At 28.3% G+C, this 102,815-nt stretch carries 101 protein-coding genes, 1 riboswitch and 1 other annotated feature; of the genes, 7 read left to right on the top strand and 94 right to left on the bottom strand.

Annotated elements, in window-relative coordinates; all coding sequences use genetic code 11:
* Nucleotides 1–103: 103 nt before the first annotated feature.
* The 33 genes from pknB to Q0W06_RS04190 all read right to left on the bottom strand — a co-directional run bounded on the left by pknB (nt 104) and on the right by Q0W06_RS04190 (nt 33,920).
* Nucleotides 104–2,284: a Stk1 family PASTA domain-containing Ser/Thr kinase gene (pknB, locus tag Q0W06_RS04030; protein ID WP_297631736.1), complete on the bottom strand. Its 2,181-nt coding sequence runs from the start codon at nt 2,282–2,284 to the stop codon at nt 104–106.
* Between the two features lies 1 nt (nt 2,285).
* On the bottom strand, nt 2,286–2,996 hold the full coding sequence (locus Q0W06_RS04035) for a Stp1/IreP family PP2C-type Ser/Thr phosphatase (protein ID WP_297631737.1): 711 nt from the start codon (nt 2,994–2,996) through the stop codon (nt 2,286–2,288).
* An 11-nt stretch (nt 2,997–3,007) separates the two neighbouring features.
* A complete protein-coding gene (gene rlmN / locus Q0W06_RS04040; RefSeq protein ID WP_297631738.1) occupies nt 3,008–4,039 on the bottom strand; it encodes a 23S rRNA (adenine(2503)-C(2))-methyltransferase RlmN in 1,032 nt (343 codons plus the stop codon).
* Nucleotides 4,040–4,050: 11 nt separating this feature from the next.
* Complete coding sequence (rsmB, locus tag Q0W06_RS04045; protein ID WP_297631739.1) at nt 4,051–5,370, bottom strand: 16S rRNA (cytosine(967)-C(5))-methyltransferase RsmB; 1,320 nt, start codon at nt 5,368–5,370, stop codon at nt 4,051–4,053.
* A gap of 21 nt (nt 5,371–5,391) precedes the next feature.
* Complete coding sequence (gene fmt / locus Q0W06_RS04050) at nt 5,392–6,321, bottom strand: methionyl-tRNA formyltransferase (protein WP_297631740.1); 930 nt, start codon at nt 6,319–6,321, stop codon at nt 5,392–5,394.
* A gap of 13 nt (nt 6,322–6,334) precedes the next feature.
* Nucleotides 6,335–6,781, bottom strand: coding sequence for a peptide deformylase (gene def, locus Q0W06_RS04055; RefSeq protein WP_297631741.1), 447 nt, complete (start codon nt 6,779–6,781; stop codon nt 6,335–6,337).
* An 11-nt stretch (nt 6,782–6,792) separates the two neighbouring features.
* The gene (gene priA / locus Q0W06_RS04060) at nt 6,793–8,982 is read right to left on the bottom strand and encodes a primosomal protein N' (protein ID WP_297631742.1); all 2,190 of its coding nucleotides are present in this window, start codon (nt 8,980–8,982) and stop codon (nt 6,793–6,795) included.
* Nucleotides 8,983–9,042: 60 nt separating this feature from the next.
* Entirely contained in the window at nt 9,043–10,227 is a 1,185-nt protein-coding gene (gene coaBC, locus Q0W06_RS04065) for a bifunctional phosphopantothenoylcysteine decarboxylase/phosphopantothenate--cysteine ligase CoaBC (RefSeq protein WP_297631743.1), read from the bottom strand.
* 5 nt (nt 10,228–10,232) lie between these two features.
* Complete coding sequence (rpoZ, locus tag Q0W06_RS04070; RefSeq protein ID WP_297631744.1) at nt 10,233–10,445, bottom strand: DNA-directed RNA polymerase subunit omega; 213 nt, start codon at nt 10,443–10,445, stop codon at nt 10,233–10,235.
* Nucleotides 10,426–11,055: a guanylate kinase gene (gmk, locus tag Q0W06_RS04075; protein WP_297631745.1), complete on the bottom strand. Its 630-nt coding sequence runs from the start codon at nt 11,053–11,055 to the stop codon at nt 10,426–10,428. The genes rpoZ and gmk overlap by 20 nt, the downstream gene beginning before the upstream one ends.
* Nucleotides 11,055–11,324, bottom strand: a complete 270-nt coding sequence (gene remA / locus Q0W06_RS04080) for an extracellular matrix/biofilm regulator RemA (RefSeq protein WP_002597467.1) — start codon at nt 11,322–11,324, stop codon at nt 11,055–11,057. The genes gmk and remA overlap by 1 nt, the downstream gene beginning before the upstream one ends.
* A gap of 13 nt (nt 11,325–11,337) precedes the next feature.
* A complete protein-coding gene (locus Q0W06_RS04085) occupies nt 11,338–12,219 on the bottom strand; it encodes a YicC/YloC family endoribonuclease (protein WP_297631751.1) in 882 nt (293 codons plus the stop codon).
* A 156-nt stretch (nt 12,220–12,375) separates the two neighbouring features.
* Nucleotides 12,376–13,737 (bottom strand): NCS2 family permease, encoded by a 1,362-nt coding sequence (locus tag Q0W06_RS04090; protein ID WP_297631755.1) that lies wholly within the window; start codon nt 13,735–13,737, stop codon nt 12,376–12,378.
* Between the two features lie 71 nt (nt 13,738–13,808).
* Nucleotides 13,809–13,907, bottom strand: a riboswitch (purine riboswitch).
* Nucleotides 13,908–13,998: 91 nt separating this feature from the next.
* Nucleotides 13,999–14,994: an asparaginase gene (locus Q0W06_RS04095; protein WP_297631757.1), complete on the bottom strand. Its 996-nt coding sequence runs from the start codon at nt 14,992–14,994 to the stop codon at nt 13,999–14,001.
* A gap of 108 nt (nt 14,995–15,102) precedes the next feature.
* A complete protein-coding gene (locus tag Q0W06_RS04100; protein ID WP_297631760.1) occupies nt 15,103–15,498 on the bottom strand; it encodes a PBECR2 nuclease fold domain-containing protein in 396 nt (131 codons plus the stop codon).
* Nucleotides 15,499–15,753: 255 nt separating this feature from the next.
* Complete coding sequence (gene spoIVA / locus Q0W06_RS04105; protein ID WP_297631762.1) at nt 15,754–17,232, bottom strand: stage IV sporulation protein A; 1,479 nt, start codon at nt 17,230–17,232, stop codon at nt 15,754–15,756.
* 221 nt (nt 17,233–17,453) lie between these two features.
* On the bottom strand, nt 17,454–18,446 hold the full coding sequence (locus Q0W06_RS04110) for an NAD(P)H-dependent glycerol-3-phosphate dehydrogenase (protein WP_297631764.1): 993 nt from the start codon (nt 18,444–18,446) through the stop codon (nt 17,454–17,456).
* A 2-nt stretch (nt 18,447–18,448) separates the two neighbouring features.
* Nucleotides 18,449–19,765 carry a ribosome biogenesis GTPase Der gene (gene der, locus Q0W06_RS04115; protein ID WP_297631766.1) on the bottom strand — a complete coding sequence of 439 codons (1,317 nt, stop codon included), beginning with the start codon at nt 19,763–19,765 and terminating at the stop codon, nt 18,449–18,451.
* A gap of 3 nt (nt 19,766–19,768) precedes the next feature.
* Nucleotides 19,769–21,103 carry a DUF512 domain-containing protein gene (locus Q0W06_RS04120; RefSeq protein WP_297631768.1) on the bottom strand — a complete coding sequence of 445 codons (1,335 nt, stop codon included), beginning with the start codon at nt 21,101–21,103 and terminating at the stop codon, nt 19,769–19,771.
* Nucleotides 21,104–21,233: 130 nt separating this feature from the next.
* Nucleotides 21,234–21,890, bottom strand: a complete 657-nt coding sequence (gene phoU / locus Q0W06_RS04125) for a phosphate signaling complex protein PhoU (RefSeq protein ID WP_297631771.1) — start codon at nt 21,888–21,890, stop codon at nt 21,234–21,236.
* A gap of 11 nt (nt 21,891–21,901) precedes the next feature.
* A complete protein-coding gene (gene pstB, locus Q0W06_RS04130; RefSeq protein ID WP_297631774.1) occupies nt 21,902–22,663 on the bottom strand; it encodes a phosphate ABC transporter ATP-binding protein PstB in 762 nt (253 codons plus the stop codon).
* Complete coding sequence (gene pstA / locus Q0W06_RS04135; protein WP_297631777.1) at nt 22,653–23,537, bottom strand: phosphate ABC transporter permease PstA; 885 nt, start codon at nt 23,535–23,537, stop codon at nt 22,653–22,655. The genes pstB and pstA overlap by 11 nt, the downstream gene beginning before the upstream one ends.
* Nucleotides 23,538–24,428 (bottom strand): phosphate ABC transporter permease subunit PstC, encoded by an 891-nt coding sequence (gene pstC / locus Q0W06_RS04140; RefSeq protein ID WP_297631780.1) that lies wholly within the window; start codon nt 24,426–24,428, stop codon nt 23,538–23,540.
* A gap of 12 nt (nt 24,429–24,440) precedes the next feature.
* Nucleotides 24,441–25,319 (bottom strand): phosphate ABC transporter substrate-binding protein, encoded by an 879-nt coding sequence (locus Q0W06_RS04145; protein WP_297631783.1) that lies wholly within the window; start codon nt 25,317–25,319, stop codon nt 24,441–24,443.
* 276 nt (nt 25,320–25,595) lie between these two features.
* On the bottom strand, nt 25,596–27,272 hold the full coding sequence (locus Q0W06_RS04150; protein ID WP_297631786.1) for a HAMP domain-containing sensor histidine kinase: 1,677 nt from the start codon (nt 27,270–27,272) through the stop codon (nt 25,596–25,598).
* A complete protein-coding gene (locus Q0W06_RS04155; RefSeq protein ID WP_297631789.1) occupies nt 27,273–27,968 on the bottom strand; it encodes a response regulator transcription factor in 696 nt (231 codons plus the stop codon).
* Between the two features lie 14 nt (nt 27,969–27,982).
* The gene (gene pgeF, locus Q0W06_RS04160; protein WP_297631792.1) at nt 27,983–28,717 is read right to left on the bottom strand and encodes a peptidoglycan editing factor PgeF; all 735 of its coding nucleotides are present in this window, start codon (nt 28,715–28,717) and stop codon (nt 27,983–27,985) included.
* 84 nt (nt 28,718–28,801) lie between these two features.
* Complete coding sequence (gene nrdR, locus Q0W06_RS04165; protein WP_297631794.1) at nt 28,802–29,254, bottom strand: transcriptional regulator NrdR; 453 nt, start codon at nt 29,252–29,254, stop codon at nt 28,802–28,804.
* Between the two features lie 90 nt (nt 29,255–29,344).
* Nucleotides 29,345–29,623, bottom strand: coding sequence for a YlmC/YmxH family sporulation protein (locus Q0W06_RS04170; RefSeq protein WP_297631797.1), 279 nt, complete (start codon nt 29,621–29,623; stop codon nt 29,345–29,347).
* An 80-nt stretch (nt 29,624–29,703) separates the two neighbouring features.
* The gene (gene sigG / locus Q0W06_RS04175) at nt 29,704–30,477 is read right to left on the bottom strand and encodes an RNA polymerase sporulation sigma factor SigG (RefSeq protein WP_297631800.1); all 774 of its coding nucleotides are present in this window, start codon (nt 30,475–30,477) and stop codon (nt 29,704–29,706) included.
* Between the two features lie 81 nt (nt 30,478–30,558).
* A complete protein-coding gene (sigE, locus tag Q0W06_RS04180) occupies nt 30,559–31,395 on the bottom strand; it encodes an RNA polymerase sporulation sigma factor SigE (protein WP_297631803.1) in 837 nt (278 codons plus the stop codon).
* A 9-nt stretch (nt 31,396–31,404) separates the two neighbouring features.
* On the bottom strand, nt 31,405–32,208 hold the full coding sequence (locus Q0W06_RS04185) for a sigma-E processing peptidase SpoIIGA (protein ID WP_297631805.1): 804 nt from the start codon (nt 32,206–32,208) through the stop codon (nt 31,405–31,407).
* Nucleotides 32,209–32,426: 218 nt separating this feature from the next.
* Complete coding sequence (locus tag Q0W06_RS04190; RefSeq protein WP_297631807.1) at nt 32,427–33,920, bottom strand: SH3 domain-containing protein; 1,494 nt, start codon at nt 33,918–33,920, stop codon at nt 32,427–32,429.
* Between the two features lie 136 nt (nt 33,921–34,056).
* Here Q0W06_RS04190 and Q0W06_RS04195 point away from each other — a divergent pair, with 136 nt between their 5' ends.
* Complete coding sequence (locus tag Q0W06_RS04195; protein ID WP_297631810.1) at nt 34,057–34,755, top strand: pseudouridine synthase; 699 nt, start codon at nt 34,057–34,059, stop codon at nt 34,753–34,755.
* Nucleotides 34,756–34,798: 43 nt separating this feature from the next.
* Here Q0W06_RS04195 and ftsZ read toward each other — a convergent pair whose 3' ends face one another.
* The 23 genes from ftsZ to Q0W06_RS04310 all read right to left on the bottom strand — a co-directional run bounded on the left by ftsZ (nt 34,799) and on the right by Q0W06_RS04310 (nt 59,547).
* The gene (gene ftsZ / locus Q0W06_RS04200) at nt 34,799–35,944 is read right to left on the bottom strand and encodes a cell division protein FtsZ (protein ID WP_297631813.1); all 1,146 of its coding nucleotides are present in this window, start codon (nt 35,942–35,944) and stop codon (nt 34,799–34,801) included.
* A 13-nt stretch (nt 35,945–35,957) separates the two neighbouring features.
* Nucleotides 35,958–37,235 carry a cell division FtsA domain-containing protein gene (locus Q0W06_RS04205; protein ID WP_297631816.1) on the bottom strand — a complete coding sequence of 426 codons (1,278 nt, stop codon included), beginning with the start codon at nt 37,233–37,235 and terminating at the stop codon, nt 35,958–35,960.
* A 142-nt stretch (nt 37,236–37,377) separates the two neighbouring features.
* Nucleotides 37,378–38,430, bottom strand: coding sequence for a type IV pilus twitching motility protein PilT (locus Q0W06_RS04210; protein WP_297631818.1), 1,053 nt, complete (start codon nt 38,428–38,430; stop codon nt 37,378–37,380).
* 257 nt (nt 38,431–38,687) lie between these two features.
* Entirely contained in the window at nt 38,688–39,389 is a 702-nt protein-coding gene (gene sigK, locus Q0W06_RS04215; protein ID WP_297631821.1) for an RNA polymerase sporulation sigma factor SigK, read from the bottom strand.
* A 118-nt stretch (nt 39,390–39,507) separates the two neighbouring features.
* The gene (locus tag Q0W06_RS04220; protein WP_297631824.1) at nt 39,508–41,100 is read right to left on the bottom strand and encodes a penicillin-binding transpeptidase domain-containing protein; all 1,593 of its coding nucleotides are present in this window, start codon (nt 41,098–41,100) and stop codon (nt 39,508–39,510) included.
* A 53-nt stretch (nt 41,101–41,153) separates the two neighbouring features.
* Nucleotides 41,154–41,774 carry a uridine kinase gene (gene udk, locus Q0W06_RS04225; protein ID WP_297631828.1) on the bottom strand — a complete coding sequence of 207 codons (621 nt, stop codon included), beginning with the start codon at nt 41,772–41,774 and terminating at the stop codon, nt 41,154–41,156.
* 12 nt (nt 41,775–41,786) lie between these two features.
* Nucleotides 41,787–43,031: a U32 family peptidase gene (locus Q0W06_RS04230; RefSeq protein ID WP_297631831.1), complete on the bottom strand. Its 1,245-nt coding sequence runs from the start codon at nt 43,029–43,031 to the stop codon at nt 41,787–41,789.
* 4 nt (nt 43,032–43,035) lie between these two features.
* Nucleotides 43,036–43,680 (bottom strand): O-methyltransferase, encoded by a 645-nt coding sequence (locus Q0W06_RS04235; RefSeq protein ID WP_297631834.1) that lies wholly within the window; start codon nt 43,678–43,680, stop codon nt 43,036–43,038.
* Nucleotides 43,681–43,707: 27 nt separating this feature from the next.
* Nucleotides 43,708–44,730 carry an endolytic transglycosylase MltG gene (gene mltG, locus Q0W06_RS04240; protein WP_297631837.1) on the bottom strand — a complete coding sequence of 341 codons (1,023 nt, stop codon included), beginning with the start codon at nt 44,728–44,730 and terminating at the stop codon, nt 43,708–43,710.
* Nucleotides 44,731–44,821: 91 nt separating this feature from the next.
* Nucleotides 44,822–46,642: a translational GTPase TypA gene (gene typA / locus Q0W06_RS04245; RefSeq protein ID WP_297631840.1), complete on the bottom strand. Its 1,821-nt coding sequence runs from the start codon at nt 46,640–46,642 to the stop codon at nt 44,822–44,824.
* 180 nt (nt 46,643–46,822) lie between these two features.
* On the bottom strand, nt 46,823–48,490 hold the full coding sequence (locus Q0W06_RS04250; RefSeq protein ID WP_297631841.1) for a ribonuclease J: 1,668 nt from the start codon (nt 48,488–48,490) through the stop codon (nt 46,823–46,825).
* A gap of 60 nt (nt 48,491–48,550) precedes the next feature.
* Nucleotides 48,551–49,009 carry a Fur family transcriptional regulator gene (locus Q0W06_RS04255; RefSeq protein ID WP_297631844.1) on the bottom strand — a complete coding sequence of 153 codons (459 nt, stop codon included), beginning with the start codon at nt 49,007–49,009 and terminating at the stop codon, nt 48,551–48,553.
* A 26-nt stretch (nt 49,010–49,035) separates the two neighbouring features.
* The gene (locus Q0W06_RS04260) at nt 49,036–49,293 is read right to left on the bottom strand and encodes a DUF1292 domain-containing protein (protein ID WP_297631847.1); all 258 of its coding nucleotides are present in this window, start codon (nt 49,291–49,293) and stop codon (nt 49,036–49,038) included.
* A gap of 78 nt (nt 49,294–49,371) precedes the next feature.
* On the bottom strand, nt 49,372–49,785 hold the full coding sequence (gene ruvX / locus Q0W06_RS04265; protein WP_297631850.1) for a Holliday junction resolvase RuvX: 414 nt from the start codon (nt 49,783–49,785) through the stop codon (nt 49,372–49,374).
* A gap of 114 nt (nt 49,786–49,899) precedes the next feature.
* A complete protein-coding gene (locus Q0W06_RS04270; RefSeq protein ID WP_297631853.1) occupies nt 49,900–50,157 on the bottom strand; it encodes an IreB family regulatory phosphoprotein in 258 nt (85 codons plus the stop codon).
* Between the two features lie 141 nt (nt 50,158–50,298).
* A complete protein-coding gene (gene alaS / locus Q0W06_RS04275) occupies nt 50,299–52,944 on the bottom strand; it encodes an alanine--tRNA ligase (RefSeq protein WP_297631856.1) in 2,646 nt (881 codons plus the stop codon).
* A gap of 87 nt (nt 52,945–53,031) precedes the next feature.
* Nucleotides 53,032–53,208 (bottom strand) — a binding site (T-box leader).
* Between the two features lie 61 nt (nt 53,209–53,269).
* Nucleotides 53,270–54,301, bottom strand: coding sequence for an AI-2E family transporter (locus tag Q0W06_RS04280; RefSeq protein WP_297631858.1), 1,032 nt, complete (start codon nt 54,299–54,301; stop codon nt 53,270–53,272).
* 2 nt (nt 54,302–54,303) lie between these two features.
* Nucleotides 54,304–54,783 (bottom strand): PRC-barrel domain-containing protein, encoded by a 480-nt coding sequence (locus Q0W06_RS04285; protein ID WP_297631861.1) that lies wholly within the window; start codon nt 54,781–54,783, stop codon nt 54,304–54,306.
* A gap of 226 nt (nt 54,784–55,009) precedes the next feature.
* Nucleotides 55,010–56,095 carry a tRNA 2-thiouridine(34) synthase MnmA gene (mnmA, locus tag Q0W06_RS04290; RefSeq protein WP_297631863.1) on the bottom strand — a complete coding sequence of 362 codons (1,086 nt, stop codon included), beginning with the start codon at nt 56,093–56,095 and terminating at the stop codon, nt 55,010–55,012.
* A 1-nt stretch (nt 56,096) separates the two neighbouring features.
* Nucleotides 56,097–56,534 (bottom strand): Fe-S cluster assembly scaffold protein NifU, encoded by a 438-nt coding sequence (nifU, locus tag Q0W06_RS04295; protein WP_297631865.1) that lies wholly within the window; start codon nt 56,532–56,534, stop codon nt 56,097–56,099.
* A gap of 36 nt (nt 56,535–56,570) precedes the next feature.
* Nucleotides 56,571–57,752, bottom strand: a complete 1,182-nt coding sequence (gene nifS, locus Q0W06_RS04300) for a cysteine desulfurase NifS (RefSeq protein ID WP_297631868.1) — start codon at nt 57,750–57,752, stop codon at nt 56,571–56,573.
* A gap of 1 nt (nt 57,753) precedes the next feature.
* The gene (locus Q0W06_RS04305; protein WP_297631871.1) at nt 57,754–58,203 is read right to left on the bottom strand and encodes an Rrf2 family transcriptional regulator; all 450 of its coding nucleotides are present in this window, start codon (nt 58,201–58,203) and stop codon (nt 57,754–57,756) included.
* Between the two features lie 102 nt (nt 58,204–58,305).
* Nucleotides 58,306–59,547 (bottom strand): replication-associated recombination protein A, encoded by a 1,242-nt coding sequence (locus Q0W06_RS04310; protein ID WP_297631873.1) that lies wholly within the window; start codon nt 59,545–59,547, stop codon nt 58,306–58,308.
* Between the two features lie 168 nt (nt 59,548–59,715).
* On the opposite strand from Q0W06_RS04310, the gene Q0W06_RS04315 reads away from it, so the two are divergent.
* The gene (locus tag Q0W06_RS04315; RefSeq protein WP_297631875.1) at nt 59,716–61,002 is read left to right on the top strand and encodes an alginate lyase family protein; all 1,287 of its coding nucleotides are present in this window, start codon (nt 59,716–59,718) and stop codon (nt 61,000–61,002) included.
* 50 nt (nt 61,003–61,052) lie between these two features.
* Here Q0W06_RS04315 and Q0W06_RS04320 read toward each other — a convergent pair whose 3' ends face one another.
* The 20 genes from Q0W06_RS04320 to Q0W06_RS04415 form a co-directional block, all read right to left on the bottom strand.
* Nucleotides 61,053–61,544 (bottom strand): GNAT family N-acetyltransferase, encoded by a 492-nt coding sequence (locus Q0W06_RS04320; protein WP_297631877.1) that lies wholly within the window; start codon nt 61,542–61,544, stop codon nt 61,053–61,055.
* Between the two features lie 36 nt (nt 61,545–61,580).
* The gene (locus Q0W06_RS04325) at nt 61,581–61,838 is read right to left on the bottom strand and encodes a hypothetical protein (RefSeq protein WP_297631879.1); all 258 of its coding nucleotides are present in this window, start codon (nt 61,836–61,838) and stop codon (nt 61,581–61,583) included.
* A gap of 52 nt (nt 61,839–61,890) precedes the next feature.
* Nucleotides 61,891–62,304, bottom strand: a complete 414-nt coding sequence (locus Q0W06_RS04330) for a hypothetical protein (protein ID WP_297631880.1) — start codon at nt 62,302–62,304, stop codon at nt 61,891–61,893.
* 81 nt (nt 62,305–62,385) lie between these two features.
* Entirely contained in the window at nt 62,386–63,189 is an 804-nt protein-coding gene (locus tag Q0W06_RS04335; RefSeq protein ID WP_297631882.1) for an acetyl-CoA carboxylase carboxyltransferase subunit alpha, read from the bottom strand.
* The gene (gene accD / locus Q0W06_RS04340) at nt 63,182–64,054 is read right to left on the bottom strand and encodes an acetyl-CoA carboxylase, carboxyltransferase subunit beta (protein ID WP_297631884.1); all 873 of its coding nucleotides are present in this window, start codon (nt 64,052–64,054) and stop codon (nt 63,182–63,184) included. Before accD ends, Q0W06_RS04335 begins: the two co-directional genes overlap by 8 nt.
* The gene (locus Q0W06_RS04345) at nt 64,055–65,413 is read right to left on the bottom strand and encodes an acetyl-CoA carboxylase biotin carboxylase subunit (protein ID WP_297631886.1); all 1,359 of its coding nucleotides are present in this window, start codon (nt 65,411–65,413) and stop codon (nt 64,055–64,057) included.
* 9 nt (nt 65,414–65,422) lie between these two features.
* On the bottom strand, nt 65,423–65,845 hold the full coding sequence (fabZ, locus tag Q0W06_RS04350; RefSeq protein WP_297631888.1) for a 3-hydroxyacyl-ACP dehydratase FabZ: 423 nt from the start codon (nt 65,843–65,845) through the stop codon (nt 65,423–65,425).
* 5 nt (nt 65,846–65,850) lie between these two features.
* On the bottom strand, nt 65,851–66,336 hold the full coding sequence (gene accB / locus Q0W06_RS04355) for an acetyl-CoA carboxylase biotin carboxyl carrier protein (RefSeq protein ID WP_297631890.1): 486 nt from the start codon (nt 66,334–66,336) through the stop codon (nt 65,851–65,853).
* Nucleotides 66,337–66,348: 12 nt separating this feature from the next.
* On the bottom strand, nt 66,349–67,587 hold the full coding sequence (fabF, locus tag Q0W06_RS04360) for a beta-ketoacyl-ACP synthase II (protein ID WP_297631892.1): 1,239 nt from the start codon (nt 67,585–67,587) through the stop codon (nt 66,349–66,351).
* A 14-nt stretch (nt 67,588–67,601) separates the two neighbouring features.
* Nucleotides 67,602–68,342, bottom strand: a complete 741-nt coding sequence (gene fabG / locus Q0W06_RS04365) for a 3-oxoacyl-[acyl-carrier-protein] reductase (protein ID WP_297631894.1) — start codon at nt 68,340–68,342, stop codon at nt 67,602–67,604.
* 17 nt (nt 68,343–68,359) lie between these two features.
* Nucleotides 68,360–69,301, bottom strand: a complete 942-nt coding sequence (locus Q0W06_RS04370) for an ACP S-malonyltransferase (protein ID WP_297631896.1) — start codon at nt 69,299–69,301, stop codon at nt 68,360–68,362.
* A 3-nt stretch (nt 69,302–69,304) separates the two neighbouring features.
* Nucleotides 69,305–70,237: an enoyl-[acyl-carrier-protein] reductase FabK gene (gene fabK / locus Q0W06_RS04375; RefSeq protein WP_297631961.1), complete on the bottom strand. Its 933-nt coding sequence runs from the start codon at nt 70,235–70,237 to the stop codon at nt 69,305–69,307.
* A 111-nt stretch (nt 70,238–70,348) separates the two neighbouring features.
* Nucleotides 70,349–70,573 (bottom strand): acyl carrier protein, encoded by a 225-nt coding sequence (locus tag Q0W06_RS04380; RefSeq protein ID WP_297631898.1) that lies wholly within the window; start codon nt 70,571–70,573, stop codon nt 70,349–70,351.
* A gap of 38 nt (nt 70,574–70,611) precedes the next feature.
* Nucleotides 70,612–71,583 (bottom strand): beta-ketoacyl-ACP synthase III, encoded by a 972-nt coding sequence (locus Q0W06_RS04385; protein ID WP_297631901.1) that lies wholly within the window; start codon nt 71,581–71,583, stop codon nt 70,612–70,614.
* 11 nt (nt 71,584–71,594) lie between these two features.
* On the bottom strand, nt 71,595–72,047 hold the full coding sequence (locus Q0W06_RS04390) for a MarR family transcriptional regulator (protein WP_297631903.1): 453 nt from the start codon (nt 72,045–72,047) through the stop codon (nt 71,595–71,597).
* Nucleotides 72,048–72,277: 230 nt separating this feature from the next.
* Complete coding sequence (locus tag Q0W06_RS04395; protein WP_297631906.1) at nt 72,278–72,694, bottom strand: hypothetical protein; 417 nt, start codon at nt 72,692–72,694, stop codon at nt 72,278–72,280.
* Nucleotides 72,695–72,851: 157 nt separating this feature from the next.
* Nucleotides 72,852–73,760, bottom strand: coding sequence for an NAD-dependent epimerase/dehydratase family protein (locus Q0W06_RS04400; protein ID WP_297631908.1), 909 nt, complete (start codon nt 73,758–73,760; stop codon nt 72,852–72,854).
* A gap of 116 nt (nt 73,761–73,876) precedes the next feature.
* Complete coding sequence (locus Q0W06_RS04405) at nt 73,877–74,119, bottom strand: hypothetical protein (RefSeq protein WP_297631910.1); 243 nt, start codon at nt 74,117–74,119, stop codon at nt 73,877–73,879.
* 240 nt (nt 74,120–74,359) lie between these two features.
* Nucleotides 74,360–75,127 carry a peroxide stress protein YaaA gene (gene yaaA / locus Q0W06_RS04410; protein ID WP_297631912.1) on the bottom strand — a complete coding sequence of 256 codons (768 nt, stop codon included), beginning with the start codon at nt 75,125–75,127 and terminating at the stop codon, nt 74,360–74,362.
* A 134-nt stretch (nt 75,128–75,261) separates the two neighbouring features.
* Nucleotides 75,262–76,107, bottom strand: a complete 846-nt coding sequence (locus Q0W06_RS04415; RefSeq protein WP_297631914.1) for a hypothetical protein — start codon at nt 76,105–76,107, stop codon at nt 75,262–75,264.
* Nucleotides 76,108–76,248: 141 nt separating this feature from the next.
* On the opposite strand from Q0W06_RS04415, the gene Q0W06_RS04420 reads away from it, so the two are divergent.
* Nucleotides 76,249–76,584, top strand: a complete 336-nt coding sequence (locus Q0W06_RS04420) for a DUF5661 family protein (protein ID WP_297631915.1) — start codon at nt 76,249–76,251, stop codon at nt 76,582–76,584.
* Nucleotides 76,585–76,656: 72 nt separating this feature from the next.
* On the opposite strand, the gene Q0W06_RS04425 is transcribed toward Q0W06_RS04420, so the two are convergent.
* The 6 genes from Q0W06_RS04425 to Q0W06_RS04450 all read right to left on the bottom strand — a co-directional run bounded on the left by Q0W06_RS04425 (nt 76,657) and on the right by Q0W06_RS04450 (nt 82,091).
* Nucleotides 76,657–77,139, bottom strand: coding sequence for a cupin domain-containing protein (locus tag Q0W06_RS04425; RefSeq protein WP_297631918.1), 483 nt, complete (start codon nt 77,137–77,139; stop codon nt 76,657–76,659).
* Between the two features lie 49 nt (nt 77,140–77,188).
* On the bottom strand, nt 77,189–78,160 hold the full coding sequence (locus tag Q0W06_RS04430; protein WP_297631921.1) for a DMT family transporter: 972 nt from the start codon (nt 78,158–78,160) through the stop codon (nt 77,189–77,191).
* 139 nt (nt 78,161–78,299) lie between these two features.
* Nucleotides 78,300–80,207 carry a sigma 54-interacting transcriptional regulator gene (locus Q0W06_RS04435; protein ID WP_297631924.1) on the bottom strand — a complete coding sequence of 636 codons (1,908 nt, stop codon included), beginning with the start codon at nt 80,205–80,207 and terminating at the stop codon, nt 78,300–78,302.
* Between the two features lie 17 nt (nt 80,208–80,224).
* Complete coding sequence (locus tag Q0W06_RS04440) at nt 80,225–80,527, bottom strand: hypothetical protein (RefSeq protein ID WP_297631926.1); 303 nt, start codon at nt 80,525–80,527, stop codon at nt 80,225–80,227.
* A gap of 113 nt (nt 80,528–80,640) precedes the next feature.
* The gene (locus Q0W06_RS04445; protein WP_297631927.1) at nt 80,641–81,642 is read right to left on the bottom strand and encodes a hypothetical protein; all 1,002 of its coding nucleotides are present in this window, start codon (nt 81,640–81,642) and stop codon (nt 80,641–80,643) included.
* Nucleotides 81,643–81,644: 2 nt separating this feature from the next.
* Nucleotides 81,645–82,091, bottom strand: a complete 447-nt coding sequence (locus tag Q0W06_RS04450; RefSeq protein WP_297631929.1) for a type II toxin-antitoxin system antitoxin SocA domain-containing protein — start codon at nt 82,089–82,091, stop codon at nt 81,645–81,647.
* Between the two features lie 301 nt (nt 82,092–82,392).
* Between Q0W06_RS04450 and Q0W06_RS04455 the strand changes: the two genes are divergently transcribed.
* The gene (locus Q0W06_RS04455) at nt 82,393–83,040 is read left to right on the top strand and encodes a putative ABC transporter permease (RefSeq protein ID WP_297631931.1); all 648 of its coding nucleotides are present in this window, start codon (nt 82,393–82,395) and stop codon (nt 83,038–83,040) included.
* Between the two features lie 44 nt (nt 83,041–83,084).
* On the opposite strand, the gene Q0W06_RS04460 is transcribed toward Q0W06_RS04455, so the two are convergent.
* The 7 genes from Q0W06_RS04460 to Q0W06_RS04490 all read right to left on the bottom strand — a co-directional run bounded on the left by Q0W06_RS04460 (nt 83,085) and on the right by Q0W06_RS04490 (nt 89,682).
* Nucleotides 83,085–83,552 carry a hypothetical protein gene (locus Q0W06_RS04460; protein WP_297631934.1) on the bottom strand — a complete coding sequence of 156 codons (468 nt, stop codon included), beginning with the start codon at nt 83,550–83,552 and terminating at the stop codon, nt 83,085–83,087.
* Nucleotides 83,553–83,678: 126 nt separating this feature from the next.
* Complete coding sequence (locus tag Q0W06_RS04465; RefSeq protein WP_297631936.1) at nt 83,679–84,515, bottom strand: metallophosphoesterase; 837 nt, start codon at nt 84,513–84,515, stop codon at nt 83,679–83,681.
* Nucleotides 84,516–84,696: 181 nt separating this feature from the next.
* The gene (locus Q0W06_RS04470) at nt 84,697–85,887 is read right to left on the bottom strand and encodes a multidrug efflux MFS transporter (RefSeq protein WP_297631937.1); all 1,191 of its coding nucleotides are present in this window, start codon (nt 85,885–85,887) and stop codon (nt 84,697–84,699) included.
* 144 nt (nt 85,888–86,031) lie between these two features.
* Nucleotides 86,032–86,535: a transglycosylase SLT domain-containing protein gene (locus tag Q0W06_RS04475; RefSeq protein WP_297631939.1), complete on the bottom strand. Its 504-nt coding sequence runs from the start codon at nt 86,533–86,535 to the stop codon at nt 86,032–86,034.
* Nucleotides 86,536–86,724: 189 nt separating this feature from the next.
* Nucleotides 86,725–87,768, bottom strand: a complete 1,044-nt coding sequence (locus Q0W06_RS04480) for a lysozyme inhibitor LprI family protein (protein ID WP_297631941.1) — start codon at nt 87,766–87,768, stop codon at nt 86,725–86,727.
* Nucleotides 87,769–87,876: 108 nt separating this feature from the next.
* Nucleotides 87,877–89,322 carry a cardiolipin synthase gene (gene cls, locus Q0W06_RS04485; RefSeq protein ID WP_297631943.1) on the bottom strand — a complete coding sequence of 482 codons (1,446 nt, stop codon included), beginning with the start codon at nt 89,320–89,322 and terminating at the stop codon, nt 87,877–87,879.
* 174 nt (nt 89,323–89,496) lie between these two features.
* Nucleotides 89,497–89,682, bottom strand: a complete 186-nt coding sequence (locus Q0W06_RS04490; RefSeq protein WP_297631945.1) for a (2Fe-2S)-binding protein — start codon at nt 89,680–89,682, stop codon at nt 89,497–89,499.
* 216 nt (nt 89,683–89,898) lie between these two features.
* Here Q0W06_RS04490 and Q0W06_RS04495 point away from each other — a divergent pair, with 216 nt between their 5' ends.
* Nucleotides 89,899–90,627, top strand: coding sequence for a hypothetical protein (locus Q0W06_RS04495; RefSeq protein WP_297631947.1), 729 nt, complete (start codon nt 89,899–89,901; stop codon nt 90,625–90,627).
* A gap of 42 nt (nt 90,628–90,669) precedes the next feature.
* Here the strand turns inward: Q0W06_RS04495 and Q0W06_RS04500 are convergent, their stop codons facing one another.
* The gene (locus Q0W06_RS04500; RefSeq protein WP_297631949.1) at nt 90,670–92,682 is read right to left on the bottom strand and encodes a penicillin-binding transpeptidase domain-containing protein; all 2,013 of its coding nucleotides are present in this window, start codon (nt 92,680–92,682) and stop codon (nt 90,670–90,672) included.
* A 135-nt stretch (nt 92,683–92,817) separates the two neighbouring features.
* Nucleotides 92,818–94,998, bottom strand: coding sequence for a DNA topoisomerase III (locus Q0W06_RS04505; RefSeq protein ID WP_297631950.1), 2,181 nt, complete (start codon nt 94,996–94,998; stop codon nt 92,818–92,820).
* Nucleotides 94,999–95,157: 159 nt separating this feature from the next.
* On the opposite strand from Q0W06_RS04505, the gene Q0W06_RS04510 reads away from it, so the two are divergent.
* A complete protein-coding gene (locus tag Q0W06_RS04510) occupies nt 95,158–97,017 on the top strand; it encodes a sensor histidine kinase (RefSeq protein ID WP_297631952.1) in 1,860 nt (619 codons plus the stop codon).
* Nucleotides 97,018–97,086: 69 nt separating this feature from the next.
* Here the strand turns inward: Q0W06_RS04510 and Q0W06_RS04515 are convergent, their stop codons facing one another.
* The gene (locus Q0W06_RS04515; protein ID WP_297631954.1) at nt 97,087–97,488 is read right to left on the bottom strand and encodes a hypothetical protein; all 402 of its coding nucleotides are present in this window, start codon (nt 97,486–97,488) and stop codon (nt 97,087–97,089) included.
* 212 nt (nt 97,489–97,700) lie between these two features.
* Between Q0W06_RS04515 and Q0W06_RS04520 the strand changes: the two genes are divergently transcribed.
* Entirely contained in the window at nt 97,701–99,314 is a 1,614-nt protein-coding gene (locus tag Q0W06_RS04520; protein WP_297631956.1) for a WG repeat-containing protein, read from the top strand.
* Between the two features lie 20 nt (nt 99,315–99,334).
* On the opposite strand, the gene pnuC is transcribed toward Q0W06_RS04520, so the two are convergent.
* Together pnuC and Q0W06_RS04530 are read right to left on the bottom strand one after the other, a co-directional pair.
* The gene (gene pnuC, locus Q0W06_RS04525; protein WP_297631958.1) at nt 99,335–100,102 is read right to left on the bottom strand and encodes a nicotinamide riboside transporter PnuC; all 768 of its coding nucleotides are present in this window, start codon (nt 100,100–100,102) and stop codon (nt 99,335–99,337) included.
* A 208-nt stretch (nt 100,103–100,310) separates the two neighbouring features.
* Nucleotides 100,311–102,815: 3'-5' exonuclease (locus tag Q0W06_RS04530; RefSeq protein WP_297631959.1), on the bottom strand; the 2,505-nt coding region annotated here is incomplete at its 5' end.

Genomic DNA, 102,815 nt, shown 5'->3' on the forward strand with positions numbered 1-102,815 from the left:
TGACTCCGGTTCAATACCGAAATCAACTTCTTGTTGCATAGCTCTTTTTTAAAATATCCTTGACATAGGGTCCACTTTATTTTACTCAATTGCCTTTTTATAATTATTTTTGATTGCTTTTATCAGTTGTAGTTTTAGTAGTTTTAACAGCTGCTGCATTTGATGTCTTATCCCCTGTTGATGCAGTACCTGTTGGTTCAGTTGGTTTTGTTGGATCTGGTTTTGTTGGATCCGGTTTTGTTGGATCTGGTTTTGTTATTTCCTCTGGTGGAGTAGTTGGTTCTGGTGCTTCATATTGAGCAACAGTTATTGTAATAGCTGTATTTGGTGTAACACTATTACCAGCTCCTGGACTTACACTAATAACATTACCATCTTGACTCTTATCTGTTGTTTTTGATGTTTGTACAGTAACATTAGTAAATCCTGCGTTACTTAATGCACCTTTAGCCGCATTTTCACTCATTCCAACTACTGATGGAATTGCTTGTGTTGTTGGTTTTGGTGCTTGGTATTTTCCTACTGTAATTGTAATTGTAGTATTTTGATTTACAGTATTTCCAGATCCTGGACTTACACTAATAACATTTCCATCTTGACTTTGATCATTTGTAGTTGTTGTTTGAACAGAGACATTACTAAATCCTGCATTACTTAATGCATTTTCAGCTTGGCTTTGTGTCATTCCAACTACTGATGGAACTTGCTGTGTAATAACTTTAGGACCTTTACTTATTACTAAAGTTACTCCATCAGTTTTTGCAACTTTACTTCCTGCTTGTGGTGTTGATGAAATAACCACTCCTGCTTCTACACTATCACTATATTGAGCAGTATATAAAACTGAGTTAATACCTAACGCATTCAGTTGTTTTGTTGCTCCATCTTTACTTTCACCAGCTAAATTTGGAACAGTTATTTCGTCTACACCTTTACTAACTTCTACATTTACAGTAGTTCCTTTATTAACTGATGTACCTGCTGAAGGATTAACATTTAAAACAGTTCCTTTTGGTGCTGAGTTTTGAACTTCAGTAAAGTTTCCAACTAAGCCTTCCTTTTCAAGTGCTGATTTAGCACTTGCTTCAGTCATCCCGACAACACTTGGCACTTGAACTTGTGCTGCTTTCTTTGATGTTCCTGAATTTAAGAACATAAATGCTGAGCCAGCTCCTAAAATAATTATAATTACTGCTATGGCTATTCCAATTAATAACCCTTTTTTAGTTTTCTTTTCTTCTTTATTTCTATCCTTTTTAGGTTCTATTTTCTCTTCATCTTCGTCTTCATCATAGTATTCATCATCATCTTCATCATAATAATAATCATCATCTAAATCTTCATCATCTAGTCTATTTTCATCATTATTTTTAAACTCTTCTAAATCCTCTTCTTTAATAGGTGACATTATTATTGTCTCTCCACCAACTTTTGAAGATCCTGATTTTTCTCCTATTGTCATATTAGGATTATCTTTTATCTTTTTTAAATCTTCAATTACTTCTTTTGCATTTGAATATCTATCATCTACATTTTTTTCTATACATTTTAGTATTATTTTACTATAACTCTCTGGTATCTTAGGATTAATTTCTCTTGGATCTACTGGTTTCTCTTGAATATGTTTTAATGCAATGGTTACAGGTGAATCTCCATCAAATGGTACTTTTCCTGTTATCATTTCATACATAACTATTCCTAACGAATAAATATCACTTCTATAATCTACCATGCCACCCTTTGCTTGTTCTGGTGAAAAATAGTGTGCTGATCCCATTATTGTACTAGTATTAGTTAAAGTTGCAGAATCAACAGATTTAGCTATTCCAAAATCTGTTACTTTTGCTCTTCCTTCAGTATTAACTAATATATTCTGCGGTTTTATATCTCTATGGACTATTCCGTTTTTATGAGCACATTCTAAAGCATTAGCTATTTGAAGAGAAATTCTTACTGCTGTTTCATAGCTAAGCTTCCCATATTCGTCTACTAAATCCTTTAATGTTTTACCATTAACATATTCCATAACAATATAGTTTTCGTTATCATCAGACCCTACATCTAATACATTAACTATATTACTATCTGAAAGCTTTGCAACTGCCATAGCTTCGTCTTTAAACTTATCTACAATTTCTTTATTGTCTGCATATTCTTTTTTCAGAATTTTCACTGCAACAAAGCGATTTAATTTATTACATCTAGCTTTATATACAACTGCCATTCCACCTTCTCCAACTTTTTCAAGCAGTTCATATCTATTGCCTAGTACTTCCCCATTCATATTATATATCTCCTCCAAACAACATCACAGTTATATTATCCTTGCCTCCATTTTCTTTAGCTTTTTCAACTAATTTGTGGCAAGAATCCTCTTTCTCTTCTGAAATTATTTCTTTAATTTTTTCAATATTTACCTCATTTGTAAGTCCATCTGTACATAAAAGGTATTTATCAAAATCCTCTATATTAAATTCAAAAATATCAACTTTTAAATCTAATTCTGTTCCTAATGCTCTAGTTATTATATTTCTATTAGGATGATTTTTTGCTTGCTCATAAGAAATACTTCCCATATCTACTAATTGTTGAACTAATGAATGATCTTTTGTTAACTTAGTTATTTTTCCATCTTTTAAGCCAAAACAAGAACTGTCCCCTACATTAGCAATAATTATATCATTACCAACTCTTAGTATAGCTGTAATAGTTGTTCCCATTCCACTTAATTCATTGTTTTCTTTAGAATAATTATAAATTTCTTCATTAGTTTTTTCAATCGCTATTTTAAGGCTGTCTTTTAAGTGTACATCTATAGTTTCTCTCACTATTTCTATAACTCTAGTTACAGCCATTTTGCTAGCTATCTCTCCAGCATTATGTCCGCCCATTCCATCAGCTACAATATATAAACCATAATTCTCCACTTCAAAAAAATCACAGTAATCTTCGTTTAAACTCCTCGTACAACCAACATCACTTTTATACTCTATCATAACATTACTCCTTAGGATTTATTTTTTATATAGCTCCTTCTAAGTTGCCCACAAGCTGCATTTATATCGCTACCCATCTCTCTTCTGACAGTCGCTTCTACTCCTGCATCTTTCAATATTTTTGCAAAATCCTCTATTGTTTTCTCTGAAGATCTTTTAAATGAATTTTCTTTTATTTCATTTACTGGTATTAAATTCACATGGCAAAGCATACCTTTTAGGAGCTTACCTAATGCTTTCGCATCTTCTTTTCCATCATTTACATCTTTAACTAACGAATATTCAAATGTTACTCTTCTATTTGTTCTATCTATAAAATTTCTACATTCATCTAAAATTTCATCTATAGAATATTTATTAGCTATAGGCATTATAACTCTTCTCTTTTCATCAGTAGTTGCATGTAATGATATTGCTAAGGTAACATTTAGCCCTTCATTTGCTAAATTTCTTATCTCTGGAACTAATCCACAAGTTGATAATGTTATATGCCTTTGACCTATATTTAGACCATATTCAGCATTGACTTCTTTTAAAAATTTAACTACATTATCATAATTATCTAATGGTTCTCCACTCCCCATTAATACAATATTAGAAATCCTTTCACCTTCTATTTCTGTAGCTCTTAAAACTTCACTTAAAATCTCTCCTGAAGTTAAGTTTCTTATTCTACCTTCAATAGTCGATGCACAAAACTTACATCCCATTCTACACCCAACTTGAGTAGAAACGCAAATAGTATTTCCATGCTTATATTTCATAATTACTGATTCTATTAAATTGCCATCTTCTAGCTCTAAAAGCATCTTTTTAGTTCCATCAATATCTGATTTATAAACCTCTACTACTTCTGGTATATAAATTTTAAAATTATCTGATAATTTTTCTTTTAATGACTTAGGAATGTTTTTCATTTCTTCAAATGAAAATACACCTTTATAAATCCATGAAAAAACTTGTTTTGCTCTAAATGCACTTTCTCCATTTTCTTTAAGCCATCCACTTAATTCTTCTATATTATAGTCTAATAAATTTTTCATTTTTTCCACCTTTAAATCTTTTTTAGTTTTGCTATGAAAAATCCATCCATATTTTTATTTGGTAATATTGTTACCATACCTTCTTTAGTATATTCTATATTATCAAAAGTTCCAAGATTTATCTCTTCTATTAGACAATCTTTAAAATTTTCTTTAAACCATCTTACATTCTTTTCATTTTCTTTATTATTTAAAGTACATGTAGAATAAATCATAGTTCCACCAACTTTTAAATATTTCCATGAATTTTCCATAATTTCTCTTTGAATTTTCACTATTTCTTTTAAATCTTTTATACTCTTATTCCACTTTATCTCTGGCTTTCTACTTATGATTCCAAGTCCTGAACAAGGAACATCAAGTAAAACTCTATCACCTTTATTTATTAAACTTTCATTTAATTCTCTTCCATCCATTTGACTAAGCTCTACATTTGTAATTCCAAGTCTATTACAGTTTTCTTTTATTAAGTTCAATTTATTTTCATGTAGGTCAAAAGCTAAAACTTTTCCTGTATTATTTAACAATTCTGCTATATGTGTTGTTTTTCCACCTGGTGCACTGCATATATCTAATATAATATCATTTTCTTCTACACCTAGTATTTGTCCAACTAACATAGCACTTTGATCTTGCACAGTACATTTACCTTCATTAAATAATTTATTTCCTTCGACAGAACTTCCATTTTTTATTATGATCCCATTTTTAGCTACTTCTGTTTTTTCTACTTTATATCCCAATTCTTCTAGTTCACTAAAAGCTGCATCGCAATTTGTTTTTAATTCATTCACTCTTAATGTTATTCCCGGAGTTTCATTTAAGCCTTCCATTATTCTTAATGCCTTATCTTGCCCATACTGTTTAATAAATAAATCTACCATCCATGGTTCAAAAGAATACTCATAAGCTATTTTTTCTTTACTTGTTGGACATTTTATTTTTATATTGCCTTCTTTTTTCAGATAATTTCTTAAAACTCCATTTACCAACTTAGAACTTTGAAATGATACTTTTTTAGCTTGTTCTACAGCTTCATTACACGCTGCATAACTTGGAATTTTATCTAAAAATCTTAGTTGATAAACAGCTGCTCTAAGTATATTTAAAATTCTTTTATCCATTATACTTAAATCTTTAACAAAACTTCCAATTATTATATCTAAAGTTCTTTTACGTCTTATAGTTCCATAAACTATCTCAGTTACTAAAGCTTTATCTTTAGAGTTTAAATCACTACTATCTAATTCTTTAGATAAAGCTATATTAGAATATGCGCCCTCTAATAAGACTCTATTTAACACTTTTATAGCTATGCTTCTGCTATTCATAAAATACCTCGTCTTTCACTTTTATCCTAAAGTCTCATTTACTTCTATACTGTGTCCATTTATATATTGTTCTATTGTTAATGGCTTTCCATTTGGAAACTGTATTTTTTCTATTAAAATTTTTCCTACTTTAGCCTTTACTAAAATGCCTTCTTTTGTTACCTTTTCTATTTTACCAAAATCATCATTTTCACCATCTTCTTGGTAAACCTTTGTTTGATAAACTTTCATAGGCATATCTTTATATTTTGTATGAGCTATCGGCCATGGATTTAAGCCTCTAACTTTATTATGTATTTCTCTTGCACTCATACTAAAATCCAATATCCCTGTATCTTTATTTAGCATTTTTGCATAGAAAGTTTCATCACTTTGTTTTTCCCCTTTAATAGTTTTATTTTTTATTCCCTCAATAGTCTCTATTAAAAGATTTGCTCCTCTTTCCTTTAAAATATCATAAAGTTCTCCTGCTGTCATACTTTCTGTAATTTCTACCTCATCTTTTAAAAGCATATCTCCTGTATCTACTCCAGCATCCATAAACATAGTAGTATTCCCAGATATTTTTTCTCCATTTATTATAGCCCAGTTTATAGGTGCTGCCCCTCTATACATAGGTAATATTGATCCATGTAAGTTAATGCATCCAAGCTTTGGTATATCTAAAACTTCTTGTGTTAAAATTTGTCCAAAAGCAATTACTATTATAAAGTCTGGCTCCATATCTTTTAACTGTTGAATCATTTCTTTATCATCTTTTAATTTTATTGGTTGAAAAACTTCTATATCATGTTTTATAGCAACTTCTTTTACTTCAGAAATACCTAATTTTTTCCCTCTACCTTTTTTCTTATCTGGTTGAGTAAATATTGCCATTACACCATATTCTTTTATTAATCTCTCTAGAGAAGGAACTGCAAAATCTGGCGTTCCCATAAAAACTATCTTCAAATTAAATTCCTCCTTACTTTTCTACTTTATCTAAAAATATAATTCCTTCTAAATGGTCATATTCATGACAAATTGCTCTTGCTAAGAATTCTTCTGCTTCTAAAATAAATTCTTCTCCATTTTCATTTAAAGCTTTTACTTTAACATAGTTTGGTCTATCTACATCTCCAAACTCCCCTGGAGTACTAAGACAGCCTTCTTCTCCTAATTGATTACCTTTAGTTTCTAATATTTCTGGATTTATAAATATTCTTGCACCTTCATCATCATATACATCCACTACAAATATTCTTTTTAGTATCCCAACTTGTGGTGCTGCAAGACCTACACCATCTGCTTCATACATAGTATCTATCATATCCTCAATTAAAGTTAAAGTTCTGTTATCTATCTTTTCAACAACCTTACTTTTTTTTCTTAATACATCGTCACCTTGTTTTCTTATATTTCTTATTGCCATCTTTTCTCCTCCTACAACAAATTGTTTGGGTTAATATCTATACTTATTCTTATTTCATTATAAACACTCTTATTTAATTTATAAAGTTTATCTTTCAATTTTAAGATTTTTTTATATTCTAAGTTACCTTTTATTATTATACTATACCTATAAAAACCTCTTACTTTTCCCACTATACATTTAGTAGGCCCTAAAACTTCTGCATCTTCTAGCTTTTCTTTTCTTAGTTCATTTGCAATAATGTTCATATGATTCCTTAATTTTTCTTCATCTTTAGATAACCCTTTAATATATATTATTTTACCAAAAGGTGGGTAGTTCATCAATTTTCTAATAGTTAATTCTTCTTTAAACATTTTTTTATAATCATTGTTTTTTGCAAATTTTATATATGGATTTTCAGGGTCATATGTCTGAACTATAACACTCCCTCTTTCTTTATCTCTTCCAGCTCTTCCTGCAACTTGAGTTATTAAATCAAAAGTTCTTTCTCCTGCTCTATAATCAGGAATATTAGTAGACATATCAGCAGCAAGTATTCCAACTAAATGCACATCTTTAAAATCATGGCCTTTAGTAATCATTTGAGTACCTATTAATATATCTCCTTCTCCACTTTTAAATTTATTATAAATCTCTTCATATGCATTTTTATTTTTTGTTGTATCTCTATCCATTCTAAGAACTTTTGCATCTTTAAAATATTTTTTCACTTCTGTTTCAACTTTTTCTGTACCTGAGCCAAAAAATTTAACATATTTACTATTACATTTAGGACAAGTTTTTACGTTTTCTTTTTTCGCTCCACAATAGTTACAACTTAAATATCCTTCTTTATGATACACCATTGATATATCGCACTTTTCACATTTAAATACATATCCACAGCTTCTACATGATACAAATGTCGAGAATCCTTTTCTATTTAAAAATAAAATTATCTGTTTCTTGTTTTCAAGGGCTAATTTCATTTCTCTATATAATCGTCTACTAAACATTGAAAGATTTTTCTTTTTAAGTTCCTCTCTCATGTCTACTATACTGATTTCAGGCATTTCTCTATTAAATATTCTATTTTTTAATTCTACAAGTTCAAGTTTTCCAACTAAAGCATCTGCATAACTTTCAACTGAAGGTGTTGCAGAACCTAAAATATATTTTATATTTTTCATTTCACTTAAATATTCACAAACTTCTTTTGTTTCGTACTTAGGATTTGTTTCTGATTTATATGTTGTTTCATGCTCTTCATCTACAATTATTAATCCTAATTCTTGGATAGGCATAAATAGCGCACTTCTAGCACCTACAACTAATTTACATTTTCCATCTTTTGCTCTATTCCATTCATCAAATCTCTCTCCATCAGAAAGTTTACTATGAAAAACACCCACTTCTTCTCCAAATCGTCTTTTAAATCTCTCTATCATTTGTGGTGTAAGTGATATTTCCGGAACAAGTACTATAGCACCTTTGCCTTTTTCTAATTGCTCTTCTACTAACTCCATATAAATTTCTGTTTTCCCTGAACCAGTAACACCATGAATTAGTATTCCCTTTTTCTCAGTTTTCTTTATTTTTTCTAATACTATTTTCTGATCATTAGTTAAAATCTTTTTTTCTTCTCTACCATAACTTCTATCATTATATCTATATACAACTTCTTCTTCTGTTTTTAGAAATCCTTTTTTTATAGAATTATTTAAAATATAAGATGAAAATCCCTTTTCAATTATCTCTGCTTTAGTTAATCCTTTATTCCGTTTTATAAAGCTATGTAGTTTTATGTAATTTTCTTTTTTAGAATATTCTTCTGATAATTCTTCTTTAACATCTATAATTGTCTTCTTTTTTTCTTTAATTCCTCGTGTTATTCCTGTTGGTACTAGAACTCTTATTGCATCTATATACTTACAGAGAGTTCTTTCTCTTAGAAAATACATCATTTGAATATTCTCTCTTGTTAATATAGGTTCTTCATCTAATATTTTACTTATTGATTTTAATTTATAATTTCCTTCAACTTCTGTTTTTAAAGAAATTACATATCCTTGAAGAAATCCTTTTATTGAGCCAAATGAAACATTCACTCTATGTCCTACTTGAATTTTATCTTTCATTTCTTCTTTTATTTTATATGTAAATGGTCTATCTATTTCTATTGCTTCACTATTTATTATTATTTCTGCATAAAGCTCCATTTTAAAATAAACCACCTTTCTAATATAATAAGAAAGCGCCTTTTAGCGCTTTCTTAAAACTTACTTTAATATAATATCAAATATATTTTTTGCAACTTCTCTTTTACTCATAGTATCTAATTCATTTATATTTCCTTCTTTAGAAATTATAAATACTTTATTATCATCAGATCCAAATCCTGTTTCCTTAGCTGTAATATCATTAGCAACTATGAAGTCTAGATTTTTCTTTTCTATTTTCTTTTTTGCATTCTCTATTAACGAATTACTTTCCGCTGCAAATCCAACTAATATTTTATTTTCTTTTAAAGTTCCAAGTTCTAATAATATATCATTATCTCTAACTAAAGAGATATTTAACTCATCACCTGTTTTTTTTATTTTTTCAGCACTATAAATTTTAGGTTTATAGTCTGCTACAGCTGCTGATTTAATAATAATATCTGCTTCTTTAAAAGAATCTAAAACAGCCTCTCTCATTTCACTATTTGTTTCTACATTTATTAACTTTATTCCATTAGGACATTCTATATTCTTTGCTCCTGATATAAGTGTTACATTAGCACCTCTATCTCTTGCTTCAGTAGCTATAGCATATCCCATTTTACCACTTGAATTGTTTGTTATATATCTTACTGGATCTATTTTGGCTTTAGTTGGCCCTGCTGTTACAAGAACATTTTTCCCAACCAAATCTTTTTTTGGATATAATATTTTTAAAACTTCATCAACAATTACCTCTGGTTTAGGTAATTTTCCTTTACCTATATCACCACAAGCAAGTCGTCCTGAATCAGGTTCAATGAACTCATATCCTAACTTCTTAAGTTTTGCTATATTTTCTTGCACTATTGGATTTTCATACATATTTGTATTCATAGCTGGTGCAAATATAACTTTAGATTTAGTAGCCATAATTGTTGTTGTTAACATATCATCAGCAATTCCATTTGCTACCTTTCCAATTACATTAGCTGTAGCAGGTGCTATAAGCATAATATCTGCTTCTTGTGCTAAGCTAATATGCTGGATTTCCCAGGCTTTTGGTTCTGCAAACATATCAGTTACAACCATATTTTGACTTATTGATTGAAATGTTAAAGGTGTTACAAACTTTGTTGCAGATTCTGTCATGATAACTTTTGTTTTCACTGCTTTTTTTCTTAAAGCACTTACTATATCTAATGCTTTATAAACAGCTATACCACCAGTAACACCAATTACAACACACTTATCCTTATACATAACTTTTACTTTTCCTCTGGTACTTCAAATTCAAATTTATCTTCATATACTTCATTTATAGCTATAGTTAATGGTTTTACTGATTTTACATCACTTAATGGCTTACTACCTGCTATTATTTGTCTTGCTCTTTTTGAAGTTACAGTTACCAATGTGTATCTGTCATCTACCTTTTTTAATAATTCAACTACCGATGGATTAATCATAGAGTTGCTCATGTATAAAACCCTCCTTAGAATCTAATATTTTTTCTTTTATTCTATCTACTCTGCATTTTTCTGTTGTTATTATAGCTTCGATTTTTTCTACTGCTACATCAACTCTGTCATTTACAACTGCATAATTATATTTTGAAATATAATTAATTTCTTTGTAAGCTGACTTAAATCTAGTCATTAAAGATTCTGGTGTTTCACTTCCTCTTTTAATGATTCTTTGTTTTAATTCTTCCATTGATGGTGGAAGAATAAATATAAATATACCATCTTCACAATTTTCTTTAACTTTTAGTGCACCTTGTATATCTATTTCTAAAATAACATTTTTCCCACTATCTAATAGTTTTTCTACATCTGTTTTAGGTGTTCCATAATAGTTTCCATAAACTTCTGCATATTCAAGAAATTCGTTATCTTTTATTCTTTCTTCAAAAGTCTCTCTAGTTATAAAGTGATAGTTTATACCATCTACTTCACCTGTTCTAGGACTTCTTGTAGTTGCAGAAACCGATATATGTAAATCATCTCTTTTTTCTAAAAGTGCTTTACATATAGTTCCTTTACCTGCACCTGATGGTCCAGATATAACTAATAAAACGCCTCTTTTCATTATTCGTCTACCTCATCGTCATGATCATCTTTACTTGATAATCTATGTGCTACTGTTTCAGGTTGAACAGCTGATAAAATAACATGATCACTGTCTGTTATAATTACCGCTCTAGTTCTTCTTCCATAAGTTGCATCAATTAGCATACCTCTATCTCTTGCTTCTTGGATTATTCTTTTTATTGGTGCTGATTCTGGACTTACAATCGCAACTAATCTATTAGCAGAAACTATGTTTCCAAATCCAATGTTTATTAATTTTATGCCCATTTTATTCCTCCTATTATTCAATATTTTGAATTTGCTCTCTAATTTTTTCAATTATATTTTTTATTTCAATAACAAAATTTATCATTTCTATATCGCTTGATTTTGAAGCTATTGTATTTGCTTCTCTATTCATTTCTTGAACAATAAAATCTAACTTTCTACCAATAGATTCATCAATACTCAAGGTATTTCTCATCTGAATAAGATGACTTCTAAGTCTTATTATTTCCTCATCAACAGTAGCTTTATCTGCTAATATTGCTACTTCCATAGCTAATCTAGTTTTATCTATATCCTCAAGATTTACTAATTCTTTTATTCTATCTTCAATCTTTTCTTTATAAACTTTTGGTACTCTATCTGCTATTTCTTCAATTCTATAAGATAATTTTTCTATAACTTCTAACTTTAAAAGAATATCTTCTTTTAATTTATTTCCTTCTTTTTCTCTCATTTCTATCATACTATTTAAAGCTTCATTTAATAATTCTTTCATTTCATTAAATGTCTCTTCTAAGTCTTCTTCTTTTTCCACTATATTTAAAACATCTGGAAATCTAGAAATTTTAGAGATAGTTATATCATTTTCAATATTAAGTAAATCACCTATAGATGTTAAAGCCTCATAATAACTTTTAGCTAAATCTCCATCTACTGAAACTATGTTGTTAGACCTTGAATAACTTTTAAAATTAATAAATACATCAACTTTTCCTCTATTTAACTGACTACTTATTATACTTCTTAACTTTTCTTCTAAAGAAAACATAAATTTTGGCATTCTTATATTTATATCTAAATATCTATGATTTACACTTTTCATTTCAATTGAAAATACTTTTTCACTTCCATCTTTACTTCTAGCTCTACCAAAACTAGTCATGCTTTTAGTCAAATTTATCCCTCCTTTTCTTTTAAAGTATAATCATATATTATTTGACTATAGATTTAAAGTCAATGCTTTGTTAACAAAATATTTACATTTGTTATTGTTTATATTTTTTTAAGCGAAAAAATAGAGGTTTCCTTACGGTAACCTCCTATCTTATCTTTATAAGATAAATAACTTTACAATAAAAATAATTGCTAATACAATCATTACACCTGATATTTTTTTCTTTTCCTTTTCTTTTCCCAAGAAAAGATTATAAAAAATATTTATAAATACATACGATAAAACTCCTATCGTTAACCCATCTCCTATACTGTACATAAGTGGCATACATGCAATTGTTAAAAATGCTGGAAAACCTTCCGTAATTTCATCAAAATCAATATTTTTTACTGCTCCAAGCATTAAGAACCCTACATATATTAAAGCTGGTGCTGTTGCACATGCTGGAATAGCTATAAATATCGGTGAAAAAAACATAGCTATTAGAAATAATATTCCTGTTGTTACAGATGTCCACCCTGTTCTTCCACCTGCTGCTACTCCTGTTGAACTTTCAACAAATGTAGTCACTGTAGAAACTCCTATAAATGCACCTGCTGTAGTTCCTATTGCATCTACCATAAGTGCTTTCCCTGCATTTGGAACATTTCCGTCTTCATCAAGCATTCCTGCTCTTGACGAAACTCCAACTAATGTTCCTATAGTATCAAAGAAATCTACGAATAAGAATGTAAATACTATTGTTATTAATGGTCCAATAGCTTCTGGATTTAAAAGATAGTCTAATCTCAATTGACCTGCAATAGGTGCTATACTTTCAAATTTAATAATTCCTTCTGGTAAGTATATTCCTAAACTTGCTGCATATGTAGGATCAAACATTGCATATCCCCATGCAACTATTGTTGCCGTAACAATTCCTATAAGAATCGCACCTTTTATTCCTTTTTTATCTAAGATCGCAATAATTATAATTCCAAGTAATGCTATTAATACAGTAGGACTTGCAAAATCTCCCATCGATATAAATGTAGCATCATTTTTTACAACTAATCCTCCACCTGTTAATCCAATAAATGCAATAAAAAGTCCAATTCCTGCTGTAACTGCAAACTTCATATTCACTGGTATAGCTCGTACAACAGCTTCCCTCATTTTAAAGGCCGACATAAAAATAAAAATTATTCCCTCTATAAATACTGCTGTTAATGCAACTTGCCAAGGAATTTTATCTTTCAAAACAACTGTATATGCAAAAAATGCATTAAGTCCCATTCCTGATGCAAGTGCAAATGGTAAATTCGCAAAAGCTCCCATTAAAATAGTTGTAAAGCCAGCTGCTAAACATGTTGCTGTAACAAGAGCCCCTTTATCCATACCAGTATCACCTAAAATATTAGGATTTACTGCAATAATGTACGCCATCGTTAAAAAAGTAGTTATCCCTGCAATAATTTCTTTTTTGAAATCCACATTTTTATTGTCTAAAATTTCAAAAAATGATTTCTTCCCATTCATTCTCTTTCCCCCTTAAATGAAAAGAGTTATTATGATTTTAGTAAAACTAATCATAATAACTCTAGAAGTTTCCTTCCAAACTTATTGCTCATAGTTAGATATTTCAAGGTATCTAGTAGAAACGGCAAACCTTATTATTGCCATATATGAGTTATATTTGTTAATTAAATATTAATATTTTTAACGAATGATGTCAATACTTTTTTCTTTTATTTTTCAATAATGTACGAATTTTTTTATTTTTAAACTATTTATAATTCGTTATATGTTATGTTCATATAATCCCTGTTCAAATATGTCCATTATTTCTTCATTTTTCACATCTGAATTAATAGCAACCAATAATTTTATTCTTGCTTTTTGTCCTGGCATATTATCCCCAAATATTACTCCCATATCTCTAAGTTGTTTTCCTCCACCTTCATATCCATAAGATTCAAACACTCTTCCTTCAAAACATCTCGATACTATAACTACAGGAATTTTTTGATCTAAAGCATTTTTCACACCTCTTACCATTTGTGGTGGAATATTGCCTCTCCCTAAAGCTTCTATTACGATTCCTCCAACACCCTTTTCTACAGAGTAATTTATAAATGAATCATCCATACCTGCTACACATTTTATTAATGCAACATCCTTTTCTATTTTCTCTGGTATTAATTTCATTCCTCTTTTTGCTTTTCTATAAAATATCACTTTATTATTATCTACTATTCCAATAGGTCCAAAATTAGGAGTTCTAAATGCATTCAAAGCCATCGAGTTTGCTTTTGTAACCTCTTTTGCTGCATTTAACTCTCCATTAAAGCACACTATTACACCTCTATCTATAGCCTCTTCTGATATAGCTGTACATATTGATGTTGCTAAATTAAATGGTCCATCATATCCAAGTTCTGAGCTACTTCTCATAGCACCTGTTACAATAATTGGTTTTTTAGTTTTAACTACTAAATCTAAAAAATAAGCAGTTTCTTCTAAAGTATCAGTTCCATGAGTTATTACAACCCCATCTATATCATCTCTATCTACTAATTCTTGTGCATACCTTGCCAAATCAAGCATTATTTTTGGAGTTACGTGTGGTGATGGTAAACTTGAAAAACTATAGTTTTCAATTTCTGCATGTCCTTCAATTCCCGTTACCATTGCCATTATTTCCTCTCCACTTAAACTTGGTACTGCTGCTTTTATTCTTTCATCAACTTTCATTGATATTGTTCCACCATTAAATATTACTGCTACTTTTTTCATTACATACTCCTCCTTATTATCCTTCGTTTCTTATTTGTAAGTTTAAGATTTAATATACTCACCTCAAAACAAACTTTTCTTCGTTTATTATATAATTTTTGTAAAATTTTATCCACTAATAATTTTTAGTTTTCCAGATTCTATTTTTGATATTATTCTACTCTTTATAAGCGGATACATAGTAGATATATAGAAATATTTTTTTATTTTATCATATTCTACTACAATCACAATCTGTACATCTATTTTTTTTACTAGTTTTAGAGAAATCTTATTTTCACTTTTACTAATCCCTATATATTCAGGGCTTTTAATTATCGTTTCTATCACCTTAGATATATTTTCCCTAACGTATCTAGTTAATTGCCTTCCGTGTTTTTTTCTAATATGCTTAAATACACTTTTATGGATATAAATATTTCCATTAGACTTTAAATCAATATCTCTTAAAAATTTTTTATCTAGTCGTCCAACTTTCTTGTAGGTTTCATATTGTCTTTCCATAAATTTTCACCAAGCCTTAGTTTATTTTTATAGACCTCTCTAATATTAGTATATTAATTCTCTTCATCTTTGATTATATATTTTATGAGTTTTCTAAATAAATATAGTAAATTATCAACCTTCCAATTTCACTATTATCATCTAGCTTTAAATTACTTATAAAGTTTAGCCGTCAATCTTAAATTCTATAATTTTATATAAAAAAGAGACTGTTGATTACTTTTAGTTATTCAACAATCCCTTTTTTATTTTACTTTAAAGTATTATGCAAATTAAGCCGCCATTTCCTTCATTAATAATTTTTTGAAGTGTTTTTTGAATTTTAGTTTGTACATCTTCTGGCATTTTATAAAGTTTCTTTTGTAGTCCTTCTTTAACTAGAACTTCTAAAGATTTACCAAGCATATTACTTTGCCATAAAGTTCCTGGATCATTTTCGAATTGCTCTAATAATGATTTAACTAATTCTTCCGATTCTTTTTCAGTTCCCATTATTGGACTTATTTCGGTCTGAATATTTGCTTTTATAAAATGAAGTGATGGCGCACTAGCTTTTAATTTCACACCATACTGTCCACCATGTTTAACTATTTCTGGTTCTTCAAATTTCATTTCTTTTAGTTGAGGTGCAACTAATCCATAACCTGTTTCATTAACATCTTTAAGAGCATCTTTAACTTTATCATATTCTTTTTTTGCAAAATTCAATTCTTTTACTAATTTTAAAAGATTCGTTTCTGAATCAACTTCTAGTTCACACATTTCACTTAAGACTTTATAAAAAATTCCTTCTTTAGGTTTCATAATTACATTTGCAGTTCCAACACCTAAATCTATTTCTTTTATAATACTTTCTCCTAGGTTTTCTTCATTTGATAAAAGATCTAATGATAATTTTATATCTCTTACCTTTGATATGTTTTTGCTCATTTCCTTAATTATATTAAAGAAATTCACCTTTAACCAATGCTCTGATTCTAAATTTTCAAGCCATTCTGGCATATGGATATTAACTTCTTTCACAGGAAACTCTTTAAGTACTTGATTAAATAATTCTTCAATATCTTCTTCAGTCATATTAGCTATATCCATAGGTTTTACAGATACATTATATTTTTTTTCCATTTCATTTTTTATTTCCATTGTTTCTTGTGAACTAGCTCTTGAACTATTCAGTATAACAACAAATGGTTTATTTATTCCTTGAAGCTCTGCTATAACTCTTTCTTCTGCTTCTATATAATCTTCTCTCTCAAGACCTGTTATACTTCCATCTGTTGTAATAACAAATCCTATTGTTGAATGATCTGTGATAACTTTCCTTGTCCCTATTTCTGCTGCATCTTCAAAAGGAATTTCATAGTCATACCAAGGTGTATTGACCATTTTTGCTTCTTCCCCGTCTAAGTATCCTAATGCTTCTTTTACTATATACCCAACACAATCCACTAATCTGACCTTGAATTTCACATCTTCCTCTATCCCAATCTCAACTGCTTCATTTGGCACAAATTTTGGTTCTGTAGTATGAATCATTTTTCCTGATCCACTTTGAGGTAATTCATCCTTTGCTCTTTCCTTTTTAAATGAGTTGTCTATCTTTGGTATTACCATAAGATCCATAAACTTCTTAATAAAAGTTGACTTTCCTGTTCTAACCGGTCCAACAACTCCTACATATATGTCTCCTTGGGTTCTTTCAGCTATATCTTTGTAAATTTTAAAGCTATCCAAGTCCTTAACCTCCTAAGTATTTTTGACAATATATATATATTCAAAATCTTCCTTTTATATACTTAATTTATGTATCTTATTTGGAATCTTTAGAATAAATATTTCTCATACTCTATTACTATGCTTTTCTTTAGAATAAATTCCTCTTTCCCTTAAAATTAAATAAAAAAAATCTAGATTATATATTTTTTTCATACATAATCTAGATTATAATTCACTAATTAATGAATTTCATTTTTCTTTTCTCTGCCCATTAATTCACTAACAACTTCTTCAGTATTCTTATTTTGAAAAAGAACACTATAAAGTCCTTCAGTAATTGGCATACTTACATTTATTTTTTTATTTAATTCATGAAATGCCTTACAAGCTTTTACGCCTTCAACTATCATTCCAACTTCCTCTAGTGCTTGATCTAAAGTTTTCCCTTTTCCAATAAGAATACCAGCTCTTCTATTTCTAGAATGAAGAGATGTGCAGGTAACTATTAAATCGCCCATTCCTGTAAGTCCATAAAAAGTTTCAGCTTTTCCACCTAGTGCTATTCCAACTCTTGAAATTTCTTTCATTCCTCTAGTCATTAATGCAGCTTTTGAATTATCTCCATATCCGCATCCATCACCGATTCCAGCAGCTAGTGCAATTATATTTTTAACTGCTCCGCCAATTTCCACACCAATAATATCATCATTAGTATATATTCTTAAAGAGCTAGTCATAAATAATTCTTGTACTTTTTCTGCATATTCCATATGATTTGAAGTAGACACAAGTGTTGTAGGAATTTCAATAGCAACTTCTTCTGCATGACTTGGTCCTGATAAAATAACTACAGGATTATCTAATTCTTCTTCAATCACTTCAGATAATCTCTTATTTGTCTCTGGTTCAATTCCTTTAGCTATAGAAATTACCACTACATCTTTTGATATTTTACCTTTTATTTCTCGTGCCATCAATCTAATTATATGTGATGGCACTGCAAGTACTACATAATTTACATTTTCTAATGCTTCTTCTATAATATTTGTTGCTTTAATTCCTTCTGGTATTGAAAGGTTTTTTATATATTTATCATTTCTTTTGTTATTATTTATATCGTTACAAACGTCTATATTTCTGTCGTATATTACTATGTCTTCACCTTTTTTAGCTAGTTGTATTGCAAGGGCAGTTCCAAAGCTCCCGCCACCTATAAATCCAACTTTATTCATAGTTATAACTTCCTTTCTCTATACTCTATTTGTATCCCTGTTCCTTCGAAATCAAAACTTTCTCTTAATTGGTTCTCTAAATATCTTTGATATGAAAAATGTGTTGCATTTGAATCATTAACAAAGAATATAAATTTAGGTGGTTTTGTTGCAACTTGTGTTGCATAGTAAATTTTCATTCTTCTTATTCCAACTGTTGGTGGTTCTTTCATAAGTACAGCTCTGTTTACTACATCATTTAAAATACCAGTTGATATTCTCTTTGAATAGTTATCATAACATTTTCTAGCTACTTGTAGAACTTTATGACTTCTTTGACCTGTTAATGCTGATATAAATAAGTATTCAGCATAACTTAAGAATTTTAATTTACTTTGTAAGTCTTTTTTATAATTATCAAGTGTCTTATCATCTTTTTCTATTAAATCCCACTTATTAACTATTACCATAATAGCTTTTCTCATTTCATGAGCATATCCTATTATTTTTTCATCTTGTTCTGTTATTCCTTCTTCAGCATCTATCATAAGAATACAAACATCTGCTCTTTCAATTGCTGTATAAGTTCTAATAACACTATATCTTTCAATTTCTTCTTTTACTTTGCTTTTTCTTCTAAGTCCAGCTGTATCTATAAGAATAAACTTACCTTCTTCAGTTTCTAAGTAACTATCAATAGCATCTCTAGTTGTTCCTGGAACATTTGATACTATAACTCTTTCTTCTCCTAGAAGTCTGTTTATAAGAGATGATTTACCTACATTTGGTTTACCTATCATAGCAATTCTTATGTATTCATCTTCATCTTCTTCTCCAGCATTTTTAGGGAATCCTTCTACTACTCTATCAAGCATATCTCCAAGTCCAAGTCCTTGTGATGCTGATATTGTAATAGGATCTCCTATACCTAAATTATAGAATTCCCAACCATTTTCTTCTTCTTTTAAAGAATCTACTTTATTTACAACAAGCACTACTGGCTTTTTGCTTTTTCTAAGCATTGATGCTACTTCTTCATCAGCTGCTGTTACCCCTTCTTTACCGTCAACGATAAATACTATAACGTCTGCTGTCTCTATAGCAATATTTGCTTGTCTTCTCATTTGCTTTACAATGATATCATTTCTTTCAGGTTCAATCCCCCCTGTATCTATCATTGTAAAATTATAATTTAACCATTCAGCTTGAGCATATACTCTATCTCTAGTAACTCCTGGAGTATCTTCAACTATTGAAATTCTATGTCCTGCTAATCTATTGAATAACGTTGATTTTCCAACGTTAGGTCTTCCTACTATTGCAACTATTGGCTTACCCATATTTTATTCCTCCTCGTTGTATTTATTTAATAGTGATATTAAATCATCACCACTATAATCACATGGTATAACTTTTATATTTAATGCTTTTTCGATATCATCTATAACTGTATCATCAAGCATTATTGGCACATCTGAACTTCCTGGCTCATATCCTCTTCTAAACATATTATCAGGCATTATTAAATACTTTGTATCTATTTTTCCTTTTAATTGTTCTATTATATCTCTTCCCGTTATAAGCCCTGAAACTGTAATTGTTTCTCCAAAGAAATTATTAATTATTGGTCTAACATCTATAGTTATTTTAGGATTCTTTTCTGTTATCTTATTCATTACATTCTTAACTTCAGGATATGCTAACATACCAGTTATACTAGTATATTTTCCTCCTTTAGTTAAATCTAACTCTTTAAGATCTTCCATTATTCTATTTCTAAAATATCTTATAGATCCTACTCCATCCTCTATTTGTGAATATCCATTATAAAACTCTGCCTCTGGAACATCAATTCCAGCAACTACATAAAATTCATCTGAAAGTCTAATAAAAGGTTCATTTACCTCCTGATAAAATTTATCTTGCATTTCTTTTATAAAATTTATTGTTTCTATAGATTCTTCTTTAGTAAATCTCCTAAGTTTTTTAAGATTTTCTCTATGCTTAGTCATTCCTAAAGGCACTACAGCTACATTATTCACATAAGGATATAACTTATAAAGATCTTTTATAGTTCTTTTAAGTTCTTCTCCACTATTTATATCTGGAACACAAACTATTTGAGCATGCATCTGAATTCCTGCTTCTGCAAGTCTCTCCATTCTAGAGTAAACTTCTCCTGCAAATCTATTATTAAGCATTTCACGTCTAAGTTCTGGGTTTGTCGTATGTACAGATATGTTAATTGGACTTATATGATATTTTATGATTCTCTCAATATCTTCTTCTTTCATATTTGTTAATGTAACAAAATTACCTTGTAAAAAAGAAAGTCTTGAATCATCATCTTTAAAATATATAGTCTCTCTCATTCCTTTAGGATTTTGGTCTATAAAACAAAAAATACATTTATTGGTGCAGCTTTTGGCTTTATCCATTATTCCGCCACCAAATTCAAGTCCTAGTTCTTCTCCAGGTTCTTTCTCTATTTCAATATCCCAAATCTCTCCATCTGATTTTTCTATCTGCAATGTAAATTCATCATCTGCAGCTAAAAATCTATAATCTATAATATCATCAATTTCTTTGTCATTTATAGAAAGCAAAAAGTCGTTAATTTCTATTCCAACTTCTTCTGCTATACTACCAGGAAGTACTTCTTTAATTAAATTTTTCATATCTTCACTCCCTTATAAACTTAATGTATCTTTTGTTATATTACCTTAATATAGCGCTATAGTCAAACAAAATGCATAAATTTAAGGCAGAATATACTTTTATTTAAAATATATCCTGCCTTCTATAAATCTAATCATTTAAATCAACATATTCTCCATTTTTTATAAAAATTATCCACTCACATATATTAGTAATATGATCGCCCATTCTTTCTAAATATTTAGATACAAACATAAGCTTTGTTCCAAGTGATATTTTACTATCGTCTTTTTTAATTAATGCTAAAACATTATCAAAGACTTCATTATACATAGCATCTATTTCATCATCTAATCTACAAATTTTATAAGCAAATTCAAAATCTCTATCAATATATGCTTTAATAGCAAGTCTAGTCATTTGAATTATTTTTTCTTGCATAAGCCAAAGCTTTTTAGCTTCATCAATATAACTATTTCTTTTATTTGAAATTGCTATTTTACAAACATCAACAGTGTGATCTGACATTCTTTCAATATCAGTTACTATTTTACTTGCAGTAAATACTCTTCTTAAATCTTTTGCAAGAGGTTGCTCTGTCGCTATAAACTTTATACACTCTTCCTCTATTTCCTTTTGAAGATAATCTATTTTATCATCATAGTCTATTGCTTTTTTAGCTAATTCTAAATCATTATTTTTTAAAGCTTCCATACTCATTTCAAATTGTTCTATAAATCCATTTGACATACGAAGTATTTTTTTATTTATATCATTTATTTTCGCATTATGCGTTTCTCTAGTCATAATATATCTCCTTAACCAAACCTTCCTGTTATATAATCTTCTGTTCTTTTATCCTTTGGCTTATAAAAAATATCTTCTGTTTTTCCATATTCAACTATCTCTCCATTTAAAAAGAAAGCTGTTTTATCTGCTATTCTTCCTGCTTGTTGCATATTATGTGTCACTATTATTACTGTATATTCTTTTTTTAATCTCTCTATAAGCTCTTCTACCTTATTCGTTGATATTGGATCTAATGCAGAAGTAGGCTCGTCCATCAAAATAATTTCTGGTGATATAGCTAATGTTCTAGCTATACATAATCTTTGTTGTTGTCCTCCTGAAAGTCCCATAGCTGATTTTTTTAATCTTTCTTTAGTTTCTTCCCAAAGCGCTGCCCCTCTAAGACTTTTCTCTACAATTTTATCTAACTCTTTTTTATCTTTTACTCCATGAATTCTTGGTCCATATGCTACATTATCATATATACTCATTGGAAATGGATTTGGTTTTTGAAATACCATTCCGATTCTTTTTCTTAATGCTATCTCATCATAATCTGAAAATATATCCGATTCTTCAAAAAAAACCTCTCCCTCAATTCTTACATTTTCTATAAGATCATTCATTCTATTTATTGTTCTTAAAAAAGTTGATTTTCCACATCCCGATGGTCCAATTAAAGCTGTTACTTCATTTTTATTTATCTTTATACTTATATTTCTAAGAGCTTTATTAGTTCCATAATATAAATTTAATTTTTTTGTTTCTATTACACATTTATTATTTTCCATTGTATTTCCTCTCTAACTTCCTTCCAATTAATTTTGCTAAGATATTAAAAATTAAAACCAATAATATTAAAACTGCCGCGGTTCCATTTGCTATTTGAGTTGCATCTGGAACGATTCCTTCTGAATTTAATTTCCATATATGAACTGCTAAAGTTTCTGCTGGTCTAAAAAGTGAAAAAGCTGATGTACTGTTAGTTAAACTAATACTATTAAAGCTTAGTCCTCCCGAACTCAATCCTGCAGTATATAAAAATGCTGCTGCTTCTCCTAAAACTCTCCCTGATGAAAGAATTACACCTGTTAAAATCTCTTTCATTGCTGTTGGTAATATCACGCATCTTATAGTTTGCCATCTACTAGCCCCAAGTCCAAGAGACGCCTCCTTAACCTTTTTAGATGCTTCTTTAATTGCATTTTCACAAATTCTAGTCATACTTGGTATATTTAAAATACTAATTGAAAGTGCTCCTGCTATAATCGAATATCCAAATCCAAACATATTAACAAATACAAGAAGTCCAAACATCCCTATAACTATAGATGGAAGTGATGACATTGTTTCAAGTGATAATCTAATAAAACTTAATAAATATCCCTCTTTTGCATATTCCGCTAAATATATACCTGCCCCTATCCCTATGGGTATAGTAATTAAAAGCGATATGACTAACATATATAATGTATTAAATATTTGAGGTCCTATTCCTCCACCTGTTCCTGTCATTTTAGGTTTACTTGTTAAAAATTCAAAGGATATCATATGAATTCCTTCTTTTAATATATATATCAAAAACAAAGCTAAAATTCCCACTACTACTAAACTTATTCCATAAAATATTCCCGTAGCTATTTTATCTTTAATTTTTTCATTCATCTAAGCTCCTCCTCTTTTTTCAACTTTCCTTATTAATAATATAAAACTAAAGGATACTATTAAAAGAATTAAAGCTAAAGACCAAAGTGCATTATTCCATGCTGTTCCACTTACTGTATTGGCCATATCCATAGTTAATATACTTGTTAATGTTGTTGCTGAGTTTGTTAAACCATCTGGAACCTTTATTACATTTCCTATTACCATTTGAACTGCTAATGCCTCTCCAAAGGCTCTTGCAACGCCTAGAACAACTCCTGTTAAAATCCCACCTTTTGCTTCTCTAACTATTACATTCTTAATTGTTTGCCATCTAGTTGCACCTAGTCCATAAGATGCTTCAATATGTTCTTTTGGCACAGCTTTTATTGCATCTATTGCTAAAACTGCAATAGTTGGAAGTGTCATTAGAGATAATACTATAACTCCTGCTAAAAGTGAAAAACCTGTTCCTCCAAATATTTCTTTAATCTTAGGAACTAATACCGATACTCCTACCCACCCATATACAACTGATGGTATTCCAACTAATATTTCTAATGACGGTTTTATTATTCTCTCTCCTAGTTTTACTGAAATCACATTTGAAAAAATCCCAAGTGCTACTCCAACAGGTGCACTTATTAAAACTGCACCTATTGAAACAACAATTGATCCTAATATAAATGCTAAAGCTCCAAAGCTCTGTGTATTTCCATTTGGACTCCAATTGCTACTAAATAGAAAGTCCATTACACTTACTCCATTTTCAGTGAATAAAGCTATTCCTTTGTTGCCTATAAAAAATATTATTGATAATGTTATTACTATTATTCCTATAGCACATAAAAGAGAAAATCCTTTTCCTAAATAATCATTTATAAGTCTTTCTTTAAATCCTCTCTTATTCATATCTTCCACCTATTATTCTTTTATTTCACTACCTTGTATAAGTCCTAATTCATCAATCACATCTGAATTTTCTTTACTTCCTACAAAATCAATGAATTCTTTAACAGTATCAGTTGCTTCACCTTTTGTGTACATATGTCCCCATGACCAGAAGTTATATTTTCCTTCTTTAATATTTTCTGAAGTTGGCTCAACCCCATCAATCTTAACTAAATTTAATGCTTCTTTTGCTTCATCTGTTTTTGTATAAGTTAACGCTGCATAACTTATAGCTCCTTTATTTCCTTTCATTGTATTTAAAACTGCTCCATTACTATCTTGAGTTGCACCTATTGAATCATTTTCAAGTTCTTTATCTCCATCTAAAATAGCTTTTGTGAAAGTTGCTCTTGTTCCTGATGATTCTGGTCTATGAATTACCATTATTTCTTCATCTTTTCCACCAACTTCATTCCAATTTTTAATTTTTCCTGAAAAAATATCTTTTATTTGTTGTTTTGTTAATGAATCTATTCCTGCTTCTTTATTTACAACTACTGCAAATCCTTGAGCTATAACTTTATGATCTACTAATTCTTTAGCATCTTTTTCATCTAGTTTTTCTTCTGCAAAAACATCTGAATTTCCTATATCAACAGATCCTTCTAAAACTTGTGAAAGTCCTGTTCCAGATCCTCCTGCTTGGGCATTTACTGTAATTTCACTATTTATATCTGTAAATTTTTCTATTGAATTTTCCATAAGTGGTAGCATTGCTGATGACCCACTAATAGTAATACTTTTCTTTTCTCCACTACCTTCGCTATTAGACGCCCCACAACCTAAAAAACTTCCTACTGATAAACATAAAATTCCAACCATACATATTAATTTTAAATTTCTTTTTTTCATTTTCTCTATCCCCTTTTAGTCCTTTTATATTTAATTATTTTCTATCTACACTTAATATAATAGTTTAGTTAGATTAAATTTATATTAGAGTACTTTTAAATACTTATTATCTATTTGTTAACATTTTTTAACATTAATAGAAAATATTAATTATTATAAATTTATAAATATTTTTTTAATTAAACTTAATTTTCATTTTATTTATTGCTTTTAAATTTTATATTTAATATACAAAAAAGAATTCATTAAAAAATGAATTCTTTTTTTATTTCTATATTAAATATGTTTTACTTTAAATGTAAACTCTGAACCTTTTCCAAATTCTGAGTCTACAAAAATATCTCCACCAAAACTTTTTGAAATATGCTTTACTATAGCTAATCCAAGACCTGTGCCATTTCCCTTTCTCGATTTATCAACTCTATAGAACCTTTCAAATATTCTTGGTAAATCCTCTTTAGGAATTCCATAACCACTATCTTTAACTTTAAATATATAGTAGCCATTTTCTGAATAACTTAGTATTTTTACAGTTTTATCTTTTTCTGAATATTTTATAGCATTTTCAACCAAATTTATTACAATTTGTAAAAATTTATCATTATGCCCTAATATTAAATCTTTATTAGTACTTCGATATTCTAATGTTATCCCTTTTTTCTTTCCATGTTCTTCTAAAATTTTAAGTGCATCTTCAACTACTCCATCAGGATAGAACTCTATTAAATCATCACTACTTCTACTTTCTAGATTAGATAGTATTAAAATATCATCTATAAGTATCTTTAATCTATCTGATTCCTTATCAATAATATTTAAAAATTTATCTCTTGTCTCATTATCTTCTACAAAACGCAATGTTTCTGCAAATCCCTTTATTGATGTTAATGGTGTTTTCAATTCATGTGATACATTTGCAACAAATTGCGTTCTCATATTTTCTAATCTCTTCATTTCTGTAATATCCTGAATAGATATTACTACTCCAACTTTATCATATGCATTTATAATATTTGTTTTCTTTATCCTTATAATTCTTCTAACTGGACTTTTTACTTTAAGTTCTATAGCCTCATTATATTCTTCTAATACTACTTTTTTATATAATTTTTCCGATAAAATTTCTTGTAATTTTAATCCTACAACATCTTTACTAATTCCTAAAACAGCTTTAGCATATGGATTTGCCAAAATAACAAACCCCTCTCTATCTATAGCAATAACTCCACTTTGCATACTTTGTAATATAGTTTCTAATTTATTCTGTTTATCTATTACTTCTCCAACTTTACCTTGAAGTTGTTCTGCCATATTATTAAAAGACTTCCCTAAGTGTCCTAATTCGTCATTAGATGTTATTTCAATCCTGGTCTGTAAATCTCCATTTGCAATTTTAGAAGATACATAGTCTAAATTTTTAATAGGATCTATTATTATTCTAACTAATTTCAATGCTAGAGCTATAGATAAAGCTAATACTATACCTAAAACAAAAATATAATAGCTTATATTTTTAGAATATAAGAAATCTAGTGTTCCTACTGGTACTCCACTTCTTATAATATTACCATCCGGTAGTTTCAAAGTTGAAAAAATCATATCCTTATCATAATAAGAACTATATCCTTCATAAGAACCTATTCTATCATTTTGGGTAAATTTATATTCATTTGAATTTAAATCAACCTTACCTTCACCTTCTCCATTGTCAAATATTACCTTTCCTTCTTTATTAGAAATTGTAACATCTATAATATAGTTATTGATTTTAAAAAACTTTATCTCATTTTCCTTAATAGAATTCCAATTAGCTATTATTTCATTATAATTTTTCAAAGTTTCTTTTGTACTATTTACTTCTTGCAAACTAACAAGTGCAAAAAAGGAAGAGGTTATAATTACTAATGCAAAAATTACTGTTATAATTACAGAAGTTAATATTTTTCTTTTCATCTATCCATTAAACCTATATCCAAGACCTCTTATAGTCTCTATCAATTTTGGATTCTTATCATCCTCTTCTATTTTTTTTCTTATATATCGTATATGAACATCTATAGTTCTTGTATCTCCTATATATTCATAGCCCCATATTTTATCTAATATTATTTCTCTATTTAAAATTCTTCCTTTATTTTTAGCTAAAAACTCTAAAACTTCAAATTCTTTTAATGTAAATTCAACTTTTTTCTCATTTATTAATATTTCACGCCTAAAATAATCAATTTTTATTCTTCCATTATCATAACTTTCCTCAAAGCCTTCCTCTTTAGAACTATTTCTTCTAAGAACAGCCTTTACTCTTGCAGATAATTCTCTTACTGAAAATGGTTTAGTTATATAATCATCTGCCCCAAGTTCTAATCCCAATATTTTATCTAATTCTTCACTTTTAGCTGTAACCATTATTATTGAAGTTCCTTTTAGATCTTTATCTTTTTTTATTTCCTTACATACATCTAACCCATCAATCCCTGGAATCATAAGATCTAAAAGAACTAAATCCGGCTTATTTTCCTTTGCCAGTCTTAATGCATCCTCTCCATTATTCGCAGTATATGTATCATATCCTGCATTTTTTAAATTAAACTTTAAAAGTTCTAAAATATTTTCTTCATCATCAACTATTAATATTTTCTCTTTAGCCAAAGCCAAATCCCCCTTTATTTAATTATTGCAAATGTAAATAATCTGCCATAAGCACCATCTGACTTTCTATAAGAATATAACTCTACTTCATCCTCGCAATACGTACAAAGATTCAAACTAAATATATTTTCTTCCTTCAAGCCTATATCTAAAAGATCTTTCTCTATTACTTTTTCCATAGAAAGATTTCTTTTATTAAATAATTCACTTTCTCTTATACCTGTTTCTTCTATAAATCTCTCTTTTAATTCTTCTGATATTTCATAGCAACATTTTCTTATATGTGGTCCTATATAAACTTTAGTCTCTTCTACTGAAATATGAAACTCTTCTACCATCTTCTCAATTGTCTTTTTTGTTATATTACTTATTGTACCTTTCCACCCACTATGTACAGCTCCTATAACACCTTTTTCTTTATTTATTATAATTACAGGAACACAATCTGCTGTAAATGCTCCAATTGCAATATTTTTCTTTTTTGTTATTATAGCATCACCTTCATTATTATTGAAAGCCTCTTGTCCATTATAAATAAATATTTTATCTGAATGAATTTGTTTTAAATATGCTACATTATCAACCTTAAATTCTTCCCTTATTCCATCTAAATAATTTAAACCTTCTTTTGTATTTCTATTAAAACTTCTACCATTTTCCGCAGTTGAAAAGGCCACTATTATGTTTCCATCCTCTAAAACTAAATAATCATCTTTTTTCTTTAAATTTTTCAACGTTAAATTAATCATATACTGCCTCCTAAAGGTTATTACTTATAATTTTATCATTTTATCTAAATTAAAAAAAGCACTCTTTATTAGAATGCTTTTACTTTACTCTTTAATTAAACTATTTATTTCTTCCATAAATGTGTTAATATCCTTAAACTGTCTGTAAACAGAAGCAAATCTTACATATGATATTTCATCTATATTTTTTAATATTTCCATAACCATCTCTCCAATTTTTTGAGAAGGTATTTCTGTTATCATTTTATTTGAAATTTTCTTTTCTATTTCTTCTGCTATTCCTTCAATTTGCTTTCGTGACACCGGTCTTTTTTGACATGCTATTATTAATCCATTTACTATCTTTTCTTTATTAAAGTTCTCTCTTGTGGAATCTTTCTTTATTACTAACATAGGAATATCTTCTATCTTCTCATATGTAGTATATCTTTTTCCACAATTTGAACACTCTCTTCTTCTTCTAATGGTTGAATTATCATCTGTTGATCTTGAATCTACAACCTTACTTTCATTATAAGAACAAAAAGGACATCTCATAGTTTAATCACAACCTTTCTGTAGATATTTTATCCTATAAGCCTATTATACATAGTTTTACTTAATCTGACTAGATTTATCTCTTATTTATTATCTATAATTCCCGTCTTCTGTATTTATAATATTTAAATTGTCAAGTGAAACTAAAATTACGTCTATACCTATTTTACTTACATTTTCCCAAGGAATTTCAATTTCATCTTCTTTTTGGAACCACCCCTTATTTTCTCCTGGTAATATTAATGCTTCTACTTTATCATTCTCACAATCAATTTTTATATCGTGAATAAATCCCAATCTTTTCCCATTATTTATTTCTATAACTTCCATATTTCTCATAGAATTAATAGAATGTAAATTTTCTTCCATATCTTTTCCCCCTTCACAATAAAAATCTTCTCATTAAATTTATTCACTATAATATAAAAAAAGAACCAGAAGGTTCTTTTTTATATATGTTTTTTCATATGTTTTAAAGCTGTTTTTTCTAGTCTTGATACTTGGGCTTGAGATATACCAATTTCATCTGCCACTTCCATTTGAGTTCTTCCTCTAAAAAATCTTAAATTCAATATCAATTTTTCTCTATCTGTTAACTTTTTCATTGCTTCATTTATTGATATGTTTTCAAGCCAATTTTCATCTGTATTTTTAGAGTCACTTATTTGATCCATTACATATATTGCATCTCCCCCATCATGATATATAGGTTCGAAAAGTGATACAGGGTCTTGTATTGCATCTAATGCAAAAACTACTTCTTCTCTTGGCAATTCTAATTCTTTTGCTATCTGCGAAATATTAGGTTCTTTATTATTTTCTTTTATTAATCTATCCCTAACTAATAGAGCTCTATATGCTATATCTCTTAATGATCTACTAACTCTTATTGAGTTATTATCTCTTAAATAACGCCTTATTTCCCCAATTATCATAGGCACTGCATAAGTTGAAAACTTAACATTTTGTGATAAATCAAAATTATCTATTGCTTTCATAAGTCCTATGCATCCTACTTGAAAAAGATCATCTACATTTTCCCCTCTATTGTTAAACCTTTGAATTACGCTTAAAACTAGTCTTAAATTTCCTTTTATAAAAACTTCTCTTGCATTTGGATCTCCACTTTGCATATTCTGTAATAGTTCTCTTTTTTCTTTTTCTTTTAAAATTGGTAACTTTGCAGTATTTACACCGCATATTTCAACTTTATTCACTATCAATTTTGTCAACTCCTTTAGAAGTAATATCACCATAATAAACATTATTTCCGAGAGAGTTAACTTTTATACTATAGACAAACTTTAAACCATTTTACTAATTTCTTTTTTTAATCTACTTATTATTTTTTTCTCTAATCTTGAGATATAGGATTGCGATATTCCTAGCATATCTGCAACCTCTTTTTGAGTTTTTTCTTGTGTTCCATTTAATCCAAATCTTAATTGAACTATTTCTTTTTCTCTCTCATTTAAATTTTTTAAAGCTAAAAATAACAACTGTTTGTCCACTTCATCTTCAATCATATTATATACCGTATCATTTTCTGTTCCTAATATATCTGAAAGTAAAAGTTCATTTCCATCCCAGTCTATATTAAGAGGCTCATAAAAAGAAATCTCTGCTTTTACCTTGCTATTTCTTCTAAGATACATTAAGATTTCATTTTCTATACATCTTGATGCATATGTTGCTAATTTTATTTTCTTTTCTGTATTGAATGTATTTACTGCTTTTATTAAACCTATTGTCCCTACTGAAATTAAATCTTCTACATAAACCCCTGTATTTTCAAATTTTCTAGCTATATATACTACTAGTCTTAAATTTCGTTCTATCAAAGTACTTCTTACTGCTTCTTCTCCATCACCTAATTTTTGTAATAACTGTTCTTCTTCTTCTTTTGAAAGTGGTGGTGGTAATGCATCACTGCCTCCTACATAATGAAGATTACTCTCATAAATATTAAAAAAATTGAATACTTTATTTAATAGAATACTAAAATTAAAACTTTGTATTTTTGTATCATCTTCTTTCAACGTTATTTCTTCTCTTCTATATATCTCTATTGCTATATTTTTTAATTTTTCGGCTTCCATCATACTAACACTTTCTAATTCTTTTCCCTTTAAATCTTCCATATACTCCTCCTATATAACTCCTCTTGATATTAATCCTACAAATTGATTTTCTCTACTTAATTTATCGTCGCAAGGGCAAATTATTCCTTCTAGCTCTCTCCACACCTTTCCATCTTTAGATATTTTTATATTTTTCACTTTAAATCCATATATTCCTCCTGAATAACCTATAGCTCTATATGGAATTTTATACATTTGTCCTTTAACTAAACTAATTTCACGTAATTCAGCCTTTTCAATCAATATACATGGCAAATTTGTAATTGGTTCTCTAAGTTCATTTCCCGAATCTAAAAAACCTTTAATATTTATTTTTTTATCTTTTATATTTAATTCAATATCATATATAAAACTAGAAATTATATTCCTATCTTTTATTACAGTCATTATTCTTTCTAATACTATAAATAATACAAATACCCCTAACATTAAAAATTTAACATTTAAGTTTTTAATAACTACCCCATCAATTATTGTATATTTCTGTGAACTTAATATAATTTTAAAAATTAATCCACTCAAGAAAAAGGATGCTCCTATAAATGTACTGAAACTTTTTATTAAACTTATTTTTTCCCTTTTAACACTCGGTATATACACCATAATAAATGCAATTAAAAGTTGTATATAAAATGCTTTTAAGAAGCTTATCTCTTCTATTACCATACATAAACTATAAACTCCTCCTATCACTGCTACTAAAATAGCTCGCTTAAATGAATAGTTGTATTTTAAAATTTTAAATGTAGTAATTATCAAAAATAAATTCACAATAAAGTTCTCTAAGATTATTACATCTAAATATAACTCCATAATCCCCCTCCTCTTATAAAATTATATACCTTCTTTCATTAGAATTTTGTCATAAATTATATTCTAAATTAACTTTTCCTTCCATTTTTTTTTACATAATACCCTATTTAATTTCACTTTCTTTAATTTAGAACTTTTGTTATATATTTTTTTGAAATTTTCTTCCTAAATAATCAATTCTCAATAAAAATAAAAAGAACTGCTTAAAAACAGTTCTTTCACTCATTTTTCATATCCTCCTCTATAGATATGTGTATTTCATTTTGCTTTAATTTATTTTTGTTAATTTTCAAATTAATATTTAATAAATCTTCTCCTCTTTCTTCCTCTATAAATCTTGGTCTATCATATATAAAGTTTTTATCTAAATAAATATTCTCCATTTCCTTCATTTTTTCATCTATAGCTATCCCATACCATGGTACTGTTGCATATTGATGCCATATATGAGGTGTATTATTTATATATCTCATTTTATATGCTGTATTTTGTTCATATTTAGGATTATGAATATAATTATTTGAAATAAACTCTGCAGCTCCATCAATAGCCTTAGAAATATTTGTCCAACCATTATTGTACGCATATGCCACAGCTGTTATTAATTCTCTATCTGGAAATGCTTTAGAATTCTCATAAGCACCTATCTCATATAAATTATAAACAGTTATAGGTTTATTTAATGAAATCATTTTATATCCGATTAATTCCCCTTTTTTATTTTTTATTTCTTCATTCAAATCTGCTATTTCTCTTACTTCCAATCCTTTAGCTAAAGTCTTTTTCCCATATGCTGTCTCATAAATAGATAAAGCGGTAAAATATATTGGATCTATTTCTCTATTTTTTGCAGCTACTATTAACGCATTAGCTTGTCCTTTAAGTATTCCTACATTATTTTTTTCTAAATATCGTTCCAATGCACTTCTATTAATATTTCTAAATTTATCTATTCTCAAGAACTGTAATATATTTTCTTGATTAGGATTTAAATATTCTTTAAAATATTCTACGCTATACTTAGGGTTTTTTTCATTTTGAATTTTTGCATACTCATCAAGTGATATACTATAATTTGTATATATTTGATCTTTTTCTTTATTATCTTCTTTTAGTTTTAGTTTTTTACTATTAAACTTATCTTTCTTCTCAATCTTATTTTCATTTTTCAATATTATTTCCTTAACATAATCTCCATGTATAAATCCTAACTTCTCTTTATACCTTACTTTATACCAATTTCCTTTTTTTTCTTCAATATTAAATTCTTCGCCTTCTAACATGTATCCTTTAATTTCACTATCAACAGATGGAGTTTCTCGTATTCTTAAAGTACTTGCTATATTTATAACTTTTCCTTTTTTTACATCTACATCTACATCTTTATTGTTTATTTTCACATAATCTCCATGAATATATCCTCGTATATTATTTTCTATTATTTCATACCAATCATCTTTTTTTGATACTATCTCCACTTCTCTACCATTTTCTAGATATCCAAGTATCTCGCTATTAATATCAGTATTCCCCCGTATTCTTAGCAGTGTTTTTATATCTATTATAGTTCCCTTTAACCCTTTACTCTCATTATTTGCTTGTATAATATTTTTTTCTTGTATATCTATTCCATAAGCAATTTTCTCATTTTGTATTCCTAATCCTATTATCGTTGAAGTTGCTATAGCTGCAGTTATAACCCTCTTTTTCATAACCTACTCCTTCTAACACTCTTTCTTTTATTTTACCATATTTTTACATATTATACTATTTAATAATTATGCTTATCTAACTAAATACTTTTATGCTATAATATAATTCTTCTATTCATTTAGGAAAGGATTTTATATGAGAATAAACAAACTTTTTAGTAATTATGGAATATGTTCTAGAAAAGAAACTAATAGACTTATACAGGAAAATAGAGTTTTAATAAATGGTATACCTGCCTTCGAAGGTCAATGGGTTGAAGAATCTGATATAATTTTATTTGATGGTACTAGAATCGTACCTAAGCCTAAAATCTATCTAGCATTCAATAAACCACGTGGAATACTTTGTAGTTCTAATTCAAACTTAGAATCAAATATTATTTCCTTTTTAAACTATCCACATTATATTTTTCCAATCGGAAGGCTCGATAAAGACTCTGAAGGTCTACTCCTTCTTACTAATGATGGGGATTTAGCTAATGATTTAATTGACTCTAATAATTATCATGAAAAAAAATATATTGTTACAGTTCAATCACCCATTACTGAAGAATTTTTAACTTCCATGTCTAATGGTGTTAAAATTTTAAATACAATAACTCGTCCATGCATTCTAGAGAAAATTTCAGATTATACTTTTTCCATTATATTAACTCAAGGTTTAAACCGCCAAATTCGTAGAATGTGCAAAACCTTTGGATATACTGTTATTACCTTACAAAGGATACAAATTTTAAATATCTCATTATCTGGAATTGATTATGGTGAATACCGTGAACTCTCCAATTCTGAAATAACTTCTTTAAAAGATATATTAAAAAATGGAAGTGAATAATTCACTTCCATTTTAGCTTTATTTATTATATTAATTTTATTTATTATCTTTTTGATTTTCTTAAGAAAGTTGGTATAGATAAATCTACATCATTTCCATAAGATTCATCTGAAATACTACTATTTATTGTGTTACTTTCTTCAGCTACAGCAACTTCTTCTTGAACTGGAGATTCTTTTATTATTGGTTTCTCTATTGGCTTTTTAATCTCCACTTTTGGCTCTACTGTTTCTAATTGCTCTTCAAATCCTGTTGCAATTACCGTTATTCTTATTTCATCATTTAAGCTTTCATCAATCACAGCTCCAAAAATGATATTTGCATCTTGATCAACCGATTCTCTTATAACATCAGCAGCTTCATAAACTTCTAAAGCTCCAAGATCTGCTCCACCAGTAAAGTTTAATATTACTCCACTTGCTCCTTCTATAGAAGTTTCAAGTAATGGAGAGCCTATAGCTTCTCTTACAGCATCTGATGCTCTATTATCTCCGCTACCATGTCCTACACCCATGTGAGCTAAACCTTTATTTAACATAACTGCTTTTATGTCTGCAAAGTCTGCATTAATAACCCCTGTAATTGTAATAAGGTCAGAAATTGCTTGAACCCCTTGTCTTAATACATCATCAGCAAGTTTAAATGAGTCTAGTAATGTAGTCTTTTTATCTGCCATTAATAATAATCTTTCATTTGGAATTATTACTAGAGTATCAACTTTTTCTTTTAACTTAGCAATCCCCATTTCAGCATGTCTCATTCTTCTTTTACCTTCAAATGGGAATGGTTTAGTAACTACACCTACAGTAAGTATTTCTAAATTTTTTGCAAGTTCAGCAACTACTGGAGCTGCCCCAGTTCCAGTTCCGCCACCCATTCCTGCAGTTATAAATACCATATTAGCACCTTTAATAGTTGCTTTTATTTCTTCTATACTTTCCTCAGCAGCTTTTTGTCCAATTTCTGGATTTGCTCCAGCTCCAAGCCCCTTAGTAAGTTTATCTCCAATTTGAATTTTTTGGTTTGCGTGTGATAACATTAGTGCTTGCTTATCTGTATTAATCGCTATAAATTCAACATTTTTAAGACCTTCAACTATCATTCTGTTTACAGCGTTACTACCTCCGCCTCCACATCCAATAACTTTTATATTAGTCAATTCTTGCATATCTACTTCAAAATCTAACAAAATAATTCCTCCCTTAGAACATATCCCCTAGAAAATTTTTAAATTTTCTTATGATACTTTTATTTTCACTTTCACGTTTTTGTAAATCTTCTTCTACTTCATTTTTTTTATTATTTTCTTCTGTCTCTTGCAGTTTAAACTCTCTAGTAAAGTTTAAAATTTCTTCATATATTAATTCTAACTTATCATGCACCTCTTTAACAATAGCTAAAGAAGTAATATTTGAAATATTTTGCATTCCAAAGTCACTTTTTGTTACCATCATTATTTTTTTCCCATTAAAGCTTTGATGTACAACCTTATTTATGCCTTCAAAATTAGTTATAGCATCACCACATAAAATTATACTACAAATATCATCATAATGACTAGCCTTTTTTAATTCATTTTTTACATAATTAAGAATTTCTTCAATTCTAGCTTCACATACTTTATAAAATAACTCTTTGTCTACTTGTTTTCCTCTAATTATTACATTTTTGCTTCCCCTATCATTCATAGCGGTCTTATACTTATCACTAAATTCTTTTTTTACATCTTCTGATTCAAATGATGATAGAGCCAAACATATAGATAAATCACTTGTTATATTCTTTCCTCCAAGTGCTAGACTTTCTAATAATTTCAATTCTTTATTTTTGTAAACTGAAAGCTCTGTAAGTGAATCTCCAAATTCAATTAATGCAACTTTTTCTTTTAATATCTCTTCATTTAAAAATATTTTTCTTAAAGCTATTTGATTTAATAAAAATCCTTTAATTTGATATTTAGTTCCTTTGCATAATTTTCTATATGTATCTAAAATTTCACTCTTTACTTGTATGACTGATAAATTCAGTTCTAAAATTACACCTTGTTTACCTACTACCGTATTCAAACTATTTTTTCCATCTAATTTATAATAGTCTATAACTATATCTATTATTTCATATCCTTGACTTGCTTCTATTTTTTCTTTTACTTCATCTATTATCTTTTTTATATCTTTCGCTTTTATTACTCCATCTACCACCATTTGAGCTGGTACATTATAATGTACTGCATGAGTGCTTGGTAAACCCATATAGATTTCATTTATTCTTTTTCCTGTTTGCTCTTCTAATTTACTTAAGGCTTCTTCAAAGTAAATCTTACATTTATCTATATTTACTATATTTCCACCTTCTACACCACGTACATTAACACAAGAACTTCCTAGTATTTCAACATCTTTTCCTTTTTCACCAATTCCTATTGATGCTGAAATCTTTTGTGTTCCTATATCTACTGCTGTAATTAAAAATTCTTGCATCTAAAGCCTTCCCTTCTTAATGTTCTTATCTATGTATATTCAACATAATTTAAAAAAATCCTCTTTTTATTATACAACCTATTTTATCTTTTATTATAGATAAAATAATTAATTGTTTATTAATTATTTTCCCTGTTTTACTTTAATACATCAACAATCTATCAAATATTTGTTTATCTATTGCATATTCTCTAGCAATATTACATTCAACCTCTTCATTTTTCACTAAAAATGCTAATGCCATATCCATTGTTTTCATTCCTTTTGCAGCACCGGTTTGAATAGCAGTCTCAATTTGATGAGTTTTTCCTTCTCTAATTTGATTTTGAATAGCTGGTGTTATTGTCATAATTTCTAACGCTGCTTTTCTTTTTCCATCTATGCTTGGAATTAATTGTTGAGATATTATTCCTTGAAGTACTGCTGCAAGCTGTATTTTTATTTGTTGTTGTTGATGTTCTGGAAATACATCTATTATCCTATCTACCGTTTTAGCTGAACCTATTGTGTGTAATGTAGATAATACTAAATGTCCTGTTTCAGCCGCTGTAATTGCTATGCTTATTGTTTCTAAATCTCTCATTTCTCCAATAAGTATAACATCTGGATCTTCTCGTAATGATGCTTTCAACGCTTCACTATAGCTTATACTATCTCTTCCTATTTCTCTTTGATTTACTATACATTTCTTATGTGTATGAAGAAATTCTATAGGATCCTCTAGTGTTAAAATATGTTCATTTCTCATTTTATTAATTTCATCAATCATAGCTGCAAGTGTTGTACTTTTCCCACTTCCTGTAGGGCCTGTAATTAAAACTAATCCTCTTCTTTTTTTGCATAGTTCTTTCAATACATCTGGAAAATTCAACATCTCCAATGTAGGTATTTTTGTATTTACTACTCTTAGTGCTAATGCATCAGATCCTCTTTGTTTAAATGCATTTACTCTAAATCTCCCTATATTAGCAACAGAATATGCTAAATCAATCTCTCCACATCTTTCATATTCCTCAAATTTTTCTTTTATTATTTCCTGTGTAAATTTTTTGACATCCTCTGGTCTTAAAATTTCTTCTCCAAATCTTTCTAAATATCCACTTATTCTTATCATAGGCGGAACCCCGACAGTTAAATGTAAATCTGAGCCACCTTTAATTACAGTTTCTGATAAAAGTTCATTTAATGAATACATATTAGTTCTCCTCACATATCTATTTTATGTAAGCATTTATTTTTTACTCTCTTACATAAGATATATTATGAAATATATCTTATATAGTTTCAAATCTTATGATAAAACTATATAAATTCTTTTTTATTATAACATATTCCCAATTATTTATGAAATATAACATTTTTTTGAAATTTTCTTGATATAAAGAGCCCTATATATAATATAGAACTCTCTATTTATAAAGAATACTTCCTCTATAACTTATAATATTAAAATTAAATATCCTTTGTGTATAAAACTTTATTCAATTTTTTCAATGCTTTTTTTTCTATTCTCGATACATATGATCTTGAAATATTTAAAAGACTTGCTATTTCTCTTTGTGTTTTACATTTTCCGTCTCTAAGACCGTATCTCATGATAATTATATCCCTCTCCCTTTTTGTTAAAGAATCCTCCATTTTTCTATATAAAGCTCTAATTTCTAAATTACTTTCTACTTTTTCTAAAACTGAATCCTTCTCGCTACTTAAAACATCTATTAAGCAAATCTCATTTCCTTCTTTATCAACTCCTATAGGGTCCTGAAGAAAAACCTCTCCTTTCTGCTTTTTATTATTTCTAAATAACATTAATATTTCATTTTCTATGCATCTTGATGCGTATGTTGCAAGCCTAGTTCCTTTATCAACATCAAAAGAATCTATTGCTTTAATTAATCCTACTGTACCAATAGATATAAGTTCATCTACATCTTTATTTGGAAAAGAATATTTTTTTACTATATGTGCTACTAGTCTTAAATTTTTTTCTATTAAAATACTTTTTGCTTTTTTATCTCCTGCCTTTAGCATTCTCAAATATTTTTCTTCGTCTTTCTCATTTAATGGCGTTGGAAAAGTATTATTATTTGATATATATCCTGTAAGAAAAAAAGTACTACATAGTAAATCAACAAAATTTGATACTACAAACATTTTGTGCCTCCTAACAATGCTCACTATTATTTTATGTCGTACTTCCTTTAAACTTTCTATTATATAACTATAAAAGCCATATTTTTAATAAAAACATGGCTTTTAATTAACAGTATTTTTAATTAGAAACTTCACCTATTAATCCTTTTACTACATCTCCGAATATAGGTGCTGCAATAGTTCCTCCACTTATTTTATTTTTCCCATCTTCTTCTACATCAGGAACTAATATACTCATAGTATAGTCTACTCCATCTATATTGAATCCTCCAACTATCCAGCAATGAGTATTTTCTAAAAACGTTCCCGAACCTGTTTTCCCATAAATATCCTTTCCTTCTACTGCTGCTTTTTTTCCTGTTCCATATAGAACCACATCTTTCATTCCATCTTTAACCATTCCACTAGTCAAGCTACTAAAAATTATTGATCCTTTTTCTTTAAATTCTTTTACCTTATTTTCATCTGAATCTAAAATTCCTTCAATAATATTAGGTTTTATATACACCCCATTATTTAGAAATGTATTTATTGCACCAACCATTTGTATAGGTGTAGATGTCATACTTTGACCAATGGCTATATTATCAACTCCAGCATCTTCTTTTCTATATCCACCTTTTGCTTCTGTTTTATTTTCACTCTCTATTCCTAATATACGCTCATACATCCCTAATTCTTTTGCATATTTTAATAATTTTTCCATTCCTAGTTGTTCGCCTATATCTGCGAAAACATCATTACACGATTCATTCAATGCAGTTCTAACTGAAATTTTACCATGATTAATGCCTTTACATTTTTGTGTTCTGCATTTATAAGTTGTATCTGGAGTTATAATTCCCTCCTCTAATGCAGCTGCATATGTTATAAGTTTAAAGACTGAACCTGGCTCAAATCCAATACCTTCCATACCTAAATTTATATTTGGCGAACTATCATCCTTTTGAGTAATTGTTCTTATTTTCCCTGTTTTGCTTTCCATAATAAGAACCCCTATATTATTAAATTCTTCATATTTTTTATCTAATATAGTACTTTTAACTTTATTTTGCATTTCCTTATCTATTGTTAATTGTATATTTTTATTTTCTTCAACATTAACTAAGCTATTTGAAGAATATACAGTATTTTCATCTCTATAAAAATTTACTTTAGGTAATTTATTATTTTCGATTTCTTTTTTTAATAAGTAATCGAAAGAATTTTCTTTAGCCTCAATTTTATCTAAATTAGAAAACATGCCATCAATTGACCATGCTTCCTTATTATCTTTTCTATCATAAATATAAGTATATACACCTTTTACATTTTTTATATTATTTACTTTATCAAAGGTTTCTCTAGAGACATTATAATAATTTTTCCCATAAGGTACTTTCATTATTTGGTCAAAACTAAAGTCACTTACTTCTTCCTTCATAATAAAATTAAAAGCTAATAGTCCCTGAAGTGCTTCACCATAATTATTTAATTTGAAAGGCTTTGAATCTATCACTACAACATAATCTTTATTATAATTATTTAAATCTTTTAAATTTTTATCAAATAGCATATAATTCATATCACTAATTATTTCTGTTTGATGATTTGTATAATTTGCTGTTACTTTCTCACTTGGTCTTATTTGTAGAAAATATAATCTTATAACCAGCACAAAAAATACAAATACAAATATTATTCTTAATCCCTTAGCTCTTTTTTTTATCAAAAAAAACACCTCCTTCTTGGTAATTATAACCAAGAAGAAAGTGTTTTATTCTTTTATCTATTTAAAGTATCTTTAACTTTTGAAACCAATATATCTATAGCAACTTTATTGTGTCCCCCTTCTGGAACAATAATATCTGCATATCTTTTTGTTGGTTCAGTAAATTGCATGTGCATTGGTCTAACAACTTCTAAATATTGTTCTACCACTGAATCAACAGTTCTACCTCTTTCATTAATATCTCTTATTAATCTTCTTAAAATTCTTATATCAGCATCTGTATCAACATAAACTTTTATATCTAAAAGATCTCTTATTCTTTCATCTTCTAATATAAGTATTCCTTCGACTATAATAATTTCTTTAGGATTAACTAAAACTGTTTCCTCAACTCTATTATGAATTGTAAAATCATAAATTGGCTTTTTTATTCCTTCTCCATCAATTAATGATTTTAAATGAGATATTAAAAGTTCATTATCAAATGCTCTTGGATGATCATAATTTGTTTTTGTTCTCTCCTCCATAGTTAAATGATTTTGACTTTTATAATATGCATCTTGTTGAATCATAGCTATACATTCTTCATCAAAACTATTGAAGATAGCATCTGCTATTGTGCTCTTTCCTGATCCTGTTCCCCCAGTAATCCCTATTAATATTGGTCTGTTCATTAGTTATCCTCCTTATTTAGTTCCAATTTCTATTGTATTTTTCGCTTTAATTAACATATCATTTTTTCTAAGAGGTGTATCTACCTTTGCTGTAAATACCATATGTGCTCTATTAGCTACATCTGTTTTAACCTTCTTATCCGCATCAAACATCTCTTGTAATTGAACTGTAAAGTTTGGTGTATAAGCTCTTAAAACATCTACTATATCCCCTTCAAATACTCTATTCTTCTGCATTATAGTAGCTACTTTAGTTTCTTCATTATATTCTTTAACTATACCAACTATATCGTAATCTCTTATATAAGAAGATTCATCATAATTTTGTTCACCCATTTTTCCAAAATAAAAACCTGAATGATATGGTCTATGACTTACTTTTAAAAGAATATCCATCCATTCTTGTTTAAATCTATATCCTTCTGGATTTTCAAAATAACTATCAATTGCTTCTCTATATGCTTTAACTACTGATGCTACATAGAATTCACTTTTCATTCTACCTTCTATTTTAAATGAATCTATTCCACTTTGTATAAGTTCTGGCATATGTTTTATCATACAAAGATCTTTTGCATTCATTATGTAAGTTCCTTGATCATCTTCAACTACAGGATAATATTCATTTGGTCTTGTTTCCTCAACTAAATAATATTTATATCTACAAATATTTGCACAAGTTCCCTTATTAGCATCTCTTCCTATAAGATAGTTTGAAATTAAACATCTTCCTGAGTATGCCATACACATAGATCCATGTATAAATGTTTCTATTTCACATTTAGCTGGTAAGTGCTCTTTAAATCCTTTAATTTCATTTAAAGTCATTTCTCTCGCTAAAACTATTCTTGTACAACCTTGATCATACCAGAATTTAGCTGTTCTCCAGTTTACAACATTCGCTTGAGTACTTACATGCACTTCTAAATTCGGTGCAACTTCTCTAGCTATTGCAATTATTCCTGGATCACCAACTATAATTGCATCAATACCTGATTTTTCTATTTCTTTTATATAATCTTCAATTCCATTAAAATCGAAGTTACGAGGGAATACATTCATAACTAAGTAAATCTTTCTTCCTCTATCATGACAATACTTAACACCCTCATATATTTCTTCATTCGTAAAATTCCCAGCAAAAGCTCTTAAATTTAATTTACTTCCACCTATATATACAGCATCTGCGCCAAAATCAACAGCTATTTTAAGCTTCTCTAGATTTCCTGCCGGTGCTAAAACTTCTGGTTTTCTCATAAGATTACCTCCTTCTTGTTATTGCTATCCCATCTCCCATAGGTATTACAGATGTAACTAAAGTTTCATCTTCATTTACCATTTCAAGATATGTTCTCATTCTTTTAACAATAGTGATTTTTCTTCTCTTAACTAATTCTTGAGATGGAACCATTCCTCTAAATAATACATTATCCGCAATAATTATTCCATCTCTTTTTAAAAGTCTTAAGCAATGAGGTAAAAAATGATTATAGTGCCCTTTTCCTGCATCCATAAAGATTAAATCAAACTCTTCATCTAAGTTTTCTAATATTTCTAAACAATCACCTTCTAAAATTTGAATTTTCTCTTTCAAATCAAATTTTTCTATGTTTTGTTTAGCTAAAGAAATCATTTCTTCGCTTCTTTCAATAGTCTTTATCTCTGGTTCAGTCTTTGAAGCTTCATACATTAATATAGAGGAATATCCTATTGCAGTTCCAAGTTCTAATATTTTTAATGGTTTTGTAAGTCCTACCATAAACTCTAAAAACTTAGCTGTTTCTTTTTGAACAATTGGTACTCCATTTTCATGAGCAAAATCTTCTAGTTCTTTTGTCATTCCTGAGCTTTCACCAATTAATCCTCTTAAATATTTTTCCATATAATCATAAGTTATTCCACTCATATATACCTCCAACTTTAGTAAACTTTATTAGTTATTTTCTTTATTATATATTTCCTTTTGCTTTAAAAAAGCTTGATAAGAGTTAGTAAAGAAATGTTCATTAGGTCCATTTAATATATAATATATATAATTTGTTTGTGCAGGGTCCATAGCAGCTTCTAAAGCTTCAATACCTGGACTACATATTGGTCCTACTGGTAATCCCTTATACTTATATGTATTATATGGTGAATTTACCTCTAAATCTTTATAATAAACCTTATCTACATGCTTACCTAATGCATATATTACTGTTGCATCCATTTGAAGTGGCATGTTTTCTTTAATTCTATTATCTATAACAGAAGATACATTTCTCATATCATTGAAAGTTTTGGCTTCCCCTTGAATAACTGATGCTTTAGTAACTATAGTATCAATTTCATTCTCTGGAACCTTTACTCCTGTCTTTTGTTCTGCTAATGCAAATTCGCTTTGGAATGTATCAAGCATAGTTTTTATAACTTGGTCTGGTTGTTCTCCTCTTGCAAATTCATAAGTATTTGGGAATAAATATCCTTCTAGTGCATATCTTCTACCTTGAACATTTTTAACATAACTAGGTAATGGATATTTTTGTAAAGCGCTTATAAATTGTTCTTTTGAGAATAATCCAAGTTCTTGTAATGTATCTGCAATTTGTTCAACATTATATCCTTCTGGTATTACTACTTTTATAGTATTCTGCGTATTCAAGATATTCATAAATTGTGATAACGAAACATCATTTTTTATCGTATATTCACCTGGCGTTATTTTTGGTGTTAATCCTAATATTTTTACTGATAATTTAGTTACAATTTCATTTTTTAAAATTCCTTGTGCCTTTAAATCATCTAGAACTCCATAAAAACCTTCTCCACCTTTAATTGTTATGTTAACATCCCCATTAGAATTAAATGGTTTTTTAATAATAGAATAAGTATATCCACCTACACTTGCTATTATTAGAACTATAACTATAACAATCCCAATTATTATCTTTTTAAGATGTGTTTTCAAGTATTCCATAAAAACCCCCTGTATATAAAAGTAAATAGCCTATTTCAGGCTATTTACTATATTATAATACTTTATTTTAAGCATATAAAGATATTTTGAATTACTTATTTCTGTTATTTCTCTTTCTTTGGTTAGGATCTAATTCAACTTTTCTCATTCTTATGCTTTTTGGAGTTACTTCAACTAATTCATCACCATTGATAAATTCTAAAGCTTGCTCTAATGTCATTTCCATTGGTGGAACTAATTTTAAAGCATCATCTGCTCCTGAAGATCTTGTATTAGTAAGTTTCTTACCTTTACATACGTTTATATCTAAATCATCAGCTCTTCCACAAACTCCAACGATCATTCCTTGGTATACTGGTACTCCAGCTCCTATAAATAATGATCCTCTTTCTTGTGCATTAAATAATCCATAAGTTATTGAATCACCTTGTTCAAATGATACTATTGATCCTCTACTTCTTCCTGGGATTTCTCCTTTATATGGTGCATATCCGTGGAATACGTGGTTCATTATACCATTTCCTTTAGTATCAGTCATAAATTCATTTCTGAATCCTATAAGTCCTCTAGCTGGTACTACGAATTCTAATCTAGTATATCCGTTAACAGCTGATGTCATATTAACCATTTCACCTTTTCTTGGTCCCATTTTTTCCATTACAGGTCCCATGAATTCTTCTGGTACGTCAATAGTTAAGTATTCCATTGGTTCCATTTTCTTTCCGTTTTCTTCTTTGAATATAACGTTAGCTTTTGATACTTGTAATTCAAAACCTTCTCTTCTCATAGTTTCTATAAGAACTGATAAGTGTAATTCTCCTCTTCCTGATACTTCAAAGCAATCAGGAGTTATTTCTTTTACTCTTAAGCTTACGTTAGTTTCAAGTTCTTTCATTAATCTGTCTCTTAAATGTCTTGAAGTTATGAAATCTCCTTCTTGACCTGCATATGGTGAATCATTAACCATAAAGTTCATGCTTAATGTTGGTTCATCAATTTCAACAAATGGAAGAGCTTCTGGATTTTGAGTATCTGCAATAGTTTCTCCAATATTTGAATCTAAAACACCTGCTAAAGCAACGATGTCTCCCATTCCAGCTTCTTCTGTTTCAACTCTCTTTAATCCATCATATACGAATAAAGCACTTACTCTATAATTTGAACTTGTTCCATCTTTTCTTAAAAGTGTAACTTGTTGATTCTTCTTAACTTTTCCTCTGTGGATTCTTCCAAGAGAAATTCTTCCTACATATTCATTTGAATCTAATGTAGTAACAAGCATTTGAAGTGGCTCATCCATATATCCTTCTGGACAATCAACTTTTTCTAAGATAGTTTCAAATAAAGGTGTCATATCTTCATTTGTATCTTCAACGTTGTATCTTGCAAATCCATTTCTAGCTGATGCATAAATGATTGCAAAATCTAATTGTTCATCAGTTGCTCCTAATTCTAGGAATAATTCAAATACCTCATCTATAACAGCTTCTGGTCTAGCATCTGGCTTGTCAATTTTGTTTATAACAACTATTGGCTTAAGTCCTAATTCTAATGCTTTCTTTAAAACGAATTTAGTTTGTGGCATTGGTCCTTCATAAGAATCTACTACTAGTAATACTGAATCTACCATTTTAAGTACACGTTCAACTTCTCCTCCGAAGTCAGCATGTCCTGGAGTATCAACAATATTTATTTTTACATCATTGTATTTGATTGATGTATTTTTAGAAAGAATTGTTATTCCTCTTTCTTTTTCTAAGTCGTTTGAGTCCATTACTCTCTCTTCAACCTTTTCATTTTCTCTAAACGTATGACTTTGTCTAAGTAATGCATCAACTAATGTAGTTTTACCGTGGTCAACGTGTGCAATAATAGCGATATTTCTTATATCTTCTCTTTTAATTAGTTCCATCTTTGTATCCTCCAAATTTTTAGTTTTACTCAATTTTTAAAATATATGTAAACCTATAACTTTTTTTTTCAAAAAGAAAATTGGATACAGAAGTACCCAATTTCTAACACTAATTTATATTCTAATATTAACCTACTGAAAAGTCAACATAAATAGATTTCTAAAATATCTTTATATTTTCTAAATTTCCATAATTATAGGTAATATCATAGGTTTTCTCTTAGTTTTCTCATATAAATAATTTCTAAGGTCATCTCGTATTCTTCCTTTAATTGTAGCCCAATCAGTTATTTTTCCTGCTTCACATTCGCTTAACACATTTTTAACAACTTCTCTTGCTTCATCCATTAATCCTTCAGATTCACGTACGTATACGAATCCTCTTGAAATAATATCTGGTCCTGCTATAACAGAAGCACTTTCTCTATCTAATGTAACTACTACAGTTAATATTCCATCTTGAGATAAATGTTTTCTGTCTCTTAATACTATATGACCTACATCTCCTACTCCAAGTCCATCTACAAGGATTTGCCCTGAAGTAACAGTTCCATTTTTCTTTATTAAGTTTCTAGTAACTTCTATTACGTCTCCAGTTTCTGGTAGTAAAAAGTTTCTTTCTCCTAGACCCATTTTAACAGCTAATTCAGCATGTTTCTTCAAGTGTCTATATTCTCCATGTACTGGGACAAAGAATTTTGGTCTTACAATTGTTTGCATAAGTTTTAACTCTTCTTGGCATGCGTGACCTGAAACGTGAACATCTTGATCCGCTCCATAAATTACTTCTGCACCTTTTTTAGATAAAAGATTTACAACTCTAGCTACATGCTTCTCATTTCCTGGAATAGGTGTTGCTGAGATAATTACTGTATCACCTTCAACAATATTAATTTTTCTATGCTCTGATGCAGCCATTCTAGAAAGGGCTGACATTGGCTCTCCTTGACTTCCAGTTGTTATAAGAACTATTTGATCATTATTATACTTTGCTGTTTGATCAACTGTAATTAGCGTTTCTTTATTCATATGAAGATATCCAAGTTCAATTGCAACTTGAACAATATTTTCCATACTTCTTCCTGAAACCGCTACTTTTTTACCATACATTTCAGCTGCTGTTATTATTTGCTGTACACGGTGAATATTCGATGCAAATGTTGCAACTATTATTCTTCCCTTTGCTTTTGCAAATAATCTTTGAAGTGTTTCCCCAACTATACTTTCTGATCTAGTATATCCTGGTTTCCCAACATTAGTTGAGTCTGCCATCATTACAAGAACACCTTTTCTTCCTAGTTCGGCAAGTCTTGCAAAGTCAGTTCTACCTCCATCAATTGGTGTATGATCAATTTTAAAATCTCCTGTATGGAGAACAACTCCAAGTGGAGTGTGTATAGCAATTGCTACTGAGTCTGCTATTGAATGTGTTGTTTTTATAAATTCAACAGTAACATTTTGAAGTTTTACCTTATCTTTAGGTTTAACTCTTATAAGTTCGGTAGTTGTTAATAATCCGTGCTCTCTAAGCTTCGTTTCAACTATCCCGAGTGTAAGTTTTGTTCCATAGATAGGCACATTTAACTGTTTTAAGAAATAAGGTAATGCACCTATATGATCTTCGTGTCCGTGTGTTAAAAATATTCCTCTTATTTTATCTTGTTTCTTAATTAAGTATGATATATCAGGTATTACTATATCAACACCATACATATCAACATCTGGAAACTTTAATCCACAGTCAACTATTACAATATCTTCTTTGTATTCTATAACTGTCATATTTTTTCCGATTTCATCAATTCCACCTAAAGGAATAATTTTAACCTTAGCTCTTTCCGCTTTCATACTTCCCCTCCTTTTTAATTTTTATAAACAAAGGATTTCATCTTACCGTAAGATTTTCCTTTAATTATCTTTTCTTTGACATTCACTACAAATTCCATAAAACTTTAAGCTATGGTCTTTGATTTTAAATTTATATTTATTCTCAACTCTTTCTTCAAGTTGATCTAATAAATCTTCTTCAACTTCGAATACTTTATTGCATTCGTTACAAATTAAATGATGGTGTCTGTGTTCTTCATCTTCATGAACTATTTCATATCTACTACATCCATCACTTAAGTCCAGTCTAGACAAAAGTCTAATATCCTCTAATAGGATGACCGTTCTATATACAGTTGCAAGTCCTATTTCAGGGCAATCTTTCTTCACCTCATCATAAATTTCCTCAGCAGTCATATGTTTGCCTTCATTTTTTATGATAGTATCAACAATTGCTCTTCTTTGAGGCGTTAACTTATATCCTTTTTCTTTTAAATTCTCTTTTAACTCTTGCATATCAACTGAGACATTATTTTTCATGGACAACACCTCTTTTAATATAAAAATTATTCTTCATCTTGCATAAGTAATCCATATGCTTCTTCAACCATTGCAAATTCTGCTTCATTTTCAATAGTTACTAGTTCTTCATTTCCTTCTTCATCTTTAAGTACTTTAAAAACTACAGCTTCTTCTTCGCCATCTTTAATAGCTATAACATACTCAGTTTTTAAATCTTCTATTTCTAAAAATGTTACGATTTCTAATTTTTCCTCATTTCCATTTTCATCAACTACTTCGATAAATTGTACATCATTTTGCATATTTTTGCTCCTTTTTACATTTTAGTTTTTTTTATATAATATTGTCAATAATATTTTTTAAAAGTAAATTCTACTAATCTATTTAGATATTCTATCTAAATAACCTTGTAATATATATGTTGCTGCTACTTTATCGACAATTTTTTTCCTTTTACTTCTTGAAAGATCCGCTTCAAGCATAGCTCTATGTGCTGCTACTGTAGTTAAACGTTCATCCCAATAAATTATTTCTAAGTCTGTAGCTTCTTCTATAAGTTTTGCAAACTCTTGTATTTTTTCTCCTGCAAAACCAATTGAACCATCCATATTTTTTGGTAATCCAATTACTATTTTTTCTACTTTATATTCATCACAAAATTTTTTAACTTCTAAAATATCTTGTGATTTTTTAACTCTTCTTATAGTTGTTATTCCTTGTGCTGTAAAACCTAAAGGATCTGAAATTGCTACCCCAACAGTCTTCTGCCCAACATCTAAACCTAGTATTCTCATTTTCTCCTCCTATTTAAGCATGTTTCTTAAACTTTTAATATTAAATATTTTTAAAATGAGCTTACTTTAATTCCATAGATTAAAAAATAAAAGTGCCCACAATAGGGCACTTTTTTATTTTATCTCTAAATAAGATTTTATAACTTCTTCAAGAATCTCATCTCTCTCAAGTTTTCTTACTAAAGCTCTTGCTCCATTGTAATTAGTAATGTAAGTAGGGTCTCCTGAAATAAGATAACCAACAAGCTGATTTATAGGATTATACCCTTTTTCATGAAGTGAGTTATATACTTCACTTAAGATTGCTTTTGTTAATGCCTCTTTATTCTTTAATAAATCGAATTGCATTGTGTGTTCTAAATTATTGTTCATACCTACTGCTGCTTAAAACAGCTTCACCCCCTCACCTATCATAAAGGATATGATTAATACTATTTCTAGTATTTACAATTGTTTTTTCGTTTATACTTATTCTACAATATTAATTATACCTTATATTTTTTTAAAAGTACACTACTTTACTAAACTTTGAATTACATCAAATGCTTTTTCCACTGCTTCATTTATTTTTCCTGGATTTTTTCCTCCTGCTTGAGCCATGTCCGGTCTTCCGCCACCGCCACCGCCTACAACAGTTGCCACTTCCTTAATTATTTTTCCACAATGAATACCATTTCCTAATACATCTTTAGTTGACATAGCTACAAGATTAACCTTATCATCTGTATTACTTAATAAAACAACTACACCTGATCCCATTTTATTTCTTATCTTATCACCTAAGTCTCTTAATGCATTTCCATCAACTTCTTCTAGAGCATAAACAATAGTTTTAACTCCATTTACATCCTTTACTGATGCTAATATATCATCTTCTGCACCTGCTGTTAATTTTGATTTTAATTCTATAATTTCTTTATCTTTATCCTTTATCTCTGATGCTTGCCCTTGGATTCTTGAAACTATATCTTTCTCACTACATTTTAATGTTGTGCAAGCTTCTTTTAAAGTTTTCTCTTTATTCTCCATGTATTTTATTGCTTGGAATCCTGTAACTGCTTCAATTCTTCTCATTCCAGCTGCAACACCTGATTCAGAAACTATTTTAAATAATCCAATTTCTCCTGAATTACATATATGAGTTCCCCCACATAGTTCCACTGAGAAATCACCTACTTCAACAACTCTAACTTTATCGCCATATTTATCATCAAATAGAGCCATAGCACCTTTTTCTTTAGCTTCGTCCATAGTCATTTCATTCGTATCAACAGAGAATACATTCATTATTTTTTCATTTACTAAAGTTTCAACTTTTTGAATTTCTTCAAAAGTTAATCCTTGGAAATGAGTGAAGTCAAATCTTAATCTTTCTGAATCAACATACGATCCAGCTTGATTTACATGTTCTCCTAGCACTTCTTTTAATGCTTTGTGTAACATATGTGTAGCTGTATGATTTTTACCTATTTCCATTCTTCTTCTTACATCTATTTTTAAAATTGCTTTAGAGTTTACTTTTACAGTTCCTTCTTCTACTTTTACATAATGAATAGTTTTTCCACCAACATTTTTCTTAGTATCATATACTGAAACTTTAAAGCCTTCACCTTCTATAGTTCCTTTATCCCCTACTTGACCACCCATTTCTGCATAAAATGGTGTTCTATCAGCAACTATAAATCCTTTTTCACCTTTATTTAAGCTTTCTCTTACTTCCTCATCAGTTCCTAAGAAAATAATTTCAGCTTCTATTTCAGTATTTGTATATCCAACAAATTCTGTTTCCATTTCACCCGGAACACTATTTACCGGTGAATCTTCTCCACCCATATATGTGAATTCGCCTCTTGCATTTCTTGCTCTTTCTCTTTGAGAATTCATTTCTTTATCAAAGGCTTCTCTATCTATACTCATTTCTTTTTCTTCTAAAATTTCTTCTGTTAATTCATATGGGAATCCGTAAGTATCATAAAGCTTAAATGCTTTTTCTCCACTTAATACTGTTTCTTTATTTGAAGTTAATTCATCTATATATCCGCTTAATATTCCCATTCCTGAATCAATTGTTTCATTGAATCTTTCTTCTTCAAGGGTAATTATTTTTTTAATATAATCATTTTTAGAAATTAATTCATCATATTCTACTCCATAGTTATCAACTACTGATTGAACTACTTCATTTAAGAATATCTTTTTAATTCCTAGCACTCTACCATGTCTTGCAGCTCTTCTTAAAAGTCTTCTTAAAACATATCCTCTACCTTCATTGCTTGGTTGAACTCCATCACAAATCATCATAGTAACGCTTTTTACATGGTCAGTTATTATTCTAAGAGAAATATCTTTCTCAACATCTTCTCCATATTTTACACCTGAAAGTCTTGATACAGTTTCTAATATGTTTTTAACAGTATCTATTTCAAATATATTATCTACACCTTGCATTATTGTTGCAATTCTTTCAAGTCCCATTCCTGTATCGATGTTAGGATTTGCTAATCTTTCATAATTACCTTTTCCATCTCCATCAAATTGAGTAAATACTAAATTCCAGAATTCTATAATTCTATCATTATCACTTTCACGTACAAATTCTTCTGCAGTTTTTACAACTCCCATTTCTGGTTTTTTATCATAATGGATTTCTGTACATGGTCCACAAGGTCCTGCTCCATGTTCCCAAAAGTTATCTTCTTTACCTAATCTAAATATTCTACTTGTATCTATATCTGTTGACTTTTTCCAAATTTCAAAAGCCTCATCGTCTTCTAAATATATAGTTACATAAAGTCTATCTTTTGGAATCTCTAATACTTTAGTTATAAGTTCCCATGCCCATGGAATAACTTCTTCTTTAAAATAATCTCCAAAAGAAAAGTTTCCTAACATTTCAAAGAAAGTACCATGTCTTGATGTCTTTCCTACATTTTCAATATCACCAGTTCTGATACACTTTTGGCATGTTGTTATTCTTTTTTTTGGTGGTTCTTGAAGTCCTGTAAAGTAAGGCTTCAATGGTGCCATCCCTGCATTTATTAATAATAAACTTTTATCATTTTTTGGTACTAAAGAAAAACTTTTAAGTCTTAAGTGATCTTTACTTTCAAAAAATTTTAAATATGTTTCTCTTAAATCATTAGTTCCTGTAAATTTCATTTTTTTACCTCCATTTTTTAGAATTATAAAAATTTCTTCTATAATCTATGTATATTAAAAAAAGTTCCCGTCACTTATGCCTAAAACACAAGGGACGAAAACATTAACTTCCGCGGTACCACCCTAATTATGTGAAAAATATCCACATCACTTTAAAGTAATTAACTCATAGGTAGCTTCAATTTAATTAAATAAAAGTTTACACCAACCACTTTCTCTCTAAAAATTCTCATTAAATCTACTTTTCCTAATCATAGTCTCTTTTATTAAACTAAGAAAATTATATTTTATATATTCCTTTATGTCAATATTCTTCCTTTTTATTTTAAAAAATATAATAATTAATATCATCATATAAAACCTTTAAACTAACTGCTATCGGTATTATAAAAATCATTCCAATTATTCCACCTAACTTCTCTCCTAAAATCAAGAGGATTATTATTAACATTGGATGTAAATCTGTACTATCCGCAGTAATTTTAGGTGCAATTAAATTCCCTTCTATTTGTTGAACTATCAAAATCCCTATAATAGTCCAAATTGCTAATGTTGGTGATTGTATAAGTGCTAAAAACACCGCTGGTATCCCTCCAAGTATAGCTCCAAAATAGGGAACAATATTAAATATTCCATTTATCAATGCCAGCATTAATGGAAATTTTATTCCTAATATACAAAAAGTTATAAATGATAATACTGTTGTTATTAAGCATAATGCTAATTGACTTATTATATATCTTTGTAAAAGCACATCTATGTCCTTTAAAATATTTTTTATAACCCCTCTACTTTTCATTGGTATTATAAGATAAAAGCTATTACTTATTTTTTCACCATCACTTAAAAAATAGTACGCTATAACTGGAATTATTATGTATGATAAAATATTTTTTGAAAGCTCTAAAATAAAATCAAAGCTTTTATATGAAATACTTGATAAGAAGCTCCACACCTTTTCACTTCCTTGTATGTATATTGTATTTATAACAGCATTGTTACTAAGTTTCAATCCTTCTTCAAACTCTTTAAAATAGAGATTAAACTTTTCAAAAATTTCATTTATATCTCCAACTTCCTCAATAATATTAGGAATACTAACAACTATAAATATAGCAATTATTAAAGTTAAACTTAAAATTATACTAATACTTGCAATTTTTTTAGATAAATTAAATTTATTTACTAGTATATTTCTTAATGGCTTCAATACATATGCTATTATCCCAGATATTACGATTAAATTTATAATTTCTTCTATTATTTGTACTTTTAAATATAAAAAAACAATTATAATTATTCCAATTATCATTAAAAAGCTTATTATAAATTTTTTATTCCATAGTTTTTCAAACATTATTATACCCTAATATCCTTTCTTACTATTTTTAGTTCTATATTTTCATTTCCTATATATATAATTGAATCTTCTCCTAAGACACAATCTTCTATTAATAAAACTTTTTTCCCATTTATTATTTTATCAATAATCCCTGTCGATAAAATGATTCCACATATACTATTTTTTTCTCTATTTATTATTAAGTCTTCAAAAACCCCTAACATATGTCCTTGTAAATTCCAAATTTCTAATCCTTTTACTTCTTTAAAATAGAGCGAATCCCTCTTTTCATTTTCTTCAACTATTATATTTTCATCAATTGATATTATTTTATCTATATTTATGAAATTCTTTTTTGATATGAAACTTGTAACTGATATTTTAAAGCCAATAAGATTTCCATTGAAAAAATCAATCGCTAAATCTTCTACTACTCCTAAATATTTCCCTTCTTTTGTATAAACTTTTTTCATATAAAAAAATTTAGTTCTTATCATACTACATACTCCATTTCCATTAATAGAGTTATTTTATCCAGTTTCCAAATTAATATACTAAAACCTATTTTTACAAATTACAAAGTAGAGTAAAAATTTCATATTTAAATTTCTACTTTAACTCGAATACTTTATTTCCAGGTAATTCTCATATCACTATCCCCCAAAAATTTTATATTTTCTATAAAAAAAGAAACCGGAATTATTCCAGTTTCTAATTTTTTATTTATTTCGTACCGATTCCTTCTATAACTCCGCCACCAATTACTATTTCTTCATCGTAGAATACTACTGATTGCCCTTTAGTTATAGCTCTTTGCTCATCTTCAAAAATAACTTTCACTTTACCTTCTGCTAATGGATATATAGTTGCTTTTGCAGGTTTTGCTGCATATCTTACCTTTGCTTGAACTTCCATAGGTTCTTCTAAGGTATCAAATGGAATAAAGTTCATATCTTTAGCCACAAGTGTTGTTCTAAAGATTTTATCTTCTGATCCTAAAATAACTCTATTTCTCTTAGCATCAATTCCCGTAACAAAAACAGGTTTTCCAAGTGCTAAACCAAGACCTTTCCTTTGCCCAATTGTATAATAAACTATTCCTTTATGTTTTCCTAAAACATTTCCTTTTTCATCAACGAAATCTCCTGGAATAACCTCTTCTGGTCTAGCTTCTTTTATATATCTTCCATGATTGTTATCATGAATAAAACAAATTTCTTCACTATCTTTTTTGTTATGAACTGCAAGACCTATCTCTTTAGCTATCTCTCTTATTTTATCCTTTGTGTACTCTCCACAAGGCATTAAAGTATGCGCTAATTGATCCTGAGTAAAATTATATAAAGCATATGTTTGATCTTTTCTATCATCATCGGATCTTATTAAAAGATGTCTTCCATCTCTTTCTTCAATCTTTGCATAATGTCCTGTTGCAACATATTCTGCTCCAATCCCTCTAGCTTTTTGTAATAATTCATCAAATTTCAAATATTTATTACAGGCTATACATGGGTTAGGAGTTTTTCCATCTATATATTCTTGAACAAAATAATCTATAACTTTCTCTTTAAATGATTTTCTAAAATTAAAAACATAAAAAGGTATATCTAATCTTTGCGCAACACGTCTAGCATCTTCAACAGCTGAAAGTGAACAACAACCACCTTCTCTTTCTTCAAATTCAGTGTCTTCTTGCCATACTTGCATAGTTATACCTATTACATCATATCCCTGTTCCTTTAAAAGGTAAGCAGCGACGGAGCTATCTACTCCGCCGCTCATACCTACAACTACTTTAGGTTTTGACATACTATTCATCCCCATGAACGTGGTCGTGTAATGCATCATGATCTGTTTCTTCGAAATCCCAAGCTCCAAGTCCTGCTTTTTCTCTATAATCATTAATTGCTTTGTGTATTGCTTCTTCAGCTAAAACTGAACAGTGCATTTTTACTGGTGGAAGACCATCTAAAGCTTCCGCAACTGCTTTATTGCTTAAATCCCAAGCTTCTTCAAGTGATTTTCCTATAATCATTTCAGTAGCCATTGATGATGATGCAATTGCTGATCCACATCCAAATGTTTCGAATTTAGCATCTTTAACAATATTATCTTCTATTTTTAAGTAAACTCTCATAATGTCTCCACATTTAGCGTTTCCAACTTCTCCAACACCATCTGCATTTTCAATACATCCTACATTTCTTGGATTTCTAAAGTGATCCATAACTTTATCTGTATATATCATAACTTTTATCTCCTTTTGACTTACTTTTTTTTTAAATTATTTATTTTCGTTGTTTATAAAATCTCTCCATAATGGTGACATACTTCTTAATCTTTCAATGATTGGTGGTAATGTCTGAATTACATAATCAACATCTTCTTCTGTTGTTCCGTCTCCTAATGTTAATCTTAATGATCCATGAGCTTTTTCATGTGGAAGTCCTATTGCTAAAAGCACATGTGATGGATCTAATGATCCTGATGTACAAGCACTACCACTTGAAGCACAAACTCCTTCAAAATCTAATGAAAGTAGTATCGATTCACCTTCAATAAATTCAAACGAAATATTTACGTTTGCTGGAAGTCTCTTATCTCCTCTTGGCCCATTTAATCTTGAGTATGGTATTTCTAAAATTCCATCTATTAATTTATCTCTAAGCTTTGACATTGTTTCTATATGCTCATCTAAGTTTGAAGTTGCTAATTCAATAGCTTTTCCAATCCCAACTATTCCAGCAATATTTTCTGTTCCCGCTCTTCTATTTCTTTCTTGTCCTCCACCATGAATTAAATTGTGAATTCTAACACCTTTTTTGATGTATAAAGCTCCAATTCCTTTTGGTGCATATATTTTATGACCTGCTAAAGATAAAAGATCAATATTCATATCTTTAACGTCTATTTTTACATTTCCAATAGCTTGAACTGCATCTGTATGGAATAATACTCCTCTTTCCTTACAAATCGCTCCAATCTCTTTAATAGGTTCAATTGTTCCAATTTCATTATTGGCAAACATTATACTTACTAAGATTGTTTTATCAGTAATTGCATTTCTTAAATCTTCTAAACTTATAAATCCTTCTTCATTTACATCTAAATATGTAACTTCATATCCATTTTTCTCTAGGTACTCACAAGTGTGTAATACTGCATGATGTTCAATTCTAGTAGTTATAATGTGATTTCCTTTATTTTTATATGCTGAAGCTATTCCTTTAATTGCCCAGTTATCTGCTTCTGAACCACCACCTGTAAAGTAAACTTCACTTACGTCACAATTTAAAGCCTTCGCTACTCTTTCTCTTCCACTATCTACTGCCATTTTAGTTTCTCTTGATGGCCCATAAAATGATGATGGGTTTCCAAATTTTCCTGTAAAATATGGCATCATTTCTTCTAATACCTCTGGTTTAACATATGTTGTTGCAGCATAGTCCATATATACTGTTTTCATTTTACTTCACCTCTAATTTTAATTTATTAGCATTTTTTTCTTGAATTTCTTTATAATCATTAACGATATCTTGAAGTGTAATTCCTTCCATAACTTCATCGATACTTTCTTTTATTTTTTTCCATAGCATTCTTGTAGCACAACAATCTACATTATTGCATGCAACGCCGTCTATACAATCTGCTATTTCAATTGGACCTTCTAATACATACATAATATCTGAAACCTTTATATCTTTAGGTTCTTTATTTAATACGTATCCACCTTGTGCTCCCCTTATACTTCTAATAAGTTTTGCTTTTCTAAGTGGACTAAATAATTGTTCTAAATAATATTCAGATATTTCTTGTCTTTTTGAAATTGTTTTAATGGAAACTGGAGCTTCACCGTAGTTTATAGCTAAGTCTACCATAGCTTTAACTCCATATCTTCCCTTTGTTGATAGTTTCATCTCGTCACCCCTTAAAGTAGAGTAAGTTACTACGATTTCTGTTTATATCTTAGCAAATCACTCGGTTATTGTCAATAATGTTATGTTAATAAACTTTTAATTTCATTTTATTTTTGTCCAATAGCTATCTATTGCATTTTCATATTTATTATTACCTTTTTCGTAATATCGTCTATCCTGTAGTTCTTTAGGTAAATATTCTTGTGTTATATAATTATTTTCATAATCATGAGGATATTTATATCCTCCTACTCCTAAATTTGCAGCTCCGCTATAATGACAATCTTTCAAATGATTAGGTACATCCCCTACATTCATTTTTTCTAAATCCCTCATAGCTTTACTTATAGCTCTATATGCACTATTGGATTTAGGTAAGGTTGCTAAATATAAAACAAGTTCACTCAAAATTATATTTGCCTCTGGAAATCCAACTTTTAATGCCAATTCTAATCCCGAATTAACAACAGTTAATGCCTGTGGATGTGCAAGCCCTATATCTTCTGCAGCTACCATCGCAATTCTTCTTGTTAATCCAATTAAATTACCGGTTTCTATAAGTCTTGCAAGATAATGCACACTAGCATCAGGATCGCTTCCTCTAATACTTTTATGTAATGCACTTAGAAGGTTATAATATTCATCTCCACTAGTGTCTCCTCGTAAATTAGACTGCCCTAAATTTTCCACTTCTTCTATTGTAACAGTTTTTTTTCTTGAGCCTTGTGAATTTATTAATAACTCTAAAATATTATAAGCTTTTCTATAATCTCCTTGAGAAATTTCTCCAATATAGTTTAATGCTTCTCTCGTATACTCTACCTCTATATTTTCATCAATTAATTTTTTTAAAGATTTTTCTAAACCGCTCACAATATCATCAACTAACAGTGGCTTAAATCTAAAAATATTACATCTACTTATTATAGCTTTATGAATTGAAAAATAAGGATTTTCTGTAGTACTTGCTATAAGTGTTATTTTCCCATTTTCTATAAATTCTAATAAAGCCTGTTGTTGCTTTTTATTAAAATGTTGTATTTCATCTAAATAAATAACTACTCCATTATATCCCATAAGAGTGTTTAAACTTTCCGTTATTTCCTGTATATCTTTTATAGATGCTGTAGTAGCATTTAACTTATAAAACTTTTTATCCACATAATTTGCCATTATGTTAGCAAGTGTTGTTTTCCCAGTGCCTGGAGGCCCATATAATATACAGTTAGGAATAGTTTTATTTTTAATTAATTTATATAAAGGTTTATTTTCTCCTAGTATTTCTTTTTGACCTATAAAATCTTCTAATTTAGTCGGTCTCATTAATTCCGCTAAAGGCTTCATTTTTATCACCTCACATTAATCCTAAAATATATTTTACCTTTATATTTCTCTCTATTCAAACTTTTTTTTACTAAATACTATTTATTTTAATATTTTTTTCAATTCTAGGACTCAAATTTATGATTAAATAGAAAAAACTACTTAAATATCATAAGGAGAATTCTACAAATGAAAAAGTTTTATCTAATTATTATTTCTTTATTACTACTTATTGTTTCTTTTCTTTCTGGTTATTTTTTAAATTCTTATAAAGAAAATATTTCTTCTAAGTATAAATTACAAAATTTTAATACTTTTAAAGGAGAATATAATAAGGCTGATATTTTTGCTTTAAATAATAGTTCTAATACTAAAATTAAAGAGACGATAACACAAATTGAATCTGATGGTAATGTTTTATTAAATTCAAATTCTTATCCTACTGTTACTGATAAAACCTCTTTAATAGCTAAAGGGGAAACAAACCATGATTTTGCCGCAATGACTCCATATTTATTTAACGATCCTAGTTCTAAGACAGGCTATACTGTTAAAGATGGTGTAGATAATCCTGAAAGATTAGATTCTTCAAAGTTTGATTCTCAAAGATTAGCTAAATTAGTTTCTAATTTAAATACATTATCCTTTTCATATGCTTTAACAGGAAATCAATCTTATGCAACAAAAGCTGTACAATTTCTAAAAGTTTGGTTTTTAAATCCCGCTACCAAAATGAATCCTAATATGAATTTTGGAGAATTTTTTGTTACCTCAACTGGTAAAACCTATACTTTCAATAATTCCAATATGATTTCAGCTATTCCTTTTATTCAAGTTGTAAATGATATATATTTACTTGAAGACTCGAATTCATTGTCTTCTTCTGATTTAGAAGGATTAAAAGATTGGTTCAATAGTTTTTCTGCTTGGCTTACTACTTCATCTAATTTAAGTTTTAACACTTTAAAAATTGATAATCATGGTACTTGGCTTCAATCTGAGCTCTCTTTATTTAATGCTTTTGCTGGAAATAAAGAAAATACATTAAAATCTCTTACTTCAGTAGGTCCGGACGTTATAACACCACAAATAAAAGATGGTGGGAAAATCCCATCTGCTTTAATTAGAACTAAATCTGTTGACTATACTGAATATAATTTAGAAGCTTTCATTACTCTTGCTGACATTGGTCAACAATTTTCTATTCCTATTTGGAACTATACCTCTATTTATGGCGGTAATATTAAATCTGCTATTACTTATTTAAATAATTATCTTTTAGGAAAGGATAATTGGCCTTATCAGAATATCTCTGGTAAAAATGTTCATGAGGAAGACAATGGTTCTTTTATTTCTTATTTAGCATTAGCATATAATTTTTATAAAGATCCTAGTTTCTTGAAAACTATAAATACTTATTCTAAGGATTCCACTGGTATTTCCTACTTAATTCTTGAATCACGATTAATAAATTAAAATATTTTCAAATAAAAAAAGCTAGAAATTTACTTCTAGCTTTTTTATATTTAAAAAATTATTTTACTTCTTCTCTCCATTAGTACAACATCCATCCAGTCACCATTTGGAAGTTTTGCTACTCTATCTCTTATTCCTATTGTTCTAAAGCCACATTTTTCATGAAGCCTCAAACTACCAAGATTGTCTCTCAGTATAACAGCTTGTATACTCCATATATCACATCTTTCCGTTTCTTTAACCAATCCATTTAAAAGTGCTCCACCAACACCCTTTCCCTTATAATCTCTATCTATGTATATGCTTAATTCCACGACTCCATTATAAGCTTCTCTTGGTGATATATGCCTTACTGCTGTCCACCCAATAACCTTTTCATCTTCGCATATTACTAATCTACATTTTTTCAAATAAATTTTATTCCAATATTCATAAGATGTTACTTCCTTTTGAAAAGTTGCTCCAGCTTTTATCCCATCAGCATAAATTTTTTCCATTTCGTTCCAATCGTTTTCTTCCATATCTCTAATATTGTACTTCAACTTTCCACCTCTATCTTTCTCATTTGCTAAAAATCCCTATATTCTATAAAAGTAATTATTATTCTTTAAAATAACTTCTAATACATCATCATCAACTTTTTTTAAAAAAGCATATGATAGACCACAATAACTTAATCCAAATATAGGTAATACTTTATTTTCTACTTTTATCAAACTTATTAAAAGAATTCCTCCACCTATAAGAGAATACAAAAAAATTTCGTCACCCTTAAGTTTTTTAAACTTCTTTTTTATTCTCATAGGCGTAGGAAGCACTATTGCTTTTATTATCATAATAACCTCTATAAAATTGCTTATACCTTATTATATTATGCCTAATAAAACTTTATTCAACTTGACTTTCTAATCTTCTTATAATATCTAACATTTTATTTCCTTTAACTTCCATATTGCCTATTGCAACGATACAATTTATTGCATTTTCTGATAAATCCCACTTATATGCTTTAAATTTTATTTTACTATATTTAGGTAAATACTCTTCAATATCTACTCCAAGTTCCTCAGCAATAGCTAAGTATTCCTCAAATAATTCATCTTCTGATAATTCACTTACATTGCAAGTCTCACTTATCAATTCATTAAGATAATCTATACTAAGCGAAAGATTAAATGCTGCCATATCTTCTCTCTTAGTTCCTTTACTCATATCTTTTATAACTTTAAAATCTGTGTTCTCAGTTATTATATTTTTAATTTCTTCTGTGTCTATAATCTTATCTCCAAATACTATATACATCTTTTTTCCTCTTTTCATCTCTTATTATGTTTATTTTTTTTTATATCTTATACGATAAAAAAGGTGCAAATGATGCACCTTTTAAAATTTTCTAAATCTATTATATCTCTTTTCTATTAAAGATTCCATATCTATATTATTTATTTTTTTCAATTCTTCTATTAAAGCTTTTTTTATGCTTAAAGCAGTTTTATTTGGATTCTTATGAGCGCCACCATTTGGCTCTTTCACTATAAAATCTATAATCTTATAACCCATTAGATCTTGTGCTGTAATCTTCATAATTTCAGCAGCTTCCTTCACTCGGCTTCCATCTTTCCATAATATAGATGAAAATCCCTCTGGTGAAAGAATGGAATATATAGAATGCTCTAGCATCCCAACTGAATCAGCCACCGCTAATCCAAGTGCACCTCCACTTCCACCTTCACCAGTTACCAATGATATAATAGGTGTTTTCAAGGTACTCATCTGAAAGAGATTATTAGCTATTGCTTGCCCTTGCCCTCTTTCCTCTGCCTCTATTCCACAAAAAGCTCCTGATGTATCTATTAAGCAAATTATCGGTCTATTAAACTTTTCTGCTTGCTTCATAAGTCTTAATGCTTTTCTATATCCTTCTGGCTTTGGCATACCGAAGTTTCTCTCTATATTCTCTTTTGTATTTTCTCCTTTGGTAATTGTAATAACAGTTACTGGAGTTCCATCTAACAATGCAATTCCACCTATTACTGCTTTATCATCACCAAAGTTTCTATCTCCATGGAATTGAATAAAGTCTTCAAATATATTATTTATATAAAATTCTCCCGTAGGTCTATCTTTATGTCTTGCTGCATTTACTTTATCCCATGGAGACATTGTTTTTATCAATCCTCTACTCATGTCTCTTACCTCCATGAAGTTTTAATATTTTATAAATACAAGTTCTTAACTCTTTTCGATGAACTATCTTATCTATAAAACCTTTTTCTAAAAGAAACTCTGCTGTTTGGAAATCATCTGGTAAGCTTTGTTTAATAGTATTTTCTATTACTCTTCTCCCTGCAAATCCAATTAATGCATTTGGTTCACTTAAAATTATATCGCCTTCCATTGCAAAACTTGCAGTAACTCCTCCTGTCGTTGGATAAGTTAAAACAGTTATATAAAGAAGTCCAGCTTCACTAAACTTTGCAAGCGCTGCACTAACTTTAGCCATTTGCATTAAAGAAAAAATTCCCTCCTGCATTCTTGCACCACCAGAAGCCGTAAATATAATTAAAGGTAGTCTATCTTCCATTGCTTTTTCAATTAATCTAGTTAATTTTTCTCCAACAACAGTTCCCATACTTCCCATCATAAAAAAGCTATCCATCACACCTACAGCTACTGAAATACCATTAACCTTACCTATCCCAGTAACAACAGCTTCACTACTCTCAGTTGATTTATGAGCTTTTTCTAACTTTTCCTCATATCCTTTAAAATCTAGTGGATTACTTGTTTGAAGGTTCTTATACAGTTCTTTAAAGCTCCCATTGTCTAGAAACATTTTTATTCTAGCCTGTGCTCTAAGTTTAAAATGGTGATTACATTTATTACATACATAGTTATTTTCTATTAAATCTTCATGATAAATTATTGAATTACACTTTTCACATTTATCCCACATTCCTGATGGAATATTAGGATGTGATAATTCTGTTATTTCCTCATTATTCTTTAAAGTTCCATAACTCTTTTTTTTACTAAATAAATCTTTAAGCATCTATCTTTTCTCCATTTTTTCCTTTAATTTATTCCCTAAAAATCCTGTATGATATTCACCCTTTAAAAATTCATCAAGTTCTAATAACCAGTATTGGAATTCTATATTTGTTTTTACGCCTCCAACACCAAATTCACTTAAAGCTCTTTTCATTCTCATAATCGCTTCTTCTCTATTATCTCCATAAGCTACAAGCTTACCAAGCATAGAATCATAACAATGAGGTATTTTATAACCACAATATATCGCTGAATCCAATCTTATTCCAAATCCACCTGGTAAATATAATTCTGTTATTTTCCCTGGACATGGTCTAAAATCAAATTCTGGTTCTTCAGCATTTATTCTACACTCAATTGCATGACCAGTAATTTTAACATCTTCTTGCTTTATTTTTAATTCCATTCCACTGGCTATTTTAAGTTGTTCTTTTACTATATCTATACCAGTTACCATCTCTGTTATTGGATGTTCCACTTGAATTCTAGTATTCATTTCCATAAAATAAAAATTATTTTCATTATCTACTAAAAATTCTATAGTTCCTGCATTTTTATAATTTACAGCTCTTCCAGCTTCTTTTGCAATTTCACCCATCTTTTTTCTTAATTCTGCATTCATTACAGACGATGGAGCTTCTTCTAATACTTTCTGATTCTTTCTTTGAAGAGAACATTCTCTTTCTCCAAGGTGAATTATATTTCCAAATTCATCTCCTAAAATTTGAAATTCTATATGTCTTGGATTTTCCACAAATTTTTCTATATATAAAGTATCATCTCCAAAACAAGCCATTGATTCTGCTTTAGCAGTACTATATCCTTTTTCAAACTCTTCTCTATTATAGGCAACTCTTATTCCTTTCCCACCACCACCGGCAGATGCTTTTATCATAAGAGGATATCCTATTTTCTCGCCAATTTCTATTGCATGATTTACATCTCTTATTTCACCTTCAAACCCTGGAACTACAGGTACTTTAGCATCTTTCATGATTTCTCTAGCACGTGATTTATTTCCCATAAGCTCTATTGATTCATAATCTGGTCCTATAAATTTTATGTTACACTCTTTGCACATCTTAGCAAACTTTGCATTTTCAGATAAAAATCCAAAACCTGGATGTATAGCATCAGCACCTGTAAGTACACAAGCACTTAAAATATTAGTTATATTAAGATAACTATCTTTTGCCATATACCCACCTATACAAACTGCTTCATCAGCTATTTGAACGTGTAACGCATCTTTATCTATATCTGAATAAACAGCGACTGTTGAAACTCCAAGCTCTCTGCAAGCTCTTATAACTCTTACAGCTATTTCGCCTCTATTTGCTATCAAAACTTTTTTAAACATAAAAATCACCTATCCTATTGCAAACATTATCTCTGCTTCACATACTTTTTTGCCGTCTACTGTTGCAATTCCTTTTCCAATTCCTACTGGTCCTCTAAGTTTCACTATTTCACAACTTAATTCTAATCTATCTCCAGGCACAACTTTTTGTCTAAATCTTACCTTATCAGCTCCTGCAAAAAGTGGAGTTTTTCCTTTGTATTGCTCCATACTTAAAAGTGCAACTGCTCCAACTTGTGCTATAGCTTCTAATATTAAAACACCTGGCATAACTGGTTCTTGTGGAAAATGTCCATTAAAGAACTGTTCATTTGCAGTTACATTTTTATAACCTCTTATAAATTTTCCTTCTTCCATTTCTACTATTCTATCAACTAAAAGAAATGGATATCTATGTGGTAAAATTTCTTTTATTTCATTAATGTTCATCATAAAATTTACATCTCCTTAAGTTTAAATAATGGTGTTCCATATTCAACCATGTCACCATCTTTAATTAATACTTCTACAAGCTTCCCATTAATTTCACTTTCTATTTCATTCATAAGTTTCATTGCTTCAATTATACATAAGACATCTCCACTTTTCACTTCATCACCAACTGCTACAAATTTTGAACTATCTGGTGATGGAGATGAATAGAATGTTCCCACCATTGGAGATTTTATTAACATATAATCTCCATTATCAGTACTAACCTCTTCACTAACTTCTTCTATTTTTTCTTTATTTTTAATAGACTCTACAATTTTCTGACTTGTATTATCTACATTCACTGCTGATTTCTGTTCTACTAAGTTAGCGTTTCCTCTAGTTAATGATTTATCTAGTTTTATATGAGCATTATCAATTTCTAATTCTAAATATGCTATCTCAGAAGAATCTATTAATTCTATTAATTCCTTTACTTCTTTAATATTCATAAAAAATTCCTCCTATCTTTCTGTATACTTCTTAAATAATAAAGTTGCATTATGTCCACCAAATCCTAAAGAGTTACTTAAAGTATATGTTAACTCTCCATTTCTTCCTTCATTTGGAACATAATCTAAATCACAATTTTCATCTTTTACTTTATATCCTATAGTTGCCGGAATAAAACTATCTTCCATTGCTTTTAAACATACTATAGCTTCTACTCCTCCAGCAGCTCCTAAAAGATGCCCTGTCATAGACTTAGTTGATGAAACTGGAATTTTATATGCAAAATCTCCAAGCGATCTTTTTATAGCTACAGTTTCAAATTTATCATTTAATGGTGTTGATGTTCCATGTGCATTAATATAAGAAAGTTCTTCCTTTTCTATACCTGCTTCTTCCATTGCTAAATTCATAGCTCTTGCTGCACCTTCTCCTTCTGGATCTGGTGATGTAATATGATACGCATCACAAGTTGCTCCGTATCCAACTACTTCTCCTAGAATTTTAGCCCCTCTTTTTTTTGCATGTTCTAATTCTTCTAAAACTAGAATTCCAGCTCCTTCACCCATTACAAAACCACTTCTTTCTGCATCGAAAGGTATTGAAGCTCTCTCTTTATTATTTGATGTATTTAAAGCTTTTAAACTTGTAAATCCTTCTACTGAAACTTTAGTAATTGGAGCTTCTACACCACCAGCTACCATTGCATCAGCATATCCATGTTTAATTTGTCTAAATGCATCTCCAATACAGTTAGTTCCTGTAGCACAAGCTGTAACTACTGCTAAAGATGGTCCTTTTAATCCATATTTAATAGATACATTTCCTGATGCCATATTTACAATTGACATAGGTATAAAAAATGGTGATACTCTTTTCGACGCTCCAGTTGCTATTTTAGCAACTTCTGATTCAATAGTTTGAAATCCGCCTATTCCCGAACCTACCATAACACCAATTCTAGTAGCATCTACAGTTTCGAAATCAAAATTTGCTTCTGTTATTGCTTCTTCTGCTGCTGCTAACGCAAATTGAGAAAATCTATCTAATCTTTTACTTTCTTTTTTTCCAACTATAGTTGGATCAAAGTTTTTAACTTCTCCTGCAACTTTAACTGTACCTTCTGATACATCAAATAAAGTTATATCATCTATTCCATTTTTTCCTATTTTAACATTATTCCAAAATTCTTCTACATTATTCCCAATAGGAGTCAATGCTCCCATACCTGTAACTACAACTCTTCTATTCATAAAAAATCCTCCAATTACATTACCATTCCGCCATCAACATTTATAACTTGCCCAGTTATATATGATGACTCTTCACCTGCTAAAAATGCTACTAAATTTGCTACATCTTCAGCTTTTCCAAGTCTTTTTAATGGTAATGCTTTTTTAATTTCCTCTTTATATTTTTCATTTAAATCTTCAGTCATATCTGTTTCTATAAATCCTGGTGCTACAGCATTAACTCTTATTCCTCTACCACCAAGTTCTTTTGCTAAAGATTTTGTCATTCCAATTACACCTGCTTTAGATGCTGCATAATTTATTTGACCTGCATTTCCTGTAATACCTACTACAGATGACATATTAATTATGCTTCCACTTCTTTGTTTTACCATGATAGGTGTTATTGCTTTTATACAATTAAATACACCTTTTAAATTAACATCAATAACATTGTCAAAATCTTCTTCCTTCATTCTTAATACTAGAGTATCTTTTGTTATTCCAGCATTATTAACCATTATATCGATTTTTTCAAATTTTTCCTTTGCATACTGAATCATTTCTAATACTTTTTCTAAATCACTTATATCACACTTGTAAACTTCTACTTTTACATTCATGTTTTCTAATTCTTTTTTTAACTCTTCTGCTTCTTTATCATTGCTTCTATAGTTTATTAAGATATTTGCTCCTAAAGCAGCAAGTTTTCTTGCAATCTCTCTACCAATACCTCTAGTAGCTCCTGTTACTATTGCATTTTTTCCTTTTAACATAAAGTCCTCCAAAATTTTTAATTATTAGAATTTTTCACTTCTTCTATACAAGTTTTTAAACTATCTAAATTATGAACATTAAAAACTTTTACTCCTCTATCTATCTTTTTTACAAATCCAGATAAAGTTTTTCCTGGTCCTATCTCTATGAAAATATCTACACCATTAGATATCATATCTCTTATTATTTTTTCTAAATATACAGGCTTAACCATATGTTTTTTAAGAATTTCTTGTAAATTATCTTCTTCCACATAAAGTTCACCTTTCAAATTTGAATAAATATTACTTTCTATTTTATTTAAATTTATTTTCTTTATTTCATTATAAAACTCTTCACTAGCTTCATCTAATAATGATGTATGGAATGCTCCACTAACCTTTAATGGAATTCCCATCCCTCCTAGTTCTTTAGCTATCTCTATACTTTTATCTATAGGAGCTACTTCTCCTCCTATAACAGTTTGCCCAGGGCAATTATAATTTGCTACTTGAACAATACCATATTCACTACATCTTTGGATTAATTCATCTATTTTATCTTCTTTAAGCTTTAAAATTGCGGCCATTTTTCCTTTTGTTTTTTCTCCGAAAAAATCCATTATTCTTCCACGTTCTTTAACAAGCTTTAATCCATCTTCAAAAGATATAATATTCTCATTTATTAAAGCAGAATACTCTCCAAGACTTAATCCACATGAATAATCTGCTTTTATGCCTTCACTTTCTAAAGCTTTGGCAGCAGCTATTGATGTTAAAACTATAGCCGGTTGTGCTATTTTAGTTTTAGTTAGTTCTTCTTCACTACCATTAAACATCTTATTTAATAAGTCCATTTCTAGAATTTTTTCTCCTTCAAGAAAAACTTCTCTACACTCTTCCCTATTATTAAATAAGTCTTCTCCCATTCCAATTGCTTGAGCTCCTTGCCCTGCAAAAAGAAATCCTATTTTCCCCATGTATTAATCCTCCAAGCTTTTAATTACTTTTTTAGCTCCATTCATTAAATCATCTATTATTTCTTTACAAGTCTCTTCTTTATTTACAAGCCCTGATATTTGTCCTGCCATCACTGATCCTGTAACAATATCACCATCTTTTGCAGCTCTTGGAAGTGCTCCACGTCCAAGTTCTTCTAGTTTTTCACTTGGTGCATTTTCTTTTTCTAGCTTTGTATATTCTCTTGATAATTTATTTTTTAAAACTCTAACAGGGTGCCCTGTTGATCTTCCTGTTACTTCAGTATCTATATCTTTAGCTTTTAAAACTTTATCTTTATAATTTTGATGAACAGTACATTCAGTAGCTACTAAAAATCTTGTTCCAACTTGAACTCCTTCTGCTCCAAGTGCAAAAGATGCTACTACTCCTCTACCATCTCCAATTCCTCCAGCTGCTATAACAGGAATATTTATTGCATCTACAACTTGTGGTATTAATGTAATAGTTGTTAATTGTCCTACGTGTCCACCTGATTCAGTTCCTTCTGCAACTACTGCATCTGCTCCCATTCTTTCCATTCTTTTTGCTAATGCTACTGATGCAACTACTGGTATAACTTTTATTCCATGTTCTTTCCACATTTCCATGTACTTACCTGGACTTCCTGCACCTGTTGTAACTACTGGAACTTTTTCTTCACATACAAGTTTTGCCACTTCATCTGCATGTTCAGACATAAGCATTATATTTACACCAAATGGTTTATCTGTTTTTTCTTTAACTTTTCTTACTTCATCTCTTATCCACTCAATTGGCGCTGTTCCTGTTATAATTCCAAGTCCTCCTGCTTCACTAACAGCAGTTGCTAAAGATGCATCTGCTATCCATGCCATTCCTCCTTGTAATACTGGTTTTTCTATATTTAACACTTCACAAATTCTATTTTTCATAATTAAAAATTCCTCCATCTTCCTATAAAAGATTTCTCTTTATATAGTTAAATCGGGTTCCACTTTATTTTAAAGAAGAAGCCCGATTTTCTATTATAATTCTAAAAGCTTATATTAAGCGTTCTTTTTTGATTCAACGTAATCTACAGCATCTTTAACTGACTTAATGCTTTCTGCATCTTCTAATTGAATTCCGTATTTTTCTTCAATTTCAATAACAACTTGGAAAAGATCTAATGAATCTGCTCCTAATTCTTCAAAAGTTGTTTCTAATTTAACTTCACTCTCTTCTACACCTAATTGTTCACATACTACTTCTCTGATTTCTTCAAATATCATTTTAAATTCCTCCAATTAATATATATTTCTTTTATTATTTACATTTTTATTAATGTGGCTCCACAAGTTAAGCCGCCACCAAAACCAACTAATACAATTAACATTCCTTCTTTTAATATTCCATCTTCAAAGGCACCGTTTAATGCTATTGGAATTGATCCAGCTGATGTGTTACCGACTTTTTCTAAATTTATATAAAACCTATCTCTAGGTAAATTTAGCTTTTTAGCTGCATAGTCTATTATTCTTAAATTTGCTTGGTGTGGAATAACTAAATCAATATCACTTAATTTATATTCTGTTCCTTCTAGTACTTTTTCTACGGATGTTACCATAGCTTTAGTAGCAAATTTAAAAACTTCTCTACCATTCATACTTATATATTTATGCTTTTCTTCTATCTTTTCAACGAAGGGGTTTATTACATCTCTAGCTCCTGCTATTAAAGTATCACCTTTTTCGCCATCAGATATACTATAAGAATTAATTATTCCTTGTTCTTCTGTTTTTTCTAAAATACAAGCTCCGCCTCCATCTCCAAATAGTATACATGTTGATCTATCAGACCAATCAACTATTTTAGATAATGTTTCAGCTCCAACTATAAGTGCTCTTTTGTATCTTCCTACTTGAATCAAGCTCTTTCCAATCTCCAGTGCATATATAAATCCTGTACATGCTGCGTTAACATCAAAGGCAGTGGCATTTTTAGCTTCTAATTTTTTTTGAAGCATACATGCAACTGACGGTGTATAGTTATCTGGTGTTAAAGTTGCAACTATGATTAAATCTAAATCTTCACCTTTAAATCCACTTCTATCTAAAGCAATTTTTCCTGCTTTATAAGCTATATCTGAAGTATCTTCACCTTCTGATATTCTTCTGCTTTCTATTCCAGTTCTATCTACTATCCACTCATTATTAGTTTCCACGAATTTGCTCATATCTTCATTTGTTACTACTTTTGAAGGTAAATATGCTCCAACAGATCTTATCTTAACTTCATTCATCTATTTTCTCCTTATTCTTTCAAATTATATTCAACTTTAAAGAATTTATTTAATCTTTCTAAGGATGAAATAAGTGTATTTTCTTCTTCTTCTGATAATCCTTCTATAGTTGCATTTATCATATCACTATGAAACTTTTCATGCATTCTATAGGCAAGTTTCCCTTTTTTAGTTAACTTAATTAATACAACTCTTCTATCCTCTTCAATTCTTTTTCTTTCAACATATCCTTTTTTAATAAGTTTATTAATTGCTGTAGTTAAAGTACCTACAGTTATTTTCAAATCTTGAGCAACTTCTGACATTGTTCTTTCTGTATACATTCTTATTGCATCTAATGTATGCATTTCTGTAACTGATAAATCATTTAATGCACCTTGTTTTAATGCTTGTTCCTCAATTTGAAGTATATCGTTAAATATTTGTACAAACAAATCATTTAAAACCACCTTTTTTTTATCCATCTCTAATCCTCCACGTTATATTCTGCAATATAACTATAATCCCTTTTACGATATAAATCAATGTTCATCAAATATTTCTTATATCAAATGTTTTGATAATCAAACTATAATATAACCGCACTTCATTGTCAATACTTATCTAGAAAAATTAAGCAATTTATAATACCTTCTATTCCAATCTAAATATCTATAAAAAAAGAAACTTACCCCTTGGGTAAATTTCCTATTTATCAATATTTAAATAAGTACAATATCACTATTACTCCAAGAAATACTATACTAAGTATTAGTAATAATATTGGAAACTTAAAAAACTCTATTTTAGAATCAATATAAATATTGTCTCCTTCCTTATTATACAAGATATCGATTTCATCTCTATTTTCATATTTTTTTTTACTTATTTCTTCTTCATAATGAAAAGTTTTATTTATTCCATCAATACATATTTCAATAATCGGTCTATATATAGTAACTTTTTTTTTATAATCCCATGTCTCTACTATTACTTCCTCATATTTTCTAAACTCTAAAATCTTCCCTTTTACTTTCTCACTCTTTTTATATAAATCATATTTTCTTTTAAATATTATTAAAGACCAAGTTAATACTCCTATAGCAACTAATACCAATACTATTATATCCATATGGCTTATCTCCTTTAAGTTCTTTAATAATAAGATATGCATTTGTAATATTTTTGGTTAAAACTTTTAATTTTTCCGATTAAATCGCCCTAAAAAGCTTGCTCTAAAGTAAGCTTTTTAATTAATCTTCTCTATAGATTGTTCATTCTAAATATTCTTATGGTGTCTTTATACAATTTCTATTCTTTGTTTCTATTATTTCCTTGACTATACTTCTCATTTCGCTTCGTGCATCTTTAAATCTATAATTAAAGAAACTTCTTATGCATACTGTAGAAAGAGTCATCCCTGAAAATTTTGTATACGGTGAAGTATCCAACACATCCATAGTCTTGTCCACAATCGCTTGTTCCCCACACTCTTCTTCTATTATATTAATAATCTCTCCTAGAGACACATCCCCATAGCAAGCAGCATTAATCGGACCCTTTATCTCTTTTTTCATAAGCCATCTTAAGAATATAGCTGCTTCTCCATCTGTTATAAAATTTATTTTACTATCTATTTTTTTTATATATATTTTTTTATTTTCACTTATTTCTTGTATATATTTATTTAATCTATTAGTGTAATCATTTACTCCTATGATTATCGGAAATCTTACCATAACAACTTCAAAACTTGCATATTTTGAAAATACAGCTTCCATCAACCTTTTTCCTTCTTCATATGAAAAATCTTCTCTTTTTCCAAAAGATATTTTATAATTTTTAGGATTGAAATCACTTTCTTTTAGTCCTATTTTTTTTATATTTCCGTAAACTGCTGCTGAAGATGTAACTATATATCGCTTTACCTTATTTTTAAATACCTCAGTACTTATCAATGCATCATTAGGCGAATAACAAATATTATCATAAATAATATCAAATTTAAGTCCATCTACAGCCTTTTCTAAACTTTCTTTATTACTTCTGTCAGCTATTATATGTTTCACATTTCCTTCAAATGTATTTTCCAAATTTCCTCTTGTTAATATAGTAATATTATTGCCTTTTTTTATAAGTTCTTTAACTAATTCTTTTCCAAAAAATCTTGTTCCACCAAGAACTAAAATCTCTTTCATATCTATCAACACCTTCCTCACACCTATAACTTAATCATATCACAGTAAGTATCATTTTCCAATAAATAACAAAAACTTTATTCTAAGTTTTAGAATAAAGTTTTTATCATTCACTTCTAATGCATTATATTCGCAAATACTATCACTAGAGTTAAAAATACACTTACTGGTACTAATAATACTGATATTAATAAATATCTAGTTCCTCTTTTATTTGTAAGTTCCATTTCTTTACTCACTTCGGTTTCATAATTATCTATTTTCCCTACTTTTCTAAAAGTACCAAAAGCTTTTATAAACGTTACTATCATAACTATTACAACTATAATGTTTAATAAGACTAAACCCATCGAAAGCATTTTATCCCCTCCTGTATTTTACCTTACATTTATATATATTATATAGTATCCCCTTTAATTTAAAGATTTTTTATATTAAAATATTATTAATATTTTAGTAAAGGAGATTTTCTTATGAAACTTTTAATTTTTTTATTTTTATCCGTTCCTTTCATTGTTGCAATATATTTTCTTTATTCTAACTTAAAAAAAATGATACATAATCGTAATACTGCTTTAAAAGAAAAAAACAAAAACAAACTATCCTAGTGTAAATACTAATTCTTTAGAAGTGCTCATGTCTTCTCTATAGACATAGCCTTCTAGATCAATTTTTTTAATTTCTTCTATTGTCTTTATTTTATTTTTAATTATAAAACTCGCCATAATTCCTCTAGCTCTTTTAGCATGAACTGTAACGACTTTATAAACCCCATTTTTATATTCTTTAAATATAGGTGTTATTACTTTTATTTCTTTAAACTCATTCACTTTTGCTGCTTTTGAGTATTCTTCTGATGCTAAATTCACTAAAATATCTGATTCTGTTTTTTTTATATCTTCAATTAAAGTCTCTTTTATATCATCTTCCCAAAACTCATATAAATTATTAGCATTCTTAATTTTTAGTTTAGTTCCCATTTCTAGTCTATATTTATTTATTTTATCTAAGGGCCTTAAAACACCATACAGTCCTGATAATACTCTCAAATGATTATTTGCATATTCTAATTCTTTTTTTGAGTATCCTTCAATATTAAGCCCTTTAAAAGCTTCGCCATTAAAATAAAAAATACATGGAAATAATTCTTCTTTATCAACTGTATTGAATTTATGTATATAACTAAATACTTCATCTCTAAGCTTTTCTGAAATTTTCATTAAAGAACATACTTCGTTTGGATTTAATTCTTTTAATACATTATTTATAACAATTGATTTATTATCAAATCTAGTACTCGTAAACTTTAAATCTTTCGGATATTCTCTATTCAAAAGTTTCTTAGCCGGTGATAGTATAACTAACATTTCTTCTCCTCCTTTCTAGACACCTTTAAAAATAATACCTCTAGAATTCAATATATTGTAGATTCTAGAGGCATTCATTTTAAACTAATTATAAATTCAAAAAATATTTATGTCAAATTATAGAATTTCATTATTTAAATCTCTATCATTTTATTATAACTAAAATTTATTATTTCCTGCTTTTCTTTATTCCATTCTATCTTTTCAAATAAAACCTCTCTCTCATAATCTTTTTTAAACTCCCAAAACTTTTCTTTTAAAATATCTACTTTATCTAAGTTCTCAACTTTCTTTAAATATTTAATATAATTAAGTGATTTCACCATAAGTAATAATAGTTTTTCATTTCTTATTCTATCAATTTTAAATTCTACTGATATATTCTTTAATTCCTCTTCTGGTCTAACTAAATTTTTTTTAATTTTCCCCTTAACTTTTCCACTTGCTTCTCTAATCATTTTCTTTGTTCTATTTAAAATGCTCATCCCTGTTTCTTCTTCTAAATTTAAATATCTGCTTAAAATTTCAGCACTTTTTTTCAGTGTATTTTCCTTCAAGTTATAATATCTGCAATTATTAAATTTATAGTAAATTGGACTTAATAATACTTCTTGCAAAATTAAGAACATTTTTTCATCTTTACATTTTTCCCAATACATATTTCTAATTTTTATAATTTCCATTTCTCTAAATCCTTCTATTTCTCCAATGTAAACTTCATTTCCCCAGTCCTTTAACCATGCTTCTTTTAATTTTATCATTTCTTTATTTTTTTTATATGATTTCAATTTCATTTCTTTTTTTATTCCATATAGAAATTCTGTATCTTGTATCTTAAAATAATTTTTCTTTATTTCTTTCATTCTATTTTCATCATTTTCTATATCTATATTTACTCTTTTTTCTATTAATTTTAATATATATACATATCCAATTTTCTCAACTGTAAATTCTTTTCTATAGCTACTTAATTCTTTCACCTACACCTTCCCCTTATCTAAATACTCCTTTACAATACTATTCTTATTTCACTTTATTTATGCTTTTTCTCCTATCTTCTTTTCAACCTTTTAAAAGTTTTGCATAGTATATTTATTAAGAAAAAATTTAAGGAGTATGTTATGAAGTTAAACATATTAAAAAAATTTAAATATAAAAATACTACTAGGGAATCAAAAGTTTTTTCTGAATCAGAAGCTTTAAAAATCGCAATTAAACTTAAAATAGACTTTGCTAAAGTAAAATTTAATTTATTAGATTTTACTAAAGGAATGAATGTAGAGTTAGAACATGGAAAAGTAAATAAAAAAACTAATGTTACTAATAATAATCCTTTACTTACTGGTAAAATTGCACTTGCCCATTTAAATGAATTTCCTGATTATTATAAACGTTTAGAAAAACTTGAAAATGATGCAAATAAATTTTGGGAAGGTCAATCTAAATTTAGAAATTAAGATAAAATAAAAAGAAGATACATTTTATTTCATGTATCTTCTTAGATTATTTTTATTCTATAGTTAACTTCTCTATAATTTCTTTTTTTCAGGATATTTTTCTAAAAGTTCTTTTCTCTTAAACAATTCAAAATCTTTAAAATCAAACCCTGGTGAAACCATACATCCAACTAAAGAAAAACCTTCTTTGTTCATTGCTGATCCAAAAATATAATTTTTAGGTACTAAAACTTGTGGTGCTTCACCTTTTTCTATATTCAATCCTAACTCTTTAGTTATAAACTCTCCACTTGGGCTTATCATATATATTGTTAGCGAATTACCTGCATGATAATACCACATTTCATCAGATTTTAATCTATGGAAATTTGAAACCTCTCCATCCCTTAAAAGAAAGTATATACTTGTCCAAAGTATTCTTTCTCCCTCAAACTTAGTTTTTAAATCTTTAGATGTTATATTTTCTTCTGATGTAAAACATTCTTTATAAAACCCACCCTCTGGATGTTTTGTCATATCTAATGACTTTACAAAATATTCTGCTGTCTTTTCCATTTTTAATTACTCCCTTTACTTTTGTTTATATATTATTATATCTAATTTTCTACTCTAAATTCAATTCAGGCTTTTTATTTAATTTCATTTGAATTAAAAATATAACTACTGAGCCTATAGCCATCAATATTATGCCTAAATAATTATGTGCTTTTAATATAGATGTGTCACCTATTAATATTAATGCAAGAATAGGTGATAATACAGGTTTTATAAAAAATATTAAAGATGCCATTGTAGCACTTGTCTTTTCCATAACTATAAACATCATGGCAAATGCTATTCCTGAAACAAATATTGATATATATAGTACTAAAAGCAAATTATTCATAGCTAATCCATGAAAAATTGGTATTGAACTAAATGTTGAAAGACCATGTTCTTTAAAAAAGTTTGAAACAACCTTTATATTAGAGATCCCAATTATTATTAATAATTCAGCACTTCCAACTAAAAATGTATATGCTGTGACTGTTAATCCATCTAGCTTTCTTTTTACTATAGTAAATTTACTCATAATACTATATAAGGCAAATGTAAAAGCTGATATTAAAGCCATCATCATACTTGGGAATTCTGTTCTATTTATATCAAATGGATTCATTATAAAAACTACTCCAATAAAACATATTATAAGTCCACCTATAATCCCTTTTGTTATTTTTTCTTTAAAAATAATACTTGCAAATGCAATTGTAAAAAGAGGATTACAGCTAAATATAACTGCTACTGTTGCTGGATTAGAACCTTTTAGTATTACTCCACCTGTAAAAAATGTCATACTTATAATTATACAAACAAATCCTGTTATTAAAAAATATCCTAAGTCTTCCTTTACTAAACGTCTTCCTTTCTTCTTCATATTTTTAATTGCAAGTGGTAATAAAATTATTCCACCAATCAAAAATCTTATAAAATTTAATTGAATTGGATTAAATGCTCCATTTGTACATTTAATTGCAATCTCCATAGTACTAAATATAAACGATGTTACTAAAATTAATATTATATATTTTTTCATCTTTCTCCCTCTATTCTTTATCTTATCTATTCTTTATAATATTCAAGCATTTTTCATGCCATTTCAGTCTTTATTTAAAACTATTGAATCAAGCCATTTTTGTATCAAATCATTTTTATTTTAGTATCTTTTTTAAGACTTACGTATTATTTTTGAGACTTTGTTTTTTTCTCATAAAGCTTGCTCTACTTATTTTCAATATTGTCAAAATCTCTTCCATTGAATAATTACTTTCAATAAGATGATTAATTATCTCTTTTTCCATATGTTTAGTTGTTTCTTTTAGTCCTTTTGATATATCTACTTTTAGCTCTATTAACTGTTTCTTTTCTTTCATTTTTTCTTCCATATCTTTTTTGTATTCTATAGGTAATTTATCTATTAAATATGCCCTTCTAACAAAACTTTCAAACTCTCTTATATTACCTTTCCATTCATAGTTTTTAGGTAACTTTTCTAATATATTTAAAACATTTTCTTCTGTAACATTTTTTTTCTCATAACTTTTTAGAATATTTTTTACAATCAAAAACATATCTTCTTTCCTCTTTCTAAGAGGCAATATATTTATATATAATACATTTAATCTATAATACAAATCCTCTCTAAAGTTTCCTTTTGAAACTTCTTCTTCTAAATTTTTATTTGTAGCACATATAATTCTAATATCAATTGGAATTACATCATCTCCTCCTACCCTCCTTATCTCTTTCTCCTGTATAACCCGTAAAAGACTTGATTGTAAATGTTTTGATATTTCTCCAATTTCATCTAAGAATATAGTACCTCTATGTGCTAATTCAAAAAGACCTATCTTTCCTTCTTTTCTTGCACCTGTAAAAGATCCTCCTTCATATCCAAATAATTCACTTTCAAGAAGGGTTTCTGAAATCGAAGCACAATTTACTGCAACAAATGAATTTTTTCTTCTATAACTTTCATTATGAATACTTTGAGCAAATAGCTCTTTTCCTGTTCCTGATTCGCCATTTATTAAAATTGTTTCATCAGTTTTTGCATAAATCCTTGCTATTTCTTTTATTTTAATCATTTCTTTATTCTCTGTTTTTATATCACTAAAATTATATTTAGATATCAGTCCTTTTTTATATAAATTTTCTCTTATTCTCTTTTCAATTTTTTGTATTTTAGAACTTTTCTCAAAAGTACTTACTCGCCCTATTTCATTTCCATCTAATACTATGGGTGTTGTAGTTATTGCTATAATCTCATTATTTATACTCTGCAATTTAGTGATTTCATCCATTTCAATATTTTTACTTTCTCTTTCCTCCATATCAGGAATTATAGATTCTATATTTTTATTTAGCACTTTTTCTCTCGGTTTTCTAACTATCTTTTCTGCAGTTGGATTGTATAAACTTATTTTTCTATTTTCATCAGTCACTATAAGCCCTTGATTTATTGAATCTAATATTGCATTTAATCTTGCTCTCTTTTCTCTTTCTTTTTTTCTTATATCAACAATTTTTATAGCATTTTTTATAGATGTCATAATTGACTCATAACCTGATTTTAAAAGTATACTATCTACCCCTATTTTTTCAGCTTTAACAGGTGTTAATCCACCTCCAATAACTATATCTACTCCTAATTTAACCATTGCCTTTATTTTTTCTTCTTGCTCTTCTATATTTGCATATTTAAAATCTATTATTTTTATATTTAATATCTCTTCAATTTCTTTTATACTATAGTTATCTTCTATATAGGAAAGAAATCCAACCTTATCTTTCTTATTTTTTCGCCCTTCACTAATAGCTTTTATTAAATCAAAATTAGTTGTAGGAATTCTCACTACTGGAATATCACTTATTTTCTCAATTACCTTTTTTACTGCTCCTCTACTTAAAAAAATATCTACCTCATCTTTAGATTCAATAACTATCTTTTCAACTTCATCCATATCTTTTATAAACTCTACATCTATATCTACATTTTCATAATGTAGATTCTCAAATTCAACTTCCATTTCTTTATAAGTTGCTATTACTTTAATTTTTATATTTTTAAACCCTTTACTCATATTTTCACTCCATATTTTTAAAATTGATACTCCATATTTTGTGGCTCAAAAAAAGATAACTTATGTTTCTTACAAAGCTCTTTTACTCTTTCATTCACAAATTCTGCATCTAATAAGTTACAGCCAATTACAATAAACCCTGGGCCTTTATTTATCTCCATATTTACCTTTTCTTTTCTAAGTTCCTCATATAAGTCTTCTATAATATCTATATCTCCAACTAGAGCAAAATCACCTTCACAAATCCTCTCATATACATAGTTTGCTCCAATATTTGAAGAAACTTCCCCACTATTAAACGCTAAACAATACCAATCCATTTTTAACACACCTTTCTTTTCTTATATTTTAAATTATATATTTTTTAACTTTATTTTGTCCATTTTTATAATATCTAAAAAATGGAGATTGTCTTACCAATCTCCATTTCACTTTAAAACTCAATATCATCTAAATTATATTTTTTTTCACTTAAATCTCTATCTAATTCTCTTATATTCACTCTATCTTTTGAATGTCCTATGTATGTATCCTTTTTCGCTCCTTTAGCTGATATCTTACCTAACAAAATAAAAAATATTATTAAGATTACTATTGTTAAAATAAAATACCCTGGATAAAATACATCTATTCCACCTACATATGTAATTAATCTAGAATGTGCTTTAACTATTACGTATAAAGTAGAAATTGCGAATATTGCCCAAACAGATGCTATATTAAAATAAATAACTAATGGATATCTTATTATCATCCTTAGTACATTATTTTTCTCATCCTTTCCATACTCATCATTTCCCACTGTAATCGGAGCTTTTATTATCTTTGAAATTGTATATAACAACATATAGATAACATTGAACATTATCATTCCAATTATTATAACCAAAACATATGACATAAATTTATTTGCTTTATTGAAATTTTGTATTGCCCCTGCTAAAAGGTTCATACCTCCAAAAAAAGCTATAATAATCCCTGCAAATATACTTAATATCGTTATTATTTGTGTTTGTGTCTTATCTACATTTGATTCAGTAGCTTGTATCTTCTCATCAAACTGTCTTTCTTTTTCATTAAATTGATCAATTTTCATTTGAATAGCTTTAACATTTGCTTCTGCAATAAGTGTTATTCTTATGTTTTCAATAATATTCAATAATCTTACAACATTGTCTTGCTCAAATCCATCATTTTCATCATAAAGCTCATCTAGAAGTTTATCTTCTAGCAAACTTAATTTACTTGTTAATTCATCCTTATCTTGATCTGATACTTTTAAATTTTCACTAATCACGCTAGACTTTATATATAATAACTCTTTTGTCTTTTCTAACAAGCTATTTACCACTTGCTCTAAATTATTTTGAATAGTTTTTAAGTCCAAGCTATTTATTTCATATACTATAGACTTTAGTTTAGCATGGTCATTCATTCTTATTCCTTCCTTTTTCCATGACTTCTAAAAAACTCTTTTATTTTAGCTTTAGGTATTTCTTCTCTTGTACCTTCCATATAAGAATCTTTCCATGGTTCTTCTTTATAAGTTCTTTCAACTAAATCTATAGCTGATATATTATTAAATTTATCACAAACCTTTTTTATAATTGCAAAAGCTCTTTCGCTAATGTCTTCCTTTGGTTCATGACTCATCTTAATTCCATCTGTTAAGTGCATATTATAATTATAATATATCTCTGGCACTACAGGTCCATATTTCCACGCTTCTATTTCATTTGAAAATAAAGGTTCCTCTGAACATAGAAATGATACGCCTTGCATATAATATAAATATTTTTGAAGTTTTAAATTACATATTGGTTTTTTTAATTTTACGTCACAGTACCATAATGTATACTCTGCTATTGTATATACGTTCTCCATACTATCTTCACCACTCTATCTAAGTGATAAAAGTCACCCCCGCCTTATCTTATTATAAATAGTTATTATGTTAATTATTTCTTATTTAATTTAGGGAAACTTTTAACCTCTATTTTTAAATACCTGTAATCTTTTATTTTATTATTATATTCCTATTATTTTAAAAGTAAAAGTTTTATTTCTAAAATATCACATTCTTATTAAATATCTCAAATTATTTTCTTAATTTTAACATTTTAGTTACTTTGACTACTTATTATAATGGTATCTTTTTATATATTTATAAAAAAGGAGTTATTATATGTTTGACTTAAAAAAAGAGATTAATATCTACAAACTTATTTGGATTTTCATGATAGGCTCTGTTTTAGGATGTGTTGTAGAAACACTTTGGTGTTTCATTAAAAATGGTTACTTTCAAAATAGACAAGGTCTTCTTTATGGTCCTTTCATCCCTGTTTATGGAATTGGCTGTGTTCTTTGTACCATTTTACTTTATAAAATTGCCCATAAAAGAGGCTCTTTAATCTTTTTAATTAGTGCTGTATTTGGTGGTATATTCGAATATGTTTGTTCATGGGTTCAGCAACAAATGACTGGAACAATTTCATGGGATTATAGTAAGGCTGCCCTTAGTATTGGTGGTAGAACTAGTATTGAATATTGTATCTTTTGGGGTGTTCTAGGTGTATTTTTCATAAAAGAAGTTTATCCCCTATTTAATAAAATTATTAAATTCTTTTCTGATAGAACCATAAAAATTGTAACTATCATATTTATCCTTTTTATGGTCCCTAATATACTTTTATCTACTCTAGCAGTACGCCGCGAAGATGCTAGAATGCAACATATTCCCGCAAAAACTTCTGTTGCACGGTTCTTAGACAAGCATTATCCCAATTCTTATATGGAAAAAGTTTTCCCTAATATGATTTTTCCTAATTCTTAAATAAAAAAGTCTCTCTAAAAAAATTAGAGAGACTTTTTTATCTGCTAAACTTCTCGTACTTTAAGCTTTTTCATTTTCAATTCTTTTACTAATTCCTTATTATACTTTACTTTAAGCATCTTATATTTTCCATTTATTAAATTTATTCTTATAAATAAGCTTTTACCATAATTTTTAAGTATAATATTTTCTATGTCTTCAAATTTACACCCTGTAAATATTCCAAGTAATCCTTTACGTCCAACCTTTATTCCCATCATATCTATAAAACCATTAAGAGTTATAATTATCGGAAATATTGCTAAGAACTGAAAGTTTATTCCCAATATCATCATAACTACATCTAATACTATAACTATTATAAGTGATGCCCTAAGATATGTTAAACTTCTTCCTATATACCAATTTTTTTTATCTTTAGTTTTTTTATAAAGAAAAACTAGTAATCCTCCTAAAATTAAAATTATTCCAATGTTTATAATGTAAGTAAAAATTATAAAAAAGTCCTTCATTTTATCTAGCCTTCTTTCCATATAATAATATCTTTTATTTTATTTAAAGGATTTCATATTAAAATTTTACCACAAATTTCTTTTCATAATTAATAACTTATAGTTAATATATTTAAATATTGGATATTAATAACTTATATTGAATGCTGACACTTCTGGTATAGTTAAAAATCTAAATGGTATTTTAGTATTTCCAAGCCCAGTATTAACATATAGTTTCGTATTTTTTTTACCTTCTAAATTATACATTCCCCTATTATATTTTTTTGATAATACATTCTTTTTAAGAGGTCCTATAATAGGTAAATATATCTGTCCTCCATGACTATGTCCACTTAAAATTAAATCAATAGGATACTCTTTAAATTTTTCACTTATATCTGGTTCATGAACAGCTAAAATATTTATGTTATTTTCCTCAATCCCTCTCATCGTTTCTTCCACATCATATTTTCCAAACAGTGCATCATCGCATCCAAAAATATTTATCACTTTTTCCTTGTATTCAATTTTTTCAGTACTATTTCTCAATAGAATAAATCCACCATTCTCCATTATGGTTTTATAGTTTCTAATTGCACCACCACCATAATCATGATTACCATAAACTGCATATTTACCAATGTTAGCTCGTATTCCTTCTAAAATTTCCGAAATTTTCTCCCTATCTTCATATTTTGAAAAATTATCTATTAAATCGCCTGTAAATATTACTATATCAGGATTTAAGTTATTAATTTTATTTACTGCTTTTTTAAAGTCTTTAATAGAATAATATTTACCCAGTTGTGTATCTGTAAATTGTACTATTTTAATTTTATTTTCATCTCTATTATTAATTTCAATTTTATATTCCTTAGCTACTATTAGCTTTCTTTCAATAAATGTTATGTATACTATTAAAAATACTATTATTACTAAAATCAATATAACAACTCCTATACCTTTTGATTTTTTAATCAAGTTTGAAAGTCCTCCTCCCATTTAGTTATATCAAAATTTTATCTAATTAATGTTACATTTAAGTCACAAATATCATCTTTTTATTATTAAATAAAAGAACTTTTTTAATTTTCGCATTATATAAACTTAAAAGAGAGAGTATTTAACAACTCTCTCTTTCCTTAAACAATTAAAATTCTACTTAAATATTTATTGATTTCTTATATATATTCATATAAATTATTCCTGCATTCAATAATAATAGCCCTGCTGTTATAAAGAATATATATCTAATCCCAAACATAGCTGCAATTTGTCCCCCTACAAAAGATCCTATAAACATTCCAACATACTGAAATGACATATTAAATCCCAAAGTTCTAGCTGTTAACTCTGGTCTTGTAGCTCTTTTTATCATCGCATTTATTCCTGGTGCAATACCTGCTGTCGCAAACCCTAAAATTAATCTTAATGCTGCTAACTCCCAAGTATTTTTTACAAAAGCTTGTGGAATATAGATAATTGCTGATGCTATCACTGCAACTAATATGATTTTTTTAGTTCCAATTTTATCCGACATTCTACCTAAAATCGGTGATGCTATTATACTTCCAAGCCCCGTTACTGAAAAAACAAATCCTGATATAAATGCTAAATCTTTTATATTCCCTGCTAATGCCGTAACATATTCAGTCATCATTGGTTCAATAGAGAATAATGATACTCTCAATAAAAACCCTGTTATAAATAATGATAGAATTAATGTTTTATCAGGAATAAGTTTCCAAAACTCTTTAATATTTAATTCATTAGTTTTTATAACTTCAAATTTTTCTTTTACAAATAATATAGTAGCTATAAATACTACAAATAAAAGACCTCCAATTATAAAAAATACATTTCTTATTCCTATCATATCCGCTAAATATCCACCTATTAAAGGACCTATTAAGGATCCTGATACAGTTGCTGTAGATAAAATACCTAATGCCCAACCTACATGTTTCTTACTAGTTTGTGTTGCAATAAGAGTAACACATGCAGTTGTATAACCTGTAACAGCTCCTTGTATGATTCTAAGTGCTAAAAGTTCATAAATATTTGTACAAAATCCTGTAAGAAAAATTACAATTCCCATTCCTAAGCATGCTCTTAATAATATAGGCTTTCTCCCATGTCTATCTGACATTTTAGCCCACAAAGGTGAGAATATTCCTGCTACTAAATATGTAATTCCAAAACAAATTCCTGAGTATGTATCTATTTGCCCTCTAGTGTGTACTCCTAATTCTTTAATAAATATAGGTAAAAATGGAGCTATCTCACTAAGCCCAATAGCTGTGACAAATGCTCCAAACCAACAAACGAATAAATTTCTTTTCCAAACTTCCATAACTAACCTCTTTTTCTTTTGTATAAAATTAACCTTTTTATTATAACATATAATAAATATTTTTATACTTTTCTATAATAATTTAAAAAGCAATATGAAAATTTCATATTGCTTCCTAAATTCTATATATTTTTATTATACGTATTAAAACATAAAATATAATACTTTATATATTTTTGATCTATCCTCTATTTTTTTTGTATAGTATTGTTCTGCATATTCTTTTGGATTAAACTTATCTGTTTTATCCCCTTCTCCATTTCTTATAGCCCAATTTCCTACCATTTCCTTTATACTGTTTCCCCCATGCTTTGATAAATAATATGTTCCTAATTCTATATTTATATCATCATTTGCTACATCTTCTATTTTATAGTTCTTTATTCCTATTTCTTTTGCTAAATTTTCTCCTGTTTCTGGAGTTAACTTCATTAATCCATTTTGTGTATTTTGCATATATGGTTCTGCTTTAAAATCTGTCTCAAAATCTATTATAGCTGCAACTAATTCTGGTTTTACTCCATATTCTTTTGAGTACTTTTCTATTGTCTTTTGATCCTTTATTGGAAAAATAGTATCCCTAATAACTAGTCCTCCTCCAATTACAACTGCTAAAATAATTACTACTATCATTACTACTTTCTTCATATATTTCCCCCCTACGTTTTATGTACATTGATTTTTTCTACTCTTTTATTATATAAGCCTATTTCCTCTTTACATATTTATTTGCATTACATTTACCTTTCAATCTTGTAAGATAAAAAAAGAACTTTTTCTAATTTGAAAAAGTTCTTTGTTTTCACTATAAAAGAATTACTAAAAATAATTTCTTTATTACATATAATTATTTACTAAATAGTAGCATCTCTGTTCTGTTAAGCTTGCTAGCTCCATATTAACTTCTAATGGCATAACACTACCACCTTGATATTGAGCTTTGATAGCTGCTTCTTTTGCCTCTTTATCTTTTATCCATTGATTCTCACTAGTTCTTAATTCGCTCATTTTATTTGCTGGTAATTTTTGCTCTAATGTACCCCAAATCTCATTTAATTTATTGTTCCATATATTATAAATCTCATAAGATTGCGCATTCATTGCAGTTTGTGATTGTCCAGATATATAATTATTCAACTTTTCTTTTGTTGCATTTAATTGATCTAAGTATTCTTGTTTTGTACCTGCCAATGAGTTTGTACTTGTAGTTGAACTTTTAGACTTATTAGTTGCATTAGAAGTACTGTTATTTCCAGTTTGAGTATTCTGTGTATTTGGTTCCGCTACTGTATTCGCTGAATTCTGTGCCTCTTCCTTATTTGTTGCAGTCGTTGTTTGTGTTTTATTTACTGTATTTGCATTTACAGAAGTATTGTCAGTTACTGCTTTTTTAGGCGCTCCTGAATTAGCTGTCGCTGTAGTATTTCTTGTAGTTGCATTTGCAGGAATATTACTAGCATTCTCAGTTGTATTTGTTGTATCTTCTTTAGCTTTATTTGTTCCTATATTCATTTGCTTTGTTATTTCTGTTTTTAAACTATTGATATTATCAGTTAAATTGCTATGTCCAGTATAATCCTTTATTCCATTTATTGCTGTCATGGCAGCATTATATTCTCCTAAATCATATTCATTTTTAGCTGTTAAATATCCATTAATTATATTTTCCATATTCTTTGCTTCTGTATTATTTGAATCTTTATTTAATACTACTCCATATTCATTTAATGCAGCTGTATAATTTCCTTGTGTCGTTAATTCATTTGCTTGTGCCATATCATTTTTAATAGCATTCTTACTCATATACATATAACATCCACCTGCTACAACGGCTATTACTACTATTGCTGCTATTATAATTGATAAAACCTTTTTTTTCATTTGTTCCGCCTCTTTTCTAGTCTTAATGGCTAATTTTCAATCTACTGTAAGTATACGGTAATTTTCTTTTTAATTCTACAACAATATAGTTACATTTATTTTAAATTTCTAAAGAACTGGTGATAATAATCTTGTTATAGATTCCAATATTTTAATTCTACGACCTCTTTTTCTAAATTCCTCTTTTATTAATTCTGTTGAATATTCTAAATCATCTTCAAATTGTTTTTCCGCTGATTTTGCCATTTCAGAATTATACATTATAGAAACAATTTCAAAGTCTAATCTAAAACTTCTTATATCCATATTAGCACTTCCAATACTTACAACTTCCGAATCTATCGCTAGTACCTTAGCATGAACAAAACCATTATTATAATGATATACCTTTACCCCAGCTTCAATTAATGTTTCTACATAGGAGTTTGCAACCCATTGTAAAAACTTTCGATCTGGATTTCCTGGAATTATTATTTGAACATCAATTCCAGATAAAGCTGCAATTTTTAAACTCTCTAGCATTACATCATCTGGTATAAAATATGGTGTTGTCATTCTAATTGATTTTTTAGCAGATGTTATCATCTTTACATAAGCATTTTTAATATATTCTTCTGTATGATCCGGTCCACTTGTTACTATTTGCATAGAAACGTCTCCTTCTCTTAAATCTCCATCATACTTAAACTTCTCAAAATTATTTATTTCTTTCTTAGCTGCATAACACCAATCTAATATGAATCTTTCGTTTATAAGTCCAACTGCTTCTCCTCTTATCTTAATATGCGTATCTCTCCAATTTCCAATCTTAGGATCTCTTCCTAAATACTCATCCCCAACATTATAGCCACCTATATAGCCATATTCACCATCAATAACAACCATTTTTCTATGGTTTCTATAATTCACACGTGGATTTATATAAGATAATATTCTTGGGAAAAATGAAGCAAATTCCCCTCCAAGTTTTAAATAATTATCTAGTCTTCCCTTTTTAGTTAAATCAGTAGATCCAAAATCATCAACTAATAACTTAACCTCTATTCCCTCTTTTAGTTTCTCTTCTAGTACTTCTATTATTTCTGTTCCTATTTCATCTTTTCTAAAAATATAATAATCTATATGAATATATTTTTTTGCATTTTTCAAATCTTTCAACAATGCATCAAATTTATCTTTTCCTGTAACAAAAATTTCAACTTCATTTTTAGTTACATATAAAGAATCACAATTATTATAATTCATTTTTATAAGATCTAGATATTTATTATTTAATAATTCCTCTTGTAGTCCTGTAGATTTCTTTTCTTTTAATATTTTTAACTTATATTCATCTATCTTTGCCTTTTCTTTAAATAATTTTCTTCCACTAAAGTTTTGTCCCACTAACAAATAAATTATAAATCCAATGTACGGCAAAACAACAAAAACCAATATCCATGTAAGTGTTACTGTAGGATTTTTTCTTTCTACAAATATCACTATACCTGCAAATAAAATGTTTAATAGAAATAATATTATCTCTACCCAAAATACTATCTGTGACCATTCCATACTTTTTCTCCTTTTTTCTTAAGTTTTAAATTAGATTATATCATGTTTACCCATTAAATTTAATTTACGAGGAAAAATTTAACACTCTTTTTTCAAAAGTAAAAGATTACTAAATATTTTAGTAATCTTTTATTCTATATTTAAGCTAATTTTACTATTAACTTAAATTCCTATTTATTTTTCTTTACATGTCTCTTTAATAATTTCTTTAATTTGAGGAATACATTCCCCACACCATGTTCCTGCATCTGTTTTTTCTTTTACTTCTTTAACAGTATGAGCTCCATTTAATACTGCATCTTTAATTTCAATATATGTTACACCCTTGCATTTACATACTTTTCTATTTATATCTTCCATTTTAATATCTCCTTAAAGTATTAAGTTTATCATCTGTTTAACTTTTTATTTATATATACCACCTGATTTTTACTATGTCAAATTTCTAATCTCCTCCCCATTATTTCCAAATAAAACTTTCTTCAAAATTAACTACTAATATATATTTAATATTTTATTAAAACCCTCTCTATATTTATGTGAAATAATAATTAATAAATTTTAAGGAGGAATGTTATGGCTAACACATTAACTCTCGAAAGAGATTATTTAAAACCTAACCAAGAATCTAAACAGGAATCTAACTTAGAACAAAAACCTAAGTCTCATAAAATAATAAAGATAATAATTTCTTTATTTATCATTTTTATTATTCTTATAGGTTGTTTTTTTAGCTTTTGCTTTTATTTAAATAGTAAAGATTTAAACACTCTTAATTTAGATATAAATAACTATAATACATTAATTTCAGAAGTTAGAAGTAATACTACCCCAACCTCTTCTGATGTTGCTTCTTTTTCAAATCAATTTACTAGTTTAGCTAACTCTTTCAAATCGATTGAAGATTCTAAATTTATACAAACCACTAATAAAACTACTGCTTCAAAATATAATAATTTAACTGTATATTTAGCCGCAAATGAAAAATCACTCTCAACTTATTTAACTATCGCATCAGAGGCTAAAGACTTAAACAAATCAAATCTTAATGATATTCAAAGTGTTATTAGTAAGTTCAATAGTATTTTATCTACCAATGAATTTACGCAAATGACAAACTTATATAACAATAATACCTTTGTAAAACAAAATATTTTAGATGAGGAATCTCCAAGTCATATTCAATCTTTAGTAGATTCATCTGTAAAGAAACTTGTTCTTCTTAGTAAATATGAAGTCTTAGCTAATAATATTTCAAATTTCTTTAATCTTGGAAATATTTTTTCTAATACTTATTCAAAATAAATATAAACCGCATTGTTTAAATATAATGCGGTTTATAACTTTTTATTTTGTCTTTTCTAGTATTTTTTTAACTTTTGGAACAACATAATGACTTCCGCCTCTATCTTTTACATCATCTACCATACTTACTACTAACATATTTTCCTTATTAGTAGTCATTCCTACAAACCAGCCAATTTCTGTTCCCTTTGTATCATCTTGTGTAAGTTTAACTTCAGCTGTACCTGTCTTTCCAGCTATAGTTAACCCCTCTATTTTGGCTCCATTTCCTGTTCCGTTAGGATTTCCCACTACTTGTATCATATCATTTAAAACAACATCTGTAGCTTCCTTTGATATAGCATTTTCCTTCCATAATTTTCTTTCTTTTTTATCTTTATATTCTAAATATGGTTCCACCATACTTCCATCATTAACAAACATTGAATATAAACTTGCTAAATGTACTGGATTTACTAACATTTCTCCTTGTCCATATCCTGTATCAGCCAATTGAACATCTGTTTTAAATTTATCATCTGCTGCATACTGTGATTTCTTCATTTCATATTGTAATGGAAGACTTTCCCCAAAACCTAATGCTTTCAGCTTTGTACTAAATGTATCTTTTCCAATATCTAAAGCAGCTTGTGCAAAATATATGTTATCTGAATAAACCATGGCATTTAATAAATTTGTGTTTGTCCCATACTCTTTTACTCTCGTTACATAATAGCTTCCCCAAGTAGAGTCTTTTTGCCATTTCAATCCACTTATATTTCTATTATCCTCAGGCTTTATTTTCCCCTCATCTAATCCAATTGCTGCAGTTATAGGCTTAAATACAGAACCTGGTGCAACAACACTTTGAAATCTATTATATAAAGGCTTATTAGCATCTTCATTTAAAGCATTCCACTTCTTCTCATTCATTCCAAGTACAAAATCATTTGGATCATATCCTGGAATACTTACAAGGGCTAATAATTCACCTGTTTGATGATTCATCGCTATTGATGCTCCTTTATCATCTTTAAATTCATTATATAAATCTATCTGAACACTTTTATCAACTGTTAATTTTAAATCTTCTCCATTTTTAATATCTTTTGTTGCTACAGTAGAAGTTCTATTTCCGCCACCATCTACTATATATATTTCGACACCATCAATGCCTCTAAGAGTATCTTCATACAGTAATTCTATTCCTGCTTTACCTATTACTGATGTTCCTGTATATCCTTTATCTTTTCCAGTTTCTAATTCTTCAGCATTTATATTTTGAACATATCCTGTTAAATGCGCTGCTTCTTTTCCATATGGATATACTCTTGCCTTTTTATTATCAATCATAACTCCGGATATTGTTAATAATTTAGCCCCTCTATCATCATCCTTTGGTATTGATTTTATAGGAATAAACATATCATCTCTCACATAACTTGCACCTAATTTATTATTTATCCCCTCAACTGTAGTCTCTAGTATCTCTGCAATTTGTTTAATCTTTTTCTCTTTATTTTCACCTAACTTCCCAGGAACAATTCCAACTTCAGACACAAAATCATCACTAGCTAGAACTTCGCCATTCCTATCTAAAATACTTCCTCTTTTAGATTTATCACTATTTACTCTAATTTTAGAATCATCTGTAAGTTCTGGTAAAATCAATTCACTATCCCATACTATCTTATATTCTTTATTCTCTTTTTTTACTTTTGCAGAGTTAGAGAATTTCACTTCCCCTGCCATTGTATTCATAGTCATATCATAATTTATGATATTTTTATCTTCCTTAAATTTTCCTAAAACTTTTACATTAATATTTTCTGCATTCATACCTTCATATATATTCTTATTTCTTGCTACAAAATCTTCTTTACTTATACTATTTTTACTTTCACTACTGATTAAATTATACATTTTCTCATACTCTCTATCATTTACTAGCTCTGTATATTCAGTAATTACCTGTTCTGACTTATCAGTTCCTATTTTAAGAACAAATCCGCCTAAAACTATAAGTCCTAATGCTGCACACCCCATAATTGTGTACATTTTTTTATTTCCTTTCATAAAACCACCTCTCAATACATTCCAATTATACCATATTATATACTACATAATATAGTATATTTTGTATAATTAGGTACTTTTTTGAAATTAATTACAAAAACAACCCCTCCATACTCTAATATGAAGGGGTTATTTCTATTTAAAATCTTTTAATAATGCTGCAAATGGATTATTAATATCTTCTGCTGCCTCTTTTTTCATTTTTTGCATTATTTTATTTGTTTCTCTTTTATCTACTTTTCCTTTTTTATCAAATCTCTTTTTAAATACTGATTCTTTTTCTCTAAAGTTACAGTTTGCTCCAGGACATACAAATATTTTTCCATCTCCTGATCCTCTAAGTTCTAGTTTTTTCTTACATTCAGGACATCTTGCATTTGTTATTCTTGCAATGTTTTCTCTATGCCCACAATTTCTATCTTGGCATACATACATTTCTCCTTGTTTACCTTTAACTTGAAGCATGTACTTACCACATTCAGGGCATTTCTTTCCTGTTATATTATCGTGTCTAAACTTAGTTTCTCCTTGTTTAACATCTTCTATAAGTGCTACTGTGTAATTTCTTATTTCTTTTAAAAACTTATCTGCACTTTCTTTTCCTTTGCTTATTGCATCAAGTCTTCTTTCCCACTCAGCTGTTAAAAGAGGTGATTTTAAATCCTTAGGTACAAGCTCTATAAGTTGTTTTCCTTTTGATGTTGGATAGATATCTTTTCCTTTCTTCTCTATAACAAAAGAATTAAATAGTTTTTCTATAATATCTGCTCTCGTTGCAACTGTTCCAAGTCCACCTGTTTCATTTAATGTTTTTGCAGATGCTTTATCTACATTAATGTATTTTTGTGGATTTTCCATTGCTGAAAGAAGTGTTGCTTCATTAAATCTTGCTGGAGGTGTTGTATGATTCTTTTTAACATCCACTGATTTAATTTTTAACTTTTCTCCCTTATTTATTACTGGTAAAGTTTGATCCTTTATGTCTTCTCCTGAATCATCATCATCTACTCTATCATAAAGTCTCTTCCAACCTTTTTCTTTTTCTACTTTTCCTTTTGCAATTACTCTTTCACCATTTGCTTCACCTTCTAATGTAGTCTCTACATAAGTATAAGCTGTCATAAGGTGACTTAGGAATCTTTTTACTACTAAATCATAAACTCTTCTTTCATCTGAGCTTAGAAGAGCTAAGTTCCCTCTTTCTTCTGTTGGAATTATAGCATGGTGATCAGAAACTTTAGAATTATCTACAAAACTTTTATTTCCTCTAATATCACTTCTTAAAAGATTTTCACAAACGCCTCTATATTCTCCAAAAGCTACTGCTTTTACTCTATCTTTAAGTGTTCCTACTACATCAGTAGTTATATATCTTGAATCTGTTCTTGGATATGTTAAAACTTTATAATTCTCATATAATCTTTGCATTACATTTAAAGTTTGCTTTGCTGAGAATCCAAACATTCTATTACAATCTCTTTGAAGTTCTGTTAAATCATAAAGAGCTTTAGGATACGCTTTTTTATCTTTGCTATTAACATTAACTATATTAATATCTGCCCCTTTAAGTTTAGCCTCAACTTTTTTACTGAACTCTAAATCAAAAATTCTACCGTTATTATCTTTATTAACCCAAGTAAAATTACATTTATCAGATTTTACATTTATAGTATGATATTCTTTTGGTTTGAAATTCTTTATTTCTTCTTCTCTATTCGCTATAAGACTTAAAGTTGGTGATTGAACTCTTCCTGCTGATAATTGTGCATTATATTTACAAGTTAGTCCTCTAGTTACATTAAGCCCTACAAGCCAATCTGCTTCTGCTCTACATTCAGCTGCTCTAAAAAGATTTTCATATTGGCTTCCTGGTTTTAAATTTTTAAATCCATCTAAAATCGCTTTATTTGTTTGTGATGAAATCCATAATCTTTTAAGAGGTTTTTTGCATCCTGCTTTAAGAATTGCCCATCTTGCAACTAATTCCCCCTCTCTTCCTGCATCAGTTGCTATTACAACTTCTGATACGTCCTCTCTATTAAGGAGTTTCTTAACAGTTGCAAACTGCTTTCCTGTCTTTTTTAAAACTGTAGTCTTCATATTTTTAGGTAGCATCGGAAGTGTTTCCATACTCCATGTTTTATATTTATCTCCATATCCTTCTGGATCTTGAAGTCCTACTAAATGTCCCATTGCCCAAGTTACTATATATTTACTTCCCTCTATAAAGGCTCCCTTATTATTTGTACATTTTAAGACCCTTGCTATATCCCTTCCTACTGAAGGCTTTTCTGCTAATACTAATATTTTACTCATACTTTTTCCTTTCAAAGTTGAACACTTTCTTTATTTTACTTACTCTTATTATATTCTAATTTTCTCTTTCTACAAAATTTAATATTTTTCTCTTCCATTTCCCCCTTTTTTATTGTAAAATATAGGTAAATTTTACTTTTATTTGTCGAGGTGTACTTTATGAAAAATTTTATGAGATTTAGTTTAATATTATTATTTATTTTTTTATTTCCTGGAAAGTCAGTTTCTGCTCAAGAGGAAGAATTTGTATTGGTTTTAAACCCTACATTTTCCTCAGAGTTTTCTGCTAAGCTATTTGAAGGATTAGAATCTGAACTTTCAAAGAATAACATAAAAATTTTAAGATATGTAGTTAATAGTCCAGAGGATGAATTTGAAATACAGAATATCAAACACATTGCAGAAAAAAATAATGTTATTTCAATTATCTCACTTGGATGCGATTCATATGAACTTTTGCAAAACTATCCAACAGGTTATTTAGATAATTTTAATATTCATATATTTGACGTAAATCTGCCTAACAAGCACTCATTCCCTGAGTATTATAATTTTCATTCTATAAATTTTGATTTTGAAAAAAAGATGAATCTTATTCTAGATTTACATAAAGTTCATACTATAAATTTTTTAATTGATAAGAATTTTTTATCTTCTGATTTCTATCCTTATATAGATAATTACATGAAAAAATATTCTCACCTCTCTTATAATTTAATTTATTCTGATGAGTGGTCTAAATTAACTAATAGCTTTAATCAAAAAAATTCATTAACTGTAGTTTTTTCTTCACTTTTTGAAATAACTAATGAGATACAAACTAAAATAACACCTTTTGGCTCTGTTGAAAAAATTGCTCGATTTACTGATAATCCAATTTATGGAGGATTTTCAGATTTTGCTACTAGATTTAATATCGGAGCTTTTAACTATAGTGGTTTACAAACTGGCAATAATATTGCAAAAGCCATTCTTTCTGAAAATAATATATCTGATAATACTGTATCTCCAAAACAAATTACATCTGATTTTCTTATTAATGAAGATTTAGATACTTATAAAATAATAGCTAATAATCCGTATTCAATGGAAACCTATTCATTTAAAGGGAATACATCTTTTGCAAACGAGCAAAAATTAAATACTTTTAAAACCCTTCTAATTTTTATTTTAATTTTTGTTTTCTATCTCATAATAAAGAATATAATTGTTAAGAATCTATATAACGAACAAATAAAAATTGATTCTTTAAAAACAAATTTCATAGCTAATATTTCACATGAACTTAGAACCCCTTTAAATATTATTATAAGCACAATAAGCCTTTTTGAAGTCTATATAAAAAATGGTGAAGTTTCCTTAAATACTGAAAATAGTATTGAAAAGTTTAATTATTTAAAGAAAAACTCTTATAGACTATTAAAACTTATTAATAATATTATCGATACAACTCGTATTGATGCTGGCTATTTTCTTTTAGATAAAAAAAATTATAATATCGTAGAAATTATTGAAGACACTTGCCTTTCAACAGTAGCTTACGCAGAAAAGAAAAATATTTCTCTTATTTTCGATACTTCACATGAAGAACTTTATACACTTTTTGATAAAGATAAAATTGAACGTGTTACTTTAAATCTTCTTTCAAATGCTTTAAAATTTACTCCGCCTGGAGGAAATATTTATGTATTTGTGGATAAAGTATCTCCCTCTACACTATCTATAAGCTTTAAAGATACCGGTGTTGGTATTTCTAAGGATAATCAAAAAAGTATTTTCAATAGATTTGTTCAAGCTTCGGATTCACTAAATAAAAGCGAAGGAAGTGGAATAGGACTATCTTTATGCAAATCTATTGCACTCCAACACGAAGGTGATATAACACTTCAAAGTAGTCCTGGCATAGGTTCTACATTTACGCTATCATTACCTATTATAATTAACGAAATAAATACGACTAAAAATCTCAACAGTTCTAACTCGTCTGAACTTACAGAAATAGAATTTTCAGACCATTAAAAACTAGAATGTTTCACTAAAAAAAGGATTGCATACGCAATCCTTTTTATATATTAAATTAACTCTTTTTTAAAATCCCTCTTTTTTTAAAAGTGCCCTCATTTTTTTATATGACTCACTTTCTTTTTCCTCTTTAGGAAGTCTCTCTAAATAATCTAAACTTTCTCCAAAACCCCCTTTTATATACATAACAATACTTCTATTCCACTTATAAGCTATTAAATACCCCTTTTTTATTGCAAATGCCAGTGCAATTACTTCTAATACTATTCCTATAACTATAAAAAAATTAAAAATTAATCCTGCTAATATAACAAATAATCCTGCAAATGCAAAATATGTAGGCTTCCTACTCTGCTCTGTATCAACACCTAAATATTCCTCTAAATTTTTAATTTCTTTATCTATATCTACAGGAACTTTTGCTCCATGTCCATAACTATTAAAATCTTTTTCCATCTCATCATTCATTTTTTATCTTCTCCTTCCTTTTCTTAATATTATAATCTAAATTCTTTAAGTTTTATCCTTAAGAAGTCTTAAATTTAGATCACATCCTTCTTAATTATTAATTTCATAACATAGTTCACACTTTTTTTATATTTTTGTTGTTCTTTCTTCACATTTCCTATTTATTTACCCTTTATAATTTTAAGTGTTGAAAATAATATGGGAGGATATTTATGAAATTAAACCTGAAAAAAATAAATTATAAGGAGTTTTTATTGCCCATTGTTGCTATCTTAATCTGTGTAGCAATTGTTGCAATTGGTGCTCCAAAAAAACATGAAGTTAAAATCACATTCCTAACACCCTTAGTTTTTCAAAATAAAGAAAATGGGCTTTATGGCGTTGTAGATGTTAATAGAAAAGTTATTGTTGCTGCAAAATATAAAACTTTACTTTCTAAAGAGGAAAACGGAAAATACTTTTTTATTGGAATTACCCAAAGCGGTACAACTGATATTTTAAACAGTGAAGGTGCTGTCTTAGATCATGTTCCTGGAAGCTTTCAACAAGTTTCTGTACTTAGTCTGCAAGATAAACTTTTAAAGGTAACAAATTCAGCTAGTGGCTTAATTGGAGTTATTAATTTTGAAAATAAAATTATAATTCCTACTAACTATAATTCGCTTACAATAAAAAATAATTTTTTAGTTTTAAACCCTTTAAGTAATGAATCTATTGCAAATATAGATGGTAAAATACTCGTTTCATCTAAGGATTATGCTTCAGTAAGTATACAAGATAATGGTATTGTTGTAACTAATCGTAAAGGACTTTATGGATTATTAGACTTTAATGGTTCTGTAGCTTTACCAATACAATATACTAATATCTACGGTGTAAATAATAATGTATTTGCTGTTTCTAATAATGATAATTTATATGCTTTATATAATATTCAAAAGAAAAACATGGTTACAGATTTCTCTTATACATCTATTCAAAAAAATGCATCTAATGCTCCATTTTTAGCTTGCAAATCCATTAATGGTGTCTCTCTATATGGATATATTGATAGTAGAGGAAGTACTATTGTTCCTTTTCAATACAAATCAGCTTATCCGTTTACTGGAAACTATGCAATGATTCAAAAAAATGGAGTCTATGGATTGATTGATAAGAATGGAAATTATTTTATAAATCCTAAATATAATATTATCCCTGGAAATGCTTATGCTATTGAGTCATTTCAAAATGGTAATTACTATGTTGGATATTTAAATAACTCGTCTGATATTTTAAATTCCACTGGGAAAGTTATTGCTACTGTTCCTGGGATAGTTCAGACTATTTCTAATGAGACAGTTTTTTACGAAAATACAGAAAATAAAGATTTTTTATATAATTTAGGCACAAAAAAAACTACAGATGTTAAATCTTATTTACAACCTTTATCAAAAGGAACTATTACACCTGCTGGTTATTTTGGATCTTATAAAAATGTCGGTGATTCTAAATTCCCAAATAGTTTATATCTTTATGAGGAAGATAAAGGAATCATCACAATAAACGGATACAATAATATAAAATTTGAAAATGGACTTTTCCTTTGTCACTCACAAACTAGATATGATGTTGTTGAACCCAATGGTAAAGTACTTATATCTTTTAACCCTGTAGATATATTAAACATTTCTATAACTCCAGATAAAATAATTTATGTTCAAAAACTAAAACCGGGAGTAAATAGAATGAAAGCTACTGTTTCTACTCAAGAAGATTCAAGGTTAATTTCTGCATATAACTTTGATGGTAAAGAAATAAATTTAAGTGAATTAAAAAAAGCGTAGTCATTTGACTACGCTTTTTATTATGCCTTGTTTTTCATTCTTCTTTTATACATTTTATTCCAATTGTAGTATCCATAGAATGCTATAACACCATATTGTAACCAATTTAATGCTCCTGCAAAATCATTGGATGTAATACCACTAACTATCATAGATTCTATGAAAAGTACGATTCCTAGATTTGATAATATCCAAAAATACCATTGTTCCATATATCTTTTTGATGTTAAGAATACTGCAAATATTGTAAATACAGTAGTTAAAGAATCTAAAATATATTCTTTATCTGGCTGTAATGTTAATCCTATATGACTTAAAATTTGTGGTAAAGATTTTAAAAACCATCCATATAAGAACCATGCAACTATAAGAAATATAATTGTCATTATCCAATGTTTTTTCTTAAATCTTTTTATATCTATTTCCCCACTATGTTTTTGATCTAAATTTTTTCTCCAGTCTATAAATCCAATCACTATAAGTGGCAATATAAAAATTATATTTTGAATAACTTGCCCATATAAATGACTTCCCCATGCAACAACTGCATATGTAACAGTGTTTAGTGTCCACCAAAAGTAACACTTTATACTTGCTTTAGCTTGATATATAGCTGTAAAAATCCCTGATATTGTTGATATAATACCTACTATGCTTACAAACTCAAAAGTTTGTGTCCAAGTTCCTGTTCCTATCATAACTGGTATGAAAAAAGATATTATGTTAGCTATTAGGAACACTAAGAAAAATCCTTTTTGAAAAGGAGAAAACTCTTTAAAAAAATTCATATTTTACTCACTCTAACTTTCTTTTAAATTTAGTTTTATTTTTTATAAATTTAGTTTTGTTTTTATTGTATGAAGCTTCATATTTTAAATTTGATTTTATATCCTTTTCTCCTTTTCCTCAATAGCCTTTCTTAAAAGTTCCTTATTTGTTTATAATTCTTTCTTATTGTTTGTTTTTTCATAATACTCTAGTTAAATTTTTACTTTTCTAAATCAGTTTGAAAAAACTACTTTTTTCAACTAATTTTCCCCAATAATTCCTTTTGGAATAAGTAAGAATTATTCGTTTTTTTGCTCTAGTCATTGCTACATAAAACAATCTTTTTTCTTCATCTAAATTGCCTTTTTTATTAGGGAAAATCCCCTCTACAAGCCCACTTATGAAAACATTGTCATACTCTAATCCTTTAGCTTGATGAACTGTTAAAATAGGTATTCTTATTTTTCCTGTTCTATCTAATAATAATTCTTCAAGTTCTCCATTTGATAGTCCGGTTATATTTATAGTTTCAATTATAGAATCTTTAGGACATTTGTCTTTATTGTCAGAATATTTTAAAATTTCTTTTAACTTGTTTATATTTTCTTTTTTTATAGTTTTTTCTATTTCTGAGTATCGTCCAAAAAAATTGAAATTTCCTAATAGGTAGTCTATCATTTCATAACTTCTAAGAATCAGGCTTTCTTCTCTTATTTTATTTAATTTCATTCTAAATTTATTGAATTTCTTATAATTTTCTTCAATTAATTTTTCTCTTCCTTTTGAACTTTCTCTTATCTTATTATTTATGGCCAGAACTAAAATTTCACCTGTTGCTCTTATATCATCTAATGCATCATGACTCGGTTTAGCTTCAGTATTAAATTTTTCACTTAAATACTCAAGTTTGTGATTTGGCAAATTCGAATAAAATCTTCTATAAATTTCTAAAGTATCATAAATTCCCTTTACTAAGATTCTTTTATCTCCCATTCTACTGAGTTCGCTACTTAAAATACTTATATCATAATTTACATTATGTCCTACTACAATTCTTCCCTCTATAAATTTTAAAAAATCTTCAAAAACAATAGTTTTTTCCTCTCCTATTTCTTTTAGTTTTTCATCTGTAAATCCATGTACTAAATAAGATTTCCCCACACTTTTTGTTGGCTTTATAAATCTTTCAAATTTCTCTATTTCTCTTCCATTTGAATCAAGTCTTATAGCCGCAATTTGGATTATTTCATCTTCAGTAACATCTACTCCTGTACTCTCTACATCAAAAACTATAATCTCTTCTCTATTTAATCCATTAATTAAATTTGTATAGTACTCTCCAAATTCTGTATAATCACTTAAATAATCATTTAATTTTACTCGTAATTTCCTATGCTCACTATCTGAAACTCTCTTTAAAAGCTCTTCAGATATATTTGTATTTAACCTCTTTAATATTCGCTCTAAATTCAATGTATCATTTTCATTTATTATTACCTTAAAAAAAGCTATTATATCCTTAACTTCACTTCTTCTAAAAAATTTAAAATCATCTACAAGTCCAAATTCAAAATCTAAATTTATATCTAAACCTCTAATGGCTTCACTTAATTCTTTATTTATATAATTATTTCTTGTTAAAATACATGTGCTTCGTAAATTTTTATTTTCTCTTTTTAATCCAACACATTTTAAAGCTATTCCTTTAGCTTCTTCTTTTATAGTTTCTCTTTCTATAACTTCTATTTTATCTCCTTCTTCTTTTGAAAAAGACTTTAACCCATTCTTATATAGATGTTCAAACTTTTCTTTAAAATTATTTTTAAGAAATCTAGTACTCACTCTATTTATTATCTCAGTAGAGCGATAATTTTCTTCAAAAGAGATTTCTTTAGGATTAGTTTTTCTAAAATCTTCTAATATAACTTCAGGCTTTGAACCTCTAAAACTATATATAGTTTGAAAAAAATCTCCACAAAGAAGCACATTATTTCCTTTAAAAAGCTTTTTTATTATTTCATATTCTACAATTCCCGTATCTTGCATTTCATCTACAGATATATATTTATATTTGCTTCTATAAAATTGGACTATATTTTTATCATTAAAAATTTCCTTTGCTTTAGATAATAAATCATTAAAGTCTAATCCTCTATTAGTAATAAGCACTGTGTTGTAAATATTTACATATTCATCACCATGATTTAAAAATAAATTTTTCAACTCTAAATCGTTCTTCCATTGCCTATCATGAAAAAATTTAGTCTTCTCTTCTAACTTTATAAGTAAATTTTTATCTTTCTTTATCCAAGTCAATGTATTTTTCAAATCCTCTTTTTCATTGCCTGTAAAAAATCCTTTTTCAATTCTAACTTCTTTAAGTAAATTAATACAGTTTTGAAGTCTCACAACATCTATCCGATGGACATTTCCATCTTTATCTTTATAAAAGTTAAATCTTTTTATAAGCTCTTTTGTATCCTCTTCATCAAAAACTAAAAAATCATAAAATACATCTGATTTTTTCTTTGCAAATTCTTTTACAATTGAAAGGCAAAAACTATGAAATGTTTTCACCACTATATTTTTTCCTTTATTCTCTGTTCTTGATAAAACTCTTTCTTTTAATTCCATACATGCTTTATTAGTAAATGTAATACAAAGTATTTCAGAGCCATTTATCCCACTGTTTAAAATATTATTTATTCTTTCTGATAAAACCATAGTCTTTCC

Origin of the sequence: uncultured Clostridium sp. (genome assembly GCF_947072515.1) — a bacterium.
Lineage (GTDB): Bacteria > Bacillota > Clostridia > Clostridiales > Clostridiaceae > Clostridium.

Bases quoted from the DNA above. Each gene is read 5' to 3' on its own strand.
- pknB (WP_297631736.1), bottom strand. From the start codon at position 2,284: ATGAATGGGGAAGTACTAGGCAATAGATATGAACTGCTTGAAAAAGTT.
- Q0W06_RS04035 (WP_297631737.1), bottom strand. From the start codon at position 2,996: ATGATAGAGTATAAAAGTGATGTTGGTTGTACGAGGAGTTTAAACGAA.
- rlmN (WP_297631738.1), bottom strand. From the start codon at position 4,039: ATGAAAAATTTATTAGACTATAATATAGAAGAATTAAGTGGATGGCTT.
- rsmB (WP_297631739.1), bottom strand. From the start codon at position 5,370: ATGAATAGCAGAAGCATAGCTATAAAAGTGTTAAATAGAGTCTTATTA.
- def (WP_297631741.1), bottom strand. From the start codon at position 6,781: ATGGCAATAAGAAATATAAGAAAACAAGGTGACGATGTATTAAGAAAA.
- priA (WP_297631742.1), bottom strand. From the start codon at position 8,982: ATGGAGCTTTATGCAGAAATAATAATAAATAGTGAAGCAATAGAAATA.
- coaBC (WP_297631743.1), bottom strand. From the start codon at position 10,227: ATGTATAAGGATAAGTGTGTTGTAATTGGTGTTACTGGTGGTATAGCT.
- rpoZ (WP_297631744.1), bottom strand. From the start codon at position 10,445: ATGAGCAACTCTATGATTAATCCATCGGTAGTTGAATTATTAAAAAAG.
- gmk (WP_297631745.1), bottom strand. From the start codon at position 11,055: ATGAAAAGAGGCGTTTTATTAGTTATATCTGGACCATCAGGTGCAGGT.
- remA (WP_002597467.1), bottom strand. From the start codon at position 11,324: ATGGGCATAAAATTAATAAACATTGGATTTGGAAACATAGTTTCTGCT.
- Q0W06_RS04090 (WP_297631755.1), bottom strand. From the start codon at position 13,737: ATGAATGGGAAGAAATCATTTTTTGAAATTTTAGACAATAAAAATGTG.
- Q0W06_RS04095 (WP_297631757.1), bottom strand. From the start codon at position 14,994: ATGAAAAAAGTAGCAGTAATATTTAATGGTGGAACAATATCAATGAAA.
- Q0W06_RS04100 (WP_297631760.1), bottom strand. From the start codon at position 15,498: ATGGAAAGACAATATGAAACCTACAAGAAAGTTGGACGACTAGATAAA.
- Q0W06_RS04110 (WP_297631764.1), bottom strand. From the start codon at position 18,446: ATGAATAAAGTTGGATTTATAGGTGGCGGGAGCTTTGGAACTGCCCTT.
- der (WP_297631766.1), bottom strand. From the start codon at position 19,765: ATGGGTAAGCCAATAGTTGCAATAGTAGGAAGACCTAACGTTGGAAAA.
- Q0W06_RS04120 (WP_297631768.1), bottom strand. From the start codon at position 21,103: ATGAAAAATTTAATTAAAGAAGTACTTCCTGGTAGTATAGCAGAAGAA.
- phoU (WP_297631771.1), bottom strand. From the start codon at position 21,890: ATGACTAGAGAAACGCATAATGCGAAAATAAATGATATAAATAAAAAA.
- pstB (WP_297631774.1), bottom strand. From the start codon at position 22,663: ATGGAAAATAATAAATGTGTAATAGAAACAAAAAAATTAAATTTATAT.
- pstA (WP_297631777.1), bottom strand. From the start codon at position 23,537: ATGAATGAAAAAATTAAAGATAAAATAGCTACGGGAATATTTTATGGA.
- pstC (WP_297631780.1), bottom strand. From the start codon at position 24,428: ATGAATAAGAGAGGATTTAAAGAAAGACTTATAAATGATTATTTAGGA.
- Q0W06_RS04145 (WP_297631783.1), bottom strand. From the start codon at position 25,319: ATGAAAAAAAGAAATTTAAAATTAATATGTATGGTTGGAATTTTATGT.
- Q0W06_RS04150 (WP_297631786.1), bottom strand. From the start codon at position 27,272: ATGAAAAGAAAAATATTAACTTCTGTAATTATAACAGTAATTTTTGCA.
- pgeF (WP_297631792.1), bottom strand. From the start codon at position 28,717: ATGATTAATTTAACGTTGAAAAATTTAAAGAAAAAAGATGATTATTTA.
- nrdR (WP_297631794.1), bottom strand. From the start codon at position 29,254: ATGAGATGTCCTTTTTGTTCTTATAATGAAAGTAAGGTTGTAGATTCA.
- Q0W06_RS04170 (WP_297631797.1), bottom strand. From the start codon at position 29,623: ATGGAAGAAAATTTACATTCTATTAATTCTATGAGAAATATGGAAGTT.
- sigE (WP_297631803.1), bottom strand. From the start codon at position 31,395: ATGGAAGATTTAAAGGGAAAAGAATTAGAAAGTGTTAGTATGATGGAA.
- Q0W06_RS04185 (WP_297631805.1), bottom strand. From the start codon at position 32,208: ATGGAGTTATATTTAGATGTAATAATCTTAGAGAACTTTATTGTGAAT.
- Q0W06_RS04190 (WP_297631807.1), bottom strand. From the start codon at position 33,920: ATGAAAAAGAGGGTTATAACTGCAGCTATAGCAACTTCAACGATAATA.
- Q0W06_RS04195 (WP_297631810.1), top strand. From the start codon at position 34,057: ATGAGAATAAACAAACTTTTTAGTAATTATGGAATATGTTCTAGAAAA.
- Q0W06_RS04205 (WP_297631816.1), bottom strand. From the start codon at position 37,235: ATGCAAGAATTTTTAATTACAGCAGTAGATATAGGAACACAAAAGATT.
- Q0W06_RS04210 (WP_297631818.1), bottom strand. From the start codon at position 38,430: ATGTATTCATTAAATGAACTTTTATCAGAAACTGTAATTAAAGGTGGC.
- sigK (WP_297631821.1), bottom strand. From the start codon at position 39,389: ATGTTTGTAGTATCAAATTTTGTTGATTTACTATGTAGTACTTTTTTT.
- udk (WP_297631828.1), bottom strand. From the start codon at position 41,774: ATGAACAGACCAATATTAATAGGGATTACTGGGGGAACAGGATCAGGA.
- Q0W06_RS04230 (WP_297631831.1), bottom strand. From the start codon at position 43,031: ATGAGAAAACCAGAAGTTTTAGCACCGGCAGGAAATCTAGAGAAGCTT.
- Q0W06_RS04235 (WP_297631834.1), bottom strand. From the start codon at position 43,680: ATGAGTGGAATAACTTATGATTATATGGAAAAATATTTAAGAGGATTA.
- mltG (WP_297631837.1), bottom strand. From the start codon at position 44,730: ATGGAATACTTGAAAACACATCTTAAAAAGATAATAATTGGGATTGTT.
- typA (WP_297631840.1), bottom strand. From the start codon at position 46,642: ATGGAACTAATTAAAAGAGAAGATATAAGAAATATCGCTATTATTGCA.
- Q0W06_RS04250 (WP_297631841.1), bottom strand. From the start codon at position 48,490: ATGAAAGCGGAAAGAGCTAAGGTTAAAATTATTCCTTTAGGTGGAATT.
- Q0W06_RS04255 (WP_297631844.1), bottom strand. From the start codon at position 49,009: ATGAAAAATAATGTCTCAGTTGATATGCAAGAGTTAAAAGAGAATTTA.
- Q0W06_RS04260 (WP_297631847.1), bottom strand. From the start codon at position 49,293: ATGCAAAATGATGTACAATTTATCGAAGTAGTTGATGAAAATGGAAAT.
- ruvX (WP_297631850.1), bottom strand. From the start codon at position 49,785: ATGAGAATACTAGGTTTAGATGTTGGGCAGAAGACTGTTGGGGTAGCA.
- Q0W06_RS04270 (WP_297631853.1), bottom strand. From the start codon at position 50,157: ATGAACAATAATTTAGAACACACAATGCAATTCGATTTATTAAAGAAT.
- alaS (WP_297631856.1), bottom strand. From the start codon at position 52,944: ATGAAATTTACAGGAACTAATGATTTAAGAGAAACATATTTAAAATTT.
- Q0W06_RS04280 (WP_297631858.1), bottom strand. From the start codon at position 54,301: ATGTTTGAAAAACTATGGAATAAAAAATTTATAATAAGCTTTTTAATG.
- Q0W06_RS04285 (WP_297631861.1), bottom strand. From the start codon at position 54,783: ATGATAAGAACTAAATTTTTTTATATGAAAAAAGTTTATACAAAAGAA.
- mnmA (WP_297631863.1), bottom strand. From the start codon at position 56,095: ATGTCAAAACCTAAAGTAGTTGTAGGTATGAGCGGCGGAGTAGATAGC.
- nifU (WP_297631865.1), bottom strand. From the start codon at position 56,534: ATGATATATACAGATAAAGTTATGGATCACTTTAGAAATCCAAGAAAT.
- nifS (WP_297631868.1), bottom strand. From the start codon at position 57,752: ATGAAAACAGTATATATGGACTATGCTGCAACAACATATGTTAAACCA.
- Q0W06_RS04305 (WP_297631871.1), bottom strand. From the start codon at position 58,203: ATGAAACTATCAACAAAGGGAAGATATGGAGTTAAAGCTATGGTAGAC.
- Q0W06_RS04310 (WP_297631873.1), bottom strand. From the start codon at position 59,547: ATGAAGCCTTTAGCGGAATTAATGAGACCGACTAAATTAGAAGATTTT.
- Q0W06_RS04315 (WP_297631875.1), top strand. From the start codon at position 59,716: ATGAAAAAGTTTTATCTAATTATTATTTCTTTATTACTACTTATTGTT.
- Q0W06_RS04325 (WP_297631879.1), bottom strand. From the start codon at position 61,838: ATGATAATAAAAGCAATAGTGCTTCCTACGCCTATGAGAATAAAAAAG.
- Q0W06_RS04330 (WP_297631880.1), bottom strand. From the start codon at position 62,304: ATGTATATAGTATTTGGAGATAAGATTATAGACACAGAAGAAATTAAA.
- Q0W06_RS04335 (WP_297631882.1), bottom strand. From the start codon at position 63,189: ATGAGTAGAGGATTGATAAAAACAATGTCTCCATGGGATAAAGTAAAT.
- accD (WP_297631884.1), bottom strand. From the start codon at position 64,054: ATGCTTAAAGATTTATTTAGTAAAAAAAAGAGTTATGGAACTTTAAAG.
- Q0W06_RS04345 (WP_297631886.1), bottom strand. From the start codon at position 65,413: ATGTTTAAAAAAGTTTTGATAGCAAATAGAGGCGAAATAGCTGTAAGA.
- fabZ (WP_297631888.1), bottom strand. From the start codon at position 65,845: ATGATGAACATTAATGAAATAAAAGAAATTTTACCACATAGATATCCA.
- accB (WP_297631890.1), bottom strand. From the start codon at position 66,336: ATGAATATTAAAGAAGTAAAGGAATTAATAGAATTAATAGATTCTTCT.
- fabF (WP_297631892.1), bottom strand. From the start codon at position 67,587: ATGAATAGAAGAGTTGTAGTTACAGGTATGGGAGCATTGACTCCTATT.
- fabG (WP_297631894.1), bottom strand. From the start codon at position 68,342: ATGTTAAAAGGAAAAAATGCAATAGTAACAGGAGCTACTAGAGGTATT.
- Q0W06_RS04370 (WP_297631896.1), bottom strand. From the start codon at position 69,301: ATGGGGAAAATAGGATTTCTTTTTGCAGGGCAAGGAGCTCAAGCAATT.
- Q0W06_RS04380 (WP_297631898.1), bottom strand. From the start codon at position 70,573: ATGATATTTGAAGAAATCAGAGAAGTAGTATGTGAACAATTAGGTGTA.
- Q0W06_RS04385 (WP_297631901.1), bottom strand. From the start codon at position 71,583: ATGAATGAAGTTAAGATAAGATCTGTTGGAGCATATTTACCTTCAAAA.
- Q0W06_RS04390 (WP_297631903.1), bottom strand. From the start codon at position 72,047: ATGGATAAAAAAAAGGTGGTTTTAAATGATTTGTTTGTACAAATATTT.
- Q0W06_RS04395 (WP_297631906.1), bottom strand. From the start codon at position 72,694: ATGGATATAATAGTATTGGTATTAGTTGCTATAGGAGTATTAACTTGG.
- Q0W06_RS04400 (WP_297631908.1), bottom strand. From the start codon at position 73,760: ATGAAAGAGATTTTAGTTCTTGGTGGAACAAGATTTTTTGGAAAAGAA.
- Q0W06_RS04405 (WP_297631910.1), bottom strand. From the start codon at position 74,119: ATGCTTTCGATGGGTTTAGTCTTATTAAACATTATAGTTGTAATAGTT.
- yaaA (WP_297631912.1), bottom strand. From the start codon at position 75,127: ATGTTAGTTATACTATCACCGGCTAAGAAACTTTTGAATAGAGAATAT.
- Q0W06_RS04420 (WP_297631915.1), top strand. From the start codon at position 76,249: ATGAAGTTAAACATATTAAAAAAATTTAAATATAAAAATACTACTAGG.
- Q0W06_RS04425 (WP_297631918.1), bottom strand. From the start codon at position 77,139: ATGGAAAAGACAGCAGAATATTTTGTAAAGTCATTAGATATGACAAAA.
- Q0W06_RS04430 (WP_297631921.1), bottom strand. From the start codon at position 78,160: ATGAAAAAATATATAATATTAATTTTAGTAACATCGTTTATATTTAGT.
- Q0W06_RS04435 (WP_297631924.1), bottom strand. From the start codon at position 80,207: ATGAGTAAAGGGTTTAAAAATATAAAAATTAAAGTAATAGCAACTTAT.
- Q0W06_RS04440 (WP_297631926.1), bottom strand. From the start codon at position 80,527: ATGGATTGGTATTGTTTAGCGTTTAATAGTGGGGAAGTTTCTTCAAAT.
- Q0W06_RS04445 (WP_297631927.1), bottom strand. From the start codon at position 81,642: ATGAATGACCATGCTAAACTAAAGTCTATAGTATATGAAATAAATAGC.
- Q0W06_RS04450 (WP_297631929.1), bottom strand. From the start codon at position 82,091: ATGGAGAACGTATATACAATAGCAGAGTATACATTATGGTACTGTGAC.
- Q0W06_RS04455 (WP_297631931.1), top strand. From the start codon at position 82,393: ATGTTTGACTTAAAAAAAGAGATTAATATCTACAAACTTATTTGGATT.
- Q0W06_RS04460 (WP_297631934.1), bottom strand. From the start codon at position 83,552: ATGAAGGACTTTTTTATAATTTTTACTTACATTATAAACATTGGAATA.
- Q0W06_RS04470 (WP_297631937.1), bottom strand. From the start codon at position 85,887: ATGGAAGTTTGGAAAAGAAATTTATTCGTTTGTTGGTTTGGAGCATTT.
- Q0W06_RS04475 (WP_297631939.1), bottom strand. From the start codon at position 86,535: ATGAAGAAAGTAGTAATGATAGTAGTAATTATTTTAGCAGTTGTAATT.
- Q0W06_RS04480 (WP_297631941.1), bottom strand. From the start codon at position 87,768: ATGAAAAAAAAGGTTTTATCAATTATAATAGCAGCAATAGTAGTAATA.
- cls (WP_297631943.1), bottom strand. From the start codon at position 89,322: ATGGAATGGTCACAGATAGTATTTTGGGTAGAGATAATATTATTTCTA.
- Q0W06_RS04490 (WP_297631945.1), bottom strand. From the start codon at position 89,682: ATGGAAGATATAAATAGAAAAGTATGTAAATGCAAGGGTGTAACATAT.
- Q0W06_RS04495 (WP_297631947.1), top strand. From the start codon at position 89,899: ATGGCTAACACATTAACTCTCGAAAGAGATTATTTAAAACCTAACCAA.
- Q0W06_RS04500 (WP_297631949.1), bottom strand. From the start codon at position 92,682: ATGAAAGGAAATAAAAAAATGTACACAATTATGGGGTGTGCAGCATTA.
- Q0W06_RS04505 (WP_297631950.1), bottom strand. From the start codon at position 94,998: ATGAGTAAAATATTAGTATTAGCAGAAAAGCCTTCAGTAGGAAGGGAT.
- Q0W06_RS04510 (WP_297631952.1), top strand. From the start codon at position 95,158: ATGAAAAATTTTATGAGATTTAGTTTAATATTATTATTTATTTTTTTA.
- Q0W06_RS04515 (WP_297631954.1), bottom strand. From the start codon at position 97,488: ATGAATGATGAGATGGAAAAAGATTTTAATAGTTATGGACATGGAGCA.
- Q0W06_RS04520 (WP_297631956.1), top strand. From the start codon at position 97,701: ATGAAATTAAACCTGAAAAAAATAAATTATAAGGAGTTTTTATTGCCC.
- pnuC (WP_297631958.1), bottom strand. From the start codon at position 100,102: ATGAATTTTTTTAAAGAGTTTTCTCCTTTTCAAAAAGGATTTTTCTTA.